Origin of the sequence: Kocuria sp. CH-021, from assembly GCF_049716185.1 — a bacterium.
Classification (GTDB): Bacteria; Actinomycetota; Actinomycetes; order Actinomycetales; family Micrococcaceae; genus Kocuria; species Kocuria cellulosilytica.
The window spans coordinates 171,036-279,364 of record NZ_JBNAFK010000001.1 but is presented as its reverse complement, the minus strand read 5'-3'; the positions used below and the strand labels follow the sequence as shown (position 1 = coordinate 279,364).

Annotated in this window: 111 protein-coding genes and 4 tRNA genes (1 of these 115 only partly in view); 36 read left to right on the top strand and 79 right to left on the bottom strand. The window is 72.9% G+C overall.

Going from position 1 to position 108,329, the window contains the following annotated elements:
* Positions 1-154: 154 nt before the first annotated feature.
* The 20 genes from rplO to rpsJ all read right to left on the bottom strand — a co-directional run bounded on the left by rplO (position 155) and on the right by rpsJ (position 9,979).
* Positions 155-655 (bottom strand): 50S ribosomal protein L15, encoded by a 501-nt coding sequence (gene rplO / locus ACPYN7_RS01315; protein ID WP_082696880.1) that lies wholly within the window; start codon positions 653-655, stop codon positions 155-157.
* Between the two features lie 2 nt (positions 656-657).
* Positions 658-867, bottom strand: coding sequence for a 50S ribosomal protein L30 (gene rpmD / locus ACPYN7_RS01310; RefSeq protein WP_017833313.1), 210 nt, complete (start codon positions 865-867; stop codon positions 658-660).
* Complete coding sequence (gene rpsE, locus ACPYN7_RS01305) at positions 867-1,598, bottom strand: 30S ribosomal protein S5 (protein ID WP_058872537.1); 732 nt, start codon at positions 1,596-1,598, stop codon at positions 867-869. The genes rpmD and rpsE overlap by 1 nt, the downstream gene beginning before the upstream one ends.
* Entirely contained in the window at positions 1,595-1,966 is a 372-nt protein-coding gene (rplR, locus tag ACPYN7_RS01300) for a 50S ribosomal protein L18 (protein ID WP_058872536.1), read from the bottom strand. The genes rpsE and rplR overlap by 4 nt, the downstream gene beginning before the upstream one ends.
* A gap of 2 nt (positions 1,967-1,968) precedes the next feature.
* Positions 1,969-2,505: a 50S ribosomal protein L6 gene (gene rplF / locus ACPYN7_RS01295; RefSeq protein ID WP_058872535.1), complete on the bottom strand. Its 537-nt coding sequence runs from the start codon at positions 2,503-2,505 to the stop codon at positions 1,969-1,971.
* Positions 2,506-2,528: 23 nt separating this feature from the next.
* Positions 2,529-2,927: a 30S ribosomal protein S8 gene (rpsH, locus tag ACPYN7_RS01290; protein ID WP_017833309.1), complete on the bottom strand. Its 399-nt coding sequence runs from the start codon at positions 2,925-2,927 to the stop codon at positions 2,529-2,531.
* Positions 2,928-3,012: 85 nt separating this feature from the next.
* On the bottom strand, positions 3,013-3,582 hold the full coding sequence (gene rplE, locus ACPYN7_RS01285; protein ID WP_017833308.1) for a 50S ribosomal protein L5: 570 nt from the start codon (positions 3,580-3,582) through the stop codon (positions 3,013-3,015).
* The gene (rplX, locus tag ACPYN7_RS01280; RefSeq protein ID WP_058872534.1) at positions 3,582-3,926 is read right to left on the bottom strand and encodes a 50S ribosomal protein L24; all 345 of its coding nucleotides are present in this window, start codon (positions 3,924-3,926) and stop codon (positions 3,582-3,584) included. Before rplX ends, rplE begins: the two co-directional genes overlap by 1 nt.
* 2 nt (positions 3,927-3,928) lie before the next feature.
* Positions 3,929-4,297, bottom strand: a complete 369-nt coding sequence (gene rplN, locus ACPYN7_RS01275) for a 50S ribosomal protein L14 (protein ID WP_017833306.1) — start codon at positions 4,295-4,297, stop codon at positions 3,929-3,931.
* A gap of 356 nt (positions 4,298-4,653) precedes the next feature.
* A complete protein-coding gene (gene rpsQ, locus ACPYN7_RS01270; protein WP_424346454.1) occupies positions 4,654-4,944 on the bottom strand; it encodes a 30S ribosomal protein S17 in 291 nt (96 codons plus the stop codon).
* A complete protein-coding gene (rpmC, locus tag ACPYN7_RS01265) occupies positions 4,941-5,216 on the bottom strand; it encodes a 50S ribosomal protein L29 (RefSeq protein WP_058872532.1) in 276 nt (91 codons plus the stop codon). Before rpmC ends, rpsQ begins: the two co-directional genes overlap by 4 nt.
* A 2-nt stretch (positions 5,217-5,218) precedes the next feature.
* Positions 5,219-5,635, bottom strand: coding sequence for a 50S ribosomal protein L16 (rplP, locus tag ACPYN7_RS01260; protein WP_017833303.1), 417 nt, complete (start codon positions 5,633-5,635; stop codon positions 5,219-5,221).
* Positions 5,636-6,481 (bottom strand): 30S ribosomal protein S3, encoded by an 846-nt coding sequence (rpsC, locus tag ACPYN7_RS01255; RefSeq protein ID WP_058872531.1) that lies wholly within the window; start codon positions 6,479-6,481, stop codon positions 5,636-5,638. It lies immediately after the preceding gene.
* On the bottom strand, positions 6,482-6,847 hold the full coding sequence (rplV, locus tag ACPYN7_RS01250; RefSeq protein WP_017833301.1) for a 50S ribosomal protein L22: 366 nt from the start codon (positions 6,845-6,847) through the stop codon (positions 6,482-6,484). It abuts the gene before it with no gap.
* A 53-nt stretch (positions 6,848-6,900) separates the two neighbouring features.
* Positions 6,901-7,182 carry a 30S ribosomal protein S19 gene (gene rpsS / locus ACPYN7_RS01245; protein WP_058859361.1) on the bottom strand — a complete coding sequence of 94 codons (282 nt, stop codon included), beginning with the start codon at positions 7,180-7,182 and terminating at the stop codon, positions 6,901-6,903.
* A 12-nt stretch (positions 7,183-7,194) separates the two neighbouring features.
* On the bottom strand, positions 7,195-8,034 hold the full coding sequence (rplB, locus tag ACPYN7_RS01240; RefSeq protein ID WP_058872530.1) for a 50S ribosomal protein L2: 840 nt from the start codon (positions 8,032-8,034) through the stop codon (positions 7,195-7,197).
* A gap of 30 nt (positions 8,035-8,064) precedes the next feature.
* Positions 8,065-8,370 carry a 50S ribosomal protein L23 gene (gene rplW / locus ACPYN7_RS01235; protein WP_058872529.1) on the bottom strand — a complete coding sequence of 102 codons (306 nt, stop codon included), beginning with the start codon at positions 8,368-8,370 and terminating at the stop codon, positions 8,065-8,067.
* Complete coding sequence (gene rplD, locus ACPYN7_RS01230; RefSeq protein ID WP_424346453.1) at positions 8,367-8,990, bottom strand: 50S ribosomal protein L4; 624 nt, start codon at positions 8,988-8,990, stop codon at positions 8,367-8,369. The genes rplW and rplD overlap by 4 nt, the downstream gene beginning before the upstream one ends.
* A 7-nt stretch (positions 8,991-8,997) precedes the next feature.
* Positions 8,998-9,654 (bottom strand): 50S ribosomal protein L3, encoded by a 657-nt coding sequence (gene rplC, locus ACPYN7_RS01225; protein ID WP_017833296.1) that lies wholly within the window; start codon positions 9,652-9,654, stop codon positions 8,998-9,000.
* A gap of 16 nt (positions 9,655-9,670) precedes the next feature.
* On the bottom strand, positions 9,671-9,979 hold the full coding sequence (gene rpsJ / locus ACPYN7_RS01220; RefSeq protein ID WP_003803825.1) for a 30S ribosomal protein S10: 309 nt from the start codon (positions 9,977-9,979) through the stop codon (positions 9,671-9,673).
* Between the two features lie 504 nt (positions 9,980-10,483).
* On the opposite strand from rpsJ, the gene ACPYN7_RS01215 reads away from it, so the two are divergent.
* Entirely contained in the window at positions 10,484-10,867 is a 384-nt protein-coding gene (locus tag ACPYN7_RS01215; protein WP_368824738.1) for a VOC family protein, read from the top strand.
* Between the two features lie 87 nt (positions 10,868-10,954).
* Here ACPYN7_RS01215 and tuf read toward each other — a convergent pair whose 3' ends face one another.
* From tuf to ACPYN7_RS01085, 26 genes are all read right to left on the bottom strand, one after another.
* Positions 10,955-12,145, bottom strand: a complete 1,191-nt coding sequence (gene tuf, locus ACPYN7_RS01210) for an elongation factor Tu (RefSeq protein WP_058872527.1) — start codon at positions 12,143-12,145, stop codon at positions 10,955-10,957.
* Positions 12,146-12,304: 159 nt separating this feature from the next.
* Positions 12,305-14,419 carry an elongation factor G gene (gene fusA, locus ACPYN7_RS01205; RefSeq protein WP_368824739.1) on the bottom strand — a complete coding sequence of 705 codons (2,115 nt, stop codon included), beginning with the start codon at positions 14,417-14,419 and terminating at the stop codon, positions 12,305-12,307.
* Positions 14,420-14,488: 69 nt separating this feature from the next.
* The gene (gene rpsG / locus ACPYN7_RS01200) at positions 14,489-14,959 is read right to left on the bottom strand and encodes a 30S ribosomal protein S7 (RefSeq protein ID WP_017833292.1); all 471 of its coding nucleotides are present in this window, start codon (positions 14,957-14,959) and stop codon (positions 14,489-14,491) included.
* Positions 14,959-15,333: a 30S ribosomal protein S12 gene (gene rpsL, locus ACPYN7_RS01195; protein WP_017833291.1), complete on the bottom strand. Its 375-nt coding sequence runs from the start codon at positions 15,331-15,333 to the stop codon at positions 14,959-14,961. The genes rpsG and rpsL overlap by 1 nt, the downstream gene beginning before the upstream one ends.
* Positions 15,334-15,668: 335 nt before the next feature.
* The gene (locus ACPYN7_RS01190; protein WP_058872525.1) at positions 15,669-16,481 is read right to left on the bottom strand and encodes an IclR family transcriptional regulator domain-containing protein; all 813 of its coding nucleotides are present in this window, start codon (positions 16,479-16,481) and stop codon (positions 15,669-15,671) included.
* Between the two features lie 77 nt (positions 16,482-16,558).
* On the bottom strand, positions 16,559-17,236 hold the full coding sequence (locus tag ACPYN7_RS01185; RefSeq protein WP_058872524.1) for a 3-oxoacid CoA-transferase subunit B: 678 nt from the start codon (positions 17,234-17,236) through the stop codon (positions 16,559-16,561).
* Position 17,237: 1 nt separating this feature from the next.
* Entirely contained in the window at positions 17,238-17,930 is a 693-nt protein-coding gene (locus ACPYN7_RS01180; protein ID WP_058872523.1) for a 3-oxoacid CoA-transferase subunit A, read from the bottom strand.
* 50 nt (positions 17,931-17,980) lie between these two features.
* A complete protein-coding gene (locus tag ACPYN7_RS01175; RefSeq protein WP_058872522.1) occupies positions 17,981-19,174 on the bottom strand; it encodes a thiolase family protein in 1,194 nt (397 codons plus the stop codon).
* Positions 19,175-19,298: 124 nt separating this feature from the next.
* A complete protein-coding gene (pcaC, locus tag ACPYN7_RS01170; protein ID WP_058872521.1) occupies positions 19,299-19,706 on the bottom strand; it encodes a 4-carboxymuconolactone decarboxylase in 408 nt (135 codons plus the stop codon).
* The gene (locus ACPYN7_RS01165; RefSeq protein WP_424346452.1) at positions 19,703-20,548 is read right to left on the bottom strand and encodes an alpha/beta fold hydrolase; all 846 of its coding nucleotides are present in this window, start codon (positions 20,546-20,548) and stop codon (positions 19,703-19,705) included. Before ACPYN7_RS01165 ends, pcaC begins: the two co-directional genes overlap by 4 nt.
* Positions 20,545-22,002, bottom strand: a complete 1,458-nt coding sequence (locus ACPYN7_RS01160; protein ID WP_424346451.1) for a lyase family protein — start codon at positions 22,000-22,002, stop codon at positions 20,545-20,547. Before ACPYN7_RS01160 ends, ACPYN7_RS01165 begins: the two co-directional genes overlap by 4 nt.
* Positions 22,003-22,276: 274 nt before the next feature.
* Positions 22,277-22,861 carry a protocatechuate 3,4-dioxygenase subunit alpha gene (gene pcaG, locus ACPYN7_RS01155; RefSeq protein WP_424346450.1) on the bottom strand — a complete coding sequence of 195 codons (585 nt, stop codon included), beginning with the start codon at positions 22,859-22,861 and terminating at the stop codon, positions 22,277-22,279.
* Positions 22,854-23,675: a protocatechuate 3,4-dioxygenase subunit beta gene (gene pcaH, locus ACPYN7_RS01150; RefSeq protein WP_058872518.1), complete on the bottom strand. Its 822-nt coding sequence runs from the start codon at positions 23,673-23,675 to the stop codon at positions 22,854-22,856. The genes pcaG and pcaH overlap by 8 nt, the downstream gene beginning before the upstream one ends.
* A gap of 167 nt (positions 23,676-23,842) precedes the next feature.
* Positions 23,843-25,042, bottom strand: a complete 1,200-nt coding sequence (locus ACPYN7_RS01145; RefSeq protein ID WP_424346449.1) for a 4-hydroxybenzoate 3-monooxygenase — start codon at positions 25,040-25,042, stop codon at positions 23,843-23,845.
* A gap of 143 nt (positions 25,043-25,185) precedes the next feature.
* Positions 25,186-25,950 (bottom strand): IclR family transcriptional regulator, encoded by a 765-nt coding sequence (locus ACPYN7_RS01140; protein ID WP_058872516.1) that lies wholly within the window; start codon positions 25,948-25,950, stop codon positions 25,186-25,188.
* A gap of 162 nt (positions 25,951-26,112) precedes the next feature.
* The gene (locus tag ACPYN7_RS01135) at positions 26,113-29,997 is read right to left on the bottom strand and encodes a DNA-directed RNA polymerase subunit beta' (RefSeq protein ID WP_424346448.1); all 3,885 of its coding nucleotides are present in this window, start codon (positions 29,995-29,997) and stop codon (positions 26,113-26,115) included.
* Between the two features lie 61 nt (positions 29,998-30,058).
* Complete coding sequence (gene rpoB / locus ACPYN7_RS01130; RefSeq protein ID WP_058872514.1) at positions 30,059-33,568, bottom strand: DNA-directed RNA polymerase subunit beta; 3,510 nt, start codon at positions 33,566-33,568, stop codon at positions 30,059-30,061.
* Positions 33,569-33,845: 277 nt separating this feature from the next.
* Positions 33,846-36,740, bottom strand: a complete 2,895-nt coding sequence (gene gcvP, locus ACPYN7_RS01125) for an aminomethyl-transferring glycine dehydrogenase (RefSeq protein WP_058872513.1) — start codon at positions 36,738-36,740, stop codon at positions 33,846-33,848.
* Positions 36,741-36,978: 238 nt separating this feature from the next.
* On the bottom strand, positions 36,979-37,362 hold the full coding sequence (gene rplL / locus ACPYN7_RS01120) for a 50S ribosomal protein L7/L12 (RefSeq protein ID WP_058872512.1): 384 nt from the start codon (positions 37,360-37,362) through the stop codon (positions 36,979-36,981).
* 99 nt (positions 37,363-37,461) lie between these two features.
* The gene (gene rplJ / locus ACPYN7_RS01115; RefSeq protein ID WP_424346447.1) at positions 37,462-37,986 is read right to left on the bottom strand and encodes a 50S ribosomal protein L10; all 525 of its coding nucleotides are present in this window, start codon (positions 37,984-37,986) and stop codon (positions 37,462-37,464) included.
* A gap of 319 nt (positions 37,987-38,305) precedes the next feature.
* On the bottom strand, positions 38,306-39,457 hold the full coding sequence (locus tag ACPYN7_RS01110) for a GNAT family N-acetyltransferase (protein ID WP_424346446.1): 1,152 nt from the start codon (positions 39,455-39,457) through the stop codon (positions 38,306-38,308).
* Positions 39,458-39,601: 144 nt separating this feature from the next.
* Positions 39,602-40,309 carry a 50S ribosomal protein L1 gene (rplA, locus tag ACPYN7_RS01105; protein ID WP_058872509.1) on the bottom strand — a complete coding sequence of 236 codons (708 nt, stop codon included), beginning with the start codon at positions 40,307-40,309 and terminating at the stop codon, positions 39,602-39,604.
* A gap of 88 nt (positions 40,310-40,397) precedes the next feature.
* Positions 40,398-40,829 carry a 50S ribosomal protein L11 gene (gene rplK, locus ACPYN7_RS01100; protein WP_058872508.1) on the bottom strand — a complete coding sequence of 144 codons (432 nt, stop codon included), beginning with the start codon at positions 40,827-40,829 and terminating at the stop codon, positions 40,398-40,400.
* Positions 40,830-40,977: 148 nt separating this feature from the next.
* A complete protein-coding gene (gene nusG / locus ACPYN7_RS01095) occupies positions 40,978-41,832 on the bottom strand; it encodes a transcription termination/antitermination protein NusG (protein ID WP_058872507.1) in 855 nt (284 codons plus the stop codon).
* Between the two features lie 83 nt (positions 41,833-41,915).
* Positions 41,916-42,188, bottom strand: a complete 273-nt coding sequence (gene secE, locus ACPYN7_RS01090; RefSeq protein WP_058872506.1) for a preprotein translocase subunit SecE — start codon at positions 42,186-42,188, stop codon at positions 41,916-41,918.
* A gap of 111 nt (positions 42,189-42,299) precedes the next feature.
* Positions 42,300-42,372 (bottom strand) — tRNA-Trp (locus ACPYN7_RS01085).
* Positions 42,373-42,655: 283 nt separating this feature from the next.
* Between ACPYN7_RS01085 and ACPYN7_RS01080 the strand changes: the two genes are divergently transcribed.
* Together ACPYN7_RS01080 and ACPYN7_RS01075 are read left to right on the top strand one after the other, a co-directional pair.
* Entirely contained in the window at positions 42,656-43,861 is a 1,206-nt protein-coding gene (locus tag ACPYN7_RS01080) for a pyridoxal phosphate-dependent aminotransferase (RefSeq protein ID WP_424346445.1), read from the top strand.
* Complete coding sequence (locus tag ACPYN7_RS01075; protein ID WP_424346444.1) at positions 43,858-44,193, top strand: hypothetical protein; 336 nt, start codon at positions 43,858-43,860, stop codon at positions 44,191-44,193. Before ACPYN7_RS01080 ends, ACPYN7_RS01075 begins: the two co-directional genes overlap by 4 nt.
* A gap of 74 nt (positions 44,194-44,267) precedes the next feature.
* On the opposite strand, the gene ppk2 is transcribed toward ACPYN7_RS01075, so the two are convergent.
* Positions 44,268-45,185, bottom strand: coding sequence for a polyphosphate kinase 2 (gene ppk2 / locus ACPYN7_RS01070; RefSeq protein ID WP_424346443.1), 918 nt, complete (start codon positions 45,183-45,185; stop codon positions 44,268-44,270).
* A 179-nt stretch (positions 45,186-45,364) separates the two neighbouring features.
* Here ppk2 and ACPYN7_RS01065 point away from each other — a divergent pair, with 179 nt between their 5' ends.
* Positions 45,365-46,396 carry a 6-phosphofructokinase gene (locus tag ACPYN7_RS01065; protein WP_424346442.1) on the top strand — a complete coding sequence of 344 codons (1,032 nt, stop codon included), beginning with the start codon at positions 45,365-45,367 and terminating at the stop codon, positions 46,394-46,396.
* Between the two features lie 106 nt (positions 46,397-46,502).
* On the opposite strand, the gene ACPYN7_RS01060 is transcribed toward ACPYN7_RS01065, so the two are convergent.
* The 3 genes from ACPYN7_RS01060 to ACPYN7_RS01050 all read right to left on the bottom strand — a co-directional run bounded on the left by ACPYN7_RS01060 (position 46,503) and on the right by ACPYN7_RS01050 (position 48,918).
* A complete protein-coding gene (locus ACPYN7_RS01060; protein ID WP_058872502.1) occupies positions 46,503-47,597 on the bottom strand; it encodes a YgfZ/GcvT domain-containing protein in 1,095 nt (364 codons plus the stop codon).
* Positions 47,597-48,196 carry an FABP family protein gene (locus ACPYN7_RS01055; RefSeq protein WP_424346441.1) on the bottom strand — a complete coding sequence of 200 codons (600 nt, stop codon included), beginning with the start codon at positions 48,194-48,196 and terminating at the stop codon, positions 47,597-47,599. The genes ACPYN7_RS01060 and ACPYN7_RS01055 overlap by 1 nt, the downstream gene beginning before the upstream one ends.
* Positions 48,197-48,312: 116 nt before the next feature.
* Positions 48,313-48,918 (bottom strand): hypothetical protein, encoded by a 606-nt coding sequence (locus ACPYN7_RS01050; RefSeq protein ID WP_368824760.1) that lies wholly within the window; start codon positions 48,916-48,918, stop codon positions 48,313-48,315.
* A 205-nt stretch (positions 48,919-49,123) separates the two neighbouring features.
* Here ACPYN7_RS01050 and ACPYN7_RS01045 point away from each other — a divergent pair, with 205 nt between their 5' ends.
* The 10 genes from ACPYN7_RS01045 (at position 49,124) to ACPYN7_RS01000 (ending at position 59,818) form a co-directional block, all read left to right on the top strand.
* Positions 49,124-49,807, top strand: a complete 684-nt coding sequence (locus ACPYN7_RS01045; RefSeq protein WP_157571239.1) for a response regulator transcription factor — start codon at positions 49,124-49,126, stop codon at positions 49,805-49,807.
* A 50-nt stretch (positions 49,808-49,857) separates the two neighbouring features.
* Positions 49,858-50,790, top strand: a complete 933-nt coding sequence (gene mshD / locus ACPYN7_RS01040; RefSeq protein WP_424346440.1) for a mycothiol synthase — start codon at positions 49,858-49,860, stop codon at positions 50,788-50,790.
* A 60-nt stretch (positions 50,791-50,850) separates the two neighbouring features.
* Positions 50,851-53,124 (top strand): RNA degradosome polyphosphate kinase, encoded by a 2,274-nt coding sequence (locus ACPYN7_RS01035; protein WP_424346439.1) that lies wholly within the window; start codon positions 50,851-50,853, stop codon positions 53,122-53,124.
* Positions 53,125-53,267: 143 nt separating this feature from the next.
* Complete coding sequence (locus tag ACPYN7_RS01030; protein ID WP_424346438.1) at positions 53,268-54,965, top strand: dihydroxyacetone kinase family protein; 1,698 nt, start codon at positions 53,268-53,270, stop codon at positions 54,963-54,965.
* A 177-nt stretch (positions 54,966-55,142) separates the two neighbouring features.
* Complete coding sequence (locus ACPYN7_RS01025) at positions 55,143-56,312, top strand: NUDIX hydrolase (protein WP_231738230.1); 1,170 nt, start codon at positions 55,143-55,145, stop codon at positions 56,310-56,312.
* 87 nt (positions 56,313-56,399) lie between these two features.
* Positions 56,400-57,242 (top strand): thymidylate synthase, encoded by an 843-nt coding sequence (locus ACPYN7_RS01020; RefSeq protein WP_424346437.1) that lies wholly within the window; start codon positions 56,400-56,402, stop codon positions 57,240-57,242.
* Positions 57,239-57,862, top strand: a complete 624-nt coding sequence (locus ACPYN7_RS01015) for a dihydrofolate reductase (protein ID WP_424346436.1) — start codon at positions 57,239-57,241, stop codon at positions 57,860-57,862. The genes ACPYN7_RS01020 and ACPYN7_RS01015 overlap by 4 nt, the downstream gene beginning before the upstream one ends.
* 26 nt (positions 57,863-57,888) lie before the next feature.
* Positions 57,889-58,281 carry a GNAT family N-acetyltransferase gene (locus ACPYN7_RS01010; protein WP_058872494.1) on the top strand — a complete coding sequence of 131 codons (393 nt, stop codon included), beginning with the start codon at positions 57,889-57,891 and terminating at the stop codon, positions 58,279-58,281.
* Between the two features lie 10 nt (positions 58,282-58,291).
* Positions 58,292-59,434 (top strand): aspartate-semialdehyde dehydrogenase, encoded by a 1,143-nt coding sequence (gene asd, locus ACPYN7_RS01005; protein ID WP_424346435.1) that lies wholly within the window; start codon positions 58,292-58,294, stop codon positions 59,432-59,434.
* A gap of 3 nt (positions 59,435-59,437) precedes the next feature.
* Positions 59,438-59,818 (top strand): GntR family transcriptional regulator, encoded by a 381-nt coding sequence (locus tag ACPYN7_RS01000; RefSeq protein ID WP_082696878.1) that lies wholly within the window; start codon positions 59,438-59,440, stop codon positions 59,816-59,818.
* Between the two features lie 144 nt (positions 59,819-59,962).
* Here ACPYN7_RS01000 and ACPYN7_RS00995 read toward each other — a convergent pair whose 3' ends face one another.
* Genes ACPYN7_RS00995 through ACPYN7_RS00980 form a run of 4 tightly spaced genes read right to left on the bottom strand, consistent with a single transcriptional unit; the run spans position 59,963 to position 62,460 of the window.
* Entirely contained in the window at positions 59,963-60,358 is a 396-nt protein-coding gene (locus tag ACPYN7_RS00995) for a TIGR02611 family protein (RefSeq protein ID WP_058872492.1), read from the bottom strand.
* Between the two features lie 10 nt (positions 60,359-60,368).
* A complete protein-coding gene (locus ACPYN7_RS00990; protein WP_058872491.1) occupies positions 60,369-61,484 on the bottom strand; it encodes a UDP-N-acetylmuramate dehydrogenase in 1,116 nt (371 codons plus the stop codon).
* Positions 61,485-61,528: 44 nt separating this feature from the next.
* Complete coding sequence (locus tag ACPYN7_RS00985) at positions 61,529-62,014, bottom strand: MaoC family dehydratase (RefSeq protein WP_424346434.1); 486 nt, start codon at positions 62,012-62,014, stop codon at positions 61,529-61,531.
* Complete coding sequence (locus ACPYN7_RS00980) at positions 62,011-62,460, bottom strand: FAS1-like dehydratase domain-containing protein (protein ID WP_424346433.1); 450 nt, start codon at positions 62,458-62,460, stop codon at positions 62,011-62,013. The genes ACPYN7_RS00985 and ACPYN7_RS00980 overlap by 4 nt, the downstream gene beginning before the upstream one ends.
* Positions 62,461-62,571: 111 nt before the next feature.
* Here ACPYN7_RS00980 and ACPYN7_RS00975 point away from each other — a divergent pair, with 111 nt between their 5' ends.
* The gene (locus tag ACPYN7_RS00975; RefSeq protein WP_424346432.1) at positions 62,572-63,699 is read left to right on the top strand and encodes a calcium/sodium antiporter; all 1,128 of its coding nucleotides are present in this window, start codon (positions 62,572-62,574) and stop codon (positions 63,697-63,699) included.
* Positions 63,700-63,804: 105 nt separating this feature from the next.
* On the opposite strand, the gene ACPYN7_RS00970 is transcribed toward ACPYN7_RS00975, so the two are convergent.
* Together ACPYN7_RS00970 and ACPYN7_RS00965 are read right to left on the bottom strand one after the other, a co-directional pair.
* Positions 63,805-63,878 (bottom strand) — tRNA-Met (locus tag ACPYN7_RS00970).
* Positions 63,879-63,940: 62 nt separating this feature from the next.
* Positions 63,941-64,012, bottom strand: a tRNA-Thr gene (locus ACPYN7_RS00965).
* A 250-nt stretch (positions 64,013-64,262) separates the two neighbouring features.
* On the opposite strand from ACPYN7_RS00965, the gene ACPYN7_RS00960 reads away from it, so the two are divergent.
* From ACPYN7_RS00960 to ACPYN7_RS00950, 3 genes are all read left to right on the top strand, one after another.
* Positions 64,263-64,604 (top strand): hypothetical protein, encoded by a 342-nt coding sequence (locus ACPYN7_RS00960; protein ID WP_058872488.1) that lies wholly within the window; start codon positions 64,263-64,265, stop codon positions 64,602-64,604.
* 136 nt (positions 64,605-64,740) lie between these two features.
* Entirely contained in the window at positions 64,741-65,622 is an 882-nt protein-coding gene (locus ACPYN7_RS00955) for a manganese catalase family protein (protein WP_058872487.1), read from the top strand.
* A gap of 52 nt (positions 65,623-65,674) precedes the next feature.
* Positions 65,675-66,148: a DUF4383 domain-containing protein gene (locus tag ACPYN7_RS00950; RefSeq protein WP_424346431.1), complete on the top strand. Its 474-nt coding sequence runs from the start codon at positions 65,675-65,677 to the stop codon at positions 66,146-66,148.
* A gap of 82 nt (positions 66,149-66,230) precedes the next feature.
* On the opposite strand, the gene ACPYN7_RS00945 is transcribed toward ACPYN7_RS00950, so the two are convergent.
* Together ACPYN7_RS00945 and ACPYN7_RS00940 are read right to left on the bottom strand one after the other, a co-directional pair.
* Positions 66,231-67,139 (bottom strand): FRG domain-containing protein, encoded by a 909-nt coding sequence (locus ACPYN7_RS00945; RefSeq protein ID WP_424346430.1) that lies wholly within the window; start codon positions 67,137-67,139, stop codon positions 66,231-66,233.
* Positions 67,136-68,038, bottom strand: coding sequence for a glycosyltransferase (locus ACPYN7_RS00940; RefSeq protein WP_424346429.1), 903 nt, complete (start codon positions 68,036-68,038; stop codon positions 67,136-67,138). The genes ACPYN7_RS00945 and ACPYN7_RS00940 overlap by 4 nt, the downstream gene beginning before the upstream one ends.
* Positions 68,039-68,320: 282 nt before the next feature.
* On the opposite strand from ACPYN7_RS00940, the gene ACPYN7_RS00935 reads away from it, so the two are divergent.
* From ACPYN7_RS00935 to ACPYN7_RS00925, 3 genes are all read left to right on the top strand, one after another.
* Positions 68,321-68,605 (top strand): hypothetical protein, encoded by a 285-nt coding sequence (locus tag ACPYN7_RS00935; protein WP_058872484.1) that lies wholly within the window; start codon positions 68,321-68,323, stop codon positions 68,603-68,605.
* Positions 68,606-68,671: 66 nt separating this feature from the next.
* Complete coding sequence (locus ACPYN7_RS00930; RefSeq protein ID WP_058872483.1) at positions 68,672-68,890, top strand: hypothetical protein; 219 nt, start codon at positions 68,672-68,674, stop codon at positions 68,888-68,890.
* A gap of 135 nt (positions 68,891-69,025) precedes the next feature.
* Positions 69,026-69,259: a hypothetical protein gene (locus tag ACPYN7_RS00925; RefSeq protein ID WP_058872482.1), complete on the top strand. Its 234-nt coding sequence runs from the start codon at positions 69,026-69,028 to the stop codon at positions 69,257-69,259.
* Positions 69,260-69,346: 87 nt separating this feature from the next.
* Here the strand turns inward: ACPYN7_RS00925 and ACPYN7_RS00920 are convergent, their stop codons facing one another.
* Both ACPYN7_RS00920 and ACPYN7_RS00915 read right to left on the bottom strand, forming a co-directional pair.
* The gene (locus tag ACPYN7_RS00920) at positions 69,347-69,874 is read right to left on the bottom strand and encodes a DUF305 domain-containing protein (protein WP_424346428.1); all 528 of its coding nucleotides are present in this window, start codon (positions 69,872-69,874) and stop codon (positions 69,347-69,349) included.
* Between the two features lie 354 nt (positions 69,875-70,228).
* Positions 70,229-70,810, bottom strand: coding sequence for a TetR/AcrR family transcriptional regulator (locus ACPYN7_RS00915; RefSeq protein ID WP_424346427.1), 582 nt, complete (start codon positions 70,808-70,810; stop codon positions 70,229-70,231).
* A gap of 89 nt (positions 70,811-70,899) precedes the next feature.
* Between ACPYN7_RS00915 and ACPYN7_RS00910 the strand changes: the two genes are divergently transcribed.
* The 3 genes from ACPYN7_RS00910 to ACPYN7_RS00900 all read left to right on the top strand — a co-directional run bounded on the left by ACPYN7_RS00910 (position 70,900) and on the right by ACPYN7_RS00900 (position 73,275).
* Positions 70,900-72,099, top strand: a complete 1,200-nt coding sequence (locus ACPYN7_RS00910) for an MFS transporter (RefSeq protein WP_424346426.1) — start codon at positions 70,900-70,902, stop codon at positions 72,097-72,099.
* A 107-nt stretch (positions 72,100-72,206) separates the two neighbouring features.
* Positions 72,207-72,932: a GAF domain-containing protein gene (locus tag ACPYN7_RS00905; protein WP_424346425.1), complete on the top strand. Its 726-nt coding sequence runs from the start codon at positions 72,207-72,209 to the stop codon at positions 72,930-72,932.
* Between the two features lie 13 nt (positions 72,933-72,945).
* The gene (locus ACPYN7_RS00900; protein ID WP_424346424.1) at positions 72,946-73,275 is read left to right on the top strand and encodes a hypothetical protein; all 330 of its coding nucleotides are present in this window, start codon (positions 72,946-72,948) and stop codon (positions 73,273-73,275) included.
* Between the two features lie 193 nt (positions 73,276-73,468).
* Here the strand turns inward: ACPYN7_RS00900 and ACPYN7_RS00895 are convergent, their stop codons facing one another.
* Together ACPYN7_RS00895 and ACPYN7_RS00890 are read right to left on the bottom strand one after the other, a co-directional pair.
* Positions 73,469-75,346, bottom strand: a complete 1,878-nt coding sequence (locus ACPYN7_RS00895; protein ID WP_424346423.1) for a DEAD/DEAH box helicase — start codon at positions 75,344-75,346, stop codon at positions 73,469-73,471.
* A gap of 241 nt (positions 75,347-75,587) precedes the next feature.
* Positions 75,588-77,099, bottom strand: coding sequence for a DUF2079 domain-containing protein (locus ACPYN7_RS00890; RefSeq protein ID WP_424346422.1), 1,512 nt, complete (start codon positions 77,097-77,099; stop codon positions 75,588-75,590).
* A gap of 6 nt (positions 77,100-77,105) precedes the next feature.
* Here ACPYN7_RS00890 and ACPYN7_RS00885 point away from each other — a divergent pair, with 6 nt between their 5' ends.
* Together ACPYN7_RS00885 and ACPYN7_RS00880 are read left to right on the top strand one after the other, a co-directional pair.
* Entirely contained in the window at positions 77,106-78,098 is a 993-nt protein-coding gene (locus ACPYN7_RS00885) for a DNA-3-methyladenine glycosylase family protein (RefSeq protein ID WP_424346421.1), read from the top strand.
* Positions 78,099-78,150: 52 nt separating this feature from the next.
* Positions 78,151-78,870, top strand: coding sequence for a VIT1/CCC1 transporter family protein (locus ACPYN7_RS00880; protein WP_424346420.1), 720 nt, complete (start codon positions 78,151-78,153; stop codon positions 78,868-78,870).
* An 80-nt stretch (positions 78,871-78,950) separates the two neighbouring features.
* On the opposite strand, the gene trxA is transcribed toward ACPYN7_RS00880, so the two are convergent.
* The gene (trxA, locus tag ACPYN7_RS00875; RefSeq protein ID WP_035924949.1) at positions 78,951-79,328 is read right to left on the bottom strand and encodes a thioredoxin; all 378 of its coding nucleotides are present in this window, start codon (positions 79,326-79,328) and stop codon (positions 78,951-78,953) included.
* A gap of 156 nt (positions 79,329-79,484) precedes the next feature.
* Here trxA and ACPYN7_RS00870 point away from each other — a divergent pair, with 156 nt between their 5' ends.
* Positions 79,485-80,522, top strand: coding sequence for an LLM class flavin-dependent oxidoreductase (locus ACPYN7_RS00870; RefSeq protein ID WP_424346419.1), 1,038 nt, complete (start codon positions 79,485-79,487; stop codon positions 80,520-80,522).
* A gap of 15 nt (positions 80,523-80,537) precedes the next feature.
* Here ACPYN7_RS00870 and ACPYN7_RS00865 read toward each other — a convergent pair whose 3' ends face one another.
* The 4 genes from ACPYN7_RS00865 to ACPYN7_RS00850 all read right to left on the bottom strand — a co-directional run bounded on the left by ACPYN7_RS00865 (position 80,538) and on the right by ACPYN7_RS00850 (position 82,988).
* A complete protein-coding gene (locus ACPYN7_RS00865) occupies positions 80,538-81,227 on the bottom strand; it encodes a class F sortase (protein ID WP_058872472.1) in 690 nt (229 codons plus the stop codon).
* Positions 81,228-81,312: 85 nt separating this feature from the next.
* On the bottom strand, positions 81,313-82,011 hold the full coding sequence (locus ACPYN7_RS00860) for a hypothetical protein (protein WP_424346418.1): 699 nt from the start codon (positions 82,009-82,011) through the stop codon (positions 81,313-81,315).
* Positions 82,012-82,482: 471 nt separating this feature from the next.
* Positions 82,483-82,564 (bottom strand) — tRNA-Tyr (locus tag ACPYN7_RS00855).
* 106 nt (positions 82,565-82,670) lie between these two features.
* The gene (locus ACPYN7_RS00850; protein WP_424346417.1) at positions 82,671-82,988 is read right to left on the bottom strand and encodes a hypothetical protein; all 318 of its coding nucleotides are present in this window, start codon (positions 82,986-82,988) and stop codon (positions 82,671-82,673) included.
* Positions 82,989-83,126: 138 nt separating this feature from the next.
* Here ACPYN7_RS00850 and ACPYN7_RS00845 point away from each other — a divergent pair, with 138 nt between their 5' ends.
* Positions 83,127-83,618 (top strand): YajQ family cyclic di-GMP-binding protein, encoded by a 492-nt coding sequence (locus ACPYN7_RS00845; protein WP_058872469.1) that lies wholly within the window; start codon positions 83,127-83,129, stop codon positions 83,616-83,618.
* A gap of 43 nt (positions 83,619-83,661) precedes the next feature.
* Here the strand turns inward: ACPYN7_RS00845 and ACPYN7_RS00840 are convergent, their stop codons facing one another.
* The 6 genes from ACPYN7_RS00840 to ACPYN7_RS00815 all read right to left on the bottom strand — a co-directional run bounded on the left by ACPYN7_RS00840 (position 83,662) and on the right by ACPYN7_RS00815 (position 93,422).
* On the bottom strand, positions 83,662-85,215 hold the full coding sequence (locus ACPYN7_RS00840; protein ID WP_424346416.1) for an LTA synthase family protein: 1,554 nt from the start codon (positions 85,213-85,215) through the stop codon (positions 83,662-83,664).
* A 134-nt stretch (positions 85,216-85,349) separates the two neighbouring features.
* Positions 85,350-87,071 carry a LuxR C-terminal-related transcriptional regulator gene (locus ACPYN7_RS00835; protein ID WP_424346415.1) on the bottom strand — a complete coding sequence of 574 codons (1,722 nt, stop codon included), beginning with the start codon at positions 87,069-87,071 and terminating at the stop codon, positions 85,350-85,352.
* Positions 87,001-88,212, bottom strand: coding sequence for a flavin-containing monooxygenase (locus tag ACPYN7_RS00830; protein WP_424346414.1), 1,212 nt, complete (start codon positions 88,210-88,212; stop codon positions 87,001-87,003). Before ACPYN7_RS00830 ends, ACPYN7_RS00835 begins: the two co-directional genes overlap by 71 nt.
* A gap of 139 nt (positions 88,213-88,351) precedes the next feature.
* Positions 88,352-89,233, bottom strand: a complete 882-nt coding sequence (htpX, locus tag ACPYN7_RS00825) for a zinc metalloprotease HtpX (RefSeq protein ID WP_058872467.1) — start codon at positions 89,231-89,233, stop codon at positions 88,352-88,354.
* Between the two features lie 149 nt (positions 89,234-89,382).
* On the bottom strand, positions 89,383-91,212 hold the full coding sequence (locus ACPYN7_RS00820; RefSeq protein WP_424346413.1) for a zf-HC2 domain-containing protein: 1,830 nt from the start codon (positions 91,210-91,212) through the stop codon (positions 89,383-89,385).
* 260 nt (positions 91,213-91,472) lie between these two features.
* Positions 91,473-93,422 carry a hypothetical protein gene (locus ACPYN7_RS00815; protein ID WP_424346412.1) on the bottom strand — a complete coding sequence of 650 codons (1,950 nt, stop codon included), beginning with the start codon at positions 93,420-93,422 and terminating at the stop codon, positions 91,473-91,475.
* A gap of 273 nt (positions 93,423-93,695) precedes the next feature.
* Here ACPYN7_RS00815 and ACPYN7_RS00810 point away from each other — a divergent pair, with 273 nt between their 5' ends.
* Complete coding sequence (locus ACPYN7_RS00810; protein WP_368824799.1) at positions 93,696-94,184, top strand: Fur family transcriptional regulator; 489 nt, start codon at positions 93,696-93,698, stop codon at positions 94,182-94,184.
* A gap of 16 nt (positions 94,185-94,200) precedes the next feature.
* Here the strand turns inward: ACPYN7_RS00810 and ACPYN7_RS00805 are convergent, their stop codons facing one another.
* Positions 94,201-95,610 (bottom strand): SseB family protein, encoded by a 1,410-nt coding sequence (locus ACPYN7_RS00805; RefSeq protein ID WP_082696876.1) that lies wholly within the window; start codon positions 95,608-95,610, stop codon positions 94,201-94,203.
* A 226-nt stretch (positions 95,611-95,836) separates the two neighbouring features.
* On the opposite strand from ACPYN7_RS00805, the gene ACPYN7_RS00800 reads away from it, so the two are divergent.
* Together ACPYN7_RS00800 and rarD are read left to right on the top strand one after the other, a co-directional pair.
* On the top strand, positions 95,837-97,099 hold the full coding sequence (locus ACPYN7_RS00800) for a DUF6882 domain-containing protein (protein ID WP_424346411.1): 1,263 nt from the start codon (positions 95,837-95,839) through the stop codon (positions 97,097-97,099).
* A gap of 21 nt (positions 97,100-97,120) precedes the next feature.
* Entirely contained in the window at positions 97,121-98,053 is a 933-nt protein-coding gene (gene rarD, locus ACPYN7_RS00795; protein ID WP_424346410.1) for an EamA family transporter RarD, read from the top strand.
* A 134-nt stretch (positions 98,054-98,187) separates the two neighbouring features.
* On the opposite strand, the gene ACPYN7_RS00790 is transcribed toward rarD, so the two are convergent.
* From ACPYN7_RS00790 to ACPYN7_RS00770, 5 genes are all read right to left on the bottom strand, one after another.
* A complete protein-coding gene (locus ACPYN7_RS00790) occupies positions 98,188-98,337 on the bottom strand; it encodes a methionine/alanine import family NSS transporter small subunit (protein WP_082696875.1) in 150 nt (49 codons plus the stop codon).
* A complete protein-coding gene (locus ACPYN7_RS00785; RefSeq protein WP_424346409.1) occupies positions 98,334-100,109 on the bottom strand; it encodes a sodium-dependent transporter in 1,776 nt (591 codons plus the stop codon). Before ACPYN7_RS00785 ends, ACPYN7_RS00790 begins: the two co-directional genes overlap by 4 nt.
* Positions 100,110-100,198: 89 nt before the next feature.
* Entirely contained in the window at positions 100,199-101,266 is a 1,068-nt protein-coding gene (locus tag ACPYN7_RS00780) for a polyprenyl synthetase family protein (protein ID WP_424346408.1), read from the bottom strand.
* Positions 101,267-101,277: 11 nt separating this feature from the next.
* On the bottom strand, positions 101,278-102,573 hold the full coding sequence (locus ACPYN7_RS00775; RefSeq protein WP_424346407.1) for a geranylgeranyl reductase family protein: 1,296 nt from the start codon (positions 102,571-102,573) through the stop codon (positions 101,278-101,280).
* A complete protein-coding gene (locus tag ACPYN7_RS00770) occupies positions 102,570-103,283 on the bottom strand; it encodes a demethylmenaquinone methyltransferase (RefSeq protein WP_082696874.1) in 714 nt (237 codons plus the stop codon). The genes ACPYN7_RS00775 and ACPYN7_RS00770 overlap by 4 nt, the downstream gene beginning before the upstream one ends.
* Positions 103,284-103,404: 121 nt before the next feature.
* Here ACPYN7_RS00770 and ACPYN7_RS00765 point away from each other — a divergent pair, with 121 nt between their 5' ends.
* The 5 genes from ACPYN7_RS00765 to ACPYN7_RS00745 all read left to right on the top strand — a co-directional run.
* Positions 103,405-104,859 carry an isochorismate synthase gene (locus ACPYN7_RS00765; protein ID WP_424346406.1) on the top strand — a complete coding sequence of 485 codons (1,455 nt, stop codon included), beginning with the start codon at positions 103,405-103,407 and terminating at the stop codon, positions 104,857-104,859.
* 124 nt (positions 104,860-104,983) lie between these two features.
* On the top strand, positions 104,984-105,829 hold the full coding sequence (locus tag ACPYN7_RS00760; protein ID WP_424346405.1) for an ABC transporter substrate-binding protein: 846 nt from the start codon (positions 104,984-104,986) through the stop codon (positions 105,827-105,829).
* Positions 105,830-105,906: 77 nt separating this feature from the next.
* Positions 105,907-106,701, top strand: a complete 795-nt coding sequence (locus ACPYN7_RS00755) for an amino acid ABC transporter permease (RefSeq protein ID WP_058872455.1) — start codon at positions 105,907-105,909, stop codon at positions 106,699-106,701.
* 10 nt (positions 106,702-106,711) lie between these two features.
* The gene (locus ACPYN7_RS00750) at positions 106,712-107,527 is read left to right on the top strand and encodes an amino acid ABC transporter ATP-binding protein (RefSeq protein WP_424346404.1); all 816 of its coding nucleotides are present in this window, start codon (positions 106,712-106,714) and stop codon (positions 107,525-107,527) included.
* A 251-nt stretch (positions 107,528-107,778) separates the two neighbouring features.
* Positions 107,779-108,329, top strand: partial view of an MFS transporter gene (locus ACPYN7_RS00745; RefSeq protein ID WP_424346403.1) — the start only. It continues 835 nt past the right edge of the window; only the first 551 of its 1,386 coding nucleotides appear in the window; it begins with the start codon at positions 107,779-107,781; its stop codon lies beyond the right edge, outside the window.

The following is a 108,329-nucleotide window of genomic DNA, read 5'->3' as shown; positions in this document are numbered from 1 at the left end:
GTCACCCCGCACCCGGACGCGGGGGGGGGGGGGGGGCCCGGCGGGGGGGGGGGGGGGGGGGGGGGGGGGGGGGGGCCGCGGGGGGGGGGGGGGGGGGGGGGGGGGGGGGGGGGGGGGGGGGGGGGGGGGGCCCCGGGCCCCCCGCGGCCCGCGCTCACAGCGCGGTGGTGCTGCCGCCGGCGGCGGCGATCTTCTCCGCGGCGGAGCCCGAAAAGGCGTGCGCCTTGACGTCGACCGCGACCGCGATCTCGCCGGAGCCCAGCACCTTGACGGGCTGGTTCTTGCGGACGGCGCCGCGGGCCACGAGCGTGTCCACGGTCACCTCGCCGCCCTCCGGGAAGAGCTCGGTGAGCTTGTCCAGGTTGACGACCTGGTACTCCACGCGGAACGGGTTCTTGAACCCGCGCAGCTTGGGCAGGCGCATGTGCAGCGGCAGCTGCCCGCCCGCGAAGCCCGCCTTGACCTGGTAGCGGGCACTGGTGCCCTTGGTGCCGCGGCCGGCGGTCTTGCCCTTGGAGCCCTCACCGCGACCCACGCGGGTCTTGGCGGTCTTCGCGCCCGGGGCCGGACGCAGGTGGTGCACCTTGAGCGCGTGCACCTTCTCGTTGCCCTGAGCGGTGCTCGGGGCGGTGTTCTCAGCAGTGTTCTCTGCCATGGTTACTTGGCCTCCTCGACCTTGACCAGGTGGGCGACGGTGTTGACCATGCCCGCGGTCACGCCGTCGGCCTTGCGGACCACGACGTTGCCCGGCCGCTTGAGGCCGAGGGACCGCAGGGTGTTCCGCATGTTCTGCTTCTGGCCGACCACCGACCGGACCTGCGTGATGCGCAGCTCCGTGCCGTCGGGCTGGATACGCTTGCCGGACATCAGGCACCTGCCTTCTGGATCGAGCGCAGCAACGGACCGGGGACGACCTCGTCCATCGGCAGCCCACGACGGGCCGCGACGGCCGCCGGCTCCTCGAGCTGGCGGAGCGCCTCGATGGTTGCGTGCACGATGTTGATCTGGTTCGACGAGCCGAGGGACTTCGACAGCACGTCGTGGATGCCGGCGCACTCGAGCACGGCGCGGACCGGACCACCGGCGATCACACCGGTACCCGGGGTCGCCGGGCGCAGCATGACGACACCGGCGGCGGCCTCGCCCTGCACGCGGTGCGGGATGGTGCGGTCCTCGATGCGCGGGACGCGGAAGAAGTTCTTCTTCGCCTCCTCGACGCCCTTCGAGATCGCGGCCGGCACCTCCTTGGCCTTGCCGTAGCCGACCCCGACCATGCCGTTGCCGTCGCCGACGACGACGAGGGCGGTGAAGCTGAAGCGACGACCGCCCTTGACGACCTTGGAGACGCGGTTGATGGTCACGACGCGCTCGAGGAACTTGTCCTTCTCCTCGTCGCGGCCGCCGCGGCCGCCGCGGCCGCCGCGCTCACCACGGCCCCCGCGCTCACCGCGGCCGCCGCGCTCACCACGGCCCCCGCGGTCGCCGCGGGAGTCCTGGGAACGGGTGGTCTCGGTAGTCTGCTGGGCCCCGGTCGCCTCCGTGGAGGCGGTGCTCGCTTCGGTCACCTGGGTTTCCTTCTCGTTGTTCTGCTCACTCACAGTGCCAGACCTCCTTCGCGGGCGCCGTCGGCGACAGCCGCCACGCGACCGTGGTACTTGTTGCCGCCGCGGTCGAACACGACGGCCTCGACACCGGCGGCCTTGGCGCGCTCGGCCACGAGCTCACCCACGCGCTTGGCCTTCGCGGTCTTGTCCGCGTCGGCACCGCGCAGGTCGGCCTCCATGGTCGAGGCCGAGGCGACGGTGACACCCTGGGTGTCGTCGACGACCTGGACGAACACGTGGCGGGCCGAGCGGTTGACGACCAGGCGCGGGCGCGCGGCCGTGCCGGCCAGGTGCTTGCGCACCCGGGCGTGGCGGCGGCTGCGGGCGGCGGCCTTGGACTTGCCCTTGATCTTCAGAGCCATGATTACTTACCAGCCTTTCCGGCCTTGCGGCGGATCTGCTCGCCGGCGTACCGCACGCCCTTGCCCTTGTAGGGCTCGGGGGCGCGGAGCTTGCGGATCTTCGCGGCGACCTCGCCGACCTGCTGCTTGTCGATGCCGTTGACCGAGAGCTTGTTGACGCCCTCGACGGCGAACGAGATGCCCTCCGGGGCCTTGAAGGTGATCGGGTGGCTGTAGCCGAGGGCGAACTCGAGGTCCTGGCCCTTGGCCTGCACGCGGTACCCGGTGCCCACGATCTCGATGCCCTTGGAGTAGCCCTGGGTGACGCCCTGGATCATGTTGGCGATCAGGGTGCGGGTGAGGCCGTGCAGCGAGCGGGACTCGCGCTCGTCGTCGGGTCGGGTGACGGTGAGGGTGCTGTCCTCGAGCGCGACGGTGATCGGGCTGGCAACGGTGTGCTGCAGCTCGCCCTTGGCGCCCTTGACGGAGACGACGTTGCCGTCGACCTTGATCTCCACACCGGCCGGCACAGAGATGGGGAGACGTCCGATACGTGACATGTTCTCTTCCTTTCTGTTCCGGGTTACCAGACGTACGCGAGGACTTCGCCGCCCACGCCCTTCTTCGCGGCCTGCTTGTCGGTCAGCAGCCCGGAAGAGGTGGACAGGATGGCGATGCCCAGGCCGCCCAGGACCTTCGGGAGGTTGGTGGACTTGGCGTACACGCGCAGGCCCGGCTTGGAGATGCGCCGGACGCCCGCGATGGAGCGCTCGCGGTTGGGGCCGAACTTCAGGGAGAGCGTCAGGGTCTTGCCGACCTCGGCCGCCTCCTCCTTGTAGTCCGCGATGTAGCCCTCGGCCTTGAGGATGTCCGCCACGCGGGCCTTGAGCTTCGAGTACGGCATGCTCACGGAGTCGTGGTAGGCGGAGTTGGCGTTGCGCAGACGCGTCAGCATGTCCGCGACAGGATCTGTCATTGTCATTTTGGGGGCACGTGCCCTTCCTCGTCCCGGTTTCCGCACCTGGCGGCGCCCGTGGGCGCCCGGCCGGACCTGGAACGTAGCGAGATTAGTTGGTCTTGAAGGGGAAACCGAGCGCCTTCAGCAGCGCGCGGCCCTCGTCGTCGGTCTTCGCGGTGGTGACCACCGTGATGTCCATGCCACGGACCCGGTCGATGCGGTCCTGGTCGATCTCGTGGAACATGGACTGCTCGGTGAGGCCGAAGGTGTAGTTGCCGTTGCCGTCGAACTGGCGGTCGGACAGACCGCGGAAGTCGCGGATGCGCGGCAGGGCCAGGGTCACCAGGCGGTCGAGGAACTCCCACATGCGGTCGCCGCGCAGCGTGGTGTGCGCACCGATCGGCATGCCCTCGCGGAGCTTGAACTGCGCGATGGACTTCTTCGCACGGGTCACGAGCGGCTTCTGGCCCGTGATGGCGGTGAGGTCGCGGACGGCGCCGTCGATGAGCTTCGAGTCCTTCGCGGCGTCGCCGACGCCCATGTTCACGACGACCTTGACGACGCGCGGGATCTCCATGACGTTGCCGTAGCCGAACTGCTCCTGCAGCGCGGGGACGACGGTCTCCTGGTACTTGTCCTTGAAGCGCGGGGACACGCTGATCTCGGTGGTTTCGGTCATCACAGGTCCTTGCCGGTGCTCTTGGAGACGCGGACGCGGACGGTCTTCTGGCGTCCGTCGCGCTCCACGGTCTCGGTGCGGTAGCCGACGCGGGTCGGCTTGTTGGTCTCCGGGTCCACGAGCGCCACGTTGGACACGTGGATCGGGGCCTCGACCTTGTCGATGCCGCCGGCCTCGCCCTGCATGGAGGCCTTGCGGTGGCGGGTGATCACGTTGATGCCCTCCACGACCACGCGGGAGGTCTCGGGGATCACGCGCAGGACCTTGCCCTGCTTGCCCTTGTTGTCCTTGCTGCCGGAGATGACCTGCACCAGGTCGCCGGTCTTGATCTTGAACTTCGCCATGGTCAGAGCACCTCCGGGGCCAGCGAGATGATCTTCATGAACTTCTTGTCGCGCAGCTCGCGGCCCACGGGGCCGAAGATGCGGGTACCACGGGGGTCACCGTCGTTCTTCAGGATCACTGCGGCGTTCTCGTCGAACTTGATGTAGGAGCCGTCCGGACGACGGCGCTCCTTCTTGGTGCGGACGATGACGGCCTTGACCACGTCGCCCTTCTTCACGTTGCCGCCCGGGATCGCGTCCTTGACGGTGGCGACGATGATGTCGCCGATGCCTGCGTAGCGACGTCCGGATCCACCGAGAACACGGATGGTGAGGATTTCCTTCGCACCCGTGTTGTCGGCGACCTTCAGTCGCGACTCCTGCTGAATCACTGATTACTCCTGTCGTCACGCCGGTTCCAACACCGATCGAGAGCACGGTGCGGGCCTTGCGGAACAGCTTGTCGGATGATGTGCCCTCCCCCGGCGTCGCACGCCGGACCGGGCCAGCCCTCCATGCCAGGAGCATCTGAACCCGCCACCAGGTGGCACGGGGGCGCCCTGCACGCGGTCATTATGCGCTGGCACGAAGAGCTGTGGGTCGTACGGGCGGACAAATCGGCCCATACAAGCTCACCAGCCTAGCACAGCGGAGAGGCCCTCCGTGCGGGGCGGTGAACGGAGGACGGCCCGCCCCTCGCGCGGAGGGACGGGCCGTCACGGCCGTGGCCGGCTCTAGCGAGCCAGGCTCACTTGGCCTTCTCGAGGATCTCCACGATCCGCCACCGCTTGGTGGCGGACAGCGGGCGGGTCTCGGAGATCAGGACGAGGTCGCCGACGCCGGCGGTGTTCAGCTCGTCGTGGGCCTTGACCTTCGAGGAGCGCCGCATGACCTTGCCGTACAGCGAGTGCTTGACGTTGTCCTGCAGCTGGACCACGACGGTCTTGTCCATCTTGTCGGAGACCACGTAGCCACGACGGCTCTTGCGGTCACCGCGCTCGGCGGCCTGCTCGGCCCCGTTGTTGATCTGCTCGGTCACTTGGCGTCCTCCTCGGAGGTGTTCTCGGCGGTGTTCTCGGCGTCGCCCGCCTGGGGCCGGATGCCGAGCTCGCGCTCGCGCAGCACCGTGTAGATGCGCGCGATGTCGCGCTTGACGGCCTTGAGGCGGCCGTTGTTCTCGAGCTGACCGGTTGCGGACTGGAAGCGGAGGTTGAACAGCTCCTCCTTCGCCTTGCGCAGCGCCTCACCCAGAGAGTCCTTGTCGAGGGCCGCGAGGTTCTCGATGCTCAGATCCTTGGATCCAACAGCCATTCTCATTCACCACCTTCGCGACGCACGATGCGTGCCTTCATCGGGAGCTTGTGGATCGCCAGCCGCAGGGCCTCGCGCGCGACCTCTTCGGAGACACCGGAGAGCTCGAACATCACGCGCCCGGGCTTGACGTTGGCGACCCACCATTCGGGGGAGCCCTTGCCGGAGCCCATGCGGGTCTCGGCGGGCTTCTTGGTCAGGGGGCGGTCCGGGTAGATGTTGATCCAGACCTTGCCGCCACGCTTGATGTGGCGGGTCATGGCGATACGCGCGGCCTCGATCTGACGGTTCGTCACGTAGGCCGGCGTGAGCGCCTGGATGCCCCACTCGCCGAAGGCGACGGTGGTGCCGCCCTTGGCAGCGCCCGACCGCTTCGGGTGGTGCTGCTTGCGGAACTTCACACGACGTGGGATGAGCATTTACTTACCACCCTCTGCGTTGGTCGCCCCCGCGGCCGGGGCCGGGGAGGCGGCGGAGTCGTTGCGCTCACGGCGTCCGCCACGGTCGTTACGGTCGGTGCGACGGCGGTCGCCGCCGCCGCGACGCTCGCCGGGACCGCCACGACGGTCACGGTCGCCGCCGCGGCCGCGCGAGGGAGCGGCGGCCTGCTGGGCCGCCAGTTCCTTCGCGGTCAGGTCGCCCTTGTAGATCCAGACCTTCACGCCGATGCGGCCGAAGGTGGTCTTGGCCTCGAAGAACCCGTAGTCGATGTTCGCCCGCAGGGTGTGCAGGGGCACGCGTCCCTCGCGGTAGAACTCCGAGCGGCTCATCTCGGCGCCGCCGAGGCGGCCGGCGCACTGGATCCGGATGCCCTTCGCGCCGGCGCGCTGCGCCGACTGGATGGCCTTCTTCATGGCGCGGCGGAAGGCCACGCGGGAGGCGAGCTGCTCCGCGACGCCCTGGGCGACCAGCTGGGCGTCCACCTCGGGGTTCTTGACCTCGAGGATGTTCAGCTGGATCTGCTTGCCCGTGAGCTTCTCGAGCTCGCCGCGGATGCGGTCGGCCTCGGCGCCGCGGCGGCCGATGACGATGCCGGGGCGGGCGGTGTGGATGTCCACGCGCACGCGGTCCCGGGTCCGCTCGATCTCGACCTTGGAGATGCCGGCCCGCTCCATGCCCGTGGACATGAGCTTGCGGATCTTGATGTCCTCACGGACGTAGTCCTTGTAGCGCTGGCCCTCCTTGGTGGAGTCCGCGTACCAGTGCGACACGTGGTCGGTGGTGATGCCCAGCCGGAACCCGTGCGGGTTGATCTTCTGTCCCACTTAGCGGACCTCCTCGCTGTCAGGGCTCGCCACGATCACGGTGATGTGGCTCGTGCGCTTGTTGATGCGGTAGGCGCGGCCCTGGGCCCGCGGCTGGAACCGCTTCATGGTCGGACCCTCGTCGACGAAGGCCTCGCTCACCACGAGCTCCTCCTCCTTGAACGGCAGGCCGTCGCGGTCCGCCAGCTGGCGCGCGTTGGCGACCGCCGACTGGAGGACCTTGAACACCGGCTCCGAAGCACCCTGGGGGGCGAACTTCAGAATCGCCAGAGCCTCATTCGCCTGTTGGCCACGAATCAGGTTGACGACGCGCCGGGCCTTCATAGGCGTCACGCGGATGTAGCGCGCAGATGCCTTGGCTTCCATTGCTTTCCTTCTCTCGTCTTCTCGAAGTGCTCACGCTGCGGGATCCCGGAGGATCAGCGGCGCTTGCCCTTCTTGTCGTCCTTCACATGGCCGCGGAAGGTCCGCGTGGGGGCGAACTCGCCGAGCTTGTGCCCGACCATCGACTCGGTGATGAACACGGGGATGTGCTTGCGTCCGTCGTGCACGGCGATCGTGTGCCCCAGCATGTCGGGGACGATCATCGAGCGGCGGGACCACGTCTTGATGACGTTCTTGGTGCCCTTGTCGTTCTCCTTGGCGACCTTCAGATAAAGGTGCTGATCGACGAAAGGGCCCTTCTTCAGGCTGCGTGGCATGTGTCAGGCTCCTTAGCGCTTGTTCTTGCCGGTACGACGACGGCGGACGATGAGCTTGTCGCTCTCCTTGTTGGGGCGGCGGGTGCGGCCCTCGGGCTTGCCGTTCGGGTTGACCGGGTGGCGGCCACCGGAGGTCTTGCCCTCGCCACCACCGTGCGGGTGGTCGACGGGGTTCATGACCACACCGCGGACGGTCGGGCGGACGCCCTTCCAGCGGTTGCGGCCGGCCTTGCCCCAGTTGATGTTCGACTGCTCGGCGTTGCCGACCTCGCCGACCGTGGCGCGGCAGCGCACGTCGACGTTGCGGATCTCGCCGGAGGGCAGCCGGAGCTGGCCGTACTTGCCCTCCTTGGCCACGAGCTGCACGGACGCGCCGGCGGAGCGGGCGAGCTTGGCGCCGCCGCCCGGACGGAGCTCGACGGCGTGGATCACGGTGCCGACGGGGATGTTGCGCAGCGGCAGGTTGTTGCCGGGCTTGATGTCGGCGCCGGGGCCCGACTCGACGACGTCGCCCTGGGAGAGGCGGTTCGGCGCGATGATGTAGCGCTTGGAGCCGTCCACGAAGTGCAGCAGCGCGATGCGCGCCGTGCGGTTCGGGTCGTACTCGATGTGCGCGACCTTGGCGTCGACGCCGTCCTTGTCGTGGCGACGGAAGTCGATGACGCGGTACTGGCGCTTGTGCCCGCCACCCTTGTGCCGGGTGGTGATGCGGCCGGTGTTGTTCCGCCCGCCCTTCTTGGGCAGCGGCCGGACCAGCGACTTCTCGGGGGTCGTGCGCGTGATTTCTGCGAAGTCGGCAACGGAGGAGCCGCGACGGCCCGGGGTTGTCGGCTTGTGCTTACGGATAGCCATGTGTCAGTTCCTCGTTAAAGTGGTCTCCGCTCAGGCGAGCGGACCGCCGAAGATGTCGATGGTGCCTTCCTTCAGGGTCACAACGGCACGCTTGGTGCCCTTGCGCTGACCCCAGCCGAAGCGCGTGCGCTTCCGCTTCCCGGCACGGTTGATGGTGTTCACGGACTCGACCTTGACGCCGAAGATCTGCTCCACGGCGTACTTGATCTGCGTCTTGTTCGAGTCGGACGCCACGAAGAACGTGTAGCGGCCCTCGTCGATGAGCCCGTAGGACTTCTCCGAGACGACCGGCGCGATGATGACGTCCCGGGGATCCTTGATGGTGGTCGCGCTCACTTGGCGTCCTCCTGCTTCTTCTTGCTGGCGGCCGCCACGAAGGACTCGAACGCGTCCTTGGTGAAGACCACGTCGTCGGAGACCAGCACGTCGTACGTGTTGAGCTGGTCCGCGTAGAGGGTGTGCACGTCGTCGAGGTTGCGCACCGACAGCGCGGACACGTCGTCCGAGCGGTGCAGCACGACCAGCAGGTTCTTGCGGTCGGAGAGTCCGCGCAGCGTCTCCCGGGCGGTCCTCGTGTTGGGCACGGCGCCCTCCACGATCGACTCGACCACGTGGATGCGGTTGTTGCGCGCCCGGTCCGAGAGGGCTCCGCGCAGGGCGGCGGCCTTCATCTTCTTGGGGGTGCGCTGGCTGTAGTCGCGCGGGGTGGGGCCGTGCACCACGCCGCCGCCGGTCATGTGCGGGGCGCGGATCGAGCCCTGGCGCGCACGGCCGGTGCCCTTCTGCTTGAAGGGCTTGCGGCCGGCACCGGAGACCTCGGCGCGGTTCTTGGTCTTGTGCGTGCCCTGGCGGGCCGCGGCCAGCTGAGCGACGACGACCTGGTGCAGCAGGGGCACGTTGGTCTGGACGTCGAAGATCTCGGCGGGCAGTTCGACGTTGACGGTCTGAGTTGCCATGGTCTGATCAGGCTCCCTTCACTGCGGTGCGGACGAGGACGACCGAACCCTTGGGGCCCGGCAGGGCACCCTTGATGAGCAGCAGGGAGTTCTCGGCGTCCACGGCGTGAACGGTGAGGTTCTGCGTCGTGTGACGGACGGCGCCCATGCGGCCCGCCATGCGCATGCCCTTGAACACGCGAGCGGGGTAGGACGCGCCGCCGATGGATCCCGGCTTGCGGTGGTTCTTGTGGGCACCGTGGGAGGCGCCGACGCCGGAGAAGCCGTGGCGCTTCATGACACCGGCCGTGCCCTTGCCCTTGGTCTTGCCGATCACGTCGACCTTCTGGCCGGCCTCGAAGAGCTCGACGGAGAGCTCCTGGCCCAGCTCGTAGGTGTCCGCGTCGGCGGTGCGCAGCTCCACGACGTGGCGGCGCGGCGTCACGCCGGCCTTCTCGAAGTGGCCGGCCAGCGGCTGGGTGACCTTGCGGGGGTCGATCGCACCGAATCCGATCTGCACGGCGGAGTAGCCGTCCCGGTCCTGGTTGCGCAGCTGGGTCACGACGTTGGAGTCCGCCTTGACGACGGTCACCGGCACGAACTTCCCGTTCTCGTCCCAGACCTGGGTCATGCCGAGCTTCGTGCCCAGCAGGCCCTTCACCTGGCGTTCGAAAGTGGTAGTCATTGGGATGCGATCCTCTTTACAGCTTGATTTCGATGTTCACGTCAGCCGGCAGGTCGAGGCGCATGAGCGAGTCGACGGCCTTCGGCGTGGGGTCGATGATGTCGATCAGCCGCTTGTGCGTGCGCATCTCGAAGTGCTCACGGCTGTCCTTGTACTTGTGCGGCGAGCGGATGACGCAGTACACGTTCTTCTCCGTGGGCAGCGGCACGGGGCCGACCACCGTGGCGCCTGCGCGCGTCACCGTCTCAACGATCTTCCGGGCCGAGACGTCGATGACCTCGTGGTCATAAGACTTCAGCCGGATGCGGATTTTCTGTCCCGCCATGGCGTCGTGACTCTCTTTCTTGAACGTACTTCCCTGTGACGGAGCCTGGGGACTCCTTGTGCATGGCGCCGCCTGGTGGGCGCCCCTCCACGCAGACTGAATCCGGAAGGATCCGGGTTCCTCACCCTGCTGGAGCTCCGACCCCCGAACTCGGGCGTGTCGCCTCGTGCAGAACACGAGGGCGCACCGGGTCCGCTACTCGGGGTGGGCTGTATGTGGTCCGTGCGTGGCAGCTTCCACGAGCTGCTGGCCCCCGGTTCTGCTTCGGGACCCGGTGGTGTCCTGGGGTCTGCCGGTTCGAACCGTTGAGAGCACGCGTCGGCGCTTGAACAACGTCCTCCATCCTGCCAGAGATGGCAGACCGGCGCAAACGCGCGGCCGCGCCTCCGGGACCGGGCTCGTGCGGATCCGTGCCGGATCCGTGAGCCTTTCGCAACCCCCGCCGGCGCCCGCGGCCGTATCCTGGCCGCGTCCGCACACCGACATCCGCAGGAGATGGGTCCCATGCTGTCCACCGCGCGACTGATCGCGATCGTTCCCGTCCGGGAGCTCGACCGCGCCCGGCAGTTCTACCACGAGACGCTGGGTCTCTCCCCCGGCCCCGACCTCGAGGCCGACAGCGTGCTGCTCAGCGAGGACGGGCACACCGGTCTGCAGCTGCTGCTGCGTCCGGACGCACCGGCGTCGGAGCTGACGCAGGCCAGCTTCGAGGTCGACGACGTCGAGGCCGCGGTGCGCGAGCTCGAGGGCCGGGGCGTCCGGTTCCAGGACTACGACCTGCCCGGCCTGCGGACCGTGGACCACGTCCTCACCGCCGAGGGCATGAAGGCGGCGTGGTTCACCGATTCCGAGGGCAACGTCCTCTGCCTGCACCAGCTCACCGGCTGAGCGCGGCGAGCCGGACCGGGACGCGCGGAACCCCCCGCCACTCCAGGAGCGGCGGGGGGGTTCCGGGCGGATCGAGCAGTCCGGGGACTACTTGTTGATCTTGGTGACGCGACCCGAGCCCACGGTGCGGCCACCCTCACGGATGGCGAAGCCGAGGCCCTCCTCCATGGCGATCGGCTGGATCAGCGCGACCGTCATCTCGGTGTTGTCGCCGGGCATGACCATCTCGGTGCCCTCGGGCAGCGTGATGACGCCGGTGACGTCGGTGGTCCGGAAGTAGAACTGCGGACGGTAGTTGGAGTAGAACGGGTTGTGGCGGCCGCCCTCCTCCTTGGAGAGGATGTAGACGTTGGCCTCGAAGTCGGTGTGCGGGGTGATGGAACCCGGCTTGCACACGACCTGCCCGCGCTCGACGTCGTCACGCTTGAGACCGCGCAGCAACAGGCCGCAGTTCTCGCCCGCCATGGCCTCGTCCATCTGCTTGTGGAACATCTCGATGCCGGTGACCGTGGTCTTCTGGACCGGACGGATGCCGACGATCTCGACCTCGGAGTTGATGGGCAGCGTGCCGCGCTCGGCGCGGCCCGTCACCACGGTGCCGCGGCCGGTGATGGTGAAGACGTCCTCGATCGGCATGAGGAACGGCTTGTCCATGTCGCGGACGGGGTCGGGGACGTTCTCGTCGACGGCCTCCATGAGCTCCTCGACCTTGGCGACCCACTCGGGGTCGCCCTCGAGTGCCTTCAGCGCCGAGACGCGGACGACCGGCGCGTTGTCGCCGTCGAAGCCCTGGTCGGAGAGGAGCTCGCGCACCTCCATCTCGACGAGGTCCAGCAGCTCCTCGTCCTCGACCATGTCGGACTTGTTCAGGGCCACCAGCAGGTAGGGCACGCCCACCTGGCGGGCGAGCAGCACGTGCTCGCGGGTCTGGGCCATGGGGCCGTCCGTGGCGGCGACCACGAGGATGGCACCGTCCATCTGGGCCGCACCGGTGATCATGTTCTTGACGTAGTCGGCGTGGCCCGGGGCGTCCACGTGAGCGTAGTGACGCTTCTCCGTCTGGTACTCGATGTGCGCGATGTTGATGGTGATGCCGCGCTGCTTCTCCTCCGGGGCGGAGTCGATGGCGCCGAAGTCGCGCTGCTCGTTGAGGTCCGGGTACTTGTCGGCCAGGACCTTGGAGATGGCAGCCGTGAGCGTCGTCTTGCCGTGGTCGACGTGGCCGATGGTGCCGATGTTGACGTGCGGCTTGCTGCGCTCGAACTTGGCCTTCGCCATGGTTGTTCCTCCTAGAACATTTGTCGAAACTTGCTCAGCACTTCCCCGCCGCGTGGTGTGGGGGGAGCTTGAGGCGCTCAGCAGTACTGAAACCTCTGCAAGTCTACTTTGGCTGTACTTGTTTGATGAAATTCCCGGCCGGGGCCGAGGGGGTGGTGCCTACTCGCCGCGGTTCTTCTGGACGATCTCCTCGGCGACGGCCTTGGGAACCTCCGAGTAGCTGTCGAACTGCATCGAGTACACGGCGCGGCCCTGGGTCTTGGACCGGAGGTCGCCGATGTAGCCGAACATCTCGGACAGCGGGACGAGGGCCTTGACCAGCTTGACGCCGGACACGTCCTCCATGGACTGGATCTGGCCGCGGCGGGAGTTCAGGTCGCCGATGACCTCGCCCATGTACTCCTCGGGCGTGCGGACCTCGACGGCCATCAGCGGCTCGAGCAGGACGGGCTGGGCCCGGCGGGCGCCCTCCTTGAAGACCATGGAGCCGGCGATCTTGAACGCCATCTCGGAGGAGTCGACGTCGTGGTAGGCACCGTCGAGCAGCGTGGCCTTGACGCCCACGACCGGGTACCCGGCGAGGATGCCCAGGCGCATGGCGTCCTGGATGCCGGCGTCCACGGAGGGGATGTACTCGCGCGGGACGCGGCCGCCGGTGACCTTGTTGTCGAATTCGTAGAGCTCCTCGGCGTCCAGCGGGATCGGCTCGAACGCCACCTGCACCTTGGCGAACTGGCCGGAGCCGCCGGTCTGCTTCTTGTGCGTGTAGTCGACCTTGTCGACGGCCTTCTTGATGGTCTCGCGGTAGGCCACCTGGGGCTTGCCGACGTTCGCCTCGACCCGGAACTCGCGCTTCATGCGGTCCACCAGGATGTCCAGGTGGAGCTCGCCCATGCCGCCGATCTCGGTCTGGCCGGTCTCCTCGTTGAGGGACACGGTGAACGTGGGGTCCTCGGCCGAGAGCTTCTGGATCGCGGTGGAGAGCTTCTCCTGGTCGCCCTTGGTCTTCGGCTCGATGGCCACGGAGATCACGGGGGCCGGGAAGGTCATCGACTCGAGCACGATCGGCTCCTGCGGGGAGCACAGGGTGTCGCCCGTGGTGGTGTCCTTGAGCCCGATGGCCGCGTAGATGTGGCCGGCCCGGATCTCGTCGACCGGGTTCTCCTTGTTGGAGTGCATCTGGAACAGCTTGCCGATGCGCTCCTTCTTGCCCTTGGTCGAGTTGAGGACCTGCTCGCCGTTGACGGCCTTGCCGGAGTACACGCGGATGTAGGTCAGCTGCCCGTAGAACGGGTGCGAGGCGACCTTGAACGCGAGCGCCGAGAAGGGGGCGCTGTAGTCGACGGGGCGGGTGAGGACCTCCTCCTCGTCGTTGAGCGCGTGGCCCTCGACGTTCGGGACGTCCAGCGGGGACGGCAGGAAGTCGATGACGGCGTCGAGCATCGGCTGCACGCCGCGGTTCTTGAACGCGGAGCCGCACAGCACGGGGTACGCCTCGGAGTTGATGGTCAGCTTCCGGATGCCGGCCTTGAGCTCCTCGAGGGTGAGCTCCTCGCCGCCCAGGTACTTCTCCATGAGCTCGTCGTCCGCCTCGGCGACGGACTCGACCAGCTGGTTGCGGTACTCCTCGGCCCGCTCCTGCAGGTCGGCGGGGATCTCCTGGATCTCGTACTTGGCGCCCAGGGAGACGTCGCCCTTGGAGTCGCCCGGCCAGACGAAGGCCTTCATGGTGAGCAGGTCGACCACGCCGGTGAACTCGGACTCGGCGCCGATCGGCAGCTGCATCACGAGCGGCTTGGCACCGAGGCGGTTGATGATGGTGTCGACGGTGAAGTAGAAGTCGGCGCCCAGCTTGTCCATCTTGTTGACGAAGCAGATGCGGGGCACGTCGTACTTGTCGGCCTGGCGCCAGACCGTCTCCGACTGGGGCTCGACGCCCTCCTTGCCGTCGAAGACCGCCACGGCGCCGTCGAGCACGCGCAGGGAGCGCTCGACCTCGACCGTGAAGTCCACGTGGCCGGGGGTGTCGATGATGTTGATCTGGTTGTCGTGCCAGTAGCAGGACGTCGCGGCGGACGTGATCGTGATGCCGCGCTCCTGCTCCTGCGCCATCCAGTCCATGGTGGAGGCACCATCGTGGGTCTCGCCGAGCTTGTGGGAGATACCGGTGTAGAACAGGATGCGTTCGGTGGTGGTGGTCTTACCGGCATCGATGTGCGCCATGATGCCGATGTTGCGGACCTTCTTGAGGTCGGTAAGCACGTCAAGTGCCACGGTGGTTCCCTTTCGGAGATGGTGCCGGCGGCCTGCCGGCCCGGATGGGGCCGACAGGCCTGGAAGATTCTACCAGCGGTAGTGGGCGAAGGCCTTGTTGGACTCCGCCATCTTGTGGGTGTCCTCGCGGCGCTTCACGGCGGCACCGAGACCGTTGGACGCGTCCAGGATCTCGTTCTGCAGACGCTCGGTCATGGTGTTCTCACGGCGGATCTTGGAGTAGCCGACGAGCCAGCGCAGGGACAGCGCCTGGGCGCGGCCCGGCTTGACCTCGACGGGCACCTGGTAGGTGGCGCCGCCGACGCGGCGGGACTTCACCTCGAGGGCCGGCTTGACGTTCTCCAGGGCCTTCTTGAGGGTGGCGACGGGGTCGGCGCCGGACTTCGCCCGGACGCCCTCGAGGGCGCCGTAGACGATGCGCTCGGCGGTGGACTTCTTGCCGTCCTGGAGGACCTTGTTGATCAGCTGCGTGACGACCGGGGAGCTGTAGACCGGGTCGACGACGAGCGGGCGCTTGGGAGCGGGACCCTTACGAGGCATTACTTCTTCTCCTTCTTGGCGCCGTAACGGGAACGGGCCTGCTGGCGGCCCTTGACACCCTGGGTGTCGAGCGCGCCGCGGACGATCTTGTAGCGGACACCGGGGAGGTCCTTCACGCGACCGCCGCGGACGAGCACGATGGAGTGCTCCTGGAGGTTGTGGCCCTCACCGGGGATGTAGGCCGTGACCTCGACGCCGCCGTTGAGCTTCACGCGGGCGACCTTGCGCAGCGCGGAGTTCGGCTTCTTCGGCGTGGTGGTGTACACGCGGGTGCACACACCGCGCTTCATGGGGCTGCCCTTGAGTGCGGGCGCCTTGGTCTTGACGACCTTCGGGGTCCGGCCCTTGCGGACCAGCTGCTGGATTGTAGGCACAGTGTCTCCTGATCGGACGGGACGCGTCAGCGGCCCGCTGGGTGTTCGGCTCCCCGCTCCCGGCCGGGGCCTGGTGCGGGTGCGGCGCTCGGTGTGGGCCCGGCGGGCGGGCACCACGGTCGCCGCGCCGAAGGTAGCTGGGCAGACGAAAAGGATGGCATTTTGGTACACACCGCGTACCAGAGGACCGAGTCCGTTCTGCCATGATTTCTCCGGCCTCCAGGGGCGGCGGGCGCCGAGGGATGACCGTTCAATTCCTCGACAGCCTATCAGACGCCGGCCGGGGCGGGAAAACGCGGGCCCGCCCGTCCGGCCGGCGCGGTCCCGGCGTGCGGTCAGCGCCCGGTCGCGGCGAGGTCGGCGGAGATCCGCCGGGCGCACTCGAGCAGTGGCGGCACGACGTCGTCCACCGGGTCCCCGGCGCTCGCCCCGGGCATCCCCACGCGCATGGAGACGTTCACGGCCGCGACCACGCGGCCGGTGCCGTCGGTCACCGGGGCGGCGACCGAGCGCAGCCCCACCTCGAGCTCCTGGTCCACGAGGGCCCACCCCTGGGCGCGCACCTGCCGCAGGTCCGCCTCGAGGGCGGCGCGATCGGTGAGGGTGTGGGCGGTCAGCCGCTCGATGCGCGCGGTGCGGAAGTACCCGGCGAGCTGCTCCGCGTCCAGCGCGGCGAGCAGGACCCGGCCCATGGACGTGGCGTGGGCGGGGAAACGGGTGCCCACGGCGATCGCCACGGTCATGATCCGGTGCGTGGAGACCCGGGCCACGTAGACGATGTCGGAGCCGTCCAGCACGGAGGCGGACGTGGACTCCTCGACCTGCGCCGAGAGCGTCTCGAGGTGCGGGGCGGCCAGGGCCGGCAGCGACAGCGAGGAGAGGTAGGAGTAGCCGAGCTGGAGGACCATGGGGGTGAGCTCGAAGAGGCGCCCGTCGGTCCGGACGTAGCCCAGCTCCTCGAGGGTGAGCAGGAACCGGCGTGCGGTGGCGCGGGTGAGCCCGGTGCGCCGGGCCACGTCGCTGAGGGTCATCCGGGGGTGCCGGGCGTCGAAGGCCGTGATCACGCCGAGCCCGCGCGCCAGCGACTGCACGAACTGTCCCGGGCTGCTCCGCTCCCCCGCCGGGGCGGTGGGGTCCTGCTCGGTCATCGGTGGCCTCCTGTGGGCCTCGTCCGGGGGCGCGGCGGCCGGTGCCGGCCGCCGCTCCCCCCGGGTCGGTGCGGTGCTCAGCGGGCGGGCCGCAGCGGGACGTCGACGATCTGCCGGAGCTCCTCGAAGCTCGTCCCGAAGGTCTCGCGCACCGAGACGCCGTCCTCCTCGATGAGGAACACGGCCTGGTCGGTGTAGATCCGCGAGACGCAGCCCACGCCGGTGAGCGGCATGGTGCACTGCTCCACGAGCTTCGACTGCCCCTTCTTGGTCTGCAGGGACATCATCACGAACGTCATCTTCGCACCGGTGGCCAGGTCCATGGCCCCGCCCACCGCGGGGATCGCGTCCGGCTTGCCCGTGTGCCAGTTGGCGAGGTTGCCCTTCCGGTCCACCTGGAACGCGCCGAGCACGCAGCAGTCGAGGTGCCCGCCGCGCATCATGGCGAAGGAGTCCGCGTGGTGGAAGTAGGAGCAGCCCGGCGTCTCGACCACGGGGATCTTGCCCGCGTTGATGAGGTCGGCGTCGACCTCGTCGCCGTGGGCCTCGGGGCCCATGCCGAGCATGCCGTTCTCGGTGTGCAGGGTGACGTCGTCCTCGGCGGTCAGGTAGTTGGAGACCAGGGTCGGCTGGCCGATGCCGAGGTTGACGTAGGAGCCGGCCGGGATGTCGCGGGCCACCAGGCGGGCCAGCTCCTCCGGGGCGAGCGGGGTCTCGGACGTCATGGGCACGACGTCCACGGTGTTCTCGCTCATGTCAGAGCTCCTCTCGGGGGTCGGTCTGGGCCGGCGCGTCGATCCGCACGACGGTGTCCACGTAGATGCCCGGGGTCACGACGACCTCGGGGTCCAGCCCGCCGCGCTCCACGAGCTCCGCGACCTGCACGATGGAGGTGGCGGCCGCGGCGGCCATGATGGGGCCGAAGTTGCGCGCCGTCTTGCGGTACACGAGGTTGCCCGCCCGGTCCGCGACGTGCGCCTTGGTCAGGGCGAAGTCGGCTTTGATGGGGTGCTCCAGGACGTAGTGGCGGCCGTCGATCTCGCGGACCTCCTTGCCCTCGGCGAGCGGGGTGCCGTAGCCGGTGGGGGTGAAGAACGCCCCGATGCCGGCGCCGGCGGCGCGGATGCGCTCGGCGAGGTTGCCCTGGGGGACGACCTCGAGCTCGATCTGCCCGGCCCGGTACTTCTCGTCGAAGTGCCACGAGTCGGACTGGCGCGGGAAGGAGCAGATGATCTTCTGCACGCGCCCCAGCTGGATCAGCCGGGCCAGGCCCACGTCGCCGTTGCCGGCGTTGTTGTTCACGACCGTCAGGTCGGTGGCGCCGTGGTCGATCAGCGCGTCGATGAGCTCGACGGGCTGGCCGGCCACGCCGAAGCCGCCGATCATGACGGTCGCGCCGTCGTGGATCGGGGCCACGGCCTGCGCGCAGCTGTCTGCGATGTTCAGCATGCGTTGTGCCTCTCTTCGGTGGTCTTCTTCGCCCGGGTCCCTCGCGGGTCTCAGGCGTTCTCGTTCTCGAGCACGACGGCGAGGCCCTGGCCCACGCCGATGCAGATGGCCGCGACGCCCCAGCGCTGCCCGGAGGCCTGCAGGGACCGCGCGAGCGTGCCGAGGATGCGGGTCCCGGAGGCCCCGAGGGGGTGGCCGATGGCGATGGCGCCGCCGTGCCGGTTGACGATTCCCGGGTCGATCCCCCAGGCGTCGACGCACGCGAGGGACTGAGCGGCGAAGGCCTCGTTGAGCTCGACGGCGGCGACGTCGTCCCAGCCGATCCCGGCGCGCCGCAGGGCGAGGTTCGCGGCCTCGACCGGGGCGAAGCCGAAGAACTGCGGCTCGTTGGCGGCCGCGCCCCGGCCGGCGATGCGGGCGAGGGGCTGCAGGCCGGTCAGCTCGGCGGCCTTCTCGGAGCCCAGCAGGGCGGCGGAGGCGCCGTCGTTGAGCGGCGAGGCGTTGCCGGCGGTGACGGTGCCGCCCTGCTCCGCCGAGCGGAAGACGGTCCTGAGCCCGCCCAGCTTCTCGACGGTCGAGGACGCGCGGACGGACTCGTCCTGGGTCAGCTCGGTGCCGGGGACCTGGACGGTGAGGTCCGCGTAGAAGCCCTCGTCCCAGGCCTGCTGGGTGAGCTGGTGGGAGCGGTGCGCGAACTCGTCCATGCGGTCGCGGGTGATGCCGTGCCGCTCGGCGAGCTGCTCGGTGGCCTCCCCCAGGGACACGGTCCACGCGGAGTTCATGCTCGGGTTGACGAGCCGCCAGCCCAGCGTGGTGGAGGCCAGGGTCATGTCGCCGGCCGGGTAGGGTTTCTCCGTCTTCGGGAGCACCCAGGGGGCCCGGCTCATGGACTCGACGCCGCCGACGAGCATCACGTCGGCCTCGCCCGCGGCGATCTGCCGGGACGCGATGATCGCCGCGTCCAGGGAGGAGCCGCACAGCCGGTTGACGGTGGTGCCGGGCAGCTCCACGGGGAGCCCGGCCAGCAGCGTGGCCATGCGGGCGACGTTGCGGTTCTCCTCGCCGGCGCCGTTGGCGTTGCCGAGCACGACCTCGTCGATCGCGGCGGGGTCCAGCGCGGATGCGCGCCGGAGCTGCTCGCCGACCACGAGGGCGGCCAGGTCGTCGGGGCGCACGCCCGCCAGGGCGCCGCCGAAGCGGCCGAAGGGCGTGCGGACGGCGTCGTAGATGTAGGCCTGGGTCATGGTGTTCCTCACTTGCGTCGTTGCAGGTCGGTCACGGGGGTCGGGGTCCCGGGGTCTCGGGGTGGTGGGGCGTCGGTCACGGGGCGCGACCGGCACGGGGGCGTGGCGCGGGGCCGCGCAGGACTCAGGCGCCCTCGGCGTCGAGGGCGTCGAGGACCTGCTTGGCGTGCTTGAAGGCGTTGTTGGCCGAGGGCACGGAGAGGTAGATCGCCGACTGCAGCAGGATCTCCTTGATCTCGTCCCGCTCCAGGCCGTTGCGCAGGGCGGCGCGGACGTGCATCTCGAACTCCTCCCAGTGCCCGGCGGCGATCAGCGCGGTCAGGGTGACGGCGCTGCGCATCCGCCGGTCCAGTCCCGGCCGGGTCCAGATCTCGCCCCACGCGTAGCGGGAGATGAAGTCCTGGAACTCGGCGGTGAAGGCGTCCTTGCCGGCCTCGGCGCGGTCCACGTGGGCGTCGGAGAGCACCTCGCGGCGCACCGCCATGCCGTCCGCGTGCGCCTCCTGCTCGGTGCGCCGGGGATTGCTGCTCATGCTCGTGCTCCTTCGGGGGTCGTGGTCGTCGTGGGGGCCTGCCGGCCGAAGTGCTCGTCCAGCAGCCGCGCCACGTCCTGCGGGGCCTCGGCGGGCACCAGGTGGCCGGCGCCCTCGACGACGACGAGACGCCCGCCGGTCGCCTCCGCGAGCCGCGCCACCGACTCCGGCGGCGTCGCGACGTCGTGCGCGCCCACCACGGCGAGCACGGGGACGTCGGCCGGGGCGGGCTCCGCGTGCGCGTCGAAGGCGGCGAGGGCCTCGCAGGCCCGGGCGTAGGAGAACCGGTCCGCGCCCTGCAGGTCGTGCAGCAGGGCCGTGGTGGTGGCCGCGTCCCGCTCGATGAAGCCCGGGGCGAACCACCGCTGCGCGGAGCCCACGACCTGGGTGGGGGTGCCGGCCGCGGCCACGAGCTCGGCACGCTGCGCCCAGGCACCGGGCTCCCCCACCCGGGCGGCGGTGCCGACCAGCGCGGCGGCGCGGACCCGCTCCGGGGCGTCGAGGAGCAGCTGCTGCCCCACGCACCCGCCGATCGAGCAGCCCGCGTAGAAGAACGGTCGTTCGATCTCGGCCCCGGGCGCCGCGCGGTGGCGGTCCACGGCCGTCAGCACCGCCCGGGCGAGCTCGGCCACGGTGAACGGCTCGTCGGTGGGTGCGGAGGCGCCGTGCCCGGGCAGGTCCCAGCCCAGCACCCGCACGTCGGCCCCGAGCCGCCGGGCCACGCCCGACCAGAGCGACGTCACGGACGTGCCCAGCGAGGGGCCGAGCACCAGCAGCGGGGCCTGCGCGGACGGTGCCGGCCGGTCGGCGAACTCGACGAGGGTGAGGACGGGGACGCTCATGCGGTGCTCCTGGCGCTGGTCCCGGCGTACCCGCCGGACGTGGTCGAAGGATCGTTCGCCGACCGGTCGTGCCGCTCGAGCACCCGGTCGATCAGCAGGTCGTTGGCGCCGAGGTAGCCGGCGGGGTCGAGCAGCCGGGTCACGACCCCCCGGTCCACGGGGGTGCCGTCCGCCAGGAGGGTGCCCGCGGCGAGGCCCTCGAGGGCGTCGAGCATGCCCTGCCGGTCGCTCGCGTGCTCGCGCACGACCGCCTGGACCTGCTGCTTCCCCGTGGCGCCGTCGGCGGCGGGCGGCAGCAGCGGCGCGAGCGCCGCGCTGATCCGCTCGGCGAGCACGGCGGGCCCGGACGCGTCCAGGTTGGCCCGCATCCGGGCGGGGTCCACGGTCAGGCCCGCCGTGAGCTCGGCCGCGTGCGACGACGCCGCCACGGCGAGCCGGGCCAGCTCCCGCAGCGCCGGCCACTCCGTGTGCCACGCGCCGTCGGGGCGCTCGTCGACGTACTGGGCGGCGGCGAGGTGGAGCTGGGCGACGAGCTGGGGCGCGGTCAGGGCGGTGCGCTTGAGCAGCACGGAGAGCACCGGGTTCTGCTTCTGGGGCATCGCGGAGGACACGCCGCGCCCCTCAGCGGCCGGTTCGCGCAGCTCGCCGAGCTCGGGGCGGGAGAGGAGCAGCACGTCGTTGGCGATCCGGCCCAGGGCCGCGCAGACGGCGGCCAGGGTCTCCGCGGTGCGCAGGACCGGCCGCCTGCTGGTGTGCCACACGTGCGCCGGCATGCTCAGCCCCAGCTCGCCGGCCCAGCGGCGGGCGAGCTCGACGGCCTGCTCGGCGGCGTCGGGCGTGCCGGGGAAGAGCGCGATGCTCCCGGCGAGGGTGCCGGCGGCCCCGCCCCAGGACACCGGCAGCCGGGTGAGCCCGGCGAGGTCCGCCTCGAGGTCCTGCAGTCCGGCGAGCCAGCCGGCGGCCTTGAGGCCGAAGGTGGTGGGCAGCGCGTGCTGCGTCAGGGTGCGGGCGGCCTGGAGGGTGCCGCGGTGGGTCTGCGCCAGCCGGGCCAGGGCGTCCGCGGTGCCGGACAGCTGCCGTCCCAGGGGCTCGGCGGCGCGCCGGACCAGGAGCATCATGGCGGTGTCCATGACGTCCTGGCTGGTCAGGCCGCGGTGCACGAAGCGCACGGCGTCGGGGTCGAGCTCCCCCAGCCGGCGCCGGTAGTCGGCGAGGAGCGGGATGACCGGGTTGCCGCCGCCCTCGGCGCGCCGGGCGATGTCCCCGGCGTCGTAGTCGGCGGCGCGGGCGGCCGCGCGGGCGGACTCCGCGGCGGCGCGGGGGGCGAGCCCGGCGTCCGCCTGCGCGGCGACCCAGGCGGCCTCGACGTCGAGCAGCGCCTGGAGCACGGCGGTGTCGTCCGTGTGCGCGTCGCCCCGGTGGGCCCCGGGGCGGAGCAGCCCGGCGTCGGTCATGCGCGTCCTCCTTCGGTGGTCGTCCGGTCGTGCGTCGTGGTCGGCGGTGCCGTGGGGGGGGCCCCGCCCCGGGGCCCCCCCCCGCCGGGGCCGCCGGGGGGGGGGGGGGGGGGGGGGGGGGGGGGGGGAGAAGGGGCCGGGGCCCGCCCGGCGACCACCGGCGGGGCGCGGCCGGGTGGGGGGCGGGCGCGCCCCGGGGGGGGGGGGGGGGGGGGGTGGGGGGGGGGGGGGGGGGGGGGGGGGCCCCCGGGCGGGGCCCCCCCCCACGGGCGGGTCACTGCTCGAGGTTCGGGTAGGTGAGGAAGACGGTCTCGTCCTGGCCCTGCATCCGGACGTCGAAGCGCAGGGAGCCGTCGGCCTCGCGCTCGGCGATCAGCGTGCGGCGCCGGTCCTCGGGCAGCGAGCCCAGCAGCGGGTCGTTCGCCAGCGCCTCGGTGTCCTCCGGCAGGTAGATGCGGGTGAACAGCCGGTTGAGCAGGCCGCGGGCGAAGACCGTCAGCGTGATGAACGGCGCCTTGCCGGGCTCGGTCGGCCCCGGGTCCACAGTGGTGAAGGTGTAGTGGCCCTCGTTGTCCACGGACGCGCGGCCGAAGCCGGTGAAGGTCCAGCCGTCGCGCACGAGCGAGCCGGTCGCGGTGGGCACGTCGCCGTTGCCGTCGGCCTGCCAGATCTCGAGCATCGCGTCCGGCACGTGCTCGCCGTGGCCGTCGGTGACGGTCCCGTGCAGACGCACCGCCTGCGGGTGCCCGAGCGGCACGAGCAGCTCGCCCTTGTCGTAGGGCAGCGCGTAGCCGAAGAACGGCCCGATGGTCTGGCCGGGGGTGGCCGGGAGCTTGCGGTTCGCCGGGGTCTCAGACATTGGAGTCGCCTTCCGTCCAGGTGCGGTTCGAGCCGCTGAGCACGATGTCCCACGTGTAGCCGAGCAGCCACTCGTGCTCCGAGGTGTCGTGGTCGTACCGGGCCACGAGCCGTTCGCGGGCCTTCGGGTCCACGATGGACTGGAAGATCGGGTCCAGGGCGAACAGCGGGTCGGAGGGGAAGTACATCTGGGTGATCATCCGCTGGGTGAAGTCCGTGCCGAACAGCGAGAAGTGCACGTGCGCGGGCCGCCAGGCGTTGTGGTGGTTCTTCCAGGGGTACGGTCCGGGCTTGATGGTGACGAACTCGTAGGAGCCGTCGTCGCCGGTCAGGCACCGGCCCACGCCCGTGAAGTTCGGGTCGATGGGCGCGGGGTGCTGGTCCCGCTTGTGGATGTAGCGCCCGGCCGCGTTGGCCTGCCAGATCTCCACGAGCTGGTTCCGCACGGGCCGGCCGTCGCCGTCGAGGACCCGGCCGCGGATCTTGATCCGCTCGCCGATGGGCTCCCCGCCCGACTGGATGGTCAGGTCCGACTCGAGCCGGTGCACGTCCCGCTCGCCGAAGGCGGGGGCGTGCAGCTCGATGGTCTCGGGGTCCGCGTGGTGCAGGTCCTTGGTGGGGTGCCGCAGGATCGAGCTGCGGTAGGGGGCGTAGTCCAGACGCGGCTGCGTCTCGGTGCGCCCAGACGCCGCGTAGTCCTCGGCGACCTGCGCCATCTCGCGGTCGAGGTCGGCCTGCGTGTCGGCCGCGTCGTCGGGTCCCTTCGGGGTGAGGTGCACGAAGGCCTCCCCCGTCCCCTGGTCCTGGTCGGTCATGGTTCAGCTCCTTTGTTGCGAGGTGGCTGCCGCACCGGCGGGCGTCGCGCCCGCGGTGGCCGGCGCCTGCGCGGAGAACTCTTCGAGGCTAGCGCATCCGGTGCAGCATTCGCACACGTGTTCGTTGTGCGAACTTATTCTGGGGTCACAGTCGACGGGCGCGGCCGTCAGCGGTCGTCGGGCCAGCCCGTGTAGGACTCCGCGAAGTAGGCGGCCCCGCGCGCCGAGCCGGTGATGGCCTTGAACTCGCCGTGCCGGCGCTTCTGGTTGAAGGGGTTCTCCCCCGGCTGGGTGTGCATGAGCTGCGTGGCCCAGTAGGAGAAGTTCTGGGCCTTCCACACGCGCTCCAGCGCCGTGGCCGAGTACCCGGCCAGCCCGGAGTCGTCGCCGGAGCGGAAGAACTCCACGAGCGCCGGGGCGAGCACGCGGACGTCGCAGAACGCCAGGTTCAGACCCTTGGCCCCGGTCGGGGGCACCGTGTGGCCGGCGTCGCCCACGAGGAACAGGTTGCCGTGGCGCAGGGGCTCGCAGACGTAGGAGCGGAACTTCAGCACCGTCTTGTCGAAGATGGGCCCCTCCTGGAGCCGCAGGCCGTCGGGGCCCGCGACGCGGCGCTGGAGCTCGGCCCAGATCCGCTCCTCGTCCCAGTCGTCGACGTCCTCGTCCGGGTCGCACTGGAAGTACATCCGCTGGACGGTGTCGCTGCGCTGGGAGACGAGGGCGAAGCCGTGCTCGGAGTTCGCGTAGATGAGCTCCGGGGCGCTCGGCGGGGCCTCGGCGAGGATCCCGAACCAGGCGAAGGGGTACTCGATGAAGTTGTCGGTGCGCTCCTGCTCGGGGATCGCGCGGCGGCAGATGCTCTGCGAGCCGTCGGCGCCCACGAGGACCTCGCAGCGGATCTCGAAGTCCTCGCCCGCGGCGTCGGTGAAGCGGATGCCCGGCCGGTCGGTGGTCAGGTCCAGGACCTCGGTGCCGGTGACCGACCAGCGCACGTCCCCGCCGTCGCGCTCGCGGGCCTCGGCCAGGTCCAGGAACACCTCGTTCTGCGGGTAGAGCCACACGGACTCGCCGACGAGCTCCTTGAAGTCGATGCGGTGGCTCTCGCCCTGGAAGCGCAGCACGGTGCCCTCGTGCTCGTGGCCCTCGGTGAGCACGCGCCCGTCGACGCCCTCCTCGACCAGCATTCGCACGGTCGGGGCCTCGAGGATGCCGGCCCGGTGGGTGGCGTGGATGGTGTCCTTCTCGCGCTTCTCGACGACGATGCTGTCGATGCCGGCGCGGCCGAGCAGGTGGGCGAGCATCAGCCCGGCCGGGCCGCCGCCCACGATGCCGACCTGGGTGCTGAGAACGGTGCGCTGTGCGCTCATGAGTGCTCCTGGTGATACGACGGGAATCGTGTCCAGTGTCCCAGCGGGCTGTGGGCGGCACCACAGTCTTCCCGTTGAACGGGACGGGAGCGGCGGCGGGGCGGCGGGTCCGGCGGCGCGGCCGGTCCGGCGGCGCGGTCGGTTCAGCGGGAGGCGTCCCGCAGCGTCCGGCGGATGCCGTGCGCGGCGGTGTGCAGCGCCTGGACGATCGCGCCGGCGCGCGCGGCGGGGTCGCCCGCGGGGGTGATGACGCCCAGGCCCGCCACCACCTGGTCGCCGCGGCCCCGCACGGGCACGGCGATGCCCGCCGTCCCCGCCTCGAGGTAGCCGGTCTGCAGGGCGTGGCCCGCGCCGCGGATCCGCTCGAGCTCCGCGGCCAGCAGCCCGGGGTCCGTCGGGGAGAGCTCGGTGAACGCGTCGAGGGGGCCCCGGAGGTACTCCTCCCGGTACTCCTGCGGCGCGTGCGCCAGCAGGACCAGGCCCGTGGCCGAGAGGTGCAGGGGCAGCCGGCCCGCGACCTCGGCGCGCACGGGCACCGCCCGGGGGTGCGAGAGCCGCTCCACGAGCAGCACCTCGCGGCCCTCCACGATGCCGAGCTGCACGTGCTGGCGCAGCACCGCGTGGATGTCGCCCATGAACGGGCGGGCGGCGCGCGCCAGCCCGAGCTCGCGCGAGGAGCGGTTGGCCAGCTCCCACAGCCGGGTGCCGATCACGTAGTGCCCGCCCTCCACCCGCTCGAGCCAGCCCTGGCGGGCCATGTCCCGGGCCAGCCGGTGCGCGGTGGCCGTGGGCAGGCCGGTGAGGGCCGCGATCCGGCCCCCCGTCAGCCGGGAGTTCTCGGCGGTGAACGCCGCGAGGATCCGGTCCGCCCGCTCGAGCACGGACTCCCCGGTGGGTGAGTTCGCCATGGTGGCTCCTGACGCTCCTTCCTGGTCCCCGGCCGTGCACCGCGGACGTGTGCCGCGGCCCGCCGCGGGACGGGGACAGCCCCGCCCCGGAAGACGGGTCTTCCGGAACGGGGCTGCCTGGTGATCACGGGAGTGACCACGTCCTGTCGGGGGACGCCGACCTCAGTTGGAGCCGAAGTCGTAGTCCTCCAGCGGGATCGCCTGGAACTCGGCGGGCGAGGAGTTCTCCTCCGCGTAGCTGAAGTCCGAGAACGAGCCCGGCTCCGTGAACAGCGAGGCCTTCGCCTCGTCCGTCGGCTCCACGTCGATGTTGTTGTACCGCGCGAGCCCGGTGCCGGCCGGGATCAGCTTGCCGATGATCACGTTCTCCTTGAGGCCCACCAGCGGGTCGGACTTGCCCTCCATGGCCGCCTGCGTGAGCACGCGGGTGGTCTCCTGGAAGGACGCGGCCGACAGCCACGAGTCGGTGGCCAGCGAGGCCTTCGTGATGCCCATCAGCTCCGGCCGGCCCGCGGCCGGGCGGCTGCTCTCGGCCACGGCCTTGCGGTTGGCCTCCAGGAAGCGGACGTTCTCCACGAGCTCGCCCGGCAGCAGGTCCGTCTCGCCGGACTCGATGATCGTCACGCGGCGCAGCATCTGCCGCACGATGACCTCCACGTGCTTGTCGTGGATGCCCACGCCCTGGGAGCGGTACACGCGCTGCACCTCGTCCACGAGGTGCTTCTGCGCCTGCCGCGGTCCGCGGATGCGCAGCACCTCCTTGGGGTCCACGGCGCCCGAGACCAGCTGCTGGCCGACCTCGACGTGGTCGCCCTCGGTCACGAGCAGCTTCGCGCGGCGCAGCACCGGGTACCCGATCGCCTCGTCCCCGTTGTCCGGGGTCACGACGAGCTTGAGGGCCTTCTCGGTGTCCTCGATGCTGACCCGCCCGGCGACCTCCGAGATCGGCGCGACGCCCTTGGGCGTGCGGGCCTCGAAGAGCTCCTGGATGCGGGGCAGACCCTGGGTGATGTCGCCGTCCGAGGACGCCACGCCACCGGTGTGGAAGGTGCGCATCGTCAGCTGCGTGCCGGGCTCACCGATCGACTGCGCGGCGATGATGCCCACGGCCTCGCCGATGTCCACCAGCTGGTTGGAGGCCAGCGAGCGGCCGTAGCACGCCGCGCACACGCCCACCGCGGACTCGCAGGTCAGCACGGAGCGCACGCGCACCGTGTCGGCCCCGCCCGCGAAGAGGGCGCTGATGAGCGCGTCGGAGAGGTCCGTGCCGGCCTCGGCCAGGATCTCGCCGTTGACGTCCACCACGTCCACCGCGAGCACGCGGCCGTGCACCGTGTTCTCGATGTCCTCGTGCAGCACCCGGGCACCGGACTCCTGCACGTCGGCGAGCGGCAGGTTCAGGCCGCGCTCCGTCATGCAGTCCGCCTCCCGCACGATGACGTCCTGGGAGACGTCCACGAGACGACGGGTCAGGTAGCCCGAGTTCGCCGTGCGCAGCGCGGTGTCGGCCAGGCCCTTGCGGGCACCGTGGGTCGCGATGAAGTACTCCAGCACCGACAGGCCCTCCCGGTAGGAGGACTTGATCGGGCGGGGCATGATCTCGCCCTTCGGGTTGGACACGAGCCCGCGGATGCCGGCGATCTGGCGGACCTGCATCCAGTTGCCTCGGGCGCCGGAGGACACCATCCGGTTGATGGTGTTCAGCGGCGAGAGGTTCGCCTGCATGGCCTGGGCGACCTCGTCGGTGGCCTTCGTCCAGATGTCGATGAGCTCCGAGCGACGCTCGTCGTCGTCGATCAGACCGCGGTCGTACTGGCCCTGGATCTTCGCGGCCTGCGCCTCGTAGCCCTCCATGATGGCGGGCTTCTCCGGCGGGGTCGCGATGTCCGAGATGGCCACGGTCACGCCCGAGCGGGCCGCCCAGTGGAACCCGGCGTCCTTGAGCTCGTCGAGGGTGTGCGCCACGGTCACCATCGGGTACCGCTCCGCGAGGTCGTTGACCAGCGCGGACAGGTGCTTCTTGTCCGCGACGGCCTCGTCCCAGGGGTAGTCCTCGGGCAGCGTCTCGTTGAACAGCACGCGGCCCAGCGTGGTCTCCACGACCACGGGCGAGCCCGGCTCCCAGCCCTCGGGGGCCTCCCAGCCCTCGAACGGCACGAAGTCGTCCAGCTCGATCCGGCACAGCGCGTTGAGGTGCAGCTTCCCGGCGTCGTGGGCCATGATCGCCTCGGCCACCGAGGAGAACGCGCGGCCCTCCCCCTCCTCGCCCTCGCGGACGGTGGTGAGGTGGTACAGCCCGATGATCATGTCCTGCGAGGGCAGGGCGATCGGCTTGCCGTCCGAGGGCTTCAGGATGTTGTTCGAGGACAGCATCAGGATGCGCGCCTCGGCCTGGGCCTCCGGGGACAGGGGCAGGTGCACGGCCATCTGGTCGCCGTCGAAGTCGGCGTTGAACGCGCCGCACACGAGCGGGTGGAGCTGGATGGCCTTGCCCTCGACGAGCTGCGGCTCGAACGCCTGGATGCCCAGGCGGTGCAGGGTGGGGGCACGGTTGAGCAGCACGGGGTGCTCGGTGATGACCTCCTCGAGCACGTCCCACACCTGGGGGCGGTAGCGCTCGACCATGCGCTTGGCCGACTTGATGTTCTGCGCGTGGTTGAGGTCCACGAGCCGCTTCATCACGAACGGCTTGAACAGCTCGAGCGCCATCTGCTTGGGCAGACCGCACTGGTGCAGCTTCAGCTGCGGGCCGACCACGATGACCGAGCGGCCGGAGTAGTCCACGCGTTTGCCGAGGAGGTTCTGCCGGAAGCGGCCCTGCTTGCCCTTGAGCATGTCGGACAGCGACTTCAGCGCACGGTTGCCCGGCCCGGTGACCGGGCGGCCGCGGCGGCCGTTGTCGAACAGCGAGTCCACGGCCTCCTGCAGCATCCGCTTCTCGTTGTTGACGATGATCTCCGGGGCGCCCAGGTCGAGCAGGCGCTTGAGCCGGTTGTTGCGGTTGATCACGCGCCGGTAGAGGTCGTTGAGGTCCGAGGTGGCGAAGCGGCCGCCGTCGAGCTGGACCATCGGGCGCAGCTCCGGCGGGATCACCGGGACGGCGTCCAGGACCATGCCCAGCGGGGAGTTGTCCGTGGTCAGGAACGCGTTGACGACCTTGAGCCGCTTCAGGGCGCGGGTCTTGCGCTGGCCCTTGCCGGTGGCGATGGTCTCCCGCAGGGACTCGGCCTCGGCCTCGAGGTCGAAGGTCTCGAGGCGCTTCTTGATCGCCTCGGCGCCCATCGAGCCCTCGAAGTACATCCCGTAGCGGTCCACCATGACGCGGTAGAGCGCCTCGTCGCCCTCGAGGTCGTTGACCTTGAGGTTCTTGAAGCGGTCCCAGACCTGCTCGAGGCGGTCGATCTCCAGGTTGGCGCGCTTGCGCACGTTGGCCATCTGGCGGTCGGCGGAGTCGCGGAGCTTGCGCTTCTCCGCGGCCTTGCCGCCCTCCTCCTCGACCCGGCCGAGCTCGGTCTCGAGGTCGCGGGCGATCGCGGCGATGTCGGAGTCGCGGGTGGACTCCATCTGCGCCTTCTCGCGGTCCACGGCGGCCTGCAGGTTGGGCAGGTCGTCGTGGCGGGCGTCCTCGTCCACGGACGTGATCATGTACGCCGCGAAGTAGATGACCTTCTCCAGGTCCTTCGGGGCGAGGTCCAGCAGGTAGCCCAGCCGCGAGGGCACGCCCTTGAAGTACCAGATGTGGGTCACGGGAGCGGCGAGCTCGATGTGGCCCATGCGCTCACGGCGCACCTTGGCACGGGTGACCTCCACGCCGCAGCGCTCGCAGATGATGCCCTTGTAGCGCACGCGCTTGTACTTGCCGCAGTAGCACTCCCAGTCCCGGGTGGGACCGAAGATCTTCTCGCAGAACAGGCCGTCCTTCTCGGGCTTGAGCGTGCGGTAGTTGATGGTCTCCGGCTTCTTGACCTCGCCGTAGGACCAGGTCCGGATGTCCTCCGCGGTCGCAAGACCGATCCGCATGAGGCCTAGTGAAGATTCGTTGGACATGAGGGTCCTTTATCTCTTTCTCTGGAAAAGTTGACGTCTCGTCGGGGTGGACCGAGGGGGATCAGACCTCTTCGACCGAGCTGGGCTCGGAGTGCGAGAGATCGATGCCCAGTTCCTCGGCCGCCCGGAAGACCTCGTCATCCGAATCGCGCATCTCGATGGTGTTGCCGTCGGCCGAGAGCACCTCGACGTTCAGGCACAGCGACTGCATCTCCTTGATGAGGACCTTGAAGGACTCGGGGACACCCGGCTCCGGGATGTTCTCGCCCTTCACGATGGCCTCGTAGACCTTCACGCGCCCGTGCACGTCGTCGGACTTGACCGTCAGCAGCTCCTGCAGCGTGTAGGCGGCGCCGTACGCCTCGAGCGCCCAGACCTCCATCTCGCCGAAGCGCTGGCCGCCGAACTGCGCCTTACCGCCCAGCGGCTGCTGGGTGATCATGGAGTACGGGCCGGTCGAGCGCGCGTGGATCTTGTCGTCCACGAGGTGGTGCAGCTTCAGGATGTACTGGTAGCCCACCGACACCGGGTCCGGGAACGGCTCGCCGGAGCGGCCGTCGAACAGGCGGGCCTTGCCGGACCGGTCGATCAGCCGCGCGCCGTCCCGCGTCGGGTTGGTGTGGTCGAGGAGGTCGAAGATCTCCTCCTCCCGCGCGCCGTCGAACACCGGGGTGGCCACGTTCGTGGGCCCGGACTGCTTCGGGAAGTTCGGCAGCCGGTCGAGCCACTCGGGCTCGCCCTCGATGTTCCAGCCCTGCTTGGCGAGCCAGCCGGTGTGCACCTCGAGGACCTGCCCGAGGTTCATGCGGCCGGGCACGCCCAGCGGGTTGAGGATGATGTCCACGGGGGTCCCGTCCTCGAGGAACGGCATGTCCTCCAGCGGCAGGATCTTCGAGATGACGCCCTTGTTGCCGTGGCGGCCGGCGAGCTTGTCGCCGTCCGTGATCTTGCGCTTCTGCGCCACGTACACCCGGACCACCTGGTTGACGCCCGCGGGCAGGTCGTCGTCCTCGTCGTCGCGGTCGAAGACGCGCACGCCGATGACGGTGCCGGACTCGCCGTGGGGCACCTTCAGGGACGTGTCGCGCACCTCGCGGGACTTCTCGCCGAAGATGGCCCGCAGCAGGCGCTCCTCGGGGGTCAGCTCGGTCTCGCCCTTCGGGGTGACCTTGCCCACCAGGATGTCGCCGGCCTGGACCTCCGCGCCGATGTGGATGATGCCGCGCTCGTCGAGGGCGGACAGCACCTCCTCGGACACGTTCGGGATGTCCCGGGTGATCTCCTCGGCGCCCAGCTTCGTGTCGCGGGCGTCGATCTCGTGCTCCTCGATGTGGATCGAGGTGAGCACGTCCTCCGAGACCATGCGCTGGGAGAGGATGATCGCGTCCTCGTAGTTGAGGCCCTCCCAGGACATGTAGGCCACCAGCAGGTTCTTGCCCAGGGCCAGCTCGCCCTGGTCCGTGGAGGGACCGTCGGCGATGACCGAGCGCTCCTCGACCCGCTCGCCCTCGGAGACGATGACGCGCTGGTTGTAGGTGTTGCCCGGGTTCGAGCGCGTGAACTTGTTGATCGGGTAGACCGTGGTCGTCCCGTCGTCGTTGAGCACGCGCACGAGGTTCGCCGAGACCTCCTCGACCACGCCGGCCTTGCGCGCCAGCACGGAGTCGCCGGCGTCCAGGGCCGCGTAGCGCTCCATGCCGGTGCCCACGAGCGGGGCCTCGGACTCGAGCAGCGGCACGGCCTGGCGCTGCATGTTGGCGCCCATGAGCGCGCGGTTGGCGTCGTCGTGCTCGAGGTACGGGATGAGGGCGGTCGCCACGGATACCATCTGGCGCGGGGAGACGTCCATGTACTGCACGGCGGTCGGGTCGACCAGCACGGCCTCGCCGGAGCCGTCGGCGGCGCGCGCGAGCACGGCGTCCTCGGCGAACCGGTTGTCCAGGCCCAGCGGGGCGTTGGCCTGGGCGATCGTGACGCCGCGCTCGTCGTCGGCGGTGAGGTACTCGACGTCGTCGGTCACCAGGCCGTCGACGACCTTGCGGTAGGGCGTCTCGATGAAGCCGAACGGGTTGATCCGCCCGTAGGTCGCCAGCGAGCCGATGAGGCCGATGTTGGAGCCCTCAGGGGTCTCGATGGGGCACATGCGGCCGTAGTGCGACGGGTGGACGTCACGGACCTCCATGCCGGCGCGGTCGCGGGAGAGACCGCCCGGGCCGAGCGCGGACAGGCGGCGCTTGTGGGTCAGGCCCGCGAGCGGGTTGTTCTGGTCCATGAACTGCGACAGCTGCGAGGTGCCGAAGAACTCCTTGATCGCCGCCACGACCGGGCGGATGTTGATCAGGGTCTGCGGGGTGATCGCCTCGACGTCCTGGGTGGTCATGCGCTCGCGCACCACGCGCTCCATCCGGGACAGGCCGGTGCGGATCTGGTTCTCGATCAGCTCGCCGACCGCGCGGATGCGGCGGTTGCCGAAGTGGTCGATGTCGTCGACGTCCACGACGACCTCGCGGGGCTCGCCGTCCCGCACGCCCTTCATGGTGCCGCCGCCGGCGTGCAGGGTCACGAGGTAGCGGATCATCGCGACGATGTCGTCGACCGAGAGCACCGAGGCGTCCTCGTCCTCGAACGCCTTGTCGAGGCCCAGCTTCCGGTTGATCTTGTACCGGCCCACCTTGGCGAGGTCGTAGCGCTTGGAGTTGAAGTACATGTTGTCCAGCAGCGCCTGGGCGGCGTCGACCGTGGGCGGCTCCCCCGGGCGCAGCTTGCGGTAGATGTCCAGCAGCGCGTCCTCGCGGGACTCGACGGTGTCCTTCTCGAGGGTCGCCCGGATGGAGTCGAACTCCCCGAACTCCTCGAGGATGCGGGACTCGCTCCAGCCGAGGGCCTTGAGCAGCACGGTCACCGACTGCTTGCGCTTGCGGTCCAGGCGCACGCCCACCTGGTCGCGCTTGTCGATCTCGAGCTCGAACCAGGCGCCGCGGGACGGGATGATCTTCGCGGAGTAGATGTCCTTGTCCGAGGTGCGGTCCTGGCCGCGCTCGAAGTACGCGCCCGGCGAGCGGACGAGCTGGGAGACGACGACACGCTCGGTGCCGTTGATGACGAAGGTGCCCTTCTCGGTCATCAGCGGGAAGTCGCCCATGAACACGGTCTGCTGCTTGATCTCGCCCGTGTTGTTGTTCATGAACTCGGCCTTGACGTACAGGGGCGCCGAGTAGGTGGCGTCCCGGTCCTTGCACTCGTCCATGGTGTACTTCGGGTCGTAGAACTCCGGCTCCGAGAAGGACAGGGACATGGTGCCCTGGAAGTCCTCGATCGGGGAGATCTCCTCGAAGATGTCGGACAGGCCGGAGGTGCGGGCGATGCCCTGCTCCCCGGTCTCGATGGCCTGCTGGACGCGGGCCTGCCACCGCTCGTTGCCCACGAGACGGTCGAAGCTGTCCGTCTGGAGGGCCAGCAGGTTCGGCACGTCCAGCGGTTCATGGATCTTGGCGAAGGAGATGCGGCGCGGGACGTCCCCGTCGGCCGGTCGGTTAGCGGTTACGTTCGAATCGGTGCTCGAGGCGACCAAGATGGATTCCTTCCACAGACCTGCAGTTGAATCGCGCAGTTCCCGGCTCGGGGATACGGGTGTGCGAGGGCCAGCGGGCTGACGATGCTGGTTCGCTCCCCGGGGGCGCCCACCGCTATATGAAGGCACGCAGAATGAGGGACAACGCAAAGATCCAGCATAGGCCCCGATCGCGGCTCTGTCCACACGAGCGGTGGACGCCGGCGCCCACCGCTCGTAGGATGAGAGATTTCGTGCTCCGGGTCTCAGCGGCCCCCGGGGCCCGGCGCACCCGGGCTCACCGGGCGGCCTCCACGGCTCCGGACTCGACGGCCTCCTCGGCGGTCGCCTGGCTCTCGGCGGCGAACGCCTCGATGGGCGGGCAGCTGCAGACGAGGTTGCGGTCCCCGGCGGCGTTCTCCACCCGGCCCACGGGCGGCCAGTACTTGGCCAGGCGCAGCTCGGGCAGCGGGTAGGCGGCCCGGGAGCGGGGGTAGGCCCGGTCCCATTCGTCGGCCGTGAGCACCTCCGCGGTGTGCGGGGCGTGGCGCAGGACGGAGTCCTCGAGCGCGACCTCGCCCTCCGCCACGGCGGTCATCTCCGCGTGGATCGCGCGCATCGCGGCCACGAACCGGTCCAGCTCCGCGAGGTTCTCGGACTCCGTGGGCTCCACCATGAGCGTGCCGGCCACGGGGAACGCGAGGGTGGGCGCGTGGAAGCCGTAGTCGACGAGCCGCTTGCACACGTCCTCCGCGGTCACCCCGGAGGCCTTCGTGAGCGCGCGGAGGTCGAGGATGCACTCGTGCGCCACGAACCCGCCGGGGCCGGTGTAGAGGGTCGGGAAGACGTCGGCGAGCCGGGTGGAGACGTAGTTCGCGCTGAGGATCGCGGTGCGCGAGGACGCGGTGAGCCCCTCCGCGCCCGTCATGGCGATGTACATCCAGGTGATCGGCAGCACCCCGGCCGAGCCGTAGCGGGCCTGGGACACGGGGAACGTCCACTCCTCGCCGTCCACGGCGCCGGGATCCCCGGGGTCGCCGGGCAGGAACGGCACGAGGTGCTCCGCGACGCCCACGGGCCCCACGCCGGGTCCCCCGCCGCCGTGCGGGATGCAGAAGGTCTTGTGCAGGTTCAGGTGGGAGACGTCCCCGCCGAAGCGGCCCGGCCGGGCGAGGCCCATGAGGGCGTTGAGGTTGGCGCCGTCCACGTAGACCTGGCCGCCTGCGTCGTGCACGGCGGCGCACACGTCGGTGATCTGCTCCTCGAACACTCCGTGCGTCGAGGGGTAGGTGATCATGATGCCCGCGAGCTCGTCCCCCACGGTCGCGATCTTCGCGGCGAGGTCCTCCATGTCCACGGAGCCGTCCCCGGCGGTGGCCACGACCACGACCTTGAGGTCGGCGAGCACCGCGGAGGCGGCGTTGGTGCCGTGGGCCGAGGACGGGATGAGGATCGTCTTGCGCTGCCGGTCGCCCCGGGAGAGGTGGTAGCGGCGGATCGCGAGCAGCCCGGCGAGCTCGCCCTGGGACCCCGCGTTGGGCTGGACGGAGACCGCGGCGTAGCCGGTGATCTCCGTGAGCCAGGCCTCGAGCTGGGTGATGAGCTCGCGCCAGCCGACGGTCTGGTCCTCGGGGGCCAGCGGGTGGATGGAGGCGAGCTCGGGCCAGCTGATGGGCTCCATCTCGGCGGCGGCGTTGAGCTTCATGGTGCAGGAGCCCAGCGGGATCATGGTCCGGTCGAGGGCCAGGTCCTTGTCCGCGAGGGCGCGCAGCCAGCGCATCATCGCGGTCTCGGAGCGATGCAGGGTGAACACCGGGTGCGTGAGGTAGGAGTCGGTGCGCAGCAGCTCGGCCGGGAGCTCCCAGGCGTCCCCCTCGCCGCCGTCGTCCGTGGCCGCGGCGCCGAACGCGGCGAGCACGGCGTCGACGTCCTGCTCGTCGTGGGGCTCCCCGACCGACACGGACACGTGGTCCGCGTCGGCCCGGCGCACGTTGATCCCGCGCTCCGCGGCGGCCGCCACCACGGCGTCGGCGCGGCCGGGGACCTCGGCCAGCACGGTGTCGAAGAACCGGTCGTGGACCACGCGGACGCCGCCGGCGGCGAGCCCGGCGGCGAGGCGGGCGGCCAGTCCGTGCAGGCGCTCGGCGATGGCGCGCAGCCCGTCCGGGCCGTGGTAGGCCGCATAGGCGCCGGCCACGATGGCCAGGAGGGCCTGGGCGGTGCAGATGTTCGAGGTGGCCTTCTCCCGGCGGATGTGCTGCTCGCGGGTCTGCAGGGCCAGCCGGTAGGCGGGCCGGCCGGAGGAGTCGGTCGAGACGCCCACCAGGCGGCCCGGCAGGTTCCGCTCGAGGCCCTTGCGGCAGGCCATGAACGCGGCGTGGGGCCCGCCGAAGAACAGCGGCACCCCGAAGCGCTGGGCGGAGCCCACGGCGATGTCGGCCCCCTGCTCCCCCGGGGAGCGCAGCAGGGTCAGGGCCAGCAGGTCGGTGGCCACGGCCACGAGCGCACCCCGCGCGTGCGCCGCCTCGGCGGTCTCGGCGAGGGGGACGACCTCCCCGTCGACGCCCACCTGGCTCAGGACCACGCCGAAGAGGTCGCCGTCGGGCAGCCCCTCGGCGAGGTCGGTGACGACCAGTTCGATGCCCACGGCCCGGCAGCGCCCGCGCAGCACGGCGAGGGTCTGGGGAAGCGTCCTGGCGTCCACGACGACGCGCCGGCTCGTGGCCCTGCGGTTGGACCGGTGCATCATGAGCACGGCCTCGGCCACCGCGGTGGCCTCGTCCAGCAGGGAGGCGTTCGCCAGGTCGAGACCGGTGAGGTCCATGACGGCGTTCTGGAACGTCAGCAGCGCCTCCAGGCGTCCCTGGGAGATCTCGGCCTGGTACGGGGTGTAGGAGGTGTACCAGGCCGGGTTCTCGAGGATGTTGCGGCGCAGCGCGGGCGGGGTCACGGTGTCCGCGTAGCCCTGCCCGATCATCTGGGTCATCACGCGGTTCTTCGCGGCGACCCGGCGCAGGGCCGTGAGCGCCTCGTGCTCCGACAGCGGGGCGGGAAGCTCCAGGGGCTGGTCAGAGGTGATGCCTGCGGGCACGGCGCGGGCGACGAGCTCGTCGAGATCGGCGGCGCCGACGACCTCGAGCATGCTCCGGGTCTCGGCGGCGTCCGGTCCGAGGTGGCGTGGCAGGAAGGACAAGGTCAGCTCCTCGTGGGTCGGGGCCCGTCCGGTCTCCCCTCCGAGGCCCCCACCCGCGCGCTCCGCCGGCCGGGCCGCGCTCGGCGGCGGTCGGCACTGCGGCGCACGGGCGGCCGATGTGGTTGTGCGCCCAGTCTCCCACAGAACGGCCGGGCACGGCACGAGGCCCCGGACGCCGTGCGTCCGGGGCCTCGCTGGAGCGTTCGCCGAGGGAACGCGTCCGGGGTGCTGCTGGGTCCTACTTGAGGGTGACGGTGGCGCCGGCGCCCTCGAGGGCCTCCTTGGCCTTGTCCGCAGCCTCCTTGTTGGCGCCCTCGAGGACGGCCTTGGGGGCCGAGTCCACGAGGTCCTTGGCCTCCTTGAGGCCGAGGGAGGTCAGCGCGCGGACCTCCTTGATGACCTGGATCTTCTTCTCGCCGGCGGCCTCGAGGACGACGTCGAACTCGGTCTGCTCCTCGGCCTCCTCGGCGGCGGCGGCCGGAGCGGCGGCACCGGCGACGGCCACGGGGGCGGCGGCGGTGACGTCGAAGGTCTCCTCGAAGGCCTTCACGAACTCGGAGAGCTCGATGAGGGAGAGCTCCTTGAACGCGTCGATCAGTTCAGCGGTGGTGAGCTTGGCCATGGTTGTGGCTCCTTTTCGATGGTGTGCCCCGGCCGGGTTTCGTCGGCGCGGGACGGTCTGGTTCCGTGGTGAGAATGTGCCTCGCGGCGGGGATGCTGGTCAGGCGTCCTGCTCCTCGACCTTGGCGCGCAGCGCCTCGGCCGTGCGGACCGTCTTCGACAGCGGGGCCTGGAACAGCGCCGCGGCCTGGGACAGGGACGCCTGGGCGGCACCGGCCACCTTGGCCAGCAGCACCTCGCGGGACTCGAGGTCCGCGAGCTGCTTGATCTCCGCGTCGTTCAGGGCCTTGCCCTCGAGGTAACCGCCCTTGACGACGAGCTGCGGGTTCGCCTTGGCGAAGTCACGCAGGCTCTTGGCGGCCTCGACGGGGTCCCCCGAGATGAAGGCGATCGCGCTCGGGCCGGCGAGCTGGCCGTCGAACGCGTCGATGCCCAGCTCCTTGGCCGCGATCGCGGTCAGCGTGTTCTTCACCACGGCGTATTCGGCGTTCTCACCGAGCGAGCGGCGCAGCTCCTTGAGCTGGGCCACGGTGAGGCCGCGGTACTCAGTCAGGACAGCGGCGTCCGAGCTGGAGAACATCTCCTTCAACTCGGCGACCGCGGCTGCCTTTTCCGGGTTCGCCATGGTACTCCTTCCGGTCTTCGATGCCGGTCGCTGCCGGAAGGGCCCGGGCACAGAAAAAGCCCCGCGCAGATGCCCGGGGCTCGGCGTCGCGCCCCGTGCAGGACGGGACGTGCTCGCTGTGCTGGTTCACCTGCGCTGGCGGTTCCTGGCGGAACTCTTACGGCGGTCCTCCCGTGATGCGCGCTCCGAAACGGGGTGCACGGGCAGGGGGGACCACGACCGGCGGTCTTTGGTGGGTCCCACGCTACCCGAGGGAGCCGCCGCGGCCAAATCGGGGCCGGCCCGTTCGTCGGTCCGGCCGCCGGTCCCGCGCGGTCGCTCAGGCCGCGGGGAAGTCCCGGGCCCACACGCCGCTGCGCCCGGCCACCCGGAAGCCCAGTCGCCCGTTGACCCGGCTCATCCGGTCGTCGCCGCTGTGGCTCCAGGAGTAGACCGTGCGCACGCTCGGCGCCAGCCGCTCGAGCTGCTGCAGGTTCGCCAGCTTCAGCCGGGTGGCGAGCCACCGGCGGCGGTGCTCGCGCAGGACCACGGTCTCGTCCTGCATGCCGATGGGCGGGGCCTCCCCCGCCAGGACGATCTCGGTCATCCCGACGAGCCGCCCGCTGGGCTCGTGCTCGGCCACCGCCACGAGGGACCGGTTGCCCGCCTCGGCGCGCAGCTGCTCGGTGCGCCGCACGCGCTCGGCGTCCCAGGGCTCGGGGTCGGCGGGGACCACGGGGGCCAGGAAGGAGTCGGCGGCCATCCGCGAGTGCAGGGCGGCGAGCTCGTCGAGCCGTTCCTCGGGGGCGGGCCCGCTCCAGACGTGGATCCGGTAGGGCTCCGGCGCCGGCGAGGCGGCGACCTCCCGCAGCAGGGCCTCGACCCTCCGGGGCGGCAGCGGGACGTCCAGCACCCCGAAGTCGCTCACCGACTCGAGCCGGTAGCCGGCGCTGAGGGCGAAGCGGGTCTGCCGGTTGGACACGGGCAGCCGGCCCGAGCCGTCCGCGGCGTCCACCCACTCGACCATGCCCGGCGTGATCAGGGGGAAGACCCCGGTGACGCTGCCGTCGCCCTGGATCTCCTGCGGCCCGGGGTGCTCGGTCTGGATCCGCAGGTGCCGCCGGGACTCTCCCACGGCGAGCTGCTCGGCGGCGGCCAGCAGCTCGGTGCCGGTGCCCTGGGAGGTGACGTCGGGGTCCACGTCGACGGTGATGTGGGCGGAGTCGGTGAGCGCGACCAGGGGCATCCGGACCTCGGCGCGCCCCGTGAGCCGGTCCTGGGTCCACGCGAGCAGGACGACGACGCGCTCGAAGGGGTCGTGCAGGTCCCGGTAGAGCTCCTGGGCGTCGCCGGTGAGGTCCGAGATCCCCCACACGTGCTGCCGGGACCGGCGCACGAGCTCCGCGACGCGCCCCAGCAGCTGCTGGGCGGCGTCGTCGAACTCGTCGGGGATGCGCATCAGCTCGATGCGCACTGGGGGGTGCTCGCTCACGTGGGGATCTCCGTTCCGTGGGCGCCGACGGGCTACCGCCGGCTGCTGGGTCGTGGGAGGACTGCTCCCGTCGGACGGCAAGGGGCCCGGCCGCATCGGCCGGGCCCCCACCCGTCGGAGCCCCGCGGGCTCCGGTGCACGGCGTCAGGCGCCGACGACGACCTCGGTGACGTTCGGGTCGACCGGGATGCCCGGGCCGAACGTGGTCGAGACGGTCGCCTTCGTGATGTAGCGGCCCTTCGACGCGGAGGGCTTCAGGCGCAGGATCTCCTCGAGGGCGGCGCCGTAGTTCTCCGCGAGCTTCTGCACGTCGAAGGACGTCTTGCCCACGATGAAGTGCAGGTTCGAGTGCTTGTCGACGCGGAAGTCGATCTTGCCGCCCTTGATGTCGTTGACGGCCTTGGTCACGTCCATGGTGACGGTGCCGGTCTTGGGGTTCGGCATCAGGTTGCGGGGACCGAGGACCTTGCCCAGGCGGCCGACCTTGCCCATCATGTCCGGGGTCGCCACGGCGGCGTCGAAGTCGGTCCAGCCGCCCTGGATGCGGGCGATCAGGTCGTCGGAGCCGACGTGGTCCGCCCCGGCCTCCTCGGCGGCGGCGGCCTTGTCGCCGGTCGCGAAGACGACGACGCGGGCGGTCTTGCCGGTGCCGTTGGGCAGGTTCACGGTGCCGCGGACCATCTGGTCGGCCTTGCGGGGGTCGACGCCCAGGCGGAGGACGACCTCCACGGTGGAGTCGGTCTTCGCGGTGTCGAGCTCCTTGGCCAGGGCCACGGCCTCGGCCGGGGCGTACAGCGCGCCCTCGTCGATCTTGGCGGCGGCCGCCTGGTATGCCTTGCTGCGCTTTGCCATCTGCTTCTTCTCCTTGTGCAGTTGTGGTCTGCGGGCCGCGCTCGGCCCTGCCACGTCAATATCGGTGGGTGGTGTCAGCCGAGGCTGATCACTCGACCTCGATGCCCATGGAGCGGGCGGTGCCGGCGATGATCTTCGCGGCGGCGTCGACGTCGTTGGCGTTGAGGTCTTCCTTCTTGGTCTCGGCGATCTCGCGCACCTGGTCCATGCTGAGCTTGCCGACCTTCTGGGTGTGCGGGACGCCGGAGCCCTTGGTGATGCCGGCGGCCTTCTTGATCAGCTGCGCGGCGGGCGGGGTCTTCGTGATGAAGGTGAACGAGCGGTCCTCGTAGACCGTGATCTCCACGGGCACGATGTTGCCGCGCTGGGACTCCGTGGCCGCGTTGTAGGCCTTGCAGAACTCCATGATGTTCACGCCGTGCTGACCGAGGGCCGGGCCCACGGGGGGCGCCGGGTTGGCGGCGCCTGCCTGGATCTGCAGCTTGATGAGGCCGGAGACCTTCTTCTTCTTGGGAGCCATGTGCTGGTCCTTCTTCTGCTGGACGTACCGGCGCACAGGAGCGTACGACGGCGGGTGGCCGCCGTGGCGCGGCGGCCGGGCGGTCCCGGCGGCGAAGCATGCGCCGCGGGGGCCGGGAACTGGGGCGGGCCGGAGCGGCCCGCGGGGCTCAGATCTTGGAGACCTGGTTGAAGCCGAGGGTCACGGGGGTCTCGCGCTCGAAGATCGACACGAGGACGACGAGCTGCTGGGACTCCACCTTGATCTCGGAGATCGTGGCGGGGAGGGTCTCGAACGGGCCCTCCTTGACGATGACGGACTCGCCGACCTCGAAGTCGACGTCGACCTGCGGCTGCGCGCTGGGCTGGGCCGCCGTCTCGCCGCCCGCGCCCTGCGGGGCCTCGAAGACCGGGTTGAGCATCTCGAAGACCTCGTCGAGGCGCAGCGGCACGGGGTTGTAGGCGTCCTGTCCGACGAAGCCGGTGACGCCCGGGGTGTGGCGGACCGCGCCCCAGGAGGCGTCGGTGAGGTTCATCCGCACCAGGACGTAGCCGGGGATCCGCACCCGGCGCACGATCTTGCGCTGGGCGTTCTTGATCTCGACGACCTCCTCCATCGGCACCTCGATCTGGAAGATGTCGTCCTCCATGTTGAGGGACTGGATGCGGGTCTCGAGGTTCGTCTTCACGCGGTTCTCGTAGCCGGCGTAGGTGTGGATGACGTACCAGTCACCCTCCTGGCGGCGCAGCTTCGACTTGAACTCCTCGACGGGGTCCACGGCGGGCGCCTCGTCCTCGGCGGCCGGGGCCTCCTCGGCGGGGACCTCGTCCTCCGCGGGCCCGTCGGCCTCGGGGCCGGCCGGCTCGGCGGGAGCCGCGTCCGCGGCCGCCGGGGCCTCGTCCGGCTCGTGGGCGGCCGCGAAGTCGTCCTCCTGCACGGAGGTCTCGGCCTCCGGCAGCTCCGGAGCCTGCTGGTCGACCTCGGCCGGTGCCTCGGTGCCGTTTTCGAGCTCGTGCTCGGTCACTGGATCTCCCTCACGTTCTTTCGTGGATGTCGTGCTCTGCTGGGTCACGGTGGCCGGCCGTGCCGGTCCGTGCGCCGCCCGGATCAGCCGGCGGCGTCCCCCTCCCCGAAGATCCACAGGGCGGCCTGCCCGAACCCGAGGTCCAGGACCGAGATGAGCACCATCATGAACGCGACGAACACGAGGACGACCAGGACGTAGTTGACCAGTTCGTGCCGGGTGGGGGTGACGACCTTCCGGAGCTCACCCACGACCTGGCGCAGGAACAGGAACAGGCGCCCGAAGACACCGCGGGGGCTCTCGGCCCCCTGCTCCGGGGGCTGTCCCGACGCCCGGCCGGCGGTGGTCTGCGACATCGGCTCTCCCTGTGTGGACTCGTGCGTGCCGCGCGGTGCTGCCGGCCCGCCGTCGCCGCGGCCGCTCCCGGCACCCCGGTCCGGGGTGCCGGGAACCGCCCCGGACTGGAGCAGGGCAGACAGGACTCGAACCTGCAACCTGCGGTTTTGGAGACCGCTGCGCTACCAATTGCGCCACTGCCCTACGTGCCTCGCGAACTCGCCCGGCGTCGGAACACCGGCCTCGATCGCTCGGACCCGGTCACCGACTCTACCATCCGGCCCCGCCGCGACGGCGCGGCGGAGCAGGCGTCGATGACATCAGTGGACCATCCTAGGCGACCCGGGCGGCGGGGTGCAATCCGGGCGGGACGGGCCGCCCGCGCGCCGGATCCGCCCGCCGGACCCCCGAGTAGCATGGGGGCGTCCGCACCGCCGCCGCCGCACCCGGCGGAAACCGTCCGTTCCCCTCCAGGAGGCCCCCGGTCATGACCACGTCCCGCATCTCCCGGCGCGTCGGCGCCATCGCAGAGTCCGCGACGCTCGCCGTGGACGCCAAGGCGAAGGCGCTCAAGGCCGCCGGCCGCCCCGTGATCGGCTTCGGCGCCGGAGAGCCCGACTTCCCCACGCCCCAGTACATCGTGGACGCCGCCGCGGCCGCCCTGCAGGACCCGGCGAACTTCCGGTACACGCCGGCCGCGGGCCTGCCCGAGCTGCGGAAGGCGGTCGCCGAGCAGACCGCCCGGGGCTGCGGGTACACGGTGGAGCCCTCCCAGGTCCTCGTCACCAACGGCGGCAAGCAGGCCGTCTTCGAGGCCTTCGCCACGGTCGTGGACGAGGGCGACGACGTCCTGCTGCCGGCCCCGTACTGGACGACCTACCCCGAGGCCATCAAGCTCGCCGGCGGCAACCCGGTGGAGGTCTTCGCCGGGCCGGAGCTCGGCTACAAGGTCACCCCCGAGCTGCTCGAGGCCGCGTGGACCGAGCGCACCAAGGCGCTGCTGTTCTGCTCGCCGTCGAACCCCACCGGCGCCGTGTACTCCCCCGAGGAGACCGCGGCCGTGGGCCGCTGGGCGGCGGAGAAGGGGATCTTCGTGCTGACCGACGAGATCTACCAGCACCTCACCTACGACGGCGTGCCGTTCACCTCGATCGCCGCCGCCGTGCCGGAGCTGGGCGAGAACGTGGTGGTCCTCAACGGCGTGGCCAAGACGTACGCGATGACCGGTTGGCGGGTGGGCTGGATGATCGGGGCCCCCGACGTCATCAAGGCGGCCACGAACCTGCAGTCCCACCTGACGTCCAACGTCAACAACGTGGCCCAGCGGGCCGCGCTCGCGGCGGTGTCCGGCCCGCTCGACGAGGCCCACCGGATGCGGGAGGCCTTCGACCGCCGCCGCAAGGTCATGGTCGAGGCGCTCAACGCCATCGACGGCGTGGAGTGCCCCACCCCGACCGGCGCGTTCTACGCCTACGCGGACGTGCGCGGCCTGCTCGGCCGGCGGTTCGGCGACGCGACGCCGCAGACCTCCGCCGAGCTCGCGGAGCTGATCCTGGAGGAGGCGGAGGTCGCCGTGGTCCCCGGCGAGGCCTTCGGCCCCTCCGGCTTCCTGCGCCTGTCCTACGCCCTGGGCGACGACGACCTCGCCGAGGGCCTGCGCCGGCTCCAGGAGTACCTGGGGGGCGCCGCGTGAGCGCCCTCGACCGCGCCGTGGCCGCGGCGGAGTCCGTGCCGGCGGCGGCCCTCGTGAGCGCGGGTCTGATCGGCGGGTACGCCACCGCCCGGGCGACCGGTGTGCGCCCCCTGGGCGGTGCGGTGCTGGCCGCCGCCGGCGCCGCGGCCGCCCACTCGTGGTGGCACCGCGGGGGGCCGGGGACCACGGCCGCGCTCGGCGGGCTCTACGTCCTCGGCTTCGGGCTCTCCCACCCGCTGGCCAGGCGGATCGGGGCCTGGCCCTCCGTCCTCGCCGTGACCGCCGTCAACGCCGCCGCCAACGCCGTCCTGGTGGACCGTCCCGACCGCTGAGCCGGGACCGCCCCGCCGACGGCGCCGCCCGCCCCTGGCAGGGACGGGCGGCGCCGTCGCGCACGGTCCGCGCCTCAGTCGCCGACGGCCTCCAGGCCGCGCCGGACGATCAGCGGATCGGGGGGATAGACCACGTCCGGGTCCTTGTCCTCGTAGTCGAACTGGTCCAGGAAGAAGCGCATCGCGTTGAGCCGGGCCCGCTTCTTGTCGTTGGACTTCACCGTGATCCACGGGGCGTGGTCGGTGTCGGTGCGCAGGAACATCTCCTCCTTGGCGTCCGTGTAGTCCTCCCAGCGGTCGAGGGAGGCGAGGTCCATGGGCGAGAGCTTCCAGCGCCGCACGGGGTCGATCTGGCGGATCGCGAACCGGGTGCGCTGCTCGTGCTGGGTGACGGAGAACCAGAACTTCGTCAGGTGGATGCCCGAGTCCACGAGCATCTTCTCGAAGACGGGCGCCTGCGCCATGAACTGCTCGTACTGCCGGTCCGTGCAGAAGCCCATGACGCGCTCGACGTTGGCGCGGTTGTACCAGGAGCGGTCGAACATCACGATCTCCCCGGCGGTGGGCAGGTGCTGGATGTAGCGCTGGAAGTACCACTGCCCCCGCTCCCGGTCCGAGGGCTTGGTGAGGGCGACGACGCGGGCCGCGCGCGGGTTCAGGTGCTCGGTGAAGCGCTTGATCGTCCCGCCCTTGCCGGCGGCGTCGCGGCCCTCGAACACGATGACGTGCTGGAGGTCGTGGTCCTGGCCCCAGTACTGGAACTTCAGCAGCTCGATCTGCAGCCGGTACTTCTCGAGCTCGTACTCCTCCCGGCTCATCCGCTCCGCGTACGGGTAGTCCTCCCGCCAGGTCTCCACCGCCGAGCCCCCCGGATCGATCAGGTCCGGGTCCGGGGACTGCCCGTCCCGCACCGTGTACCCCTGGTCGACCAGCTTGTCGATGAACTCCCGCAGGTTCTCCCGGGCCGGTTCTCTGTCCGCGCTCAACGCCATCCCTCCTCGCGGGCCCGGCGGGGCCCTCCCCGGCAGTCTAGGCCGGGGACGCGGAGGGGCGCCGGGGCCAACACGTCCGGGCCGGGCCCTGCCGCCGGGGGCCGTACTCACTAGACTGGGCGTGCCGGTGCACGTCCGGCCGCCACGCACGCCCCGCCCACCCGGAGGAGACTGTACGGATGAAGATCGGACTGCTGACCAGCGGCGGGGACTGCCCCGGACTCAACGCGGTGATCCGCGGCGCCGTGCTGCACGGGATCAAGACCTACGGGCACGAGTTCGTGGGCTTCCGCGACGGCTGGCGCGGGGTGCTCGAGGGCGACATCATGGATCTGCCGCGCACCCGCGTCCGCGGCCTGGCCCGCGAGGGCGGCACGATCCTGGGCACCTCCCGCACCAACCCCTACTCCGGCCCCGGCGGAGGGCCCGAGAACATCGGCGTGATGCTCGAGCGCCACCACATCGACGCGATCGTGGCGATCGGCGGCGAGGGCACCCTGGCCGGGGCCGCGCGGCTGGCCGAGGCCGGACTGCCCGTGATCGGGGTCCCCAAGACCATCGACAACGACCTGCAGGCCACCGACTACACCTTCGGCTTCGACACCGCGGTGCAGATCGCCACCGACGCCATGGACCGGCTGCGCACCACCGGGGAGTCCCACCACCGGTGCATGGTCGCCGAGGTCATGGGCCGCCACGTCGGCTGGATCGCCCTGCACTCGGGGATGTCCGCCGGGGCGCACGCGGTGCTGATCCCGGAGCAGCAGGTCTCCATGGACCAGGTCTGCACCTGGGTCACCGAGGTCCACGACCGCGGCCGCTCCCCCCTGGTGGTGGTCGCCGAGGGCTTCATCCCCGAGGGCCACGGGGACGTGCTGGCCGGCAAGGGGGTGGAGGACTCCGGGCGGCCCCGCCTGGGCGGGGTCGGGGAGTACGTCACCGAGCAGATCGAGGCGGCCACCGGGATCGAGACCCGCAACACCATCCTGGGCCACATCCAGCGCGGCGGGGCCCCCACGGGTTTCGACCGGGTGCTGGCCACCCGCTTCGGGCTGGCCGCGGTGGACCTGGTGCACGAGAGGGGCTGGGGGCAGATGGTCGCCATCCGCGGCACCGACCTCGTCCGGGTGCCCTTCAGCGAGGCGCTGGCCGGGCTCAAGACCGTGCCCCAGCACCGCTGGGACGAGGCCAAGGTCCTCTTCGGCCGCTGAGCCGCGCGGACGGGCTCCGGGGCGTGCCCCCCCCGGGGGCCGCCGGCCCCGCCGGACCGCGGACCCGGAGCCCGCGTTCCCGGGGGCGCCGGCGTCCGGGCGCGAGCTAGGAGCGGGGGCCCCGGAGGAAGCCCGTCTGCCGGCCGACCACCTGCCCGGCGTCCGGCGGGACGACGACCTGCTGTGCGGCGGCCCACCGCTGCTCGCCGTCCGTGACCACGAGCTGGGCGGCCGGGTCGACGGTGCGCTTGAGCACGGCGAGCGCGATGGGGCCCTGCTCGTGGTGCAGCTGCACGGACGTCACGCGGCCCACCGTGCGCTCCCCCGCGACCACGTCGGCCCCCGCGGCGGGCAGCGTGTGCTCCGAGCCGTCGAGGTCGAGGAGCACCAGCCGGCGGGGCGGGTGCCCGAGGTTGTGCACCCGGGCGACGGTCTCCTGGCCCTTGTAGCAGCCCTTGGCCAGGTGCACGGCGGTGCGCAGGAGGTCGAGCTCGTGCGGGATGCTCCGCTCGTCCGTCTCGGCGCCCCGGCGCGGGCGCCAGGCGGCGATGCGCAGCGCCTCGGCGGCCCAGGCGCCGGCGAGCGGGAGGTCGCGGGTCAGGCTGTCGAGCTCGTCGCGGGGCACGAGGTGCTCCCACCAGGTGCGCTCCTCGCCCGGGTGGGGGCCGTGGAGGTCGGCGTAGCTCCAGCCGCCGGGGGCGATCTCGGGCCAGGGGTCCCGCCACACGACGGTGGCGGGCAGGCCCGGCACGGGTCCGGTGGCCCCGAGCACGGCCCACTGCCCGGTGCGGTCCTCGATCTCGACGCGCAGCGCGAAGCGCATGGACTCCAGCCACGCCAGCAGGGGCGCGGTCTCGTCGGCCTCGGTGAGCAGCCACGTGGTGGTGCCGTCGTCGACCACGTGGGGGGCGTACTCGATCCTGCCCTGCACGGACAGGAAGAGGGTCTCGGTGCTGCGCCCGGGCTCCAGCCCGGTGAGCACCTGGGAGGAGAGCGTGGTGAGCCAGCTGAGCCGGTCGGGCCCGGTGACGGTGACGACGCCCTTGTGGGAGAGGTCCACGACGGTGCCGGGGGTCCGCACGAGCGAGCGCTGCTCGCGCAGCGGGTCGCCGTAGTGGGCGGCCACCCCGCGGTCCAGGTGCTCGGCCTCCACGGCGCCGGGGCGCAGGAGCAGGGGGGAACGGTGGTCGGTCACGGGCATCAGCCGATCTTCCGCAGCTGCGCGGAGGCGTGGGTGGCCAGCGGCTCACCGAGGGCGGCCATGTCCCAGGCCCAGAACAGGTCGCCGTGCACCAGGCCGTACATGCGGGTCGAGGAGCTGTACTCCTTGGCCCCGCGGGCGCGGATCACGGCGTCGGTGGCGAGGTCGATGCGGGGGCCCTTGATCTGCCCGGCGTAGAGCTCGGCGATGCCGCCCGGGTGGGTCAGGGTCACGAGGACGTCGAAGCCGCCGTCCGCGTTGCGCATCCGCTCCACGTCCTCCGCGCCCTGGAGCACGGGCACGAGGTCCGGCGGGAGCATCCCGGGTCCCACGTCGCCGTCCTCGAGGGTGCGATCGAGCTGCCAGAACCCCTGCTCCACGGTGGCCGGGCGCATCGGCTGCCCCTCCTCGTCGAGGAGCGTGGTCTGCGCCCGGTACTCGAGGAACGGCAGGCCGTTCTGCTCGAAGGTCACGCGCTGCCGGAAGGGCCGCTGCTCGACCTCGCCGTAGCCCATGAAGCCGTCGCCCTCCCAGGTGCCCAGCAACCAGGCGAACGGGACGAGCTCGGGGGTCAGATCCGAGGGGATCTCGATGGGCACGGGACTAGTGCTGTCCCTTGAACAGGCCCAGGACCACCTTGAGGGAGATCCCGGCGATGAACAGACCGGAGATGCCGAGCAGGGCGAGGTAGAAGATTTCGAGTGCAAGCATGGCCCTAAACTACCACGGTGCTCACGAGCCGGGCAGTGAACACGGCCCCCACCCCGAGGAACGCCACGGGGGTCACGCCGAGCGCCACGACGCCGCGCTTGGGCGAGCTCTTCGGCGCCGCCGCGATGACGCGGCCGCCCACGAGGGCCACGAGGGCGGCCAGGACGGCCCCGACCACCACGAGCAGCACGGGGTCGGAGCCCGTGGCCCGGTAGTCGCCGGCCAGGGCGATCCAGCCGGAGGAGCTGACCGCGGCGAGCACGCCGGCCGTCGAGGCGATCGCGGACTCGAGCCGGTGCTCGGCGCCCTCGCCCCGCACCAGCTCCGCCGCGAACACGGTCATCAGGGCCACCCCGACGACGGCGGGCAGCCAGACGAGCTGCTGGCCGGGCAGGAACTGCACGAGCAGGGCCGCCGCGACGCCGGCGGCGCTCATGATCACGTTGTGCCGGTGCCTCGCCTCGATGCCGGTGGCCGCCGGCCAGCCGAAGCCGATCACCACGGACATCCCCAGCGCCAGGACCAGCGGCGCGGGCCCGGCGACCGCGACCGCGGCCAGGGCCGCCACGAGGCCGGCCACGCTGCACGCGGCGATCATGGCGTATCTCATGGCGATCGGGCTTCCTGCACTGTCGAGGGCCGGGACCTGCGCCCGGGCGGACACGAGCAACGATAGCGGCTCGCCGCCCCGGCGCGGGCGACGCCCGGACGGGACGGGGGCACAGGACGCTCCGGGCCGGTTGCGTCGCGGGGCCGGCCGCCTGCCCGCACCTATACTGACAGCTCAGTCCGTACGCCAGAGTGGAGAAGCACGAGTGTTCCAGATCCTGATGCTGACCGACGCGGACGGACCCTCGGCATCGGTGCTCCCGGCCCTCGACCTGCTCAACCACAAGGTCTCGGTCGCCCCGACCCGGACCGCCTCGGGCAGCCTCGACGGACGCTCCCCGGACGTGGTCCTGCTGGACGGGCGCACCGATCTGATCACCGCGCGCAACCTGGCGCAGCTGCTCACGGCCAAGGGCCTGGCGGCGCCGCTGCTGATGGTCCTCACCGAGGGCGGCATGGCGGCGGTGGCCGCGAACTGGATGGTCGACGACGTGGTGCTGGACACCGCCGGTCCCGCGGAGGTCGAGGCCCGGCTGCGCCTCGCCTCCTCCCGCACGGCCGAGGTCCCCGAGGACGACACCCGGATCCGGGCCGGCTCCGTGGTCATCGACGACGCCGCCTACTCCGCGCACGTCAACGGCCAGCCCCTGAACCTGACCTACAAGGAGTTCGAGCTGCTGAAGTACCTGGCCCAGCACTCCGGGCGGGTCTTCACGCGCGCCCAGCTGCTGAGCGAGGTCTGGGGCTACGACTACTACGGCGGCACCCGCACCGTGGACGTCCACGTGCGGCGGCTGCGCGCCAAGCTGGGCGCCGACCACGAGCACCTGATCACCACGGTGCGTAACGTGGGCTACAGCTTCGCCACGACGCGGGCCCGGGAGGGCTGAGCACCGTCCGTCCCGGCCCGCCCGTTCCGCACCCCACGCAGGAGGTCCCCATGTCCCAGCCCGTGCCGTACGACCTCGACCGGCCGGAGGCCCCGCCGGCCGAGGCGATCGTGGAGCTCGCCTCCCGCGCCGCCGCCGCGGACGGCGACCCGCCGTTCTCCGACCAGACCCTGGTCGACCTGCGCTCGGCCCCGGACGGAGGGGTCAGTACCGTCCTGGCGCGCTCGCGCGGCGGGGAGCTCCTCGGCGCCGCCGTGCGCGTGCCCGAGCCCGACGGCGCCCAGCTCGTGGAGCTCGTGGTCGATCCCGCCCACCGCGGCGCCGGGATCGGCACGGCACTGGCGTCGGCGGTGGCCGCCGGCACCACCGGCACGGTGCGGGCCTGGGCCCACGGCGGCCACCCCGCCGCCGCGGCGCTCGCGGCCCGGCACGGCCTGTCCCCCGCCCGGGACCTGCACCGGCTGCTGCGCCCGCTGCGCGGCGCGGCGGACCTCCCCCTCCCCGAGGAGATGCCCGCGGGCTTCCGGCTGCGGGCGTTCGAGCCCGGCCGCGACGAGCAGGAGTGGCTGCGGGTCAACGCGGCGGCGTTCGCCGGGCACCCCGAGCAGGGCCGGATGACCCTCGACGACCTGCGGCAGCGGGAGACCGAGCCGTGGTTCGACCCCGCCGGCTTCCTGCTCGCGGTCCGGGAGGACGAGCCGGGGACGGTGGCCGGCTTCCACTGGACCAAGGTCCACGCGGGCGGCGCCGACCGCGGCCCGCTCGGCGAGGTGTACGCCGTCGGCGTGGCGCCCGGGCACCAGGGCACGGGCCTGGGCCGGGCCCTGACGGCCGCCGGCGTCAACCACCTGGCACGGCAGGGCCTGGACGAGGTCATGCTCTACGTGGACGGCGACAACGCCGCCGCCCTGCGGCTGTACGAGGCCCTGGGGTTCCGGCCCTGGCACCTCGACGTGATGTACGCCGGGGACCTGCCCGCCTGACCCGCACCGCCCGCCCCGCGCCGGGACCGCCCCGACACGCCACCACGAGACAGGACCGTGATGACCACGCACCAGCAGGACACCCCGCAGTCCGCGCCGGCCCCCGGCGCGCCCGGGGTCCCGCCCGGCGGGCCCGCGCCGGACGAGCCCCCCGTCCCCGACGGCGCGGCCGCCCGGGGCCACGGCGACCGGGACCGGATCGACGACCCGGTGCCCGCGGCCCGGCAGGTGCTGGAGGGCCGGCACGGCCCCGAACGCTTCCTGGACCGCGAGGCGAGCTGGGTCGCGTTCAACTCCCGGGTCCTGGAGCTCGCGGAGGACCCGGACCTCTTCCTCCTGGAGCGCGTGCACTTCCTGTCCATCGTGGCCTCCAACCTGGACGAGTTCTTCATGGTCCGGGTGGCGGGGCTCAAGCGGCGCATCGCCACCGGCATCGCCCGGCCGGCCGCCTCCGGGCACTCCCCCGCGGAGCAGATGGCCACCATCGCCGCGCGCGCCCACGAGCTCCAGGAGCGGCACGCGAGGGCCTTCCACGACCTGGTGCGGCCCGAACTGACCCGGCACAACATCCACCTGGTCGGCTGGGAGGACCTCGACGCCGCCACGCGGGAGCGGCTCACCCGGGACTTCCACCGCCAGGTGTTCCCCATCCTCACGCCGCTGGCCGTGGACCCGGCCCACCCGTTCCCCTACATCTCCGGGCTGAGCCTCAACCTGGCCGTGATGGTCCGCAACCCGCAGTCCGGCAAGCGGCTGTTCGCCCGCGTGAAGGTCCCGGACCAGCTGCCCCGGCTGCTCCCGGTGGACGGGGCCCGCGCCTCCCGGCTGCCGAACGGCCAGGCCCGGTTCATCCCGCTCGAGGACGTCATCGCCCAGCACCTGGACGATCTGTTCCCCGGGATGGAGGTCGAGGAGCACCAGGTGTTCCGGGTGACCCGCAACGAGGACCTGGAGGTCGAGGAGGACGACGCCGAGAACCTGCTGCAGGCGCTCGAGAAGGAGCTGCTGCGCCGCCGCTTCGGTCCCGCGGTGCGCCTGGAGGTCACGGACAGCATCAGCACGGAGGTGCTCGAGCTGCTCGTCTCCGAGCTGGGCATCGACGAGTCCGAGATCTACCGGCTGCCCGCCCCCCTGGACCTGCGCGGACTGGGGGTCATCGCCGGGATCGACCGCCCGGAGCTGCACTACCCCCGCCACGTGGCCCACACCTCCCGCTACCTCAACGCCGCGGAGACCGCCAAGGCCGCGGACGTCTTCGCCGCGACCCGGGCCCGGGACGTGCTGCTGCACCACCCCTACGACTCGTTCGCCACGAGCGTCCAGGCCTTCCTGGAGCAGGCCGCCGCGGACCCGAAGGTCCAGGCCATCAAGCAGACCCTGTACCGGACCTCGGGCGACTCCCCCATCGTGGACGCGCTCATCGACGCCGCCGAGGCCGGCAAGCAGGTGCTGGCACTCGTGGAGATCAAGGCCCGCTTCGACGAGCAGGCCAACATCTCCTGGGCCCGCAAGCTCGAGCAGGCCGGGGTGCACGTGGTCTACGGCATCGTGGGGCTGAAGACCCACTGCAAGCTCTCCCTCGTGGTGCGCCAGGAGGAGCACGGGCTGCGCCGCTACGTGCACATCGGCACCGGCAACTACCACCCCTCCACCGCGCGCTTCTACGAGGACCTGGGCCTGCTCACGTGCGACCCCGAGGTCGGGGAGGACGTCTCGAGGCTGTTCAACCAGCTCTCCGGCTACGCCCCCAAGACCACGTTCCAGCGCCTGCTCGTGGCGCCGCGGTCGGTGCGCTCCGGGCTCATCGACCTCGTCGAGGCCGAGATCCGCCACCACCGGGCCGGCCGGCCGGCGCGGATCCAGGTCAAGTGCAACTCGATCGTGGACGAGGCCGTGATCGACGCCCTGTACCGGGCCTCGCAGGCCGGGGTGCCCGTGGACGTGGTGGTCCGCGGGATCTGCGCCCTGCGCCCGGGGGTGCCGGGGCTCAGCGAGAACATCCGGGTCCGATCGGTGCTGGGCCGGTTCCTGGAGCACTCCCGGGTCTTCGCGTTCTGCAACGCCGGCGCGCCCCTGGTCTACATCGGCTCGGCGGACATGATGCACCGCAACCTGGACCGCCGGGTGGAGACCCTGGTCCGGATCACCGACCCCCAGCAGGCGGAGGCGCTCGTGCGGCTGCTCGCCCGCTACGTCTCGGACGGCACGGCCAGCTGGCACCTGGACGCCGAGGGCGTGTGGACCCGCCACCACCGGGACGCCGAGGGGAACCCGCTCGTGGACGTCCAGGAGCACCTGCTGCGCAGCCGGGCCCTCGGCCGGCCCACGATCTGAGGCCGGTCCCGGGCGCCCTCGCCCGGTCCCGCCGAGGTCCCTGCCCCGTGGGACCACTCGTCCGGCTCGGTGCCCTTGGCCCGGTGCCGCTCCTGTGATGGGCTGATCGCGGGCATCCACCCCTCCCCGACCGAAGGACCGCCATGCGCAAGCTGATCAACGACCCCGCCGACGTCGTCGAGGACCTCATCACCGGGCTCACCGCCCGCAACCGCGACCTCGCCCGGGTGACGGGCTGGCCCGTCGTCGTGCGGACCGAGCGAGCGGACGGGAAGGTGGCGCTGATCTCGGGCGGGGGCTCCGGGCACGAGCCCGCCCACGCCGGGTTCGTGGGCCGCGGCATGCTCGACGCCGCCGTGTGCGGGCCGGTGTTCACCTCCCCGTCGGCGGACGCCGTCCAGGCGGCGCTGCAGGCGGTCGGCGAGGACCGGGACGTCCTGCTCATCGTGAAGAACTACACCGGGGACCTCCTGAACTTCGGCCTGGCCGAGGAGACCGCGCAGGCCTCGGGGCGGACCGCGGCCACGGTCGTCGTGGCCGACGACGTCGCCCTGGGCGACTCCGCCGGCGCTGGCCGCCGCGGGATCGGCGGGACGGTGCTGGTGCACAAGATCGCCGGCGCCGCGGCGGAGTCCGGCCGCGGGGTCACCGACATCCGGCGCCTCCTCGAGGAGTTCCTGCCGGGGATGGGCACCATGGGCGTCGCCCTGGGCCCCGGCTTCGTCCCCGGTGCCGACGCCCCCAACTTCGACCTGGCCGAGGACGAGGTCGAGTGGGGGCTGGGCATCCACGGCGAGTCGGGCAAGGAGCGCGGCACGGCCGACTCCGCCCGGCACGTCGCCGCCCGGCTGGTCGACGCCGTCGTGGCCGACCGGGGGCTGCGGGACGGAGACGCCGTGGTCGCGCTGGTCAACGGGCTGGGGGCCACGCCGCCGCTGGAGCTGGAGATCCTGGCGGGCGAGGTGCTCGCAGCCGCCCGGGGGCACGGGCTGGACGTGCGCCTGTGCTGGTCCGGGACGCTGCTCACCAGCCTCGACATGCCCGGCGCCTCCGTCACCCTGGCCCGCGTGGACGACGAGCTGCTGGAGCTGCTGGGTGCCGACACCGACGCTCCCGGCTGGGCGAGGCCCACCGTGCCCGCCGGATCGCCGCGGGAGACCACGGTGGATCTGCCCGACCCCCTGGCCGAACTGGCCGGCGCCGACCGGATCGACCCCGCGGTCCTCGACGCCCTGTTCCGCGCCGTGGACGCGGTCGAGGAGGCGGAGCAGCGGCTCACCGAACTCGACCGGAAGGTCGGCGACGGGGACCTCGGGACCAATCTCGCCCGGGGCGCGAGGGCGCTGCGGACGCGTCGGGAGCAGCTCGGCGCGGCCCCGGACCTGCGCACTTGGTTCCGGGCCGTCGCCCACGTGCTGCAGCACGAGGTCGGGGGGACGTCCGGGCCCCTCTACTCTTTCTTCGTCCTGGCCCTCGGCGAGGCGTTCGAGCCCGGAGAGCGCGAGGTCCGGCTGGAGGCCCTCACCGCGGGCTTCCAGGACGCGGTGGCTCGTCTGCAGGAGCTCGGCGGCGCCCGGGTAGGGGACTCCACCATGATGGACGCGCTCATCCCCGCCGCCGAGGCCCTGGGCGGCGTCCCCGCGGACGGCCGCGATCCGCACCGGCTCGCGGCCGAGGCCCTCGTCCGGGCCGCGGAGGGCACGGAGGCAACGACGGGAGCGGTCGCCGGGCTGGGCCGCTCCAGCTACGTGGGAGAGCGAGCCGTCGGCACCCCGGATCCCGGGGCGGTGGCCGTCACCGTGTGGCTGGAGGCCGTCCTGCGCCCGTGGGCGGACGGCTGATCCGCACCCCGCCCCCGGGGACGGGTCCTCGAGCCCCGGCGGCAGGTGATCGAGTCCGCCGGCAGCACGCCCAGGACCCAGGGGGTCGGCGGTAGCATCGTGGGGGTGCCACCCGATGGTCCGGACCGCGGGCCCCGGCACGCCCGTGCACCACGGACAGGGGACGAGAGAGGGACCATGCCCAGGACCGTCGAGAACACCGCAGCGACCAGCACCGAGAAGGCCGCTGAGAAGACCACTGAGAAGACCGCTGAGAAGGCGGCTGTGAAGACCGCCGCGAAGGCCGCGGAGCGGACCGGCGACAGAACCGCAGTGAGGACCGCCGTGCGGACCGCGGGGAGGACCTCCGGGCCGGGCCCGGACGGGAGCACCGGCAGGGCGGGAACGAGGACCGGTGCGAGGAGCACGGCGGCGGGCGGACGGCCCGCCGCCGTGCTCGCGGCCGGGTGCCTGTGCTGGCGACGGACGGGCAACGACCTCGAGGTCCTGCTCATCCACCGGCCGCGCTACGACGACTGGTCCTTCCCCAAGGGCAAGCAGGACGAGGGCGAGACGCTGCCCGAGACCGCCCACCGGGAGGTCAGCGAGGAGATCGGCCTGCTCCCGCGGCTGGGGGTGCCCCTGCCCACCATCCGCTACGAGGTCAAGGACGGCAGCAAGGACGTGCACTACTGGGCCGCGGAGTTCGGTCCCGGGGCGCGCCCCGAGCCCGACGGCCGGGAGGTCGATGCCGTCCGCTGGGTCGGGCCCGACGAGGCGCACCGGATGCTGACCAACCCCTCCGACCGGGAGCCGCTCGCGGCCCTCGTGGAGCTGCACGAGCAGGGGGACCTCGCCACGCGCCCGGCGATCGTCGTGCGCCACGCCAAGGCGAAGCCGCGCTCGTCCTGGTCCCGGGCCGAGGGCGACCGCCCCCTGGCCGCGACCGGCAAGCGCCAGGCCCTCGCCGTGACCCGGCTGCTGCGGGCCTGGTCCCCCGAGCGGGTGCTCACGTCCCCCTGGCTCCGGTGCCTGTCCACGGTGGTGCCGTACGCGCGGAAGGCCGGGGTCTCCGTGCGGGAACGCCCCCAGCTGACGGAGGCCTCGCACAAGCGCCATCCCAAGAAGGCGGCCGCCGTGGCCCAGACCATGTTCGACAAGGACGTCCCCGTGGCGCTGTGCACCCACCGCCCGGTGCTGCCCACCGTCATCAAGGTCATCGCCCGGCACACGGACCCCGAGCTCGCCGCGCTGCTGCCGGCCAAGGACCCGTACCTGTCCCCCGGCGAGATGATCGTGCTGCAGGTCTCCCGCCGGCACCGCCGCCGCGTGGTCTCCGTGGAGCTCGTGAAGCCCTTCGACGACTGACCTCCCGCCCGGCCCGCCACGAGGTCCCCCGCCACGCCCCTTTCTGCCGCGTCCCCTTCCGCCACGAGCCTTCCCGAGGAGTCCCGCATGACCTCCCCCGCCCCCGTGCCCGCCCCGGTGCCGACGCCCTACGAGGACCTCCTGCGGGAGGTCCTCGACCAGGGCGTGCACAAGTCCGACCGCACGGGCACCGGGACGCGCAGCGTCTTCGGGCGCCAGATCCGCTTCGACCTGGCGGAGTCCTTCCCGCTGCTGACCACCAAGCGCGTGCACTTCAGGTCGCTCGCCCTCGAGCTGCTGTGGTTCCTGCGCGGGGACTCGAACGTGCGGTGGCTGCAGGAGCGCGGGGTGTCCATCTGGGACGAGTGGGCCGACCAGGACGGGGAGCTCGGCCCGGTCTACGGCGTGCAGTGGCGGTCCTGGCCCACCGCCGACGGCGGGTCGATCGACCAGATCGCCAAGGTCGTGGAGCAGATCCGCACGAACCCCGACTCGCGGCGCCACGTGGTGACCGCGTGGAACCCGGCCGAGGTGGACGAGATGGCCCTGCCGCCGTGCCACGCCCTGTTCCAGTTCTACGTCGAGCCCCGGGAGGACGGACCGGGCCGGCTGTCCTGCCAGCTCTACCAGCGCTCCGCGGACATGTTCCTGGGCGTGCCGTTCAACATCGCCTCCTACGCGCTGCTCACCGTCATGATCGCCCAGCAGACCGACCTCGAGCCCGGGGAGTTCGTCTGGACCGGCGGCGACTGCCACGTCTACGACAACCACGTGGCGCAGGTCCGCGAGCAGCTCTCGCGGGAGCCCTACCCCTATCCGCGGCTGCGGCTCGCCCGGCGCCCCGCCACCGTCTTCGACTACGAGTTCGAGGACTTCGAGGTCCTCGACTACCGCCACCACCCGGCGATCAAGGCGCCGGTGGCCGTATGAGCGCCGCCCCGGACCCGGCGCGCCCGCCCGGACCCACCGGGACGGTCGGGGCGATCTGGGCGCAGACCGCCGGCGGTGTCATCGGCCGCGGCGGGACGATGCCCTGGTCCCTGCCGGAGGACATGGCCTTCTTCCGGCGCACCACGACCGGCCACCCGGTGATCATGGGCCGGCGCACGTGGGAGTCCTTCCCGGAGCGCTTCCGCCCCCTGCCCGCACGGACCAACATCGTGATCACCTCGTCCCCCGAGCGCGTGGCCCCGGGGGCCGGGCCCGGCGAGGTGCTGACCGCGGCGTCCTACGCCGAGGCCGTGCGCCTGGCCCGGTCGAGCCCCGGCGCGGAGCGGATCTGGGTGATCGGCGGCGGCGAGGTCTACCGGCAGGCCCTGGCGGACGCCGAGCACCCCGTGACGGAGGCGCTCGTGACCGTCATCGACCTCGACGCCGAGGGGGACACGCACGCCCCGGTGCTCGACGGCACGTGGGCCACGGAGCCGGTCGTGGGTCCGTCGGTGTCCCGCACCGGCCTGGGCTACCGGATCGACCGGCGCACGCGCGGCACGCACGGGGACAGGGCCGGCGTGCGCGGTTCCGGTGGCCCGGCGGCTCCGGTAGCGTGAGCTGCACCACGACCAGGAGGACGACCGTGACCGACCGGCACCCCGACCCCACGATCCGGGACGACGAGCAGCTGCGCGTCGTGAAGAACTCGGACCTCGACCGCTTCGAGCTGTGGCGGGGAGAGCAGTTCATCGGCTTCGAGGGCTTCCAGGAGCACGAGGACGGCACGGTGGAGCTCCAGCACACCATCATCGGCGAGCAGTTCGGCCGGCAGGGCTACGCGCGCACCCTCGTCACGCTGCTGCTGGACGGCTTCCGGGAGCAGGGCGTCGCGGTGCGGCCCACGTGCACCTACGTCCAGGACTACCTCCACCGCTTCCCGCAGTACGGGGACGTGGTGGTGCCCGGTCTCGAGCTCCCGCCGGCGCAGAAGGTCAAGGAGAAGCGGCGGCGCTGGGCCCTCCACCGCGCCCAGTAGACTGGGGGCCATGACTTTTCGCTCGGGAGATTCGGTAGGGTTCGTCGGCTGGCGCGGCATGGTGGGCTCCGTGCTCATGCAGCGCATGCAGGAGGAGGGTGACTTCGGGGGAATCACCCCGGTGTTCTTCTCCACCTCGAGCGCCGGCCGCCCCGCCCCGCAGTTCGCCGGGGACGCCGGCACGCTGCAGGACGCCTACGACCTCGAGACCCTGTGCAAGCTGCCCGTGATCGTCACCGCCCAGGGCGGGGACTACACCAAGGAGGTGCACGGCCGGCTCCGCGCCGCCGGGTGGGACGGGCTGTGGATCGACGCCGCCTCGACCCTGCGGATGAACGACGACGCGATCATCGTCCTGGACCCCGTCAACCGGGACGTCATCGACCGCGGGCTCGAGAGCGGCGTGAAGGACTTCGTGGGCGGCAACTGCACGGTCTCCTGTCTGCTCATGGGGCTGGGCGGGCTGTTCCGCAACGACCTCGTGGAGTGGGCCACGTCGATGACCTACCAGGCCGCCTCGGGCGGCGGGGCCCGGCACATGCGCGAGGTGCTGGCACAGTTCGGGGCCCTCCACGGCGTCGTCGCGGACGAGCTGGCCGATCCCGCCGCCGCGATCCTGGACATCGACCGCAAGGTGCTCGACGCCCAGCGCGGCGACACCCTGGACACCTCGATGTTCGGCGCGCCCCTGTCCGGCTCCCTCATCCCCTGGATCGACGCCGACCTCGGCAACGGGCAGTCCCGCGAGGAGTGGAAGTCCGCGGCCGAGACCAACAAGATCCTGGGCCGCACGGACCGGTTCGCCCAGGACTGGGTGCCCATGGACGGGCTGTGCGTGCGGATCGCCACGATGCGCTCGCACTCCCAGGCCCTCACGATCAAGCTGCGCGAGGACCTGCCCGTGGACGAGATCGAGCGGATCATCGACGCCGACAACGAGTGGGCCACCGTGGTGCCCAACACCAAGGAGGACTCGATGCGGGACCTCACCCCCGTGGCGACCTCCGGGACCCTGGACATCCCCGTGGGCCGGATCCGCAAGCTCGCCATGGGGCCGGGCTACATCAGCGCCTTCACGATCGGCGACCAGCTGCTGTGGGGCGCGGCCGAGCCGCTGCGCCGCATGCTGCGCATCGCCACCGGCACCCTGTAGCCGGTGGCGGAGACCCCGATCCCGCCGGGGCTCGCGCTCGACGCGGGCGACGCCCGTCCGCCGTCCGAGCAGCTCCGGCACCGGGTGCAGCAGGGCCGCACGGACGGCACCCTGCCGCCGGGCACCCGGCTGCCCCCGGTGCGCCGGCTCGCCGAGGCGCTGGGCCTCGCGGCCGGCACCGTGGCCAAGGCCTACCGCGAGCTCGAGGCCGCCGGCGTCATCGAGACCCGGGGCCGCCGGGGCAGCTTCGTGCGCGCCGCGGACCGGACCGAGGACCTGGCGGTGCAGGCCGCCCGCCGCTACGCCGCCGAGATCGCGGACCTCGGGCTCTCGGCGGAGCAGGCCCTCGAGCTGGTGGCCGCGCAGCTGGGCCGCTCCCGCTGACCCGGGCGTCCGCCCGCCGGCCCGCGAGGAGTGCAGCCGGAGTCCGGGCCACCCGAGGACGGACGGCCAGAGGACGAACCGCCCGTGGACGAACCGCAGGAGGGCGGACCGCAGCAGGGCCGGCCGGCCGGGGCGCGGGTGCGCTCAGGCGCCGGGGGTGCGCAGGTGCCGGGGACCCGGCACGAGGTTGCCGGGACCGGCGAGGGCCCGGCGGTGGCGCCCCTCGGCCGTGCGGGCCAGCCACCACCGCCAGCCGCGCACCACCTGTCCCTTGGCCCACTGGTTGAGCCGGTGCGCCCAGTGGAACTCGGTGCCCCAGATCCCGAGGCCCAGGAAGATGGCCAGCCACCCCGGGCCCGGCGTCACGAGCATGACCAGCCCCGCCAGGACGAAGACGCCGCCGAGGACCGTCACGAGCGTCCGGTAGACCGCGAACAGCAGGGGGTGCCCGCGCGACCAGCGGCGCAGTCGGCCCAGGGCCCTCCGCACCCGGCCCTCGGAGTTCTCCCCCTGGGCGATCTCGTCCTCGAGGCTGCTCACGGCCGCCGCCTCAGACCGCCGTGCCCACGATGACGGGCTCGGCGACGAGGTCCACCCCGTAGACGGACGCGACGCCGTCCCGGACCGTCCGGGCCAGCGCCATGAGGTCCTGCGCGGAGGCGCCGCCGCGGTTGGTGAGCGCGAGCGTGTGCTTGGTCGACAGCGAGGCGCGCCCCCCGGCGACCGCGGCGCCGTCGAGGTCCAGGAGCTCGTTGCGGGTGCCGGGCAGCCCGAAGCCCTTGCCGAAGCCCGCGTGGTCGATGAGCCACGCGGCCGAGAGCTTGACCCGGTCCGCGATCGGGCGTCCCGCGGCGTCCACCACGGGGAAGCGGGGGGCGTCGGCGGGCAGCCGCTCCCCCAGCGCGTCCGCCGGGAGGATCGGGTTCGTGAAGAACGAGCCGGTGCTGTAGGTGTCGCGGTCCCCGGGGTCGAGCACCATGCCCTTGCCCGCGCGCAGGGCCAGGACGGTCTCCCGCACCCGGCCCAGCGGGGCGCGCTCCCCCACCTCGACGCCGAGCCGGCGGGCGAGCTCGCCGTAGCGCACCGGCGCGCTCTCGGTGCCCCGCCCGAGCCGGAACCGCACCGCGAGGACGACGAAGCGCGGGGAGCCGGCCACCGTGCTGCGCTTGAGGGCGGAGTCCCGGTAGGAGAAGGCCAGGTCGGCCGGGGCGAACTCCCGCACGCGCCGCTCGTGGCGGTCCCAGGCCCGCACGAGCTCCACGGTCTGGGCCACCTCCTGGCCGTACGCCCCGACGTTCTGCACCGGGGTGGCACCGGTGGTGCCGGGGATGCCGGACAGGGCCTCGATGCCGACCAGTCCCCCGGCCACGGCCTGCGCCACGAGCTCGTCCCAGGAGTGGCCGGCCTGGACCTCCAGGAGGGTGCTCCCCGGAGCCTCGTCGAGGACCTCGACGCCGTGCGAGGCCACGTGCACCACGGTGCCCGCGAACCCGGCGTCGGCCGCGATGAGGTTGGAGCCGCCCCCGACCACGAGCACGTCCCGTCCGGCGGCGTCGGCGGCCGCGACGGCGTCGACGACCGCGTGCTCGGACTCCGCCCGCACGTAGTGGCGGGCGGGTCCGCCCACGGCGGCGGTCGTGAGGTCTGCGATGCGAGGGGACGTCATGGCGACCAGTTTATCGGCCGGCCCGCCGCACCCCCGGCCGGCGCTCACGCCAGCCGCACCACGGCCTGGGCCTTCACCAGCACCTTCAGCGGGGCCGCGGTCGCCGGGTCGGCGCCCGCCGCGGAGAGGTCGGGGGCGGTCACGGTGAGGTCCACGCGCGCGGTGCGGGCGGCGTCGTCGAGGGCGCCGACCTTCCCGGAGACCGTGAGGGCCGTGGAGGACTCGACCTCGGTCCCGAAGCGGTTGGGGACGACCACCGGCTTGGTGAAGCGGGTCTGGTAGTCGACGACGGCGCCCGGGTCGCCGGCCCAGTCGGTGACGAGCTGCACGGCGGCGCCCATCGTGAGCATCCCGTGGGCGATGACGTCGGGCAGGCCCACGGAGCGGGCGAACTCCTCGTTCCAGTGGATCGGGTTGAGGTCCCCGGAGGCCCCGGCGTACCGGACCAGGTCGGCGCGGGAGAGCTCGATGCGGCGCTCCCCGATCTCCTGGCCCTTCTCGAGGCTGTCGAAGTCGATGCACACGGTCACTGGTCCTCCCCTCGCACCAGCAGGGACGACACGGTGGTGGCGACCTGCTCGCCGTCCGCGGCGCGGATCTCGGCGCGGGACGTCACCATCGCCCCGGAGCCCATGGCCCGGACCTGGTCCACGTGCAGCTCGGCGACGAGCTCGTCCCCGGCCACGATCGGGCGGTGGTGGGTGAAGCGCTGGTCGGCGTGGACCACGCGCGAGAAGTCGATGCCGGCCTCGGGGTCGGCGATCAGCGCGGCGTCGGCGCGCTGGGCCACCACGATCGCGAAGGTGGGGGGTGCGACGAGATCGGGGTGGCCGAGGGACCGGGCCGCCTCGACGTCGTGGTGGGCGGGGTGGGCGGCCCGGACGGCGCGGGCGAAGTCGCGGATCGCCTCCCGCCCGACGCTGTAGGGCTCGGCCGGCGGGTAGGTCCGCCCGACGAGATCGGGGTTCACGGGCATGGCAGCTCCTCGCTGGACGGGGCCGCGCGCAGGCGGCGGGACGCGCCCAGTCTACGGTGGCGTGCTCCGCCCCACGGGCCGCGGACGCTCCCGGCACGTACACTCCTGCCCATGGATCTCCTGGACGCGGGCCGGATCGTCGCCGGACTGGTGCTGCTGGTGCTGGGCGGGGAGCTCCTGGTGCGGGGGGCGTCCGCGCTCGCCCGGCGGGTCGGGATCTCCTCCCTGGTGGTCGGGCTCACCGTGGTCTCGGCGGCCACGTCGGCGCCGGAGCTGGCCGTCACCGTCGGCGCCGTGCTGCGCGACGAGCCCGGCCTGGCCGTCGGCAACGTGGTGGGCAGCAACATCGTCAACGTCCTGCTCATCCTCGGGGCCTCCGCGCTGGTGCTGCCCCTCGCGGTCACCCAGCGCCTGGTGCGCCTGGACCTGCCCCTGGTGGTGGCCCTGTCGGCCGCGCTGCTCCTGGTCTCGCTCGACGGGCGGATCGGCGCGCTGGACGGAGTCCTCCTGCTCTCCGCGGTGGTGGCGCACACGGTGCTGACCGTCGTCCTCGGCCGGCGCGGGGCCGAGGTGCCCGCAGGGCGCCCGCCCGGCGAGCACGGGGCCGGCGCAGGCGCCGGACCCGGCGAGGAGCCGGCCCCCGCCTCGGTCCCCCGCTCGGTGCTGCTCGTGGTGCTCGGCGTGGCCCTGCTGGTGGCCGGGGCGAGCCTGCTCGTCGACGGGGCCGTCAGCATCGCCACCTCGCTGGGCGTCAGCAGCCTCGTAGTCGGGCTGACCGTCGTGGCCGTCGGGACGTCCCTGCCCGAGCTGGCGACGTCGATCATCGCGGTGCGCCGGGGTGAGCGCGACCTCGCGGTCGGCAACGTGGTCGGCAGCAATCTCTTCAACATCGGGGTGGTGCTCGGCCTGCCCGCCCTGATCGCCCGCGACGGCATCCCGGTGGCGGGCGCCGCGGTGGCCCTGGACATCCCGGTGATGCTGGCCGCGTCGGTGGCCCTCCTGCCCGTGGCGTTCACGGGTTTCGCGGTGGCCCGCTGGGAGGGTGCCCTGTTCGTGGGGCTGTACGCCGCCTACACCGGCTACGTGGTCCTCGCGGCGACCGAGCACGACGCCCTGGAGGGGTTCACGCTGACCATGGCGTGGTTCGTCCTGCCGCTGGTCGTCCTGACGCTGGCCGCCCTCACGGCCTACGAACTGGGGCTGCGCCGGGGCCGCCGGGACGCCGGCCGCTCCCCGTGACCGGCGTCGGCGGCCCGCCGGGCCGTGCCGGATGGACCGGGGAGCGCCCGAGCCGCGCCCAGGCACGACAAAAGCCCGTGACCTTCGGTCACGGGCTTTTCGCCGTAGCGGTGGACGGGCTCGATCCGTCGACCTCACGATTATGAGTCGTGCGCTCTAACCAGCTGAGCTACACCGCCAGAGGGATGGGACACCGCGGCTGATCGGCCTGCACGGCCGGGCCGCGGGATCTCATCACGAGAGCCCCGACCGGGAATCGATCCCGGGACCTCCATCTTACCAAGATGGCGCTCTACCACTGAGCTATCGGGGCAACGACGAAGACTCTACCAGCACGTTTCGGGAGAACCAAAATCGCCCGGGACCCTCCCACGGCACCCTCGGAGCCGCGCCGCAGCCCCTGCCGGGGACCGGAGCGCAGGCCGGGAAAGGTGCGGCAGGTCCGCGGCGAAGGTGCCGGGCAGCACCACGCGCACCTGGTCGGCCGGGAACAACGCGGGTATCGTGGAGGAAGGTCGAGCAGGCGGCCATGGGGAAGATCGCATGCGACGAAGGATGCTCCCGTGGACCACAAGCTCTCCGTGCTCGTCCAGGTCGATCTCGGCGGCGCCTCCGTGCGCCTGGTCGTCACCGGCTGCCTGACCGAGACCAACCAGCACGCCCTGTACCCGCTGGTGCGCCGCGCCCGGACGCTGATCCCGCCGGTGACCGTCAGCGTGGACCTCACCGCCGCCGGCCACGTCGAGGCGATCGCGGTGGACCTGCTGCGCTGGGCCGTCGAGCACGACCGGTCCCCGGACGGGGTCAGCCCCGTGGAACTGCTGGTCCCCAACGGTCTGCCCGTCCACCCGCACGCCCCACCCCCTGCTCCCGGCCGGCTGGAGGCCTCGGGGCGCCACGGATGAAGGCGCCGCCCCGCGCCAGTTGATCAGCACACTTCCTTTTTTTCAGGCCGCTCACTAGCGTGGGACGCACAGCCGGCAACCGAGGACGCGGTATCCGCCCCACCGCCGGCCACGGAAGTCGACAACGGAGGTCAGCATGTTCACGCACCGTCAGGCGTTGCAGTACAGGTCCACCCCGGAAAAGCCGGACGCGGTCTACGCGCGCAAGCTCCAGGAGGTGATCGGCGGCCAGTACGGCGAGATCACCGTGGCCATGCAGTACAGCTTCCAGGCCTGGAACGCCCACATCCCGGGCAAGTACCGCGACCTGCTCTTCGGCACCGCCGCCGAGGAGTTCGGCCACATCGAGATGCTCGCCACGATGGTCGCCCAGCTGCTCGAGAAGGCCCCGCTGGGCATCACCGAGGACGCCGTCCAGGGGGACCCGGCGGTCGCGGCCGTGATCGGCGGCACCGACCTGCAGCACGCCATCGTGGCCGGGGCCGGCGCGCGGCCGGTGGACTCGATGGGCAACCCGTGGTCCGGGTCCTACGTGACCGCCTCCGGGAACCTGCTCGCGGACATGACCGCCAACGTCAACGCGGAGATGCAGGGCCGCACCCAGGTCGCCCGGCTCTACCACATGACCGACGACAAGGGCATCCGGGACATGCTGTCCTTCCTGCTGGCCCGCGACACCATGCACCAGAACCAGTGGATGGCCGCGGTCAAGGAGCTGCAGGAGGACGGCCTGGAGCGGATGCCGGTGCCCTCGAACTTCCCGCAGTCCAAGGAGGCCACCGAGTTCTCCTACGACTACTACAACTTCTCCGACGGTGCCGCCGCGGCGGACGGCTCCTGGGCCCAGGGGCGCACCCCGGACGGGCACGGGAGCTTCGGCTACCGGGCCGAGCCCATGGAGGGCGTGCCGATGCCACCCCCCACCCACCCCGACGCCCGGTTCTACGGCACCACCGAACAGTCCAACCTCAAGGAGAAGGCCGCCGGCACCATCCAGGACAAGCTCAAGAAGGAGTAGCCTCCGGCGTTCCGCCGCACCATTCTGAAGCAACTCGAGGAGAGGAGCCATCATGACCACCCCAGCCGCCCGACCCGACGACCGCACGCCCCGGCGCTCGCCCGTCCGGACGGCGGCCCTGCTCTACGGGGTCGTCTTCCTGCTCGTGGGCGCGGCCGGGTTCGTCCCCGGCATCACCACGAACTACGACCAGCTCATGGTCGCCGGACACGAGTCCGAGGCCATGCTCCTGGGCATCTTCCAGGTCTCGATCCTGCACAACCTCGTGCACCTGCTCTACGGTGTGGCCGGCATCGCCCTGGCCCGCAGCGTCTCCGGGGCGCGGAACTTCCTGCGCTGGGGCGGTGCCGTGTACCTGCTGCTGTGGCTCTACGGCCTGCTCATCGACAAGGAGTCCAGCGCGAACTTCGTGCCCCTCAACACCGCCGACGACTGGCTGCACCTGATCCTGGGCGTGACCATGGTCGGCCTGTCCTTCCTGGACCGGAACACCCACGACCGGACCGCGGACAGGGCGCGCGCCTGAGGTCCACCACCGGGCGCCCTGCGCGCCCGGGAACCGGAGAAGCGGCTCCCCGCCGTCGGCGGTCCGCCGGCCCTGGTCCGGCTCACGGGGCCCGCCCCGTGACGTCCGGGCCGGGCGCGGCGCCCGTCCCGTCGCCCATCCCCGGCGAGGCCGGCTCGGTCGAGGCGTCCTCCTCCGGGCGCGGCCCGTAGTAGCGGCCCAGCCAGCGGCACAGGCCGTCGAGGCCGGGGAAGAGGACGCGCTCCGTCATGTTCGCCTGGTCGAGGTGGTCGCGGATCCGCCACTTCAGCCCCGGCGGGATGACCACCTTCCGGTAGAGCTCGGGGTGTTCGCCCAGCCACTCGTGCAGGGACGCCGTCGCCGCGGACATGGCGGAGAAGACCGCGGCCTGGTTCACGATCCGTTCGTCCAGCGACGGAGGCTCGAAGAACAGCGGCACCGCCCGCCCCTGCCGGTCCCGGAACCGGTCGAAGTCGGCCATGCTGTACGCCACCCGCCCCAGCATGCCGGTGGTGAACAGACCTGCTGCATGCGCGCTGATCTCCTCCCGCAGCTGCGCCGGGAGCAGTTCGTGCACCGCCGCGTAGTCCACGCACCACACGGCGCCGGGCAGGTCGTAGCAGCGCGGGTCCGCGGTGGCGAAGTGCAGCGCCACGTAGGGCGAGTTCGACCAGTCCAGCAGGCGGGTGGGCAGCCCGTGGTGCTGGGCCACGGACAGCCAGTTCCAGTCCGAGTCCCCCGGGGAGGTGTCCCGGGCGGCGTACTTGCGGAAGTTCCGCAGGATGTGCGGCTCGATCTGCTCGCTCGAGGAGCCCCGGAGCCGGAACAGGCTGGTCTCCAGGTCCCGGTCGGCCAGCGCGTGCCCCCGGTAGACCACGTTGATCCGGAGACTGCCGCCGGAGGGCTGCCAGTCGCTGTGGGTCAGGGCCGCGATCAGCCCGTACAGGTCGTCCTCGGCGATCTCGACGACCGGTCCCGCTCCCGCGCTCACCGCCGGCTCCTCTCCCGCCGCCGGCCGGCCTCGGCCGTCCCGCAGACGACCACGGCCCCGGCGATCCACCGGCCGGGGCGCCGCACGCACCAGCCCAGCAGGGGCAGCAGGGTCAGCTCGGCGAGCAGGCGCCCGGGCTGGGCGAAGTCGTCGTAGGCCTGGCGGACGCGCTGGCCGAGGAAGTGGGGCACGGTGGGCGGCACCCGGCCCACGAGCACGTCCAAGGCCACGCACTCCCGCCCGCCGGCCGCCCGCACCGTGCGGACGAGCTCGAGGTTCTCGAACAGGACGTCGCCGTCGTAGCCGCCCGCGCCCAGCAGCACCGACCGGCGCACCCCCAGGGTGCCCGGCCAGTCCCCGCCCAGGGCGCGGTTGAGCAGGGTGCGCCCGGAGTCCCAGCGGGCCTGCCAGGGCAGCTCCAGGTAGTAGTTCTGCGGGCGCACCACCTCGGCGTGCCCCAGCAGCCCCACGATCCGCTCCAGGGACCGGCGGGTGTGGCGCACGTCGTCGTCGGCCACCACGATGCGATCCTCGCGGGCACGGCGGACACCGGTCATCACCCCGGCGACCTTGCCGTTGCGGCCCGGCCGCGGCTCCGGGCGCACGTGCTCGACCGCCTCGGGCAGCGCTCGTCGATGAGCGGTGAAGAGCTCCTCGGCGGAGCCGTCGACGACCGTGACGGGCAGCCACGTCACGACCTCGGCCAGGTAGCGGGCGAGCCCGGCCAGCCCGGCGTCGTCGTCCCACCTCAGCGGCAGGACATAGCGGGCGTCCGCCAGGGCGGCGGACGTGGCGGGGACCGCCGGAGGGCGTCGGGGAACGGTCTTCTCGGGAACGCCGTGGTGGCGGACGGCCTCGGCTTCGACGGGGACGGCCTGAACGGTGACGGTGTGGTCCACGAGAGCATCCTTGTCGACAGGATCGCACTGCGGGCCGGCTGCTCGACCACGCTCCAGCCTAACCACACACCGGCCGCGGGGACCAGATGTCCGCGGAGCGCGCGCCCGTCCTCGGCAGAGCCGGCAGGACCGTCGGCCGGACGGCTGGGCACGTCGCCCACGGCGGCTCCCGCGCCCTGTCGGCCCTGACCGGGCCGGGGTCCGTCACAGGAGAGCAGTGGTTCCCTTGCCCGGGGCAGGTCACTAAGGTGGGTGTCACAGTTCACGGTAAGGAGGCTTCCTATGACCACTCCGAACAACGACGACGCCCCGGACCTCGACGACGTCATCACCCCCGAGGAGGACGCCCTGCCCCGCCCCATCCACCAGGGCCACGCCGGGATGCCGGAACGGCTCGACGACGAGGCGCTGGCCGCGGCCACCGAGCAGGAGCGGGTGGCCGCCGGACTGGCCGACTACGCCCCCGGTCAGGTCCCGCCGGCCGCCGACCCGCTGCCCGAGGGCTCCTCCGAGGCCGCCGACCGCGCCCAGCGCGGGCTGGACGAGGACGCCGCCGGGACCGACTGACCCCTCCCGCGCGAGGTGCGCGCGGACCAGCCGCTGCAGGAACCGATTCGGACGAGGAGGACCACGATGGCCGAGAGAGGCAACACCAAGCACGGGTCGGAGCTCGACGACCAGATGAAGCACGAGGTCGAGGACGCGCTCCAGGCCCAGCAGCCCGCCCACGTCGAGGAGCACCGCCAGACCGAGCCGTGGGTCGACGACACCGACGACCCCGCGGTGCGCTCCTCGGTCGAGGAGCGCGAGCGCCCCGACCGTCCGGAGGAGCAGTCGCCGGACGGAGGATGACGGACCTCGAGGCCGGCGCCCTTCCCCCGGCCTGAACAACCCCGTCCCCGCCGGAGGCCGCCGCTCCCGGCGGGGACGCCCATCCCTTCCCCGAACCTTCCCGCTGCACCTCGGACACCTCACCAGGAGACGGCCATGGCCACCTGTGACACCTGCGGCAACGACTACGACAAGACGTTCACCCTCACCCAGGGCGAGCGGACGGGCACCTTCGACAGCTTCGAGTGCGCCGCCCACGCCATGGCTCCGACCTGCGCCCACTGCGGGTGCCGTGTTCTCGGCCACGGGGTCGAGGCCGGGAACACCATCTACTGCTGCGCCCACTGCGCCGAGCACTCCGGGGCAGAGGGACTCACCGACCGCACCTGAGTCCCGCCGCGGCGCTCGGCCGCGCTCGGCCGCCCTCGCCCGGCCGGCGCGGAACGGGACCGCCGGGACCGGGACGGAGGGCTCAGCTCACTCCGTGGGGCACCGGCGCTCCGCGGGCTCCTGGTACTCGGGAACGGCCCGGGCCTCGGCCTCCTGGGCCGTGGCCGCCACGCCGTTGCGCTCGATGTCCTCGATCAGCCAGTCCATCTCGAAGATCTCCCGCCGCTGGGCCTCGCTGATCTCCACGGCCAGTTCGCACACCCGAACATCGGCGAGCTCGGCGCGCTCGGACCGGGTGATGGCCAGGGAGTGGTGCGGGATCATCGCGCTCATGAACGCGGTGTCCTGCACCGTGGTCTGGCTGCGGTCCAGGAACGTTCCCGCGCCCAGGAGCAGGAGGCTGGCCACGACCACGGCCACGTTGGCCTTCGTGTTCTTGTACATGTTCAGCATCCAGGCGAGCATGATCAGCCCCATGGTCCCGCCCATGGTCAGCGCCATGAACAGCCGGCTCTCGCTCCAGCGCACGTGGCCCCACTCCCAGGAGCCGACGAACATCGCGGCGTACATGACCACCATCGCGGTCAGGATCATGGCCGCGAAGCGCCAGTACATGGTCCGGCCTCCGTGGGATCCGTGGTCGCTCCCCTCCGGCCCACCGCGCCGGCCCCCGTCGGTCCGGTGGTTCCCCGTGTTCGACACAGCACTCCTCCGATCTCCGGTGCCCCGTTCGGCACGACGGCGTATCACCGGTGGACACGCTCTGCACCAGAGGGTAGACCGCGGGATCCGCCGGTCCGGTCCGACTCCCGTGAAGATTTCGTGAAGAACGGCCGCCCCTCCTGCGCGAGGACCGGCGGGGTGCGCACCGGGCGCGACGGCGGCGAGCACGGTCCGACACCGGCGGGAGTCTCCCGTCAGGTCCGCCCGGAACACCCTGTCCGGCGCCGCGCGGCGCCGGCGGAGGAGTCAGCCACGCACGTGGGCCCGGGCTGCCGAGCGGGCCAGCCGGCGGCCGACGTCGATCGGTGAGCGGGGACGGCCGCGGAGGAAGGAGGCCAGGGTGCCGCTGTAGGCCAGGAGCACCTCGTCGGCCAGGTCCTGGGCCCCCGCCCCGGCGAGCGGTCGGGAGAAGTGCAGGAGGCGGTCGGTGAGCAGGGCGGTGTCCGCGGCGAGGACGTCGTCGATCTCGTCCGCGGCTCCGGGCAGCTCGGTGGCGGTGGCCAGGAAGGCGCACCAGCGTGCCGGGTGCTGCTGGCCGCGCCGGTAGGCGGCCAGGGCGTCGAACACCGCGAGCAGCCGCGCCAGGTCGTCGCCGGCCGCGACGACGTGCTGGTCCCAGACCGCACGCCACTCCGTCAGCCGGACCCGCAGCGCCTCGGCGACCAGGGCGTCCTTGCTGTCGAAGTGCGTGTACATGGTGGCCGCGGAGACCTCTGCCCGGCGCAGCAGCTCGTCGACGGGGGTGGCTCGGATCCCGTGGTCGAACAGCACGCGGTCGGCCGCCTGGAGCAGCCGTGCGCGCGCTGGGGTCCGCCGGTCCGTGGTCACCGTTCCAGTGTAGTGAGCCCCGGTTCCAGAACGGTCGTTCTGGTGTATCGTAACGATCGTCCTGGTTCGGGTGCTCGGGAAGGGCTGCGATGCGCGCTCTGGTGGTCAGCGGCACGGCTCTGATCGCGGCGACCTACGGGCTGGCGCGCTTCGGCTACGGGCTCTTCCTGCCCCGCTTCGCGGAGGCCTTCCAGATCGGTCCGGTCGTCTCGGGGCTGATCCAGGCCGGCAGCTTCCTCTCCTTCTGCCTCGCCGCGGTGCTCGCCTCCCGCCTGAGCGCCCGCCCGCGCCTGGTCGTCGTGTGCGCCGGGGCGACGGCCGCCCTGGGATCGGCCGGGGTGGCGGCGGCACCCCACGGGGGCGTCCTCGCCGCGAGCGTGGTCCTCGCCGGTGCCGGCGGCGGGTTCGCCACACCCGGCCTCGTCGCGCTCGTCGAGCGCAATCTCGACCCGGCGCGCCGGGAGCGGGCCCAGACGTTCGTCAACGCCGGCACCGGAGCGGGCATCGTGTCCGCGGGAGTCCTCCTGCTCCTCACGGTCGGCCAGTGGCGTCTGGGGTGGGCGGCCATCGCCGGTCTGGTGGCCCTGGCAACCGTCGCCACGCTCCGTGCCGACAGGTCAGCGCACCGGGCCCGGCGCACGGACCCGCCGGCGCGGACCCCGTACGCGGCACGCCTGCTCCGGCGCGTCGCCGCGGCGGCGCTGGCCGGGGCCTCGAGCGCCGCGATCTGGACGTTCGGCCGCACGGTCATGGTCGACTCCCGCGCGGGCGAGGAGACCTACTCCGTTGTCGCCTGGATGGTCCTGGGCGCGTTCGGCGTGCTGGGCGCCGCGGCCGGGCGGATCGTCCAGACCTGGACCCTGCGGACCGCGTGGAACCTGACCACGGTGGCCATGGCCGCCGCGACCGTCGTCCTGGGCGCGGCACCGGGTGCCCCCGGTGCCGCGTACGTGTCCGCGGCCGTGTTCGGCGCCGGCTACACCGCCGTGTGCGGTGTCCTCATCGTCTGGGCGGCGCGGCTCGTTCCCGACCGCGCCGCCGAAGGCACCGCCGTGCTGTTCATCGCCCTGGCCGTCGGTCAGGCGGTCGGCTCGGTGCTGCTGGGAGTCCTGCTGAGCTCGACCTCGCCGGTCCTCGCCTTCACCGTGGCCGGAGTCCTCGGCGTCCTCGCCGTGCTGCCGGCCGTGGGGAGCGATCCCGGGGCACCGCGTCCCCGCGCCACCGCGGCTCCGCTCTCCGGGGCGCCCGCGGCCACGTCCGGCGCGGTGGGCCGTCCCGGCGTAAACTGAGGAGCCAGAGGTGGCCCAGGACAGCCGGCCGCCCTGCACGGGGTGGCCTCCCCGGGCCGTCGCGTCCTGTGCCGGCCCGTGTCCACCCGACCGACCGGGGAGTCCCGATGGAGCCCACGACCACCGCCACGACCGCGGACCTGACCACGGTCTTCGCCCGCATCCAGGGAATGCTGCTGAGCCAGGAGTCGGCCGAGGCCGCCGCGACGCAGCTGGCCCGTGCCGCCCAGGACCTGATCGGCTCCGCCGCCGGGGCCGGGGTCTCCCTGCTCGACGACACCGGGCGCAGGACGTCGGTCGCGGCCACGGACCCGCGGGTGGAGTCCGCCGACGCCGCCCAGTACGAGCTCGGCGAGGGCCCGTGCTTGAGCGCCTGGGCCACCGAGTCCCTCCAGCGCCTCGAGGACACCGCCACCGACGCCCGGTGGCCGGAGTGGTCCCGGACCGCGGCTGCGACCGGGATCGCCTCGGTGCTCAGCGTCCCGGTGCTCTACCGGGAGCGCCGCCTGGGCGCGATGAAGATCTACGCCACCACCGCTGGAGCCTTCGACGACCGGGCCGAGCACCAGCTGCTGCTGCTGGCCTCCGCCGCCGGCACCCTGCTGGGGGCGGCCCAGGGCAGCGACGCCCCGCAGCGGCTCAGCGCCTCGATGCAGCAGGCCCTCGCCGACCGGACCGCGGTGGAGACCGCCACCGGGATGCTGATGGAACGCCATGCCACCGACCACGAGTCCGCCCGCCGCCTGCTGATCGAGGCCTCCCGGCAGCAGCGCCGGCCCCTGGCGCAGATCGCCCGCCGGATCGCGGAGCGGGCCACTGACCCCACACGCTGAGGAGCGGGCGGCGATGGACGACGACGCTGCGGGACGGGCCCAGGCAGACCTGGTGCGCCGGGCCCTCGAGGCGACCGGGATCGACCCGGGCCGGCTGTGGGTGCACTACTTCAGCATCGGCGGTGAGGCCGGGGAGCTGGAGATCGAGGCCTTCCTGCACCACTCCCTCACCCTGCCGGCCCTGCAGCGGGACCTCCTCGCCCACGCCGCCAACGAACTCCTCGACGACCGGAGACCCCCGCGGATCCCGCAGGCCTCGGACCTGCTCGACCACGACGAGCAGGACGGGTCCGAGGGCGGTCAGCACGGCGGCGAGGACGAGGACGGCACCGACGAGCCCTGACGCACCGTCCGCCGGGCCCCGTGGGAGGGGCCCCGGCAGCTCCGGCCCCCGCGCGGGCCGTACCCGGGCCCGGAGCTCCTGGACGCGGCACGGCTCCGCGCGACGGTCGCCGGTCCGTGGGCGGCAGACGCAGGGAGGGGACGGGCCGTGCGGCCCGTCCCCTCCCTGCGGCGCGGGGGTCCTGCCCCCGGGCTCAGTACTTCTTGTGCCGCGGCTTGCGGAACGGCCTGTCGCCGTCCCGGTCCCCCGCGGAGGGACCGGACCTCTTGCCCTGGTAGCCGCCGCGGGAGTCGTCGCCCCGGGCGCCGCCGCCGCGGCGGGGACGGTCCTGGTAGGAGGACGAGGTGCTGCGCGGACGGGACCGGCCGCCGCCGCCGGGGCCGCGGTCGGCCTCGAGCTGGATGAGCTCCCCGTTGATCCGGGTGCGGGAGAGCCGGTCCAGCGTCGAGGCGGGCAGGTTCTCGGGCAGGCCCACGAGGGTGTGGGTCGAGCGGATGTCGATCGCGCCGATCTGCTCGCCGCTCAGGCCGCCCTCGTTGGTCAGGGCCCCGACCACGGATCCCGGTGAGACGCGGTGCCGGTGCCCCACGGACATCCGGTAGGTGGCCATGCCCTTCTCGGTGCGCGGCTCGCGGCGCGGGCGGTCGTCGCCGTCCCGTCCCGGACGGTCCCGGTCGCGGGTGCGCTGCACCGGCTCGGGCAGCTCCTCCACGAAGAAGGGCCGGCCGTCCTGGGCCATCACGGCGATCGCGGCGGCGATCTCCACCGCGTCGACGTCGTGCTCGGCCTGGTACTGCTCGACGAGCTCGCGGAACTGCGTGAGGTCCTCGGACTCGATGGTGTCCGTGATCTGCTGGGCGAACTTGTCCTTGCGGGTCTGGTTCACGTCCTCCGTGGAGGGCATGCGCATGAGCTCCACCGGCTGGCGGGTGGCCTTCTCGATGGCCCGCAGCAGGTACTTCTCCCGCGGCGTCATGAACAGGATCGCCTCGCCGGAGCGCCCGGCGCGGCCGGTGCGGCCGATCCGGTGCACGTAGGACTCGGTGTCGTGCGGGATGTCGTAGTTGACCACGAGGGAGATCCGCTCGACGTCGAGCCCGCGGGCCGCGACGTCCGTGGCCACGAGGACGTCGATCTTGCCCTCGCGCAGGGCCTCGACGGTGCGCTCGCGCATGTTCTGCGGGATGTCGCCGTTGATGGCGGCGGCCGCGTAGCCGCGGGCCTTGAGCCGGTCGGCGACCTCCTCGGTGGCGGCCTTGGTCCGCACGAAGACGATGACGCCGTCGTAGTCCCCGACCTCGAGGATCCGGGTCATGGCCTCCATCTTGTGCGAGCCCATGACCTGCAGGTACCGCTGGCGGGTGTTGGTGCCCGTGGTGGTCTTGCCCTTGACGGCGATCTCCTGCGGGTCCCGCAGGTACTTCTTGGCGATCTTGCGGATGGCGGGGGGCATGGTCGCGGAGAACAGCGCGACCTGCTTCTCGACCGGGGTCTGCGAGAGGATCTCCTCGACGTCCTCGGCGAAGCCCATGCGCAGCATCTCGTCGGCCTCGTCGAGGACCACGTACTGCAGGTGGGACAGGTCCAGGGACCCCTTCTTGAGGTGGTCGATCACGCGGCCGGGCGTGCCGACCACGACCTGGGCGCCGCGACGGAGCCCGGCCAGCTGCGGGCCGTAGGGGGAGCCGCCGTAGACCGGCAGGACGGTGAAGTCCTCGAGGTGGGTGGCGTAGGAGGAGAACGCCTCCCCGACCTGGAGGGCCAGCTCGCGGGTCGGGGCGAGCACCAGGACCTGGGTGTCCCGGGAGACGCCGTTCACGTCGGAGAGCTCGGCCAGCCGGGACAGCGCGGGAACGGCGAAGGCCGCGGTCTTGCCGGTACCGGTCTGGGCCAGGCCCACCACGTCCTTGCCCTGCAGCAGCACCGGGATGGTGGCGGCCTGGATGGGCGTGGGGTTCTCGTAGCCGACCTCGTCGAGGGTGGCGAGCACCCGGGAGTCGATGCCGAGCTCGGCGAAGGTGGTGGTGTGCTCCTCGGCGGTGCCGGAGGTGCTGGGGGTGTCGACGGTCATGGAGAAGTGCCTCGTATCTGTGCAGGTGGCGGCCCGGGAGCAGGTCCGGGGGCGTCGGCCACGGTCGTGGTGTCCGGACGTCCCTGCCAACCACTTGGAGCCCCGTTCGGAACGGGAGCGTCGGACACGGCGCGGCGCGGGCCGCGGCCGAACACGGTGCGCGTCATGGCACCGCGTTGCACGAGAAAGTGAGGGAGTGACCGGATTCGGTCCGACCAGTCTAGCGCACCCGGCGGCGCGGTCAGTCCCGGCGGCGCACCACCACGAGGTGCTTCTCGTCACGCACCACCGCGTAGCCGGCGCCGTAGCGCTGCCGGGACCAGTCGGCCACGTCCCCCGGCGGGTTCCCGCCCCACGCGGTGCCCAGCCGGTCCACCACCACGTACTCCGGGGCCGGATCGCCCGCGTTGCCCAGCCAGTGCACCTGGGCGCGGGGCACGAGGTGGTGCAGCAGGGTCAGGTCGGTGGCCACGCTCGCCCCCTCGGGGACGGCCGCGACGACGGCCGCCTTGGCCTCCGCCCGGGGGTCCGGCCGGTAGGCGGCGGGGTCCACGAGGTCGGCCAGCGGGCGTCCCGGGACCAGCAGGAGCGCGACGACGAGCGCCAGTGCCGGCGCGGCCCGGCCGAGCCGCCGGAGCCGTCCGCCGCGCAGGCGCAGCACCGCGTCGAGCAGCGCGACGAGCACGATGGGCATGAGCACGGCGCTGTAGTGCCACCCCGTGCCCCAGTAGCCATGGTTGGGCGAGAGCATCCGCCAGACCAGCGTGGGCAGCGCCACGAGCGCCAGCGGCGAGCGCACCACCACCACCGCGCCCACGGCCAGCACGGTCAGCCAGGTGAGCGCCTTCTGGCCCGGCACCACGAGGGAGACGAGCGCCCCGACGGGGTCGGCGGCCGCCGCCGCGAGGTCCAGCCGGTCCGCGTACGCGAACCGCCCGTCCGGGCTGAGGGCGGGCAGCACCACGGTCACGGCGAGCGCGGACCAGGCCGCGCCCCACCCGGCGAGCCCGAGCCCGAGCAGCACCGGGCGGCGGTCCCCGCCCGCCTCGCGGTGCGCGCGCCCGGCGAGCACCAGGCCGAGGACCGCGACCGTGACGCCCAGGTCCTCCTTGACGAACGCGACCGGCGCGGCCCACAGCGCGGCCGCGGTCCACCGCCGCTCGACCAGGGACCCGAGGGAGAGGACCAGCAGCGGCAGCGCGAAGGCCACCTCGTGGAACTGAACCGCGACGGCGGCCTGGAGACCGAAGCTCAGCCCGTAGGCCAGGCCCAGGGCCGCACCGGGGGCCGCGCCCAGGGCCCGCACGGCGAACCGGGTCAGCGCCCACGCGGAGACCGCCACGAGCAGGTCCTGGACCACGAGCAGGGTCAGCGCGGAGGGGAACAGGGCGTAGACCGGCCCCAGCAGCACCAGGATCGGGTGGAAGTGGTCGCCGAGCAGGTTGGCGCCGTGGCCCTTGATGTGCACGAGCGGGCCGTCCCCGGCGGCGTAGGACTTGGCGAGCTGGGTGAAGATGCCCAGGTCCCAGGACGGGACCTCCCACCGGTGCCACTGGAGCAGGGACCACCACAGGTACAGGACGAGCACCAGGAGTCCCACGCCCAGCGGCACCAGTCGGGCCCGCCCGGTCAGGGGGGCCGGCGGCGGAGTGGGGACTGCGGGACGCCGGAGCGCGGTGGCGGGCATGGCCTCCTCGGTGGCTGGGCGGCCCGCCCGGACCGGCGCGGCGCCGTCGGACAGGACTGCCATCATGGTCTCATGTCCGTCACCGCTCCCCCGTCCGCAGGCCGCCGCCCGGCCCTGCCGGCGGACGCCGAGCTCGTGTGGGACCCGGAGGGAGCCCTGCACCTGGGCCAGACGCTCGGCGTGCTGAGCCGCGGCAGCGCCGATCCCCTGGTCCGGGTCGCGGCTCCCGACGTCGTGTGGGTCACCGCGCGGACCGCGGCGGGCCCGGTCACGGCCCGCTTCTCCCGCACCGGCGGCGGCCGTCCCCTGCAGCGGCCCGTGCTCGTGCGCGCGTGGGGCCCGGGGGCCGGGGAGTTCCTCGGCGAGGCCCCGCGCTGGGCGGGGTCCGAGGACGCGTGGGACCGGTTCGAGGCCTCGGACGCCTTCCGTGCCCTGCCGCACCGGCTGGTCGCCGCCCGGCACCACCACCCGGGCCTGCGGCTGCCCGCCACCGGCCGGGTGCTGGACCGCGCCGTGCTCTCGGTGCTGGAGCAGCGCGTCACCGTGCGCGAGGCCGTGGCCGCCCACCGGCAGCTCGTGCGGCGCCACGGCGAGCCCGCGCCGGGGCCGGCGCCGGAGGGGATGCGGATCGCCCCGACCGCCGAGGCCTGGGCCCGGGTGCCCGTGTGGGAGTGGCACCGGGCGGGGGTCGACGGCGCCCGGGCCGCCACCGTGCGGCGCGTGGCCGGACGGGCCGCCGCGCTCGAGCGCCTGGGCCAGGCCCCGCTGGACGCCGAGCTGCACCGGGGGCTGCGCTCGATCCCCGGGCTCGGGCCGTGGACGGTCGCGGAGATCGTGCAGTGCACGCACGGGGACCCGGACTCGGTCAGCGTCTTCGACTTCCACCTCGCGGACACGGTGTGCTGGTTCTTCGACCGGCGCCCCGGCGACGACCGCCGGATGCTCGAGCTGCTGGAGCCGTGGCGGGGCGACCGGCAGCGGGTGGTGCGCCTGCTGCGGGCCTCCGGCTTCCGCAAGCCCTCCTTCGCCCCGCGCCTGCACCCGGAGGACCACCGGCGCCGGTGAGGACATCCTGTCCTTCCTGGCAGGACGGGGCCCGCGGGCGTTGAATGGAGTCATGACGACCGAACACGTGATCGAGGAGCCGCACGGTGCGGGCTACACCGAGCGGATGAACAAGCTGCGGGCCGGGGTCCTGGGCGCCAACGACGGCATCGTCTCCGTTGCCGCAGTGGTGGTCGGCGTGGCCGGCGCCACGACGGACTCCAGCGCGATCCTCCTGGCCGGGGGCGCCGCCCTGGTCGGCGGGGCCCTGTCGATGGCCCAGGGCGAGTACGTCTCGGTGTCCAGCCAGGCGGACTCCCACCGGGCCCTCATCGAGAAGGAGAAGCAGGAGCTCATCGACATGCCCGAGGCCGAGCTCCGGGAGCTCGCCGAGATCTACGAGACCAAGGGTCTCTCCGCCGGGACGGCCCGGCAGGTGGCGGTGGAGCTCACCGAGCACGACGCCCTGGCCGCGCACCTCGACGCGGAGCTCAACATCGACGAGGAGGACATCGTCAGCCCGTGGGGCGCGGCGGTCGCCTCCGCGCTGGCCTTCCTCGTCGGCGCGCTGCTGCCGATGCTCGCGATCCTGCTGCCGCCCGAGGCCTGGCGGATCCCCGTGACCTTCGTCGCCGTGCTCGCGGCGCTCGCGCTCACCGGCTGGCTGGGGGCCCGTCTCGGGGACACCCCGCAGCGGGGCCGCGCGGTGGTGCGCGTGGTGGTGGGCGGGGCGCTGGCCCTCCTGGCGACCTTCGCGCTCGGCTCGCTGTTCGGCGTCGCCGGCGTCGCCTGAGCCGCTCCGGTCCGACACGACCGCGCCGGGCCCCGCCTCCGAGGAGGCGGGGCCCGGCGCGGTCGTGCGGGTGCGGTGGGTCAGGCGTTGGGCGCGTCCTGGGACTGCTTGGCGACCTCGGCGCGGACCTCTTCCATGTCGAGGCCCTTGACGGCGTCGATGACCTGGTCGAGGGCGGACGCGGGCAGGGCGCCCGGCTGGGAGAACACGAGGATGCCCTCGCGGAAGGCCATGAGGGTGGGGATCGACGAGATCTGGGCCGACGCGGCGAGCATCTGCTGCTCCTCCGTGTCGACCTTCCCGAAGACGATGTCCTCGTGCTTCTCGGAGGCGGCCTCGTAGGTCGGCGCGAACTGCTTGCAGGGCCCGCACCACTCGGCCCACCAGTCGAGCAGGACGATGTCGTTCTCGGCAATGGTCTGGCCCAGGGTGTCCTGGGTGATGTCAACGGTAGCCATGCCCTCCAGCGTAGAGGCCGGGCCGCCCGGGGGCACAGGATTTCACTGCCGGCTCAAGACCGGGCCCGCGCACCCGCACTAGACTGGACGTCCGGTCCGGTCTCCCGGGCCGGGCTTCCGGACCGGAGGCACGCCCCGTGCACGCCGAGGTGCGCCATGAACTTCGAGATCGGCATCTTCTCCCTGGGCGAGGTGGTCCCGGACCCCGTCACGGGCGCCCGCCCCGACAGCCGTCAGCGCCTGCGGGACCTCATCGAGCAGGCCGAGGCCGCGGAGCGCGCCGGGCTCACCGTGATGGGCGTCGGGGAGAACCACGGCACGGACGTGGTGGCCGCCTCCCCCGTGGTGCTGCTGTCCGCGATCGCCGGCCGCACCCACCTCCTGCGGCTCACCACCGCCGTCTCCGTGCTCACGGCCGGGGACCCCGTCCGGCTCTACGAGCAGATCGCCATGCTGGACAACATCTCGGGCGGCCGGGCGGAGCTGATCGTGGGCCGCGGCGCCTCCCGGGCCGTGCGGCAGGCCCTGGGTCTGGCGCAGGATGACCACGACACCGTGTTCGAGGAGAAGCTGCGCCAGCTGCTCCGGGTGCGCGAGACGGACCCCGTGACCCTGGCCGGCCCGCTCCCCCAGCACGGCGTGGACCTCGACCTCAGGCCCCGCCCGCTGCAGCCGTGCCTGCCGATCTGGCTGGGCACCACCGGCACACCGGCCTCCGTGGCCCGCGCCGCGGCCCTGGGACTGCCCCTCGCCCTGCTGCGCACGCACGGCCCGTTCGCCGGGGCCGTGCCCGTCGTCGCCGCCTTCCGGCGGGCCCTCGAGGAGTCCGGCCGGGACGTCCGGACCCCCGTGAGCCTCAGCGTGCCGGGCTTCGTGGCGCGCACCCCGGCGCAGGCCCGGGAGCTCAGCCACCCCTGCTTCGCCGCGGGAGCCCGCAGTCACGGACCGGTCCGCCCGGACGATCCCCGCTGGAGCCGGGAGGAGTACGACCGGGAGTGCGGCCCCGCGGGAACCCTCGTGGTGGGGGACGTGGACGAGGTCGTCACCAAGATCGTGGCGCAGCAGCGCGCGATCGGCCACGAGCGCCTGCTGCTGCGGATGGACGCCGGCGGGCTCCCGCACCACCTGGCGCTGGAGTCGATCACGCTCCTCGGCGCCGAGGTGGCGCCCCGGGTGCGCGCCGTCCTGGGCTGAGACCTGCGGCGGGCCTCAGCCCTGTGCGGGGGACGCCGTGAGCACGACGTTCTTGCCCCACAGGTCCTCGGTGTAGCAGCTGACGATGACCAGCCGGTCCGGCACGATCCGCCAGATGTCGCTGTCCTTCAAGGTGTTCTTGTCGTGGGTGACCACGGAGTCCACCACGTACTCCAGGGTCCCGGTCCCGGTCTCCAGCACGATCTCGCTGCCCACCAGGCCGGGGTCGCTCAGCCGGTTGAAGGGGGCGTCCCGGTCCTCCCAGCTGTGGCCGGTGATGTACGTGGTGTTCTCCGAGCCCTCGCCCGGCATGCCGTAGGGGGTGAGCCAGTAGCCGTCCAGGGTGTCCGGCGGGACCAGCAGCTCGGAGGCCAGCTCCTGCTCGCTGGGCGTCAGCGGCAGGACGGTCACGTCGAACTGGGCGTCCTCGACCGCCAGCCGCACGGGAGCCGCGGCCGCCGGCCGGTCGGCGGTGGCCGCGGGGGACGGCGCGGGCGCCGCCGTCCCGGTGCCGGGCGCCGCCGGAGCGGTCGCCGCCGGGGTGGTCGCCGTCGCGGCCGGCGTGCCGGCCTCGTGGCCCTCCGCCCCCCACAGGTCCGTCAGCAGCACCGCGGACAGGGCGACCACGGCCCCGAGACCGCCGGCGGCGGCCCAGCGCGTGCCCGCGCCACGGCGCGGAGCGGCCTTCGGCCCGGGTGCGTGCATCTGCGGTCCTCGAGGAGTCGGTGCGGGATGTGACGGCGCCCTGGTGCCGCGCGAGCGCGGCACCAGGGCGGTCAGCGGTGGTCGGTCAGGCGCGCCCGCGGCGCATCCGGAAGGCCACGGCCCCGGACACGGCAGCGCCGGCGGCCAGCAGGCCGGCCAGCACACCCGTGCTGAGCCCGCCCTCCTCGGCGGTCTGCATGTTGATGCCCTGGTTCACGCCGGAGTCGGCGCCGGTGCCGGTCCAGTCCTCCGAGTCGCTCCAGTCGCCGGAGCCGGTCCCGTCCCCGCCGGTCCCGGTGCCCAGGACCTCGCAGTTGTTCTGGAACAGCGCCACGAGGTCGGCGCCGTCCTCCATGAAGACTTCGCCCTCCGCGCGGGCCTCCGTGGCGGCGGCCTGGAAGCCGGCGGCGGCCGCGGAGCTGGCCGCGTAGGCCTCGTCCACGGCGGGGTCGTCGGTCGACGCGGCGTAGGACTCCTGCAGGCGCAGGATCTCGGTCCAGGCGGCCCGGGCGCGGTCCATGGTGGCGTCGTTGACGATGGCGTCCTCCAGCACGGCCTGCTGGGTCTGGAGCTGGCTCAGGACCGCCGGGTCCGTGACGAGCGAGTTGAAGTGCGTGCCCGTGTCGTAGAGGTGGTCGGCCGCGGTGACCAGGTTGCTCACCGTGGTGCTCGCGGCGGGGGCCACGCAGGTGTCGGCGTGGGCGGCGGGGGCGCCCAGGAACAGGCCACCGGCCAGGACGGCAGCCGACGAACCCGCGGCCACCCACTTCTTCACAGCAGTCATTTCGGTCTGTCTCCTCAAGTCATTCAGAACCCCGGGCCTGCCCCTGGGGTACCAGCGGGCGGCACGGTCCGTCCCGGCGTCCTCGATGTCGTCCACCGGGGGGAGCGCTGCGGGGTGGGTCGTGCTGCTCGTCATCCGGTGTAGGGGGTCCCGACGTGCCGGCTCGGGGTGTGCTGGCACGTGGCCGGATGATGCTGTCGCCTCAAGCTACAAGGATATTCATGTTCTTAGCAATTGTTAAGGTTGGAACGGCGCGCCGACCTCTTCCGTGTGTCCCCGCATTGGGGGGCCGGAGCCGGGAAGTCGGGCCGACACGCGGTTCTCTCGGCGGGAAGGCGGCCCGGGCCCCGTGGTGCCCGCGGCGACTGCAACGGCGTCCCGCGTCCCGGCGGCGAGGGACCGCTCCGCCGGTCGCGGGCGGCCATGACGAAGGCCCCGGTCCGGGGACCGGGGCCTTCGTCGTGACGCTCGTGGCAGATGAGGGATTCGAACCCCCGTAGGCATTGCCAGCTGATTTACAGTCAGCCCCCTTTGGCCGCTCGGGTAATCTGCCGGGGTGCTGCCGCCGGCCCGTCCGGACCGGTGGTGGCTGCCCCCGCGTGCGGGAGCACTTCAACAGTACAGAACATCCGCCGCGATGCGAAATTGCCGGGACCGGGTCAGGACGCGAGCCGCTGGCAGACCTGCCGGAGGAACTTCTCGGCCTGCTCGGTGGTGATCTCTCCGTGGGTCACGGCCTCCGCGAGGTCCTGGGCGACGCCGAGCAGCCGCTGCGCCGTCTCGAAGTCGATCCGCTCCGGCGCCGCGACCCCCGAGCCGGGGCGCAGCGGGGGCTCCGCCTCACCGCCGGCCGCCGCCGGGCCCAGCCCGATGCCCATCAGCAGGACCGCAGCCAGTGCCGTGGCCGCCACGGCACCGCCGCGCCGGGACCGGCCCGGGGCCGGCGCCACGTCGTCGTGGCCCAGAGGTGTGCTCATGCCGCCATCCTGGGAGACCGACCTGAACGGTTCCTTGGGCGCAGGTCACGAAACGGTGACGGGGCCGCCCGGTAGGCTGGAGCACAGTCCCACGGGCCGCGCACCCCGCCCGTCCACCGCCACAGCACAGGAGACAGCATGGCCAGCGATTCCTCGTTCGACGTCGTCAGCAAGGTCGACAAGCAGGAGGTGTCCAACGCCCTGAACCAGGCCCAGAAGGAGATCGCGCAGCGCTACGACTTCAAGGGCGTGGGCGCCGAGATCGACTTCTCCGGCGAGAAGATCCTCATGAAGGCGAACTCCGAGGAGCGCGTCAACGCGGTCCTCGACGTCTTCCAGTCGAAGCTGGTCAAGCGCGGCATCTCCCTGAAGTCCCTCGACGCCGGGGAGCCCTTCGCCTCCGGCAAGGAGTACCGGATCGAGGCCTCCGTCAAGGAGGGCATCGTCCAGGACCAGGCGAAGAAGATCACCAAGCTCATCCGCGACGAGGGCCCCAAGGGCGTGAAGGCCACCATCCAGGGCGACGAGCTCCGGGTGTCCTCGAAGTCCCGCGACGACCTGCAGGACGTCATCACGCTCCTCAAGGGCTCGGAGCTCGAGGTGGACCTGCAGTTCATCAACTACCGCTGACCCGCCCCGCCGGACAGTCCACGGCTGCGCGGACCGGACGGTGCTACGGGGCGGCGACCTCGCCGACCCAGGCCCCCGCGTAGAACCGGGAGGACCGCGAGTCCAGCAGCTCGGCGTAGGCGTCCGGCTCCAGCGCCTGCGCCGAGCCCTCCGGGATCTCCGACGTGAAGGCGGACACGCCCAGCCCGGCCTCGTGGTCCGCCAGGGTCAGGCCGGCGGCCTCGAGGATCGTGGCGTACATGTTCAGCTGGTCCGCCCGGGGGCGCAGCGTGCTGCTCGCGTCCGCGCCCGGAACCCGGACCCGGTTGAAGATGGTGCGGTTGCCGTGGTGGTCCAGCTGCTCGTGGAAGGCGTCCCCGGCGCTCATGTGCTTGAGGTGGTCGCCCATGATCACCACGGCGGTGTCCTCGAGATAGCCCTTCTCCTCCATGTGGTCCACGAAACCGGCGACCTGGGCCATGGAGCAGGCGAACACGGAGGTGACCTCGTCCCAGGTGTCCACGTCGCAGTAGTCGTAGACGTGCACCGGCTCGTGGGTGTCCAGCGTCAGCACGGAGAGGTTGAACGGCCGGCCGGTCCGCTCCGCCTCGGCGTGCAGCGCGTCGATCTCGTCCGCGGCGTGGGCCATGAGGCGTCCGTCGCTCAGGCCCCAGTCGCCGCGGAAGTTCCGCTCCGGCTCGCCGGCGGCGCGCCAGTCGGAGAGGTCCTTGATCTCCGAGTAGCCGTGGGTGCGCAGGAAGGCGTCCTTCGCGGCGAAGGAGGCGTTGGCGCCGCCCAGGAAGACGCTGGTGTAGCCGTGCTCCTCCAGGACGTCGCCCAGGCAGGGAATTCCCCGCAGGTAGGTGTCGACGTCGCCGCCGAGATCGTTGAGGGCGCCGCTGCCGGCGGCGGAGCCGATGCCCTTCAGCGGGACGCCGCACTGTGTCGAGGTGAGACCGGCCATGGTCCAGCCTCCGCCCTCGTACTGCTGGAAGTCCTCCACGCTCTGCCACCCGTCCGAGGCCCGGGTGACCGCCTTCAGCGGGGCGAACGCGTCCTTCTCGAAGAGCTCGTCGTTCGCGAGAGTGGCCTCGCCGGACTCGAGGTAGATCAGCACCAGGTTCCGCTTCTGCTCGTCACCGGTGACGGTCGGCTCCACGTAGTGGTCGCCGAGGTCGTACTCGGAGTTCCCGGCCCTGATGTAGTCCGCCACGCCCACCGTGGTGGCGAACGCCGTGGTGCCGCCGACGACCACCGCGGCGACCAGGACGGTGGAGACGGTGCGCACGGCCCACCGCGAGCGGCGCGGACGCCGGTCACCGCCGACGCGGCGTCGCCGGCGCCGGGCGTGCTGCCACAGGGCAATCCCGGCGGTGATGAGCAGGGGCAGGACACCGACCCCCAGGATGCCGATCCAGACGATGGGTCCGCCCCCGCCGTCGATCTCCACGGAGACGAGGTTCAGGAGCATCTGGCCCACGGAGATCTCGCCCCAGAAGAACCGGATGCCGGCGGCGGCGATCAGCAGCGCGAGTCCCGCCCAGATCAGGACGTAGACCAGGAGGCGCCCCGCGGCGACGCCGACCCGTCGGATCAGCTGAAGAGTCCGGCCGGACATGGCAACACCTCGCGTTCCGGATGCGCGCGTGCTCGCCGAACACCCTTGACATCCCGCCCGTTCTCGGGCCCGTTGACGACTAGTACCGTTACGTTACCCGTTCACCGGGGGTTCACCCGGTGGTGCCGGTCCGTTCACCCCGGCACGGACGGGGACGCCCCGGGTCCGCCGGACTCCTCGGCCCGCTCCGCCGGCACGCCCCGGCGGTGCACCGGTCCCCGCGACGCGGCTCGGACGAGCCCGTGCTCGTACGCGAAGGCGGCGGCCGCGGTGCGCGTGGGCACGTCGAGCTTGGTGAAGATGTTGGACAGGTGGCGGGAGACCGTCTTCTCGCTCAGGAACAGCTCCGCGGCGATCTCCGGATTGGTCCGGCCGGTCGCCACCAGCCGCAGGACCTCGACCTCCCGGTCCGTGAGGCCGCGCGGCGCGCCCGGACCGAGCAGCCGCCGCGCCTCGGCCTCCCCCGCCGGCGTGCCGAGCTCGTGGAACGCACGCCGCGCCGCGGCCAGCTCGGCGTGCGCCGAGGGCTCGTCCCCGAGCGCGCGCAGGGCGCCGCCGATGAGCAGGCGGCAGCGAGCGATCTCGTACGGGGCCTCGAGCCGGTGCCAGGCGTGCTCCGCCTCGCGCAGCTCGGCCAGCGCGGTGCCCGGCTGCTCTGCTGCCAGCAGCACGCTGCCCCGGGCGTGGTGGGCCATCGCGCTGAGGCCGGGACAGCCGAAGGACGCCGCGACGGACGCCAGCTCCTCGCTCACCGCGTCCGCCTCCTCGACGAGCCCGGTGCCCACCAGGATCTCGACGGCGGCCGGCAGCAGCTGGGAGCGGTGCACGGGATCGCGCGGCTCGGCGAGCAGCCGCCGGATCGCCGCCAGGGCGTCGGCGGTGCGGCCCCGGGCCAGCCACAGCAGGGCCAGCCCAGGCTGCGGCTCGTGCCCGAAGCCGATGGCCCGTTCGTAGGCGTCGTGGGCGCCCGTCAGGTCGCCGAGCAGGCACAGCACGCCGCCGCACTCGGCCATGGCGAGTCCGGCCGGGGCCGGGGTCCCGGCCCGCTCGTAGCGCTCCACGGCCAGCTCGAACTCCTCGACGGCCTCGCGGAAGGCGCCCCGCAGACGCATGATCTGGCCCCGGTGGACCGCGCACTGACCGGTGAACGCCACGAGACCGGGCTGGCCCTCGATCCAGGCCGTCAGCGCGGCGGTCCACTCGGCGGCCCGGCCGAAGTCGGAGACCTCCTGACACGCCTCGACGAGCGAGCAGTACGTCTCCCCCGCCACGACCGGGGAGACGTCCCCGGTGGAGATGCCGATCATCGCCTCGTCGAGCAGGGCGAGCCCCTCCGGGACGTGCCCGGAGTACAGCAGCAGCCGCCCCTGGGCGTTGAGACCAGTGGCCAGCAGGTCCGCGTCGTCGAACCGGCGGCCGTAGTCGGTGATCTCCAGCGCCAGCCGGTGCGCCTGTTCGTACTCCCGGGCGACGATGTGCCGGAGCAGCACGGGGACGAGGACGTGGCCCCGCTCGACCAGGTCGCCGTCCACGCCCGCGAGCATGCGCTGGGCCCGCGCCACCCATCCGCCGGCGACGGCGCCCTCACCGCTGGTGAGCAGCACCGTCGCCAGCCGGACGGCGCACCGGACGGCCGCCGGCGTCTCACCGGCGGCCGCGTGCGCGGTGTAGGCCCGCTGCAGGGCCTGGATGCAGTCGTTCCGCCGGCCGAGGAGGTGGGCCGTCGTGGCGAGCCGGGCGAAGTCCTGGGCGGGCACGGACGCGTCCTCGGCGCCGGAGAGCGCGTCATAGGCCGTCACCCATTCGCGGCGCTCGAACGCCTGCCGTGCTCTGGCGAGATCCTCGAGGACTCCCATGTGCACCTCCCCCGCTCCTCGAGGATAGCGCGCGCGGGTGGCCGGACGAGGGCCGCTCCTGGTGGCGGGACGCCCTCCGCGCGATGTGCCGGGCGACGTGCTCCGCGTCCCGGCCGATCCCGGGCAGGAGCATGGAGCTGAAGGAGTACTGGAAGCTCAGCCCGCAGAAGTACAGGCCCGGGGCGTCCTCCACGACTCCGCGGAACTCCCGGGGCCATCCGTCCTCCTGGAACACGTCCAGGTGGATCCAGCCGAACCGCTGCCCGAAGCCGGTGCACCAGACCACGTTCTGCACGTCCACCCGCCGGTCCCCCACCACGGGCAGGCCGTCCGCGACCCCGGTGACCCGCTCCGTGAGCCGTTCCACCCCGCGCTCCCGCAGGTCCTCCCGCTTCACCCGCAGCATCGGGGCCCCGTGGAACCGTGCGTGCGCCATCACCTTGCGCCCGATCGGCGTGCGGCGGGTGAGCACGTGCCGCCACGCGAACATCAGCACCGGGAAGACCGTGCGGATCCGGCGGGAGTCGAAGCGCACGGGGAACTGGCCCGGGTCGCGGCCGCAGAGGACGGTCTCGTGGGTGAGCGCGAGCTCGTACGCGATGTCCGTGCCCGAGTGGGAGGCGCCGACCACGAGCACCCTCCCGGGCCTCAGCTGATCGGGCCGGCGGTACGCGCTCGAGTGCAGCTGGGTGATCGAGGGGTCCAGGTCAGCGGCGACGGACGGGACGTACGGAGTGCGGCCGAACGTGCCTGTCGCCACGACCACGTTGTCACAGGTGATCGTGTCCGCGCCCAGGTCCACCGCGTGGCCACCGCCCGGGCGGGCCCGTACGGCGTCGACGGTGGTGCTCGTGCGCACGGGCAGGTCCTTGTGGAGGGTGAAGCTCTCGAGGTAGGCGGCGACATCGTCCTTGCCCGGATAGGACCAGGGCTCCTGCGGGAAGGGCAGGCCGGGCAGTCCGTCGTACTTGGCCGGGGTGTAGAGCCGGAGGCTGTCCCACTGGTTCCGCCAGTGGTCCCCCACCCGGCCCTCGGCGTCCACGATCAGGAACGGCCGGCCGAGCCGCTGCAAGGAGCTCCCCGTGGCGAGGCCGGCCTGGCCGGCGCCGATGATGAGCGTTTCGATGTGCTGGGTGTTCATGACCGGGACCTCCGTGGACCTGCTGGGACAGCACCAGGCTAGGAAGCCGGCGGTCCGGGCCGCATCGAGAGGATGCCGCAGGGGCCGGCCGCCCGGCATGGGTCGATCACCCCATGCCGGGCGGCCCCGCGGGGCGCGGTCAGCGGCGGCCGATCCCGGCCATGCCCTCGAGCCGTGCCACCCGGTCCGCGGTCGGCGGGTGGGTGCGGAACAGGCTCGCCGCGCCGCCCCGGAACGGGTTGGCGATCATCAGGTGCGAGGTGTTGACGAGCTTCTGGTCGGCGGGGTCCAGCGGCCGGGCGTTCGTGCCCATCTCGATCTTCCGCAGGGCGGAGGCCAGGGCCAGCGGGTCCCCCGTGAGCTGCGCACCGTCCTCGTCGGCGTCGTACTCGCGGGTGCGCGAGACCGCGAGCTGGATGACGGTCGCGGCGAGGGGCGCCAGGAAGGCCAGGAGCAGCCCGACGAGGGGGTTGCCGCGGTCGCCGTCCCGGCCGCCGCCGAAGATGGCCGTGAACTGGAGGAACTGCGCGGCCGAGGTGATGATGCCGGCCACGGCGGCGGCGATCGAGGACGTGAGGATGTCCCGGTTGTAGACGTGCATCAGCTCGTGGCCGAGCACGCCCCGCAGCTCGCGCTCGTCGAGCATCTGGAGGATGCCCTCCGTCACGCAGACCGCGGAGTTCTCCGGGTTCCGCCCGGTGGCGAAGGCGTTGGGGCTCATCGTCGGCGCGATGAACAAGCGGGGCATCGGCTGGTTCGCCCGCTGCGACAGCTCCCGCACGATGCGGTAGTACCCCGGCGCCTGCTGCTCGGTGACCGGGATGGCCCGCATGGAGCGCAGTGCGAGCTTGTCGCTGTTCCAGTAGCTGTACGCCGTGGACGCCAGGCCGATCAGGGCGAAGACCCAGATGAAGACGCTGCTGCCCGTACCGCTCGCCACGAACCAGCCGATGGCCAGCAGCACCGCCCACAAGCCGCCGAGGAGCAGGACGGTCTTGAGTCCGTTGTTGTGGTGGTGCATCGCGGCTGCGGCTCCTTCGTCAGGGGGGAGTGGGTCTTCCGCTGAGCACAACCTCGCCGGCGGCGTCCGTCTTCCCGTCCCGGGGGACGCGCAGGGATCTCCCAGCGTGCCCGGGGCATCCTCGTGCTCCGTCCCGGAACGGTCCGCGATCAGCTGCCCGGCGCCGGGTCGGCTGCTCCGGTCGCCCCGGTGGCCGGGGTCGTGGTCCCGGGCGCGGGCGCTCCGGTCGCCGGAGCACCGGTCGCCGGGGCGGCCGGAGCCTCGGACCCGGGCGCCTCCGGCACCGGGGTGCCGGGCGCGGGCGCTCCGGTCGCCGGGGCGACGGGAGCCGGGACCCCGGTCGCAGGGGCCTCGCTCACCGGGTCGGCAGGAGCCGGGGCCCCGGTCGCCGGGTCCGCAGGAGCCGGAGCCTCGGTCACCGGAGTCTCGGTCGCCGGAGTTCCGGGCCCCGCCGGCCCCGGCGCGGGAGTCTCTGCCGCGGGCTCCTCGGGCGCAGGCGTCCCTGGGGCCGGCGGCTGCTCCCGGGGAGGGTCCCCGGCCGGGGAGCCGCCGGCGTCCAGGGGCGGGACCGGGGCGCCGGCCCCGCCTCCGGCAACGGATGTGCCGCCGCCGTCCGAGGACGCCGTCCCCGGGGACCCTGCCGCCGGGCGCTGTGCGCCCGGCGCCGCGGGACGCGGCGCACGGCCGTCGTCCGGGGCGCTCCGCTGCGTCCGGGGCTCCGCCTGCGTGCCGGGGCCGGCCGGCGCGCCGGGGTCGGCGCCGTCCTGGCCGCCCCCGGAGGCCCGTCCCGCCGCCGCGGCGGCCGTGATGATCGTGCCGCTGCTCGCGCGCGCGGTTCGCGCCTCGGCCGCGGCCTCAGTCAGGGGGCCGGGCGACGGCTCGGCGGTCGGCAGGGACAGCATCCCGCCGGCACGCCCCGGCACCGCGGCACCGGGGGCCCGGGCCGCGGTGGCCGCGCCGTCATCGGCCCCCGGGGTCGTGGCGGGCGCGGAGGAGGCTGTGGCGCCGGGAGCGCCGGCGCCGCCGGCGCTCCCGGCGGCCTGCGTCGTCCCGTCGCCGAGACCGCCGGAGCCCGTCGCGGCCACTCCGGCGAGCGCCGCGGCGGCCGCCAGGGCGCCGGCCCCGAGCAGCACCTTCCGGCCCCGCCGGGAGACGTGGACGGCGGCGAGGGCTCCGCCGGCCACGTCGGTGCCCGGAGCCGCGCCCAGGCGTCCGGCGCTCATCCGTCCCGCGGCCCGGACCAGCTCCACGAGCTCGTCGGTCCGGGTGTCCCACAGCGGCACGCCGGCGAGCACGGGCAGCAGCCAGCCGCGCAGGCCCGCTTCGGTGTCCTGCAGATAGAGGTGGTCGGCGGTGCAGCGAGGGCACTCCTCGAGATGGGACCGCACGGCCTGCGCCCGTTCGGCGGGCAGGCCGCCGTCGGCGAAGGCGCCGAGATCGGCCGCGCAGTCGGCACAGCCGGGCAGAGCGGGGAGGTCCTGCCGGGCCCGACGGTAGGCGGCCCGCAGCCCGGCGCGCGCCTCGAGGTGCAGCGCGGTGGTGGCGGCCGGGCTCAGCCCGAGCACCGCGGCCGTCCGCTCGAGCTCGAGGGCCTCGATCTCGAGGTGCCACAGCACGGCCTGCCAGGACGCCGGGAGGCCGAGGTAGACGCTGGTCACGCTCTCGGCCGCGTGCTCCTGCTCCACGCCGGCCCGGCCGACGACGGCCACCAGCCGTGCCCGCAGGAAGACGCCCGGCCCGTCCTCGCCGCCGGCTCCCTCGTCGAGCTCGGCGAGGACCTGGTCGAAGGCCGTGCCCGCCAGCTGCTCCGCGTCCTGGCGGCTCGGTGTGTGGAGGCGGGCCACGACCACGGCGGTGTGCCAGTGCCGGTCCCGGAGGTCCGGGAAGGCGTCGGGGCGCTGCGCCCGCACCGCGGCGAGCAGCTCCTCGTCGGTGCGCGGCGTGCGCCCCTGGGCGAGCGGCTCGGTCGTGCGCGTCATGGGATCTCCGTGGGTCTCGGGAACGCTCGGTCACCTTGCGGTGCGGGCGACCCGGGAGCGGCGCCGCGAGGCCGCGGCCCCGACGATCACGATGACGACGCGCACGCCGACGGCGCGCGGTTCCTGACTGTGGACCCCCCGGTCCCCCGGTCCCATGGTAGAGCGCCGCGGCGGAGGGCGGCACGGCGGCCCGTCACGACCCGTTCCCGTTCGTAACACTGACCACCGGAGGATGCCGGGGCGCCGGCGGGGACCTGCGCTCAGCGGTGCGAGCGGCCCTCTCCCCGGTCGGAGCCGCCGTGACCACCGGGCCGGCCGTGCTGCTCCCGGTGCTGGTCCCGGCCCTGACGCCCGGCCTTGCCCCGGCCCTCGCGCCGGTCGTCGTCCCAGCTCCGCTCGCGGTGCCACTGCTGGCGCTCGTCGTGGCGCCCTCCGCGGGCGCCGGTCTCCGCGTGCGCGTGCTGACGCCCGGCCCGGGGAGCGGTCCCCGTGCGCGCCGGGTCGCTCGGCGGCGCGCTCGTCCGGGCCGGGGGCGCCGGAGCCCTGAGCGGCGCGGGGCTGGCCTTCGCGCTCGGCAGGGAGCTCACCGAAGGGGCCGGCGCCGGCGCGGCCGCCTTCCGCGCCGGAGCGGGAGCGGCCGAGGGCGCCTCGGTCCGGCGCGCCGACGGCGCACCGGCCGCAGAGCCCCCGGCGGCCGAGTCCCCGGCGGCCCGGTCCTGGGCACCCGGGTCCTGGGCGCCCGGGTCCTGGGCGGAGCCGCCCGCGGCCGCGGCGCCGGACGCCGGGGCCTCTGCGGCCCCGCCCCCGTCGCGCCCGGGCGCCGAGCCCTCCCCGACGGCTCCCGGCAGGGACTCCCGGTCCCCCGCCGAGGGGCCCGTGGCCGCCTCGGCGCCGCCGGCCTCTGCGGCTCCCGCTGCGCCGGTGCCGCGGCCGGCCACGGTGCCCGCCTCGCCGGTCCCGCGGTCGGCCACGGCGACCAGGGCGGCGGCCTCCGGCGCCCCGGCCGGGACGTCGAGCGGACCGGCCCCGGGCTCCCCCGCCTCGACCGAGCCCCGTTCACGCTCCGGCCCGGAGTCACCGGCCTCCTCGTCGTCGGTCCGTGCGTCCCGGGCCGCGGAGTCCTCCGCGCTCGAGCGCTCGAGGTCCTCGGCGGTGCGCGGCGCCTGCTCGGCGGCCAGGCCGCCCGCCGCGGGCACCGGGTCCCCGCCGCCGGACACGCCCACCGCGGCGACCGCCACGGCGGTCGCCAGGGCACCGGCGCCGAGGAGGACCTTCGTCCTGCGGCCGGACCACGCAGAGGTGCCCTCCGCCTCGTCCGGACGGTCAGCGGCGGTGCCCGCCCCGGCCGCACCTGTCCCGGCGACGGCGGCGGTCCGCGCACCGATCCCGGCGGCGCCCGTGCCGGCTGCTGCCGCCGCGGCACCGCCGGTCCCGGCCCCGGCGACGACGGTGGCGAGCTCGAGGGCCTCGGTGCCCCACAGCGGCAGGCCGGCCAGCACGGGCAGCGTCCACGTGCGCAGGCCCGTCCCGACGTCCTGACGGCTCAGGTACTCGGCGGTGCAGCGGGCGCACCCGTCCAGGTGGGCCTTGACGTCGTGCCGGCTCCGCTGCCCGCGGGTGCCCCGGACGAAGTGGGCGAGCTCCCCGGAGAACTCCGCGCAGTCCTGCCCCGCCGCACGCTCCGACGCCGCCCGGGCGTAGAGCCCGCGGAGCCCCCGGACCATGTCGCGGTGCAGGCCGGCGGCCGCGACCGCACCGAGCCCCAGGGCCGCCGCGGCCCGGCGCGGGCTGTGGCCCAGCACCTCGGTGCGCCAGAGGAAGCCCTGCCACTCGGCGGGCAGACCGCTGAAGACCCGGACCAGGGAAGCGGGGTCGGAGGGGTCGTCCGGCAGCGCGACCGGCCGCGTGCCGCCGTCGGCCTCCCGCCCGACCATCCACACGACGAAGGCGCCGAGGAAGGCGCGCGGTCCGCCGCCCTCGCGGACGATCCGCTCGATCCGCTCGAAGGCCGCCGCGGCGAGGCGCTCGGACTCCTCCTCGCTGCCGGTCCGCGACCGCGCCACGGCGAGGGCCGTGCCGTGGTACCGCTCCCGCAGCGCCCGGAAGGCCTCGGCGTCCCCCGAGTGGGCGGCGTCGAGGAGGACGTCGTCGCGGGAGGTCCCCGATCCGCCGGTGGGGCCGTGCGAGCGGGCGTGGGCAGGACGCGTCATGTCTGTACTCCGTGGTGGTCGCGGGCGATCGGGAGGACAGAGCGAAGAAAGAGCTCCGGAATCGTCCCGGCCGGCTCGCAGGCGCGCACGCCTCGACGACAGCGCCGGACCCCCGTCCCCCGCGCACATCGTAAGCCCTGGTCAGAGACGGGTGAAAGGTCGTGCCGACGCCGCGCGACCAGAACCGTCACGGACGATCGGCCGGTGCGGACGCCGTCCGGGCACGCCCGCCCCACTATTGTGAGTCCATCGTGATAACGCTACTCTGGAGGGATGCAGACAACGGATCGCCCCGCACCGGACGCCGCCCGGGCCGCCGCGTGGTCGGACCTGCTGCGCTCCCACGGCCGCCGCGTCACCAAGCAGCGGCTGGCCGTCCTCGACGCGGTGGACCGCCACCCGCACTCCACCGCCGAGGAAGTCCTCGCCGAGGTCCGCACGGCGCTGCCGGCGATCACGCTCCAGTCCGTCTACGTGGTCCTCTCCGACCTCACGGCCGTGGGCATGCTCCGCAAGTTCGAGCCGCCCGCGTCGCCCGCCCTGTACGAGACCCGTACCGGGGACAACCACCACCACGCGTACTGCGTGCGCTGCGGAACGGTCGCCGACGTCGACTGCGCCGTCGGCCACACCCCGTGCCTCACGCCCTCCGAGCACCACGGCATGCAGCTGCTCGCCGCCGACGTGGTCTACCAGGGCATCTGCGCCGACTGCCTCGCGGCGGGACCGGCCTCCCCGCGGCCCGCCCCCGCCGCGGGCTGAACGGCCCGTCCCGGGCTCAGGCCCCGGCCGGACCCGGCGCGCCCGCCCCGCCGGGCGCCCCGGGCCCCTGCTCCTCCGTCGCCCGTTCCTGCCCGGCCTGCTCCTTCTCCACGAGGGCCAGGAGCTCGCGGAGCTGTTCGGCGGTCAGCGTGGCCACCGGGGGGTGCGCGTTGATGCTGACCTTCCGCGCCCCGGCGTCGAGGGCGAAGCGCAGCGCCTGGCGGGCCGGCGCGGAGCGGACCTCGAGCGTGCTGTCCAGCACGGCGATCTCGGCCGCGGACGTGAACAGCATCAGGGTGTCCGGTGCGGCGCCCTCCTCCTGCGGCTTCGCGTAGACGGGCACGGCCCGTCCGTCCTGCACGCGGGCCCCGAGCAGCAGCACCGCCTCCGGGGCCAGGAGCCCGGCGAGCAGCTGGGACATGTTGTTCTCCAGCATGGCGGTCTTCACGGCGTCGTTGCGCGGGGCCCGCATGGCCCACTCCACCTGGGGACGGCCGATCCGGCAGCCCTGCCGGGCCGGGTCGATGACCAGGTGGTCGTACTGCGGGTCGTCCGCGAGCATCTTCAGCACCTTGACGGCGGACTCGCGCAGCAGCACCGGTCTCCCGCCGTCCGGGTGGTGGCGGTCGAACATGGCCTGGGCCTCGGCCGCCGACGTGTACACGGCCAGCGAGCGCGTGCCGTCGGGCTCCCCCAGCGTCTGGACGCGCAGGGTCGACTCCGGCCCCACGGCCTGCCCGTCCGGGCCTTCCACGAGGTCGCTCGCGGTGACGTCCAGCAGCAGGGAGCCCGCCATGCACTGACGGAGCACCTCGATCATGGCCGTGTTGTCGGGGGCGCTCGCGAACCGGTCGACGGCCGCCCGGACCAGGGGGTGGACGACGCCTCCGGTGTCGTCCTGCTGCTCGGCGTCCGCCGGGAGGACGGGCAGCTCGACGCCGTCCCGCGCGGCGAGCTCGGCGGCCCACGCCGGGATCCGGGCGCGGGTGCGGGGGAAGCGCTCGAGGTGCGCCAGGACGTCCTGGCCCGTGAAGGGGCCCTCGGTCCCCCACTGGCGGGGCTCGCCGTCGAGGTCGTAGGTCCCCCCGATCCGGTGGGTCGGCTCGGGCCAGCCCTCGGCGAGGATCACGACCGTGGCGGTGAACCACGTCCCGCGCCCCGGGACGTGGACGCTCTCGCGCAGCTGCTCGACGGCGGGGATGACGGCGCTGTCCTCCTTGATGGGACCGGCGGTGCCGGGCACCACCTCCTGGCCCCGCTGCTCGCGCACGCGCAGGTGCACCCGTCCCCCCTGGACCTTCAAGTCCACGACCATCCGGTCCCAGCCCGGCTCCGCGCGCAGCACGGAGAGCACCCACGAGCCGATGGTGTTCAGCAGCTCCTGCCGTGCGGGTCCGGGGGTCGGGGTGGCGGGGGTCTCGCTCATGCGGTGGCTCGTTCCCGGCCCGCGAGGGGGCCTGCTCGGATCGTGGTGGTCACGGGACGGGCGCAGGGCCCGACGCGGCGTCGCCGAGCCCCGGGGGCCTCGCTCCCACCCTACCCAAGCGGTCCCCGGCCGCCCGGGGACGGGGCGGCCGCCGGGGCGGTGCCGACCCACCGGGCGGCGCCCACCGTGACGCTCCTGCACCCGTGAGGGTTGCTAGCCTGGACGCATGACGAAAACGCTGCAGGACCTGATCGACGAGTCGATCTTCATCTCCACCGAGTACCAGGCCCGGCTGGCCGAGCTGACCCAGGGCGCCGGGTGGGACGTCGACTTCTCCGCGCCGGCGTTCACCCTGCAGACCGAGCCCCCCGTGACCCTGACCCCCTACCTGCTGGGCACCGAGTCCGCCTCCCGCGGGACCTGGATCTGGTCCTGGCAGGAGCTCGGCCACTTCCCGGCCGAGGTCGTCTCCGCCGCGGTGCAGGCCCGCGAGGCCGGGGAGCGGCTGGGCGTGGACGAGCTGTCCACCGACGAGCTGCCCGTGGCGGAGGGCCTGGCCCGCCGGCTGACCCTGGCGGCCAAGGCGGTCACGGGCGTGTACGCGCACTACCCCGCGGGCGCGGGCGGCGGCGTCACGGCGTGGCTGCTGCTGGACGGGCCGGAGTTCGAGCTGCCCGAGCTCACCGTGGAGCGGATGATGCGGGTCATCGCCGAGGCGCTGACCACGGACACCGCGGTGGACCACAACCTCGCCGTCGACTCCTACGCCAAGCTGCGCGGCGCGCACGTCGAGTGGGACACCGAGGCCACGTGCGTGGTCACCGTCCGGGACGGTGCCCAGCGGTTCTGGTTCGACGACCACCAGATCTCCGGGGTCGAGCCCGCGGAGCCGGCCGTGGGCCCCGAGATCCTCGCGGACCTGGCGGCCGACGCCCGGGCCCGCGCCGCCACGCTGCGCGAGGACCGCGCCGCCGCCGAGGCCACGGCCGCCCGGCAGGAGGCCGAGCCGCGACCGGCCGCGGCGCCCGAGGAGACCCCGGTCCCCGCGGAGCTCCCGCAGGAGCAGCCCGAGCCCCTCGAGGTGCCCGAGTTCGTCGGGACGGAGCACGCGCAGGAGCGCCCCGAGCCGGTCGAGGAGCCCGTCGAGGAGCCGCGGGAGGCCGAGGAGCCGGTCGCCGCGCACGCGGATGCCGCCGACCTGCCCTTCGACCAGGAGCCCTCCGACCGGGACGTGCGCCCGGGCCGGGTGAGCACCACGGTGGTGCCCGGCCCCGAGCCGGTCCGGCCGGGCACCGAGGAGGCGCCCGAGCCCGCGGCCGCGCAGCGCCGGGAGCCCGTCGCGGAGCCCGAGGCCGAGCGCGAGGTCGTGGCCGGCCCCGGCGTCCCGGGCAGCGCCACGGCGGAGCCCGTGGTGGAGGGCGAGGAGACCGCCGAGGAGGAGCAGGGCGAGCGGAAGAAGGGCTTCTTCAGCCGATTCTTCGGCCTCTGAGCCCCGGCGGTACCCTCGAGCGTGACCGCATACAACACCGCGCCCGGCCCGGATCCCGACGAGCAGTCGAGGACCCGGGCCGGGGTGCTGTCCGGGTTCGCCGCCTACGGGGTCTGGGGCCTGCTGCCGCTGTACTTCGTGGCGCTGGAGCCGGCCACGCCCGTGGAGATCGTCGCGCTGCGCGTGCTGTTCTCCCTGGCCTTCTGCCTGCTGCTGCTGGCGCTCACCGGTCAGCTGCCCCCGCTGGGCCGGGCGCTGCGCTCCCCGCGCACCCTCGGGGCCCTGGCCGTGGCCGGCCTCCTGATCGGGGTCAACTGGCTGCTCTACACGGTCGCGACGACCACCGGGAACACCCTGGAGGCGTCCCTCGGCTACTTCATCAACCCGCTCGTGGCCATCCTGCTCGGCGTGGTGGTGCTGCGGGAGCGGATGCGGACCCTGCAGTGGACGGCCGTGGGCATCGGATTCGTCGCGGTCGTGGTCATGGCCGTCTTCTACGGGCGGGTGCCGTGGCTGTCGCTGGGCCTGGCCTTCTCCTTCGGCTTCTACGGCCTGGTGAAGAACCGGATGGGCGGGTCCTACCCCGCCATCGTGACCCTGACCGTCGAGACGCTGGCGCTGACCCCGCTGGCCGCGCTGGTCGTGGGGATGCTCGGGGCTGCCGGCGGGCTGACGCTGGGCACCGAGGGCACGGGGCACCTCCTGCTGATGCTGTCCGCGGGCGTGATCACGGCCGTCCCGCTGATCCTGTTCGGGGTCGCCGCGACCCGCCTGCCGCTGAGCACCGTGGGCATGATCCAGTACGTGGCGCCCATCGGGCAGTTCCTGCTGGCCGTGCTCGTGTTCGGCGAGCAGATGCCCGTGGAGCGCTGGGTCAGCTTCTGCTTCGTGTGGCTCGCGGTGCTGCTGCTCGTGCTGGACGCGGTGCGCGCCCCGCGGGTCCGCCGCGCCTGAGCACCGCGCCGGACCGTCGCCGGGGCCGTCGCAGGGGCCGCGCGGGTGGTGCCGCGGCCCGGGCGCGCAGGAGGCCCCCGGCGCCGTGCGGCGCCGGGGGCCTCCTGCGTGCGGTGCCGGGGACCCGGCGCGGCTCAGGTGGTGCGGACGTAGTCGTCGCTGCCGAAGCCCTGATCGTTCTCGTCGACCTCCGGAGTGCGCCGGAGGTGGAGCACGGCGGCGATGAAGCCGCCCCACACCGTGCACACGGCGACGACGAGCATGATGATGGCGGGAGTGGTCATCGGGGGTCCTCCTGGGATCCGGTGGTGCTGGACGGGGTGCCCGAGCTCCAGGGCGCCCGGCCGGCCCCCTCGGCGGGGACCTCCGCGTGCCGGCCCGGGGACCCGGCCGTGCCCTCGGCGAGGGCCCGGTAGGAGAAGTCCTGGTCGAGGGCCGGGGTGCGCAGGGCCGTGTCCGACCAGCGCGAGAGCGGCTGGCCGCCCTGCAGCCGGCGCCGGTCCACGGACGCGTCGACGATGGCCGGGGACGGGCTGAGGTCCGAGGCCGCGGACGCGGCCGGCCACGGCAGCCGGGAGAGCAGCAGGGCGACGACGACGATCGCGAGGGCCGTGCCCCAGCCGAACGTGTTGACGAACCACGCGGGCATCCCGCCGTAGCCCTCCGCCAGGGTGGTGGTGAGCGTGTTGATGAGGATGTAGCCCAGCATGATCGGGGTGATCCCGCCGACCACCACCATCCAGGTGCGGCCCAGCTTGAAGGAGGACACCGAGTTCAGGTGGTCCCGCAGCGTGGGCAGCGCGGAGAAGCCGGCCGTGAGCAGCATGATCGACACCAGCGCGGCGGCGACGATGCCGAACTGGTTCACGAAGTTGTCCGTGACGTCCAGCAGGTTCAGCCCCGTGGTGGTGGTGAACAGGGACAGGGAGATCAGCGCCATGGGCACCACGACGGCCAGCACGGCAGTGCGCCGGCGCAGGCCGAGCTTGTCCTGGGCGGCCGCCACGACCACCTCGACGATCGACACGAGCGAGGTGAAGCCGGCGAAGGTGAGGGTCGCGAAGAAGAGCACGCCGAGGAGCGTGCCGAGCGGCGCCTGGGAGATGATCGTGGGGAACGCGATGAACGCCAGGCCGATGCCCGAGGTGGCGACCTCGTCCACGCCCACGCCGGAGACCCCGGCCATGAAGCCCAGCGCCGCGAAGACGCCGATGCCGGCGAGGATCTCGAAGCTGGAGTTGCCGAAGCCGACCACGAGCCCCGAGCCGGTGAGGTTCGTCTTCGGCTTGAGGTAGGACGAGTAGGTGATCATGATGCCGAAGCCCACCGAGAGCGAGAAGAAGATCTGTCCGTAGGCGGCGACCCACACGGCGCTGTCGGTGAGCGCCGCCCAGTTCGGCGTGAAGAAGGCGTTGAGGCCGTCGGCGGCGCCCGGCAGCGTCAGGGCGATGACCACGATGGTCAGGAACATCAGCACCAGCAGCGGGATCAGCACGAGGTTGACCCGGCCGATGCCCTTCTGCACGCCGAGCAGGAGCACCACGAGCAGCGCGACCCAGGCGACCGCGGTGACGGCCAGCACGTTCGGGACGAAGTCGAGGCCCACGGTGATCTCCTCGGAGCTCTGCAGGACCTCCGAGAGGAAGAAGGTGCCGGGGTCGTCGCCCCAGGCCTTGCCGAACGAGAAGTAGGTGTACAGCATCGCCCAGCCGAGGATGACGGCGTAGTAGACGGCGATCACGAAGCTGATGCCCATCTGCCACCAGCCGATCCACTCGGTCTTGGGGTGCAGGCGGCGGTAGGCCAGGGGGGCCGAGGCGCGGAAGCGGTGCCCGATGCCGTACTCGAGCATCAGCAGCGGCAGCCCGGCCGTGAGCAGCGCGACGAGGTACGGGATCAGGAACGCCCCGCCGCCGTTCTCGTAGGCGATGTAGGGGAAGCGCCAGATGTTGCCGAGGCCGACGGCGGAGCCGATCGCGGCCAGGATGAAGACCGTGCGGCTGGAGAACGCCTCGCGGGGCGCGGCGGCACGGCCGGGTGGGGACTGTGGGGTCATGGTCGTCCTCGGGTGCGGGAAGTGGTCTGCGGACGGCTACAGGCTAGCCCGTGGCACCGCGGGAACCACATCCGGCACGGCGGGCCGGCTCAGGCCTCGCGGTGGACGACGGCGTGCGCGAAGGCCACGAGCGCGCGCTTGGCCACCGTGTCCGGCAGCGGCTCGAGCGACGCGATGGCCTCGTCGGCCCACTGCCGGGCGATCCGCCACGCCTCCTCGGTGGCGCGGTGGCCCGAGACCGCGGCCACGGCCCGGGCCAGGGCCTCGTCCGAGGTGAGGTCGGAGTCGAGGTGCTCGAGGACGCGCACCGCCTCGGCGTCGCCCTCCCCCGCCATCCGGCGCAGGATGAGCACGGGCAGGGTGGGCACGCCCTCCCGGAGGTCGGTGCCGGGCGACTTCCCGGAGACCTCGTCCTCGCCGGTCACGTCGATCACGTCGTCGGCGAGCTGGAAGGCGATGCCGACCTTCTCCCCGTACTCGACCATGACGTCCACGACGTCCTGCTCGGCCCCGGCCAGGACCGTGCCGAAGTGGCCGCACGCCGCGATGAGCGAGCCGGTCTTGCCCGCGAGGACGTCGAGGTAGTGCTCCAGCGGGTCCTGCCCCTCGCGCGGGCCGACCGTCTCGTGCAGCTGGCCGAGCACGAGCCGCTCGAACGTGTCCGCCTGGATCCTGAGGGCGCGCTGGCCGAGCTCGGAGACCATCGACGAGGCGCGGGCGAAGATGAGGTCGCCGGTGAGGATGGCCACCGAGTTGCCCCACACCGTCTGGGCGGTCGCGACGCCGCGGCGCAGCGGCGCGGAGTCCATGACGTCGTCGTGGTAGAGGGTGGCCAGGTGGGTGAGCTCGACCACGGCCGCGGACTCGAGCACGGCGTCGTTGATGCCGCCGCCGATCTCCCCGGCCAGCACGGTCAGCAGGGGCCGCACCCGCTTGCCGCCGGCCTGGAGCAGGTGGCGGGAGGTGACGTCGGCCAGGTGGTCGGCGCTGCGCACCGCGTCGTCCAGCCGCTCCTCGATCCGGGCGAGCGACCGCAGCACGACCGGGCCCAGCCGGTCGTCGGACGCGATGAGGTCGAAGCCGGCGGGCAGCCTCACCTGATCGGTGCCGAGGCCCGTGGCGGGGCCGTCGGCGCTCGAGGAGGAGGTTTCAGTCACGGTCCACCACTCTAGCGAGTTTTCGGGGGGCGGGTGTTGCCGGTCGCGGGCGTGAGGGCGTCGAGGAGGGCGACCACGCGGTCCTCCCACGTGGCGGCGGGCCGGTCGGAGAGCTCCGTCATGACCCGGACCACGAAGCGCATCAGCGCGGGCACGGCCATGCCGGTGCGCACGGCGGCCTTCATCACGGCGGGGCTGCCGATGAGCTGGGCCAGCACCCGGCCCTGCGTGAAGTGGGCGCCCCACTCCTGGCGGACCCGGCCGGGGTAGCCGGCGAGCACGAGCTCGCGCTGGGCCGGTCCGTGGGCGGCCGCGGCCGCCACGACGTGCTCGGCGGCGTAGCGGGCGGACTCCATGGCGTTGGAGATGCCCTCCCCGTTGAACGGGGAGACGAGGCCCGCGGCGTCGCCCAGCAGCAGCATCCCCGGCACGTGGTGCGGCGTGCGGTTGAAGGCCATGGGCAGGGCCGCGCCGAGCACGCGCCCGCGGCGGTGCTCGTCGTCGAACGTCCACTCGGCGGGCATGGAGGCGGTCCAGTCGGCGAGCACCTTCCGGTAGTCCAGGGCACCGAACGCCGGGGAGCTGTCCAGGATCCCGAGGCCCACGTTGGCCGTGCCGTCGCCGACGCCGAAGACCCAGCCGTAGCCGGGCAGCAGGGCCCGGTCCGGGTCGGTGCCGTCGGTGAGCTCGAGCCAGCCCTCCATCCAGTCCAGGTCCGAGCGCGGGGACTCGTAGTAGGCGCGCACCGCGACCCCCATCGGCCGGTCGTCGCGCTTGTGCAGCCCGGCGGACACCGCGGCGCGGGAGGAGTTGCCGTCGGCGGCGAGCACGACGTCGGCGCGGTGCTCCTCGGTCTCGCCGGTGCGCCGCCCGGCGGCGTCGAGGACGTTGGCGCGGGCGCCGACGACGCGCCCGGAGCCGTCGCGCAGCACCCCGGTCACGGCCCGGCGCTCGAGCACCCGGGCCCCCGCGCCGCGGGCGTGCCCGGCCAGCTGCTCGTCGAAGCCCAGCCGGGTGCGCACGAGCCCGTAGGCCGGGAAGTCGCTCAGCTCGGGCCACGGCACCTCGACGCTGCGCTCGCGGGCCACCAGCCGCAGTCCCCGGTTGCGGGCGTAGCCGAGCTCGGGCCCGTGCGGGAGGCCCATGAGCTGCATCTCGCGCACGGCGCGCGGGGTCAGCCCGTCGCCGCAGACCTTCTCCCGCGGGAACGCGGTCTTCTCCAGGACCGTGACCTCGATGCCGTGCGCCGCGAGCCAGTACCCGGCCGTGGCGCCGGCCGGCCCGCCGCCGAGGACGAGGGCCCTCATCGGGCGGGGGCGTCCGCGGTGGGCCTGACGGCCCGGTGCACGGCCACGATGCCGCCGGTGAGGTTGCGGTACTGCACCCCGGTCCAGCCGGCCGCGAGGATCTCCGCGGCGAGGTCCTCCTGGTCCGGCCACGCCGCGATGGACTCGGCGAGGTAGCGGTAGGCCTCCGGGTTGGACGCCGCGCGCGCGGCGATCCCGGGGAGCGCCTTCATGAGGTACTCCGTGTAGACGGTGCGCAGCGGGGCCGCCGTGGGGGTCGAGAACTCGCCGATCACGAGCCGCCCGCCCGGGCGGACGACCCGCAGCATCTCGGCGAGCGCACGGCGGAAGTCCTGGATGTTGCGCAGCCCGAAGGAGATGGTCACGGCGTCGAAGGAGGCGTCGGCGAACGGCAGCCGCGTGGCGTCCGCCTGGACGAACTCGATGTCGGGGCGGCGGGCGCGGCCCACCTCGAGCATCCCGAGCGAGAGGTCCGCGGCCACGACCTCGACGCCCGCGTCCGCGTACGGCTCGGACGAGGTCCCGGTCCCGGCGGCGAGGTCGAGGACCCGCTCCCCCGGGACGGCGCCGACGGCCTCCGCGACGGCCCGGCGCCATCCGCGGGTCCGCCCCAGCGAGAGGATGTCGTTGACGAGGTCGTAGCGGGGCGCCACGTCGTCGAACATGGCGGAGACTTCGTGCGGCTGCTTGGACAGGTCTGCTCGGTTCACCCGGTCATTGTCGCACCTCGCTCCGACGCCCCCGCCCGGTCCCTCCCCCGGACCCGTCGCCGGACCGGCCCGCGCCCGCCGGGCCCGGGGCTGTCCGGCGGGCGGCTTAGACTGGTGGGCGATGTCCTCCACCGACCCCGCCGCCGATCCCGCCGCCGTCCCCGTGCTGCACGCCCTCACGGTGCCGCTGTCCGCGCTCGGCGCGGACCCCGCGGCCCTGCCGGACCTGCGGGAGCTGCTGGCGGGGCCGGAGCTGCTCACCTGGACGGTGGACGGTCGCGGCCTGGTGGCGTGGGGCCGGGCCGCCGAGCACACGGTGCGCGGCGCGGACCGGTTCACGGCCGCGCGCGTGTGGTGGGACGACGTCGCCGCCGCCGCCGTGGTCGAGGACCGGGTGGGCGTGCCCGGGACCGGGCTCGCCGCCTTCGGGGCGTTCACTTTCGCGACCAGCTCCGCCGTGGATTCCGGGCTCGTGGTCCCGGAGCTGCTCGTGGGGCGCCGGGGCGACGTCGCGTGGGCGAGCCTCGTGGTGGCCGTGGCCCCCGGGACGCCCTTCGCGCTGAGCACCGACGACGTCGCGGCCGCGTGGCTGCGCCGCGCCGGCTCCGTCCCCGGCCGGGCGTCCGCCGCCGGCGATCCTCCCGCGGCCCCCGCCGTGGTCCGGCTGTCCCCGGGCACGCTGGGCGAGCACGAGTGGACGGAGGCGGTGCGCGAGGGCGTGGCGCGCATCCGCGCGGGCGGGCTCGACAAGCTCGTCCTGGCCCGGGACGTCGTGGCGCGCACGGACGCCCCGCTGGACGCCGTGGCCGTGGTCCGGGACCTCGCCCGGCGCTACGAGCAGTGCTGGACGTACTGCGTGGGCCTCGGCGGGGACCCCTCCGGCGCGGGCCGGCTGATGGGGGCCACTCCCGAGATGCTGGTGCGGGTGCTGGACGGCGTCGCCCACGCCCGCGTGCTCGCGGGCACCCTGGACCGGGACGCCGCGCCTCCCGGGGAGGACCCGCACGACTACGCCGCGCGGGTGCTCGGGGAGTCGGAGAAGCAGCAGCACGAGCACGGGTTCGCGATCGACTCCCTCGAGGCGTCGCTGGCCCCCTACACGGACGCCGTCACGACCTCCCCGGAGCCGTTCATCCTCGAGCTGCCCAACGTGTGGCACCTGGCCTCGGACGTCACCGCCGCGCTGCGGCCGGGCCCGGCCGGGGACCCGCCGTCCTCCCTCGAGCTCGCCGAGGCCCTGCACCCCACCGCCGCGGTCTGCGGGACGCCCACGGCCGTGGCCGCCGCCACGATCCCGGAGCTGGAGCAGATGGACCGGGGACTGTACGCGGGTCCCGTCGGCTGGCTCGACGCGGCCGGCAACGGGGACTGGGGCATCGCCCTGCGCGGGGCGGTGCAGGAGGACGAGCGCACCGTGCGGCTCTACGCGGGCTGCGGCATCGTGGCCGCCTCCGACCCCGAGTCCGAGCTGGCCGAGACCTGGGCGAAGCTGCGGCCCATGCTCCAGGCCCTGGGGCAGCGGGCCGCCGGGGCGCCGGAGCGCCTCGTGCCCGCCCCCGGCCTGTCCGCCGGCTGAGCCGCTACGGGGATCGCACCGTATCCTGGTGCCCGAACACGGTCGGGGCCACCGCCCCGCAGGGCCGGCCCCGTGCCCGGCCCGACCGCGCCGACGACCACTGCTCCCACCGGAGGATCTCCGCATGCCCCGTCCGACCACCCGCCCGTCCCGCGCGCACGCCCTGGCGGCGCTGTCCGCCGTCGCCGCCCTGGCCCTGACCGCCTGCACGTCCGAGAGCCCCTCCGGGGACGCCGCGGACGGCGGCGGGCAGACCGCCGGGGCCACCTCGTCCTCGGCCGTGGCCCTGGTGGAGCCCGGGTTCCTCACCGTGTGCTCGGAGTCCAACTACCCGCCGTTCGAGATGGAGGAGAGCGGCGAGATGGTCGGCCTCGACATGGACCTCGGCCGGGAGATCGCGAAGGACCTCGGGGTGGAGATGAAGAACGTCACGCTCGCCTTCGAGTCGATCCAGTCCGGGGCGGCCCTCGAGACCGACCAGTGCGACGTCGCGATCTCCGCCCTGTCCATCACCGAGGAGCGGCAGACGGTGATGGACTTCTCCGACCCCTACTACGACAACGAGGTCGGCCTCGTGACCGACGGCGAGGACGGTGTCGACTCGATCGACGCCGCCCGCGAGGAGCAGGTGCGGGTCGGGGTCATGCAGGGCACGGTCGGCGAGACGCAGGCGCGGGAACTCGGCCTGAACACCGTCCAGTTCGAGGACGCCACCACGCTGTTCACCGGGCTCAGCACCGGCAGCGTGGACGCGGTGCTCGACGACGTCACCGCGATCGCCCAGCACGCCCAGGACGACCCGGACTTCGTGGTCCAGGAGACCGCGGAGCTCGACGACCAGCTCGGCGTGGCCGTGGCCGAGGGCGACGAGGCGATGCTCCGGGCGGTCGACGCCACCCTGGACCGCATCGAGGAGGACGGCACGCTCGAGCGGATCGTCGAGACGTGGATCCCCGTCCAGGAGAACTGACCCGGGGGCCGGTGACCCGCACCCGGGACGCCGGCCCCGACACCGTCCCACCCGTACCACCCAGAACGGACCCATCCATGGCCATGACCATGCACCAGAGAGCACGTCTCTCCCGCGGCGTCCAGTACGCCGTCCTGATCCTCCTCGCCCTCGCACTGATCGCGATCGCGGACTGGCCGCTGCTGGTCGAGAAGGTGTTCAACCCGGCGATCGCGGCCCAGCAGTTCCCCGGCATCCTCGTCGTGGCGCTGAAGAACACCCTCATCTACACGTTCCTCGGCTTCGTGGTGGGCCTCACCGGCGGTGTGGTGCTCGCGCTCATGAAGCTCTCCTCCGTGGCGCCCTACCGGTGGCTGGCCACGCTCTACATCGAGTTCTTCCGCGGCGTGCCCGCCCTGCTGGTCTTCCTCGCCTTCGGCTACGGCATCCCGCTGGCCTTCGGCTTCCGCTTCAACCACTACGTCACGGTCATGATCGCCCTGGGCCTCGTGGCCGCCGCCTACATCGCCGAGTCCCTGCGCGCGGGCCTGCAGGCCGTGCCGAAGGGCCAGTACGAGGCCGCCCGCTCCCTGGGCATGTCCCACGCCCGGGCAATGGTCACCATCGTCATCCCGCAGGCCCTGCGGATCGTGCTGCCGCCGCTGACCAACGAGGTGATCCTGCTGACCAAGGACTCGTCCCTGGTCTACCTGCTGGGCATGGGCGTGGGCCAGTACGAGCTCACCAAGTACGGCCGCGAGGCCATCTCGAGCGCCGGCGCCGGCCTCACCCCGCTGGTGGTGGCGGGCGTCGCCTACCTCGTCATCACGGTGCCCCTGGGCATCCTGACCCGACGCTTCGAGTCCAAGACCGACCGCATGAAGAAGTCCTAGGAGTCCGACCGTGAGCACTGCATCCTCCCCCAGCCCGCAGCCCGGCCCCGCCGACGGCCTCGCCGGCGCCGCCTCCGTCGTGATCGAGGGCCTGCACAAGTCCTACGGCTCCCTCGAGGTGCTCAAGGGCATCTCCCTCAGCGTCGGCGCCGGCCAGGTGGTCTGCCTCATCGGCCCCTCGGGCTCCGGCAAGTCCACCCTGCTGCGCTGCGTCAACCTGCTCGAGACGCCCCAGCAGGGCCGGATCACGATCGGCGACTTCGACGTCACCGACCCCGAGGCCGACGTCGACCGGATGCGCCGGCACGTGGGCATGGTCTTCCAGCAGTTCAACCTCTTCCCGCACCTGAGCGTCCTCGAGAACTGCACCGTGGCCCAGCTCAAGGTGCTCAAGCGGGACAAGGCCGAGGCCGAGCGCATCGCCCGCGGCAACCTCGAGCGCGTGGGCCTGTCCGAGAAGGCCGACAGCTACCCCGACCAGCTCTCCGGCGGGCAGCAGCAGCGCGTGGCCATCGCCCGGGCCCTGTCCATGGACCCGTCCCTGATGCTCTTCGACGAGCCCACCTCCGCCCTGGACCCCGAGACGGTGGGCGACGTCCTGGCCATCATGCGCGACCTCGCCGCCGAGGGCATGACGATGCTCGTGGTCACCCACGAGATGGAGTTCGCCCGCGACGTCGCCGACAAGGTCGTCTTCATGGACGGCGGCGTGGTCGTCGAGGAGGGCCCCGCCGCGCAGGTCATCGGCGAGCCGAAGGAGCCCCGCACCCAGTCCTTCCTCGCCCGCGTGCTCAACCCCACCCAGGTGCAGGCGCCGGAGCGGTGAGCACCGAGCACTGAGCAGCACGCCCCGGGCCCGTCGTCCTCGGACGACGGGCCCGGACTCATATCCGCAATCACCCCGGACACCCCCATCGATATCCTGAAGCACTGAATGCCCCCCTGGTGGATCCCTGGGTCTTTGCCTCATATGACCCGGATCACAGCTCTGTCAGGCTGGAGAGCACCAGGGGGAACGCTCTCGGCTCCCCCGCCTTCCTGCCTTGTCCACGCGCTGCCCAGAGAGGTCCGGGGAACATGACCCAACCACACATCGACATCGCGGAGAACCCGCAGCTCGAGCGGAGGACCGCCCGCTTCGTGGCGTTCGTGATCTGTCTCGCGCTGCTCTTCGACGGCTACGACCTCGTCGTCTACGGCGTGGTCCTGCCGGGCCTGCTCGCCGACCCCACGCAGATCGGCACCCTGGAGCCGGCGGTCGCCGGCCTGGTGGGCTCCTACGCCCTGATCGGCGTGCTCATCGGCTCGCTCATCTGCGGGGCCGTCGGCGACTTCTTCGGCCGGCGCCGGCTGCTGATCACCGGCGTCGCCTGGTTCTCGGTCGGCATGTTCGTCACCGCGCTCAGCACCAGCGTGCTCGCCTTCGGCGCGATGCGCTTCCTCACCGGCATCGGCCTCGGCCTCGTGATCGCCACCGCCGGCGCCACCATGGCCGAGTTCGCCCCCGGCGGCCGCCGGCAGTTCTACAACGGCATCGTCTACTCCGGCATCCCCGCCGGCGGCGTGTTCGCCGCCGTGGTGGGCATCGCCCTGCTCACCGACCTGGGCTGGCGCGGGCTGTTCATGAT

Bases quoted from the DNA above. Each gene is read 5' to 3' on its own strand.
- rplO (WP_082696880.1), bottom strand. From the start codon at position 655: ATGGCAGAGAACACTGCTGAGAACACCGCCCCGAGCACCGCTCAGGGC.
- rpmD (WP_017833313.1), bottom strand. From the start codon at position 867: ATGTCCGGCAAGCGTATCCAGCCCGACGGCACGGAGCTGCGCATCACG.
- rplR (WP_058872536.1), bottom strand. From the start codon at position 1,966: ATGGCTCTGAAGATCAAGGGCAAGTCCAAGGCCGCCGCCCGCAGCCGC.
- rplF (WP_058872535.1), bottom strand. From the start codon at position 2,505: ATGTCACGTATCGGACGTCTCCCCATCTCTGTGCCGGCCGGTGTGGAG.
- rpsH (WP_017833309.1), bottom strand. From the start codon at position 2,927: ATGACAATGACAGATCCTGTCGCGGACATGCTGACGCGTCTGCGCAAC.
- rplE (WP_017833308.1), bottom strand. From the start codon at position 3,582: ATGACCGAAACCACCGAGATCAGCGTGTCCCCGCGCTTCAAGGACAAG.
- rplX (WP_058872534.1), bottom strand. From the start codon at position 3,926: ATGGCGAAGTTCAAGATCAAGACCGGCGACCTGGTGCAGGTCATCTCC.
- rpmC (WP_058872532.1), bottom strand. From the start codon at position 5,216: ATGGCTGTTGGATCCAAGGATCTGAGCATCGAGAACCTCGCGGCCCTC.
- rplP (WP_017833303.1), bottom strand. From the start codon at position 5,635: ATGCTCATCCCACGTCGTGTGAAGTTCCGCAAGCAGCACCACCCGAAG.
- rplV (WP_017833301.1), bottom strand. From the start codon at position 6,847: ATGGAAGCCAAGGCATCTGCGCGCTACATCCGCGTGACGCCTATGAAG.
- rpsS (WP_058859361.1), bottom strand. From the start codon at position 7,182: ATGCCACGCAGCCTGAAGAAGGGCCCTTTCGTCGATCAGCACCTTTAT.
- rplB (WP_058872530.1), bottom strand. From the start codon at position 8,034: ATGGCTATCCGTAAGCACAAGCCGACAACCCCGGGCCGTCGCGGCTCC.
- rplD (WP_424346453.1), bottom strand. From the start codon at position 8,990: ATGGCAACTCAGACCGTCAACGTCGAACTGCCCGCCGAGATCTTCGAC.
- rplC (WP_017833296.1), bottom strand. From the start codon at position 9,654: ATGACTACCACTTTCGAACGCCAGGTGAAGGGCCTGCTGGGCACGAAG.
- rpsJ (WP_003803825.1), bottom strand. From the start codon at position 9,979: ATGGCGGGACAGAAAATCCGCATCCGGCTGAAGTCTTATGACCACGAG.
- ACPYN7_RS01215 (WP_368824738.1), top strand. From the start codon at position 10,484: ATGCTGTCCACCGCGCGACTGATCGCGATCGTTCCCGTCCGGGAGCTC.
- tuf (WP_058872527.1), bottom strand. From the start codon at position 12,145: ATGGCGAAGGCCAAGTTCGAGCGCAGCAAGCCGCACGTCAACATCGGC.
- rpsG (WP_017833292.1), bottom strand. From the start codon at position 14,959: ATGCCTCGTAAGGGTCCCGCTCCCAAGCGCCCGCTCGTCGTCGACCCG.
- ACPYN7_RS01190 (WP_058872525.1), bottom strand. From the start codon at position 16,481: ATGACCGAGCAGGACCCCACCGCCCCGGCGGGGGAGCGGAGCAGCCCG.
- ACPYN7_RS01185 (WP_058872524.1), bottom strand. From the start codon at position 17,236: ATGAGCGAGAACACCGTGGACGTCGTGCCCATGACGTCCGAGACCCCG.
- ACPYN7_RS01180 (WP_058872523.1), bottom strand. From the start codon at position 17,930: ATGCTGAACATCGCAGACAGCTGCGCGCAGGCCGTGGCCCCGATCCAC.
- ACPYN7_RS01175 (WP_058872522.1), bottom strand. From the start codon at position 19,174: ATGACCCAGGCCTACATCTACGACGCCGTCCGCACGCCCTTCGGCCGC.
- pcaC (WP_058872521.1), bottom strand. From the start codon at position 19,706: ATGAGCAGCAATCCCCGGCGCACCGAGCAGGAGGCGCACGCGGACGGC.
- ACPYN7_RS01165 (WP_424346452.1), bottom strand. From the start codon at position 20,548: ATGAGCGTCCCCGTCCTCACCCTCGTCGAGTTCGCCGACCGGCCGGCA.
- ACPYN7_RS01160 (WP_424346451.1), bottom strand. From the start codon at position 22,002: ATGACCGACGCCGGGCTGCTCCGCCCCGGGGCCCACCGGGGCGACGCG.
- pcaG (WP_424346450.1), bottom strand. From the start codon at position 22,861: ATGTCTGAGACCCCGGCGAACCGCAAGCTCCCGGCCACCCCCGGCCAG.
- pcaH (WP_058872518.1), bottom strand. From the start codon at position 23,675: ATGACCGACCAGGACCAGGGGACGGGGGAGGCCTTCGTGCACCTCACC.
- ACPYN7_RS01145 (WP_424346449.1), bottom strand. From the start codon at position 25,042: ATGAGCGCACAGCGCACCGTTCTCAGCACCCAGGTCGGCATCGTGGGC.
- ACPYN7_RS01140 (WP_058872516.1), bottom strand. From the start codon at position 25,950: ATGGCGAACTCACCCACCGGGGAGTCCGTGCTCGAGCGGGCGGACCGG.
- ACPYN7_RS01135 (WP_424346448.1), bottom strand. From the start codon at position 29,997: ATGTCCAACGAATCTTCACTAGGCCTCATGCGGATCGGTCTTGCGACC.
- rplL (WP_058872512.1), bottom strand. From the start codon at position 37,362: ATGGCCAAGCTCACCACCGCTGAACTGATCGACGCGTTCAAGGAGCTC.
- rplJ (WP_424346447.1), bottom strand. From the start codon at position 37,986: ATGGCGAACCCGGAAAAGGCAGCCGCGGTCGCCGAGTTGAAGGAGATG.
- rplA (WP_058872509.1), bottom strand. From the start codon at position 40,309: ATGGCAAAGCGCAGCAAGGCATACCAGGCGGCCGCCGCCAAGATCGAC.
- rplK (WP_058872508.1), bottom strand. From the start codon at position 40,829: ATGGCTCCCAAGAAGAAGAAGGTCTCCGGCCTCATCAAGCTGCAGATC.
- secE (WP_058872506.1), bottom strand. From the start codon at position 42,188: ATGTCGCAGACCACCGCCGGCCGGGCGTCGGGACAGCCCCCGGAGCAG.
- ACPYN7_RS01080 (WP_424346445.1), top strand. From the start codon at position 42,656: ATGACCACGTCCCGCATCTCCCGGCGCGTCGGCGCCATCGCAGAGTCC.
- ppk2 (WP_424346443.1), bottom strand. From the start codon at position 45,185: ATGGCGTTGAGCGCGGACAGAGAACCGGCCCGGGAGAACCTGCGGGAG.
- ACPYN7_RS01065 (WP_424346442.1), top strand. From the start codon at position 45,365: ATGAAGATCGGACTGCTGACCAGCGGCGGGGACTGCCCCGGACTCAAC.
- ACPYN7_RS01060 (WP_058872502.1), bottom strand. From the start codon at position 47,597: ATGCCCGTGACCGACCACCGTTCCCCCCTGCTCCTGCGCCCCGGCGCC.
- ACPYN7_RS01050 (WP_368824760.1), bottom strand. From the start codon at position 48,918: ATGAGATACGCCATGATCGCCGCGTGCAGCGTGGCCGGCCTCGTGGCG.
- mshD (WP_424346440.1), top strand. From the start codon at position 49,858: ATGTCCCAGCCCGTGCCGTACGACCTCGACCGGCCGGAGGCCCCGCCG.
- ACPYN7_RS01035 (WP_424346439.1), top strand. From the start codon at position 50,851: ATGACCACGCACCAGCAGGACACCCCGCAGTCCGCGCCGGCCCCCGGC.
- ACPYN7_RS01030 (WP_424346438.1), top strand. From the start codon at position 53,268: ATGCGCAAGCTGATCAACGACCCCGCCGACGTCGTCGAGGACCTCATC.
- ACPYN7_RS01025 (WP_231738230.1), top strand. From the start codon at position 55,143: ATGCCCAGGACCGTCGAGAACACCGCAGCGACCAGCACCGAGAAGGCC.
- ACPYN7_RS01020 (WP_424346437.1), top strand. From the start codon at position 56,400: ATGACCTCCCCCGCCCCCGTGCCCGCCCCGGTGCCGACGCCCTACGAG.
- ACPYN7_RS01015 (WP_424346436.1), top strand. From the start codon at position 57,239: ATGAGCGCCGCCCCGGACCCGGCGCGCCCGCCCGGACCCACCGGGACG.
- asd (WP_424346435.1), top strand. From the start codon at position 58,292: ATGACTTTTCGCTCGGGAGATTCGGTAGGGTTCGTCGGCTGGCGCGGC.
- ACPYN7_RS00990 (WP_058872491.1), bottom strand. From the start codon at position 61,484: ATGACGTCCCCTCGCATCGCAGACCTCACGACCGCCGCCGTGGGCGGA.
- ACPYN7_RS00980 (WP_424346433.1), bottom strand. From the start codon at position 62,460: ATGCCCGTGAACCCCGATCTCGTCGGGCGGACCTACCCGCCGGCCGAG.
- ACPYN7_RS00975 (WP_424346432.1), top strand. From the start codon at position 62,572: ATGGATCTCCTGGACGCGGGCCGGATCGTCGCCGGACTGGTGCTGCTG.
- ACPYN7_RS00955 (WP_058872487.1), top strand. From the start codon at position 64,741: ATGTTCACGCACCGTCAGGCGTTGCAGTACAGGTCCACCCCGGAAAAG.
- ACPYN7_RS00950 (WP_424346431.1), top strand. From the start codon at position 65,675: ATGACCACCCCAGCCGCCCGACCCGACGACCGCACGCCCCGGCGCTCG.
- ACPYN7_RS00935 (WP_058872484.1), top strand. From the start codon at position 68,321: ATGACCACTCCGAACAACGACGACGCCCCGGACCTCGACGACGTCATC.
- ACPYN7_RS00930 (WP_058872483.1), top strand. From the start codon at position 68,672: ATGGCCGAGAGAGGCAACACCAAGCACGGGTCGGAGCTCGACGACCAG.
- ACPYN7_RS00925 (WP_058872482.1), top strand. From the start codon at position 69,026: ATGGCCACCTGTGACACCTGCGGCAACGACTACGACAAGACGTTCACC.
- ACPYN7_RS00920 (WP_424346428.1), bottom strand. From the start codon at position 69,874: ATGTACTGGCGCTTCGCGGCCATGATCCTGACCGCGATGGTGGTCATG.
- ACPYN7_RS00910 (WP_424346426.1), top strand. From the start codon at position 70,900: ATGCGCGCTCTGGTGGTCAGCGGCACGGCTCTGATCGCGGCGACCTAC.
- ACPYN7_RS00905 (WP_424346425.1), top strand. From the start codon at position 72,207: ATGGAGCCCACGACCACCGCCACGACCGCGGACCTGACCACGGTCTTC.
- ACPYN7_RS00900 (WP_424346424.1), top strand. From the start codon at position 72,946: ATGGACGACGACGCTGCGGGACGGGCCCAGGCAGACCTGGTGCGCCGG.
- ACPYN7_RS00895 (WP_424346423.1), bottom strand. From the start codon at position 75,346: ATGACCGTCGACACCCCCAGCACCTCCGGCACCGCCGAGGAGCACACC.
- ACPYN7_RS00890 (WP_424346422.1), bottom strand. From the start codon at position 77,099: ATGATGGCAGTCCTGTCCGACGGCGCCGCGCCGGTCCGGGCGGGCCGC.
- ACPYN7_RS00885 (WP_424346421.1), top strand. From the start codon at position 77,106: ATGTCCGTCACCGCTCCCCCGTCCGCAGGCCGCCGCCCGGCCCTGCCG.
- ACPYN7_RS00880 (WP_424346420.1), top strand. From the start codon at position 78,151: ATGACGACCGAACACGTGATCGAGGAGCCGCACGGTGCGGGCTACACC.
- trxA (WP_035924949.1), bottom strand. From the start codon at position 79,328: ATGGCTACCGTTGACATCACCCAGGACACCCTGGGCCAGACCATTGCC.
- ACPYN7_RS00870 (WP_424346419.1), top strand. From the start codon at position 79,485: ATGAACTTCGAGATCGGCATCTTCTCCCTGGGCGAGGTGGTCCCGGAC.
- ACPYN7_RS00865 (WP_058872472.1), bottom strand. From the start codon at position 81,227: ATGCACGCACCCGGGCCGAAGGCCGCTCCGCGCCGTGGCGCGGGCACG.
- ACPYN7_RS00860 (WP_424346418.1), bottom strand. From the start codon at position 82,011: ATGACTGCTGTGAAGAAGTGGGTGGCCGCGGGTTCGTCGGCTGCCGTC.
- ACPYN7_RS00850 (WP_424346417.1), bottom strand. From the start codon at position 82,988: ATGAGCACACCTCTGGGCCACGACGACGTGGCGCCGGCCCCGGGCCGG.
- ACPYN7_RS00845 (WP_058872469.1), top strand. From the start codon at position 83,127: ATGGCCAGCGATTCCTCGTTCGACGTCGTCAGCAAGGTCGACAAGCAG.
- ACPYN7_RS00840 (WP_424346416.1), bottom strand. From the start codon at position 85,215: ATGTCCGGCCGGACTCTTCAGCTGATCCGACGGGTCGGCGTCGCCGCG.
- ACPYN7_RS00835 (WP_424346415.1), bottom strand. From the start codon at position 87,071: ATGGGAGTCCTCGAGGATCTCGCCAGAGCACGGCAGGCGTTCGAGCGC.
- ACPYN7_RS00830 (WP_424346414.1), bottom strand. From the start codon at position 88,212: ATGAACACCCAGCACATCGAAACGCTCATCATCGGCGCCGGCCAGGCC.
- htpX (WP_058872467.1), bottom strand. From the start codon at position 89,233: ATGCACCACCACAACAACGGACTCAAGACCGTCCTGCTCCTCGGCGGC.
- ACPYN7_RS00820 (WP_424346413.1), bottom strand. From the start codon at position 91,212: ATGACGCGCACGACCGAGCCGCTCGCCCAGGGGCGCACGCCGCGCACC.
- ACPYN7_RS00815 (WP_424346412.1), bottom strand. From the start codon at position 93,422: ATGACGCGTCCTGCCCACGCCCGCTCGCACGGCCCCACCGGCGGATCG.
- ACPYN7_RS00810 (WP_368824799.1), top strand. From the start codon at position 93,696: ATGCAGACAACGGATCGCCCCGCACCGGACGCCGCCCGGGCCGCCGCG.
- ACPYN7_RS00805 (WP_082696876.1), bottom strand. From the start codon at position 95,610: ATGAGCGAGACCCCCGCCACCCCGACCCCCGGACCCGCACGGCAGGAG.
- ACPYN7_RS00800 (WP_424346411.1), top strand. From the start codon at position 95,837: ATGACGAAAACGCTGCAGGACCTGATCGACGAGTCGATCTTCATCTCC.
- ACPYN7_RS00790 (WP_082696875.1), bottom strand. From the start codon at position 98,337: ATGACCACTCCCGCCATCATCATGCTCGTCGTCGCCGTGTGCACGGTG.
- ACPYN7_RS00785 (WP_424346409.1), bottom strand. From the start codon at position 100,109: ATGACCCCACAGTCCCCACCCGGCCGTGCCGCCGCGCCCCGCGAGGCG.
- ACPYN7_RS00775 (WP_424346407.1), bottom strand. From the start codon at position 102,573: ATGAGGGCCCTCGTCCTCGGCGGCGGGCCGGCCGGCGCCACGGCCGGG.
- ACPYN7_RS00765 (WP_424346406.1), top strand. From the start codon at position 103,405: ATGTCCTCCACCGACCCCGCCGCCGATCCCGCCGCCGTCCCCGTGCTG.
- ACPYN7_RS00760 (WP_424346405.1), top strand. From the start codon at position 104,984: ATGCCCCGTCCGACCACCCGCCCGTCCCGCGCGCACGCCCTGGCGGCG.
- ACPYN7_RS00755 (WP_058872455.1), top strand. From the start codon at position 105,907: ATGGCCATGACCATGCACCAGAGAGCACGTCTCTCCCGCGGCGTCCAG.